General features: G+C 62.5%; 112 protein-coding genes (1 of these 112 only partly in view). 46 read left to right on the plus strand and 66 right to left on the minus strand.

All coding sequences use genetic code 11. The features are described from left to right. Nucleotides 1-350 precede the first annotated feature (350 nt). Nucleotides 351-1571: a CaiB/BaiF CoA transferase family protein gene (locus GIB19_RS05965; protein ID WP_274884269.1), complete on the minus strand. Its 1221-nt coding sequence runs from the start codon at nt 1569-1571 to the stop codon at nt 351-353. A 14-nt stretch (nt 1572-1585) separates the two neighbouring features. Then, nucleotides 1586-2767 carry an acyl-CoA dehydrogenase gene (locus GIB19_RS05970; RefSeq protein WP_027591941.1) on the minus strand — a complete coding sequence of 394 codons (1182 nt, stop codon included), beginning with the start codon at nt 2765-2767 and terminating at the stop codon, nt 1586-1588. Nucleotides 2768-2929: 162 nt separating this feature from the next. Here GIB19_RS05970 and GIB19_RS05975 point away from each other — a divergent pair, with 162 nt between their 5' ends. The 10 genes from GIB19_RS05975 to GIB19_RS06020 all read left to right on the plus strand — a co-directional run bounded on the left by GIB19_RS05975 (nt 2930) and on the right by GIB19_RS06020 (nt 12768). Further along, entirely contained in the window at nt 2930-3832 is a 903-nt protein-coding gene (locus GIB19_RS05975; protein ID WP_027591942.1) for a LysR family transcriptional regulator, read from the plus strand. Between the two features lie 428 nt (nt 3833-4260). Beyond that, entirely contained in the window at nt 4261-5382 is a 1122-nt protein-coding gene (locus GIB19_RS05980; RefSeq protein ID WP_027591943.1) for a Re/Si-specific NAD(P)(+) transhydrogenase subunit alpha, read from the plus strand. Between the two features lie 12 nt (nt 5383-5394). Then, the gene (locus GIB19_RS05985) at nt 5395-5709 is read left to right on the plus strand and encodes an NAD(P) transhydrogenase subunit alpha (RefSeq protein ID WP_027591944.1); all 315 of its coding nucleotides are present in this window, start codon (nt 5395-5397) and stop codon (nt 5707-5709) included. Between the two features lie 2 nt (nt 5710-5711). Then, entirely contained in the window at nt 5712-7148 is a 1437-nt protein-coding gene (locus GIB19_RS05990) for an NAD(P)(+) transhydrogenase (Re/Si-specific) subunit beta (protein WP_027591945.1), read from the plus strand. Between the two features lie 187 nt (nt 7149-7335). Next, nucleotides 7336-8829, plus strand: coding sequence for an acetyl-CoA hydrolase/transferase family protein (locus tag GIB19_RS05995; protein ID WP_274884280.1), 1494 nt, complete (start codon nt 7336-7338; stop codon nt 8827-8829). Nucleotides 8830-9238: 409 nt separating this feature from the next. Beyond that, nucleotides 9239-9454 carry a DUF1127 domain-containing protein gene (locus GIB19_RS06000; protein WP_274884283.1) on the plus strand — a complete coding sequence of 72 codons (216 nt, stop codon included), beginning with the start codon at nt 9239-9241 and terminating at the stop codon, nt 9452-9454. Nucleotides 9455-9749: 295 nt separating this feature from the next. After that, entirely contained in the window at nt 9750-10067 is a 318-nt protein-coding gene (locus GIB19_RS06005; RefSeq protein WP_027591947.1) for a DUF2388 domain-containing protein, read from the plus strand. Between the two features lie 86 nt (nt 10068-10153). Next, nucleotides 10154-10459, plus strand: a complete 306-nt coding sequence (locus tag GIB19_RS06010; protein ID WP_274884285.1) for a DUF2388 domain-containing protein — start codon at nt 10154-10156, stop codon at nt 10457-10459. Nucleotides 10460-10495: 36 nt separating this feature from the next. Further along, a complete protein-coding gene (locus tag GIB19_RS06015; protein WP_027591949.1) occupies nt 10496-10816 on the plus strand; it encodes a DUF2388 domain-containing protein in 321 nt (106 codons plus the stop codon). Beyond that, entirely contained in the window at nt 10813-12768 is a 1956-nt protein-coding gene (locus GIB19_RS06020) for a DUF7844 domain-containing protein (protein ID WP_274884288.1), read from the plus strand. Before GIB19_RS06015 ends, GIB19_RS06020 begins: the two co-directional genes overlap by 4 nt. Nucleotides 12769-12891: 123 nt before the next feature. Here GIB19_RS06020 and GIB19_RS06025 read toward each other — a convergent pair whose 3' ends face one another. Continuing rightward, nucleotides 12892-13293 carry a GFA family protein gene (locus GIB19_RS06025; protein ID WP_085272099.1) on the minus strand — a complete coding sequence of 134 codons (402 nt, stop codon included), beginning with the start codon at nt 13291-13293 and terminating at the stop codon, nt 12892-12894. Between the two features lie 267 nt (nt 13294-13560). On the opposite strand from GIB19_RS06025, the gene GIB19_RS06030 reads away from it, so the two are divergent. From GIB19_RS06030 to GIB19_RS06070, 9 genes are all read left to right on the plus strand, one after another. Then, nucleotides 13561-14868: a CitMHS family transporter gene (locus GIB19_RS06030; RefSeq protein WP_085272100.1), complete on the plus strand. Its 1308-nt coding sequence runs from the start codon at nt 13561-13563 to the stop codon at nt 14866-14868. 73 nt (nt 14869-14941) lie between these two features. Next, nucleotides 14942-15712 (plus strand): TerC family protein, encoded by a 771-nt coding sequence (locus tag GIB19_RS06035; protein WP_027591953.1) that lies wholly within the window; start codon nt 14942-14944, stop codon nt 15710-15712. Nucleotides 15713-16011: 299 nt separating this feature from the next. After that, nucleotides 16012-17670, plus strand: coding sequence for a Na/Pi cotransporter family protein (locus GIB19_RS06040; protein WP_099428020.1), 1659 nt, complete (start codon nt 16012-16014; stop codon nt 17668-17670). A gap of 30 nt (nt 17671-17700) precedes the next feature. After that, nucleotides 17701-19107, plus strand: coding sequence for a M16 family metallopeptidase (locus tag GIB19_RS06045; RefSeq protein WP_238209786.1), 1407 nt, complete (start codon nt 17701-17703; stop codon nt 19105-19107). A 133-nt stretch (nt 19108-19240) separates the two neighbouring features. After that, entirely contained in the window at nt 19241-20263 is a 1023-nt protein-coding gene (locus tag GIB19_RS06050; protein WP_238209788.1) for a DUF5924 family protein, read from the plus strand. 143 nt (nt 20264-20406) lie between these two features. Further along, nucleotides 20407-21540: an ABC transporter permease gene (locus GIB19_RS06055; RefSeq protein ID WP_027591957.1), complete on the plus strand. Its 1134-nt coding sequence runs from the start codon at nt 20407-20409 to the stop codon at nt 21538-21540. Further along, nucleotides 21537-22328, plus strand: coding sequence for an ABC transporter ATP-binding protein (locus GIB19_RS06060; protein ID WP_027591958.1), 792 nt, complete (start codon nt 21537-21539; stop codon nt 22326-22328). The genes GIB19_RS06055 and GIB19_RS06060 overlap by 4 nt, the downstream gene beginning before the upstream one ends. A gap of 3 nt (nt 22329-22331) precedes the next feature. Then, nucleotides 22332-23270, plus strand: coding sequence for an MlaD family protein (locus tag GIB19_RS06065; protein WP_027591959.1), 939 nt, complete (start codon nt 22332-22334; stop codon nt 23268-23270). Then, a complete protein-coding gene (locus GIB19_RS06070) occupies nt 23267-23890 on the plus strand; it encodes an ABC-type transport auxiliary lipoprotein family protein (RefSeq protein WP_027591960.1) in 624 nt (207 codons plus the stop codon). Before GIB19_RS06065 ends, GIB19_RS06070 begins: the two co-directional genes overlap by 4 nt. Here GIB19_RS06070 and GIB19_RS06075 read toward each other — a convergent pair. From GIB19_RS06075 to GIB19_RS06100, 6 genes are all read right to left on the minus strand, one after another. Continuing rightward, nucleotides 23872-25101: a nucleoside recognition domain-containing protein gene (locus GIB19_RS06075; RefSeq protein ID WP_027591961.1), complete on the minus strand. Its 1230-nt coding sequence runs from the start codon at nt 25099-25101 to the stop codon at nt 23872-23874. The genes GIB19_RS06070 and GIB19_RS06075 overlap by 19 nt on opposite strands. Nucleotides 25102-25344: 243 nt before the next feature. After that, the gene (gltP, locus tag GIB19_RS06080; RefSeq protein ID WP_027591962.1) at nt 25345-26673 is read right to left on the minus strand and encodes a glutamate/aspartate:proton symporter GltP; all 1329 of its coding nucleotides are present in this window, start codon (nt 26671-26673) and stop codon (nt 25345-25347) included. Nucleotides 26674-27436: 763 nt separating this feature from the next. Continuing rightward, on the minus strand, nt 27437-27907 hold the full coding sequence (locus GIB19_RS06085; RefSeq protein WP_027591963.1) for an inhibitor of vertebrate lysozyme family protein: 471 nt from the start codon (nt 27905-27907) through the stop codon (nt 27437-27439). 2 nt (nt 27908-27909) lie between these two features. Then, nucleotides 27910-28071, minus strand: a complete 162-nt coding sequence (locus GIB19_RS06090) for a DUF1328 domain-containing protein (protein WP_003252966.1) — start codon at nt 28069-28071, stop codon at nt 27910-27912. Nucleotides 28072-28126: 55 nt separating this feature from the next. Further along, complete coding sequence (locus tag GIB19_RS06095; protein ID WP_085272104.1) at nt 28127-28417, minus strand: hypothetical protein; 291 nt, start codon at nt 28415-28417, stop codon at nt 28127-28129. A gap of 174 nt (nt 28418-28591) precedes the next feature. Beyond that, nucleotides 28592-29413, minus strand: a complete 822-nt coding sequence (locus tag GIB19_RS06100) for a BON domain-containing protein (protein ID WP_027591965.1) — start codon at nt 29411-29413, stop codon at nt 28592-28594. Between the two features lie 209 nt (nt 29414-29622). On the opposite strand from GIB19_RS06100, the gene algB reads away from it, so the two are divergent. Together algB and GIB19_RS06110 are read left to right on the plus strand one after the other, a co-directional pair. Beyond that, complete coding sequence (gene algB, locus GIB19_RS06105) at nt 29623-30969, plus strand: sigma-54-dependent response regulator transcription factor AlgB (RefSeq protein ID WP_274884329.1); 1347 nt, start codon at nt 29623-29625, stop codon at nt 30967-30969. Next, on the plus strand, nt 30966-32744 hold the full coding sequence (locus tag GIB19_RS06110) for a KinB sensor domain-containing domain (protein WP_099428016.1): 1779 nt from the start codon (nt 30966-30968) through the stop codon (nt 32742-32744). Before algB ends, GIB19_RS06110 begins: the two co-directional genes overlap by 4 nt. Before the next feature lie 15 nt (nt 32745-32759). Here GIB19_RS06110 and GIB19_RS06115 read toward each other — a convergent pair whose 3' ends face one another. The 7 genes from GIB19_RS06115 to GIB19_RS06145 form a co-directional block, all read right to left on the minus strand. After that, a complete protein-coding gene (locus tag GIB19_RS06115) occupies nt 32760-34379 on the minus strand; it encodes an EAL domain-containing protein (protein ID WP_099428015.1) in 1620 nt (539 codons plus the stop codon). A gap of 107 nt (nt 34380-34486) precedes the next feature. Continuing rightward, nucleotides 34487-35275: an N-acetylmuramoyl-L-alanine amidase gene (locus GIB19_RS06120; RefSeq protein WP_027591969.1), complete on the minus strand. Its 789-nt coding sequence runs from the start codon at nt 35273-35275 to the stop codon at nt 34487-34489. 79 nt (nt 35276-35354) lie between these two features. Further along, nucleotides 35355-37298, minus strand: a complete 1944-nt coding sequence (locus GIB19_RS06125; protein WP_274884332.1) for a GGDEF domain-containing protein — start codon at nt 37296-37298, stop codon at nt 35355-35357. A 27-nt stretch (nt 37299-37325) separates the two neighbouring features. Further along, entirely contained in the window at nt 37326-38180 is an 855-nt protein-coding gene (locus GIB19_RS06130) for an endonuclease/exonuclease/phosphatase family protein (RefSeq protein ID WP_027591971.1), read from the minus strand. Between the two features lie 11 nt (nt 38181-38191). Further along, a complete protein-coding gene (gene dsbA, locus GIB19_RS06135; protein ID WP_274884335.1) occupies nt 38192-38824 on the minus strand; it encodes a thiol:disulfide interchange protein DsbA in 633 nt (210 codons plus the stop codon). 203 nt (nt 38825-39027) lie between these two features. Beyond that, nucleotides 39028-39645 (minus strand): c-type cytochrome, encoded by a 618-nt coding sequence (locus GIB19_RS06140; RefSeq protein ID WP_085272106.1) that lies wholly within the window; start codon nt 39643-39645, stop codon nt 39028-39030. 31 nt (nt 39646-39676) lie between these two features. Continuing rightward, nucleotides 39677-39979 carry a c-type cytochrome gene (locus GIB19_RS06145; RefSeq protein ID WP_274884336.1) on the minus strand — a complete coding sequence of 101 codons (303 nt, stop codon included), beginning with the start codon at nt 39977-39979 and terminating at the stop codon, nt 39677-39679. A 201-nt stretch (nt 39980-40180) separates the two neighbouring features. Here GIB19_RS06145 and yihA point away from each other — a divergent pair, with 201 nt between their 5' ends. Continuing rightward, entirely contained in the window at nt 40181-40813 is a 633-nt protein-coding gene (yihA, locus tag GIB19_RS06150; RefSeq protein ID WP_099428013.1) for a ribosome biogenesis GTP-binding protein YihA/YsxC, read from the plus strand. A gap of 438 nt (nt 40814-41251) precedes the next feature. Here yihA and polA read toward each other — a convergent pair whose 3' ends face one another. Further along, entirely contained in the window at nt 41252-44005 is a 2754-nt protein-coding gene (gene polA / locus GIB19_RS06155) for a DNA polymerase I (protein WP_099428012.1), read from the minus strand. A 74-nt stretch (nt 44006-44079) separates the two neighbouring features. Between polA and GIB19_RS06160 the strand changes: the two genes are divergently transcribed. After that, nucleotides 44080-44367, plus strand: coding sequence for a DUF2782 domain-containing protein (locus GIB19_RS06160; protein WP_010951520.1), 288 nt, complete (start codon nt 44080-44082; stop codon nt 44365-44367). A gap of 68 nt (nt 44368-44435) precedes the next feature. After that, nucleotides 44436-45386: a homoserine kinase gene (locus tag GIB19_RS06165; RefSeq protein ID WP_099452553.1), complete on the plus strand. Its 951-nt coding sequence runs from the start codon at nt 44436-44438 to the stop codon at nt 45384-45386. A 173-nt stretch (nt 45387-45559) separates the two neighbouring features. Here GIB19_RS06165 and GIB19_RS06170 read toward each other — a convergent pair whose 3' ends face one another. Next, nucleotides 45560-46516: a zinc ABC transporter substrate-binding protein gene (locus GIB19_RS06170; protein ID WP_274884339.1), complete on the minus strand. Its 957-nt coding sequence runs from the start codon at nt 46514-46516 to the stop codon at nt 45560-45562. A gap of 18 nt (nt 46517-46534) precedes the next feature. Here GIB19_RS06170 and zur point away from each other — a divergent pair, with 18 nt between their 5' ends. The 4 genes from zur to GIB19_RS06190 all read left to right on the plus strand — a co-directional run bounded on the left by zur (nt 46535) and on the right by GIB19_RS06190 (nt 49400). Continuing rightward, nucleotides 46535-47020 (plus strand): zinc uptake transcriptional repressor Zur, encoded by a 486-nt coding sequence (gene zur, locus GIB19_RS06175; protein ID WP_274884342.1) that lies wholly within the window; start codon nt 46535-46537, stop codon nt 47018-47020. Continuing rightward, nucleotides 47017-47790 (plus strand): zinc ABC transporter ATP-binding protein ZnuC, encoded by a 774-nt coding sequence (gene znuC, locus GIB19_RS06180; RefSeq protein ID WP_027591980.1) that lies wholly within the window; start codon nt 47017-47019, stop codon nt 47788-47790. Before zur ends, znuC begins: the two co-directional genes overlap by 4 nt. Next, nucleotides 47783-48565, plus strand: coding sequence for a zinc ABC transporter permease subunit ZnuB (gene znuB / locus GIB19_RS06185; RefSeq protein WP_085272110.1), 783 nt, complete (start codon nt 47783-47785; stop codon nt 48563-48565). Before znuC ends, znuB begins: the two co-directional genes overlap by 8 nt. Before the next feature lie 127 nt (nt 48566-48692). Further along, on the plus strand, nt 48693-49400 hold the full coding sequence (locus tag GIB19_RS06190; RefSeq protein ID WP_085272111.1) for a PA5502 family lipoprotein: 708 nt from the start codon (nt 48693-48695) through the stop codon (nt 49398-49400). A gap of 390 nt (nt 49401-49790) precedes the next feature. On the opposite strand, the gene katE is transcribed toward GIB19_RS06190, so the two are convergent. After that, the gene (gene katE, locus GIB19_RS06195) at nt 49791-51935 is read right to left on the minus strand and encodes a catalase HPII (RefSeq protein WP_274884347.1); all 2145 of its coding nucleotides are present in this window, start codon (nt 51933-51935) and stop codon (nt 49791-49793) included. A 226-nt stretch (nt 51936-52161) separates the two neighbouring features. On the opposite strand from katE, the gene GIB19_RS06200 reads away from it, so the two are divergent. The 3 genes from GIB19_RS06200 to GIB19_RS06210 all read left to right on the plus strand — a co-directional run bounded on the left by GIB19_RS06200 (nt 52162) and on the right by GIB19_RS06210 (nt 54675). Beyond that, entirely contained in the window at nt 52162-53169 is a 1008-nt protein-coding gene (locus tag GIB19_RS06200; RefSeq protein ID WP_027591984.1) for a methionine ABC transporter ATP-binding protein, read from the plus strand. After that, on the plus strand, nt 53169-53840 hold the full coding sequence (locus GIB19_RS06205) for a methionine ABC transporter permease (RefSeq protein WP_027591985.1): 672 nt from the start codon (nt 53169-53171) through the stop codon (nt 53838-53840). The genes GIB19_RS06200 and GIB19_RS06205 overlap by 1 nt, the downstream gene beginning before the upstream one ends. Before the next feature lie 64 nt (nt 53841-53904). Beyond that, nucleotides 53905-54675: a MetQ/NlpA family ABC transporter substrate-binding protein gene (locus GIB19_RS06210; protein ID WP_274884351.1), complete on the plus strand. Its 771-nt coding sequence runs from the start codon at nt 53905-53907 to the stop codon at nt 54673-54675. A 121-nt stretch (nt 54676-54796) separates the two neighbouring features. Here GIB19_RS06210 and GIB19_RS06215 read toward each other — a convergent pair whose 3' ends face one another. The 5 genes from GIB19_RS06215 to GIB19_RS06235 are packed head-to-tail and all read right to left on the minus strand — an operon-like array spanning nt 54797 to nt 58680. After that, entirely contained in the window at nt 54797-55429 is a 633-nt protein-coding gene (locus GIB19_RS06215) for an SCO family protein (protein WP_099428006.1), read from the minus strand. Next, on the minus strand, nt 55426-56319 hold the full coding sequence (gene cyoE / locus GIB19_RS06220; protein WP_027591988.1) for a heme o synthase: 894 nt from the start codon (nt 56317-56319) through the stop codon (nt 55426-55428). The genes GIB19_RS06215 and cyoE overlap by 4 nt, the downstream gene beginning before the upstream one ends. Beyond that, a complete protein-coding gene (locus GIB19_RS06225; RefSeq protein WP_274884356.1) occupies nt 56304-57377 on the minus strand; it encodes a COX15/CtaA family protein in 1074 nt (357 codons plus the stop codon). Before GIB19_RS06225 ends, cyoE begins: the two co-directional genes overlap by 16 nt. Before the next feature lie 9 nt (nt 57378-57386). After that, the gene (locus GIB19_RS06230; RefSeq protein ID WP_027591990.1) at nt 57387-57971 is read right to left on the minus strand and encodes a hypothetical protein; all 585 of its coding nucleotides are present in this window, start codon (nt 57969-57971) and stop codon (nt 57387-57389) included. Next, a complete protein-coding gene (locus GIB19_RS06235; RefSeq protein ID WP_274885111.1) occupies nt 57937-58680 on the minus strand; it encodes an SURF1 family protein in 744 nt (247 codons plus the stop codon). Before GIB19_RS06235 ends, GIB19_RS06230 begins: the two co-directional genes overlap by 35 nt. Before the next feature lie 51 nt (nt 58681-58731). On the opposite strand from GIB19_RS06235, the gene GIB19_RS06240 reads away from it, so the two are divergent. After that, entirely contained in the window at nt 58732-58935 is a 204-nt protein-coding gene (locus tag GIB19_RS06240; RefSeq protein WP_027591992.1) for a twin transmembrane helix small protein, read from the plus strand. Between the two features lie 32 nt (nt 58936-58967). Here the strand turns inward: GIB19_RS06240 and GIB19_RS06245 are convergent, their stop codons facing one another. From GIB19_RS06245 to coxB, 4 genes are read right to left on the minus strand one after another with little or no spacing between them, the layout of a single operon-like run. Then, entirely contained in the window at nt 58968-59855 is an 888-nt protein-coding gene (locus GIB19_RS06245) for a cytochrome c oxidase subunit 3 (RefSeq protein WP_027591993.1), read from the minus strand. Between the two features lie 16 nt (nt 59856-59871). Continuing rightward, nucleotides 59872-60438, minus strand: coding sequence for a cytochrome c oxidase assembly protein (locus GIB19_RS06250; protein WP_027591994.1), 567 nt, complete (start codon nt 60436-60438; stop codon nt 59872-59874). 2 nt (nt 60439-60440) lie between these two features. Further along, nucleotides 60441-62030 carry a cytochrome c oxidase subunit I gene (gene ctaD, locus GIB19_RS06255; protein WP_027591995.1) on the minus strand — a complete coding sequence of 530 codons (1590 nt, stop codon included), beginning with the start codon at nt 62028-62030 and terminating at the stop codon, nt 60441-60443. Nucleotides 62031-62073: 43 nt separating this feature from the next. After that, nucleotides 62074-63201: a cytochrome c oxidase subunit II gene (gene coxB, locus GIB19_RS06260; RefSeq protein ID WP_085272114.1), complete on the minus strand. Its 1128-nt coding sequence runs from the start codon at nt 63199-63201 to the stop codon at nt 62074-62076. Nucleotides 63202-63569: 368 nt separating this feature from the next. On the opposite strand from coxB, the gene GIB19_RS06265 reads away from it, so the two are divergent. After that, a complete protein-coding gene (locus GIB19_RS06265; protein WP_027591997.1) occupies nt 63570-64211 on the plus strand; it encodes a hypothetical protein in 642 nt (213 codons plus the stop codon). A gap of 118 nt (nt 64212-64329) precedes the next feature. Here GIB19_RS06265 and GIB19_RS06270 read toward each other — a convergent pair whose 3' ends face one another. From GIB19_RS06270 to prlC, 26 genes are all read right to left on the minus strand, one after another. Continuing rightward, nucleotides 64330-65856: a SulP family inorganic anion transporter gene (locus GIB19_RS06270; protein WP_274884364.1), complete on the minus strand. Its 1527-nt coding sequence runs from the start codon at nt 65854-65856 to the stop codon at nt 64330-64332. Nucleotides 65857-66054: 198 nt separating this feature from the next. After that, complete coding sequence (locus tag GIB19_RS06275; protein WP_099428002.1) at nt 66055-66774, minus strand: carbonic anhydrase; 720 nt, start codon at nt 66772-66774, stop codon at nt 66055-66057. Nucleotides 66775-67166: 392 nt separating this feature from the next. Then, the gene (gene traF / locus GIB19_RS06280) at nt 67167-67706 is read right to left on the minus strand and encodes a conjugative transfer signal peptidase TraF (RefSeq protein ID WP_274884366.1); all 540 of its coding nucleotides are present in this window, start codon (nt 67704-67706) and stop codon (nt 67167-67169) included. Beyond that, on the minus strand, nt 67703-69526 hold the full coding sequence (locus tag GIB19_RS06285) for a type IV secretory system conjugative DNA transfer family protein (protein WP_274884368.1): 1824 nt from the start codon (nt 69524-69526) through the stop codon (nt 67703-67705). Before GIB19_RS06285 ends, traF begins: the two co-directional genes overlap by 4 nt. Before the next feature lie 45 nt (nt 69527-69571). Next, entirely contained in the window at nt 69572-70111 is a 540-nt protein-coding gene (locus GIB19_RS06290) for an IncP plasmid survival protein KfrC family protein (protein ID WP_186679173.1), read from the minus strand. Between the two features lie 11 nt (nt 70112-70122). Beyond that, nucleotides 70123-70833 carry a TraX family protein gene (locus GIB19_RS06295; RefSeq protein ID WP_274884373.1) on the minus strand — a complete coding sequence of 237 codons (711 nt, stop codon included), beginning with the start codon at nt 70831-70833 and terminating at the stop codon, nt 70123-70125. A 5-nt stretch (nt 70834-70838) separates the two neighbouring features. Then, on the minus strand, nt 70839-72533 hold the full coding sequence (locus GIB19_RS06300; RefSeq protein ID WP_265967464.1) for a phospholipase effector Tle1 domain-containing protein: 1695 nt from the start codon (nt 72531-72533) through the stop codon (nt 70839-70841). Between the two features lie 60 nt (nt 72534-72593). Then, on the minus strand, nt 72594-73100 hold the full coding sequence (locus tag GIB19_RS06305) for a hypothetical protein (RefSeq protein WP_274884374.1): 507 nt from the start codon (nt 73098-73100) through the stop codon (nt 72594-72596). A gap of 201 nt (nt 73101-73301) precedes the next feature. Next, nucleotides 73302-73937, minus strand: coding sequence for a hypothetical protein (locus GIB19_RS06310; protein WP_274884376.1), 636 nt, complete (start codon nt 73935-73937; stop codon nt 73302-73304). 77 nt (nt 73938-74014) lie between these two features. Continuing rightward, nucleotides 74015-74620, minus strand: a complete 606-nt coding sequence (locus GIB19_RS06315) for a muramidase (RefSeq protein WP_265967467.1) — start codon at nt 74618-74620, stop codon at nt 74015-74017. Between the two features lie 11 nt (nt 74621-74631). Next, nucleotides 74632-74934 (minus strand): TrbM/KikA/MpfK family conjugal transfer protein, encoded by a 303-nt coding sequence (locus GIB19_RS06320; protein ID WP_274884378.1) that lies wholly within the window; start codon nt 74932-74934, stop codon nt 74632-74634. A 13-nt stretch (nt 74935-74947) separates the two neighbouring features. Further along, the gene (trbL, locus tag GIB19_RS06325) at nt 74948-76711 is read right to left on the minus strand and encodes a P-type conjugative transfer protein TrbL (RefSeq protein ID WP_274884379.1); all 1764 of its coding nucleotides are present in this window, start codon (nt 76709-76711) and stop codon (nt 74948-74950) included. Nucleotides 76712-76726: 15 nt separating this feature from the next. Beyond that, the gene (trbK, locus tag GIB19_RS06330) at nt 76727-76972 is read right to left on the minus strand and encodes an entry exclusion lipoprotein TrbK (RefSeq protein ID WP_186679188.1); all 246 of its coding nucleotides are present in this window, start codon (nt 76970-76972) and stop codon (nt 76727-76729) included. A gap of 10 nt (nt 76973-76982) precedes the next feature. Beyond that, nucleotides 76983-77783 carry a P-type conjugative transfer protein TrbJ gene (gene trbJ / locus GIB19_RS06335; RefSeq protein ID WP_238209836.1) on the minus strand — a complete coding sequence of 267 codons (801 nt, stop codon included), beginning with the start codon at nt 77781-77783 and terminating at the stop codon, nt 76983-76985. Nucleotides 77784-77805: 22 nt separating this feature from the next. Next, nucleotides 77806-79191: a TrbI/VirB10 family protein gene (locus tag GIB19_RS06340; protein ID WP_186679190.1), complete on the minus strand. Its 1386-nt coding sequence runs from the start codon at nt 79189-79191 to the stop codon at nt 77806-77808. A 6-nt stretch (nt 79192-79197) separates the two neighbouring features. Next, a complete protein-coding gene (locus GIB19_RS06345) occupies nt 79198-79641 on the minus strand; it encodes a conjugal transfer protein TrbH (RefSeq protein ID WP_274884383.1) in 444 nt (147 codons plus the stop codon). Nucleotides 79642-79643: 2 nt separating this feature from the next. Then, complete coding sequence (gene trbG, locus GIB19_RS06350) at nt 79644-80534, minus strand: P-type conjugative transfer protein TrbG (RefSeq protein WP_186679206.1); 891 nt, start codon at nt 80532-80534, stop codon at nt 79644-79646. Between the two features lie 10 nt (nt 80535-80544). After that, nucleotides 80545-81294 carry a conjugal transfer protein TrbF gene (locus GIB19_RS06355; RefSeq protein ID WP_186679210.1) on the minus strand — a complete coding sequence of 250 codons (750 nt, stop codon included), beginning with the start codon at nt 81292-81294 and terminating at the stop codon, nt 80545-80547. Next, entirely contained in the window at nt 81291-83849 is a 2559-nt protein-coding gene (locus GIB19_RS06360) for a VirB4 family type IV secretion/conjugal transfer ATPase (RefSeq protein WP_186679213.1), read from the minus strand. The genes GIB19_RS06355 and GIB19_RS06360 overlap by 4 nt, the downstream gene beginning before the upstream one ends. Beyond that, a complete protein-coding gene (locus GIB19_RS06365) occupies nt 83846-84157 on the minus strand; it encodes a conjugal transfer protein TrbD (protein WP_186679215.1) in 312 nt (103 codons plus the stop codon). Before GIB19_RS06365 ends, GIB19_RS06360 begins: the two co-directional genes overlap by 4 nt. A 3-nt stretch (nt 84158-84160) precedes the next feature. Continuing rightward, on the minus strand, nt 84161-84553 hold the full coding sequence (locus tag GIB19_RS06370; protein ID WP_274884385.1) for a TrbC/VirB2 family protein: 393 nt from the start codon (nt 84551-84553) through the stop codon (nt 84161-84163). A 14-nt stretch (nt 84554-84567) separates the two neighbouring features. Next, the gene (trbB, locus tag GIB19_RS06375) at nt 84568-85524 is read right to left on the minus strand and encodes a P-type conjugative transfer ATPase TrbB (RefSeq protein ID WP_099427993.1); all 957 of its coding nucleotides are present in this window, start codon (nt 85522-85524) and stop codon (nt 84568-84570) included. A gap of 564 nt (nt 85525-86088) precedes the next feature. After that, nucleotides 86089-87147 carry a PA0069 family radical SAM protein gene (locus GIB19_RS06380; RefSeq protein WP_099430845.1) on the minus strand — a complete coding sequence of 353 codons (1059 nt, stop codon included), beginning with the start codon at nt 87145-87147 and terminating at the stop codon, nt 86089-86091. A gap of 65 nt (nt 87148-87212) precedes the next feature. Next, on the minus strand, nt 87213-89207 hold the full coding sequence (locus tag GIB19_RS06385; RefSeq protein WP_274884386.1) for a M3 family metallopeptidase: 1995 nt from the start codon (nt 89205-89207) through the stop codon (nt 87213-87215). Nucleotides 89208-89304: 97 nt separating this feature from the next. After that, nucleotides 89305-89586 (minus strand): YheV family putative zinc ribbon protein, encoded by a 282-nt coding sequence (locus GIB19_RS06390; protein ID WP_027592019.1) that lies wholly within the window; start codon nt 89584-89586, stop codon nt 89305-89307. Further along, entirely contained in the window at nt 89583-91634 is a 2052-nt protein-coding gene (gene prlC, locus GIB19_RS06395) for an oligopeptidase A (protein ID WP_265967473.1), read from the minus strand. Before prlC ends, GIB19_RS06390 begins: the two co-directional genes overlap by 4 nt. Nucleotides 91635-91736: 102 nt before the next feature. Between prlC and GIB19_RS06400 the strand changes: the two genes are divergently transcribed. Beyond that, the gene (locus GIB19_RS06400) at nt 91737-92285 is read left to right on the plus strand and encodes a gamma carbonic anhydrase family protein (RefSeq protein WP_274884390.1); all 549 of its coding nucleotides are present in this window, start codon (nt 91737-91739) and stop codon (nt 92283-92285) included. A 19-nt stretch (nt 92286-92304) separates the two neighbouring features. Next, the gene (locus tag GIB19_RS06405; protein WP_027592022.1) at nt 92305-92955 is read left to right on the plus strand and encodes an HAD family hydrolase; all 651 of its coding nucleotides are present in this window, start codon (nt 92305-92307) and stop codon (nt 92953-92955) included. Between the two features lie 151 nt (nt 92956-93106). Here the strand turns inward: GIB19_RS06405 and GIB19_RS06410 are convergent, their stop codons facing one another. Beyond that, on the minus strand, nt 93107-94198 hold the full coding sequence (locus GIB19_RS06410; RefSeq protein WP_274884393.1) for an aminopeptidase: 1092 nt from the start codon (nt 94196-94198) through the stop codon (nt 93107-93109). 67 nt (nt 94199-94265) lie between these two features. Here GIB19_RS06410 and GIB19_RS06415 point away from each other — a divergent pair, with 67 nt between their 5' ends. Together GIB19_RS06415 and GIB19_RS06420 are read left to right on the plus strand one after the other, a co-directional pair. Further along, nucleotides 94266-94679, plus strand: a complete 414-nt coding sequence (locus GIB19_RS06415; RefSeq protein ID WP_027592024.1) for a PA0061/PA0062 family lipoprotein — start codon at nt 94266-94268, stop codon at nt 94677-94679. A gap of 55 nt (nt 94680-94734) precedes the next feature. Further along, nucleotides 94735-95148, plus strand: a complete 414-nt coding sequence (locus GIB19_RS06420; protein ID WP_085272118.1) for a PA0061/PA0062 family lipoprotein — start codon at nt 94735-94737, stop codon at nt 95146-95148. Between the two features lie 117 nt (nt 95149-95265). Here the strand turns inward: GIB19_RS06420 and GIB19_RS06425 are convergent, their stop codons facing one another. Both GIB19_RS06425 and GIB19_RS06430 read right to left on the minus strand, forming a co-directional pair. Then, on the minus strand, nt 95266-95499 hold the full coding sequence (locus GIB19_RS06425; protein ID WP_274884395.1) for a DUF1161 domain-containing protein: 234 nt from the start codon (nt 95497-95499) through the stop codon (nt 95266-95268). 73 nt (nt 95500-95572) lie between these two features. Next, nucleotides 95573-95998 carry an OsmC family protein gene (locus GIB19_RS06430; protein ID WP_027592027.1) on the minus strand — a complete coding sequence of 142 codons (426 nt, stop codon included), beginning with the start codon at nt 95996-95998 and terminating at the stop codon, nt 95573-95575. 170 nt (nt 95999-96168) lie between these two features. Here GIB19_RS06430 and GIB19_RS06435 point away from each other — a divergent pair, with 170 nt between their 5' ends. Beyond that, nucleotides 96169-97170: an LLM class flavin-dependent oxidoreductase gene (locus tag GIB19_RS06435; protein WP_099427987.1), complete on the plus strand. Its 1002-nt coding sequence runs from the start codon at nt 96169-96171 to the stop codon at nt 97168-97170. A gap of 39 nt (nt 97171-97209) precedes the next feature. On the opposite strand, the gene GIB19_RS06440 is transcribed toward GIB19_RS06435, so the two are convergent. Together GIB19_RS06440 and GIB19_RS06445 are read right to left on the minus strand one after the other, a co-directional pair. Further along, nucleotides 97210-97431, minus strand: a complete 222-nt coding sequence (locus GIB19_RS06440; protein ID WP_085272120.1) for a DUF1161 domain-containing protein — start codon at nt 97429-97431, stop codon at nt 97210-97212. Between the two features lie 101 nt (nt 97432-97532). After that, nucleotides 97533-97748 (minus strand): dodecin, encoded by a 216-nt coding sequence (locus GIB19_RS06445; RefSeq protein WP_027592030.1) that lies wholly within the window; start codon nt 97746-97748, stop codon nt 97533-97535. Nucleotides 97749-97897: 149 nt separating this feature from the next. Between GIB19_RS06445 and GIB19_RS06450 the strand changes: the two genes are divergently transcribed. Further along, on the plus strand, nt 97898-98221 hold the full coding sequence (locus GIB19_RS06450) for a DUF883 family protein (protein ID WP_027592031.1): 324 nt from the start codon (nt 97898-97900) through the stop codon (nt 98219-98221). Here the strand turns inward: GIB19_RS06450 and GIB19_RS06455 are convergent. Continuing rightward, a complete protein-coding gene (locus GIB19_RS06455) occupies nt 98218-99114 on the minus strand; it encodes a LysR family transcriptional regulator (protein WP_274884402.1) in 897 nt (298 codons plus the stop codon). The two genes, GIB19_RS06450 and GIB19_RS06455, sit on opposite strands and share 4 nt — an antisense overlap. Nucleotides 99115-99223: 109 nt before the next feature. Here GIB19_RS06455 and trpB point away from each other — a divergent pair, with 109 nt between their 5' ends. After that, the gene (trpB, locus tag GIB19_RS06460; RefSeq protein WP_027592033.1) at nt 99224-100441 is read left to right on the plus strand and encodes a tryptophan synthase subunit beta; all 1218 of its coding nucleotides are present in this window, start codon (nt 99224-99226) and stop codon (nt 100439-100441) included. After that, on the plus strand, nt 100438-101247 hold the full coding sequence (gene trpA / locus GIB19_RS06465) for a tryptophan synthase subunit alpha (RefSeq protein ID WP_186679243.1): 810 nt from the start codon (nt 100438-100440) through the stop codon (nt 101245-101247). Before trpB ends, trpA begins: the two co-directional genes overlap by 4 nt. Nucleotides 101248-101365: 118 nt before the next feature. Here the strand turns inward: trpA and GIB19_RS06470 are convergent, their stop codons facing one another. Continuing rightward, nucleotides 101366-101698: a DOPA 4,5-dioxygenase family protein gene (locus GIB19_RS06470; RefSeq protein WP_027592035.1), complete on the minus strand. Its 333-nt coding sequence runs from the start codon at nt 101696-101698 to the stop codon at nt 101366-101368. A 52-nt stretch (nt 101699-101750) separates the two neighbouring features. Here GIB19_RS06470 and GIB19_RS06475 point away from each other — a divergent pair, with 52 nt between their 5' ends. Continuing rightward, complete coding sequence (locus tag GIB19_RS06475) at nt 101751-102299, plus strand: NAD(P)H-binding protein (protein ID WP_274884408.1); 549 nt, start codon at nt 101751-101753, stop codon at nt 102297-102299. A 97-nt stretch (nt 102300-102396) separates the two neighbouring features. Here the strand turns inward: GIB19_RS06475 and GIB19_RS06480 are convergent, their stop codons facing one another. Next, nucleotides 102397-103296 (minus strand): choline sulfate utilization transcriptional regulator, encoded by a 900-nt coding sequence (locus GIB19_RS06480; protein WP_274884410.1) that lies wholly within the window; start codon nt 103294-103296, stop codon nt 102397-102399. 109 nt (nt 103297-103405) lie between these two features. On the opposite strand from GIB19_RS06480, the gene betC reads away from it, so the two are divergent. The 3 genes from betC to GIB19_RS06495 all read left to right on the plus strand — a co-directional run bounded on the left by betC (nt 103406) and on the right by GIB19_RS06495 (nt 107556). Beyond that, the gene (betC, locus tag GIB19_RS06485; RefSeq protein WP_274884411.1) at nt 103406-104923 is read left to right on the plus strand and encodes a choline-sulfatase; all 1518 of its coding nucleotides are present in this window, start codon (nt 103406-103408) and stop codon (nt 104921-104923) included. A gap of 14 nt (nt 104924-104937) precedes the next feature. Next, nucleotides 104938-105861 (plus strand): choline ABC transporter substrate-binding protein, encoded by a 924-nt coding sequence (gene choX / locus GIB19_RS06490; RefSeq protein WP_085272124.1) that lies wholly within the window; start codon nt 104938-104940, stop codon nt 105859-105861. A 129-nt stretch (nt 105862-105990) separates the two neighbouring features. Beyond that, nucleotides 105991-107556, plus strand: coding sequence for a SulP family inorganic anion transporter (locus GIB19_RS06495; protein ID WP_274884416.1), 1566 nt, complete (start codon nt 105991-105993; stop codon nt 107554-107556). Nucleotides 107557-107691: 135 nt separating this feature from the next. Here the strand turns inward: GIB19_RS06495 and aroE are convergent, their stop codons facing one another. Together aroE and hemF are read right to left on the minus strand one after the other, a co-directional pair. Continuing rightward, a complete protein-coding gene (gene aroE, locus GIB19_RS06500; RefSeq protein ID WP_027592041.1) occupies nt 107692-108516 on the minus strand; it encodes a shikimate dehydrogenase in 825 nt (274 codons plus the stop codon). Between the two features lie 25 nt (nt 108517-108541). Then, complete coding sequence (gene hemF, locus GIB19_RS06505) at nt 108542-109453, minus strand: oxygen-dependent coproporphyrinogen oxidase (protein ID WP_186679255.1); 912 nt, start codon at nt 109451-109453, stop codon at nt 108542-108544. A gap of 134 nt (nt 109454-109587) precedes the next feature. Here hemF and GIB19_RS06510 point away from each other — a divergent pair, with 134 nt between their 5' ends. After that, complete coding sequence (locus GIB19_RS06510) at nt 109588-110565, plus strand: NADPH:quinone reductase (RefSeq protein ID WP_027592043.1); 978 nt, start codon at nt 109588-109590, stop codon at nt 110563-110565. Between the two features lie 315 nt (nt 110566-110880). Here the strand turns inward: GIB19_RS06510 and GIB19_RS06515 are convergent, their stop codons facing one another. Continuing rightward, entirely contained in the window at nt 110881-111438 is a 558-nt protein-coding gene (locus GIB19_RS06515; protein WP_027592045.1) for an L-threonylcarbamoyladenylate synthase, read from the minus strand. Nucleotides 111439-111480: 42 nt separating this feature from the next. Continuing rightward, nucleotides 111481-112017: the final stretch of a DNA-processing protein DprA gene (gene dprA / locus GIB19_RS06520; protein WP_085272127.1), read on the minus strand. It continues 561 nt past the right edge of the window; 537 of the gene's 1098 nt are visible here — the last part of the coding sequence; the start codon falls outside the window, past its right edge; it ends in the stop codon at nt 111481-111483.

Genomic DNA, 112017 nt, shown 5'->3' on the forward strand with positions numbered 1-112017 from the left:
ACCTGTCAAGCGCTTATTTTGAAGTTTTTCGCGAGAAACTCGTTTAGCTTCAAACACTTGGCTCGCTGCGATCTCTCGTAGCGGGAGGCGAATCATACAGCGTTTAGAAGCGCTGTCAACCACCTTTTCAACCGCTGACGATCTTTCGATCGAAGCCCTTCAAACTTCGTCTTCACTATTTAACTCATTGAATCTCAAGGAGTTTTTCGTTCCGACTACGCTGGAAGTGGGGCGCATTATAAGGGGATTCGAAACCCCGTCAACCTTTAATTTCACGAAACCTTAATATCGCTAAAAAGCAAAGCGGGGAGGCCTTCGGCCTCCCCGCTATTCCACTTCTCTATATAGCCTCAAAGCACCCCAGCACTGCGCAAGCGGTGCACCGCTTCGGCATCCAGCCCCAACACCTCACTCAATACCGCCTCGGTGTGCTCACCCAACAGCGGCGGCGCCCGCCGGTACTCCACCGGCGTCTCCGACAAGCGAATAGGGCTGGCTACCTGCGGCACACTCCCCGCCAGTGGATGCGGGATAGCCACCGCCAACCCTCGAGCCACCACCTGCGGATCCTGGAACATCTGCGCCAGGTCATTGATTGGCCCACACGGCACCCCAGCCTTCTCCAACTGGCTCACCCACTCCGCCGTGGTCTTGAACACCGTAGCCTGGCGAATCAACGGAATCAGCTCACCACGGTTGGCCACACGCAGCTTATTAGTAGCGAAGCGCGGATCATCCGCCCACTGCGGCTGCCCAGCCACCTCGGCAAACTTGCGAAACTGACCATCATTACCCACGGTAAGAATGAAATCGCCGTCTGCTGTAGGGAAGTCCTGGTAAGGCACGATATTGGGATGCGCATTACCCAGGCGCCGGGGCGGGGTGCCCGTGGTCAGGTAGTTCATGGCCTGGTTCGCCAGGCAGGCCACCTGGACATCGAGCAGTGCCATGTCGACATGCTGGCCGATCCCGGTCTGGTCCCGATGGGCGAGGGCAGCCAAAATCGCCACAGTCGAGTACAACCCAGTAAGAATGTCAGTCAGCGCCACGCCAACCTTTACCGGCCCTGCACCTTCTTCCCCCTCAGGCCGACCGGTCAGGCTCATCAGGCCACCCAGCCCTTGGATCATGAAGTCATAGCCCGCGCGCTTGGCATAGGGCCCCGTCTGGCCAAAACCGGTAATGGAGCAATAGATAAGCTTTGGGTTGAGCGCTTTCAGGCTTTGGTAATCCAGCCCATAGGCTGCGAGGCCACCCACCTTGAAGTTCTCGATGACAATATCCGACTTCGCCGCCAACTCACGCACCAAACGTTGCCCCTCAGCCTGCGTGAAGTCGATCGTCACCGAACGCTTGTTGCGATTGGCCGAGAGGTAATAGGCGGCCTCACTGGTGTTCTCACCTCGGGCATCTCTGAGGAAAGGCGGCCCCCACGAGCGGGTATCATCGCCATTACCAGGGCGCTCGACCTTGATCACGTCAGCCCCAAGGTCAGCGAGAATCTGGCCAGACCATGGGCCGGCCAACACGCGCGAAAGGTCCAGCACCCGCAGATGTGATAGCGCGCCCATGGGCTGGCTCCTTATTAATAGAAGGCCTGGATGCCGGTCTGAGCACGCCCCAGGATCAACGCATGCACGTCATGGGTACCTTCATAGGTGTTGACCACCTCAAGGTTCACCAGATGGCGAGCCACGCCGAACTCATCGGAAATGCCGTTACCCCCCAGCATGTCACGTGCCATGCGGGCGATATCCAAGGCTTTACCGCAAGAGTTACGCTTCATGATCGAGGTGATCTCGACAGCCGCCGTGCCTTCATCCTTCATGCGCCCCAACCGCAGGCAGCCCTGCAGTGCCAGGGTGATCTCGGTCTGCATGTCGGCCAGCTTTTTCTGGATCAGCTGATTGGCTGCCAGCGGGCGGCCGAACTGCTGACGGTCCAGGGTGTATTGGCGCGCGGTATGCCAGCAGGCCTCGGCGGCGCCCAACGCCCCCCAGGAGATGCCATAGCGTGCCGAGTTCAGGCAGGTGAACGGGCCCTTGAGGCCGCGCACGTCTGGGAAGATGTTCTCCTCAGGCACGAACACGTTGTCCATCACGATCTCACCTGTGATCGAAGCACGCAGGCCCACCTTGCCGTGGATCGCCGGGGCGCTGAGGCCTTCCCAGCCCTTTTCCAGCACGAAGCCGCGGATATCGCCAGCGTCATCCTTGCCCCACACCACGAACACATCGGCGATCGGGCTGTTGGTGATCCACATCTTGCTGCCGGTCAGGCGGTAGCCGCCGTCCACCTTTCTGGCCCGGGTGATCATCGAGCCCGGGTCGGAGCCGTGGTTAGGCTCGGTCAGGCCAAAGCAGCCGATCCACTCACCCGTGGCGAGCTTGGGCAGGTACTTCTGCTTCTGCGCCTCGGTGCCGAATTCGTTGATCGGTACCATCACCAGGGAAGACTGCACACTCATCATCGAGCGATAGCCAGAGTCGATCCGCTCGACCTCACGAGCGATCAGCCCGTAACACACATAATTAAGGCCGCTGCCGCCATACTGCTCGGGGATGGTGGCACCCAGCAAACCGATTTCACCCATCTCGCGGAAGATCGCCGGGTCGGTCTGCTCATGGCGGAAGGCTTCGAGCACGCGCGGCGCCAGCTTGTCCTGGGCGAACTGATAAGCGCTGTCACGCACCATGCGCTCTTCTTCAGTGAGCTGCTGATCGAGCAGCAGCGGATCGATCCAGTTGAAGCTTGCTTTACCGGCCATGAGCGAAATCCTCGAAAAGAGAGAGCAAATTCTTGTGCCCTTGAGCCTAGGCCTGATCGGCCGTCGGGACAAACGAGGATTGCGCACGGATTAGTGATAATTTGTCACTTCGTAAATCAGCAAAACGCCACATTGACAGCCTTACAAGTGAGGTTGACGTACATGCGCCGCAAGATCCCCAGCACTGCCGCCCTGGTCTGTTTCGAGGCGGCGGCGCGTAACGAGAGCTTCACCAAGGCCGCGCAAGAACTCGCGCTGACCCAGGGCGCCGTTTGTCGGCAGATCGGCGGCCTGGAGGCCTTCCTTAATGTGGAACTGTTTCGCCGCTCAAGGCGCGGGGTGAAGCTGACCGAGGCTGGCCTTTCCTACAGCCGCCAGGTTGCCGCGCAGCTGGATGCGGTAGAGCGCGATACCTTGTCGGTCATGCGCCAGCAGGGCGCCAATGTGATCGAACTGGCCGTGGTACCCACCTTCGGCACCCAATGGCTGCTCCCCAGGCTCAAGGACTTCCAGCAGCGCCACCCCGACGTCACCGTCAACCTGACCAACCGCACCCGGCCATTTCTGTTTGCCGACACAGCCTTTGATGCAGCCATCTATTTCGGCGATGCCGACTGGTCCGGCACCCAATCGCATAGACTGATGGGCGAGAACCCTGTCCCCGTCTGCAGCCCGGCGTTGCTGGGCGGGCAGGGCATGCTCGACGCCCGCCGCATTGCGCAACTCCCCTTGCTGCAGCAGACCACGCGCCCCTATGCCTGGCGGCAATGGTTCGGCGGCCTGGGCATGAACGTGGAGCGCGACATGACAGGCCCGCGTTATGAACTATTCTCGATGCTCGCGCAGGCGGCGATGCACGAAATGGGTATCGCGCTGATCCCGCCCTTTCTAATCCAGCGGGAGTTGCAGGAGGGTAGGTTGGTGGTCGCTAACAGGCATGCCCTGAGCAGTGACAAGGCCTACTATCTGATGATTCCCGAACGCAAAGTGGAGTCTGCCTCGCTACGGGCTTTCCGCGACTGGCTGGTAGCACAAGCGCAGGCTTACACCACCGCCTCTGCCTAGTCGCAGCCAACCAACCTGACTTCGTAGTCAATTATTTTAAACACCTACAGATATATGTATTTGTCGCATATTCGAAAACTGTTACGCAAGCCTGAAAATCCCGTTTAACCCTGCTGACTGCGCGGCTTTCAGGCTTAAATTGCGACATTTAGCGAACCGTAAGCGAAATACCGCAATTTTTTTTAGTTTTATCTCCTAATCTCCCAATGGCCCATGGTTGACGGGCTGCAACCGAAGGCTTGCGACATACGGTCACAGGGTGACTTGTAGTTTTAACTTCGTTTCGCTCCAGAACCGGTTGAAGCCCCTTGGGTTCATCTGCAAAATGCCTGGCCCGCCTAGGATTCGGCGGGTTGGACCGCACCAGCGCACCAGCCGAAGTACGCTGGCTTCAACAAAGACAAAAGGTCACCGCAGGAGACATAGTCGTGCACATTGGTGTTCCTCTCGAGACGCAGACGGGTGAGACAAGGGTCGCCGCGACCCCTGAAACCATCAAAAAACTGGTTGCCCAGGGCCATCAGGTCACCGTCCAACGGGGGGCAGGGCTAAACGCCAGCATTCCGGACAGTGCCTATGAGGCTGTGGGTGCCTCCCTGGGTACCGCCGCCGATGCCTACGGCGCGCAACTGGTACTTAAAGTAGTCGCGCCCAACGACCAGGAGATGGCGCTGATCAACAGCGGCAGCCTGCTGGTGGGCATGCTCAACCCGTTCAACAGTGAACTGATCGGCAAGATGGCCGAGCGCGGTATCACCGCCTTCGCCCTCGAAGCAGCGCCGCGTACCTCGCGGGCACAAAGCCTCGATGTGCTGTCGTCCCAGGCCAACATCGCCGGTTACAAGGCGGTACTGCTGGCAGCGCACTACTACCCTCGCTTCATGCCCATGCTGATGACGGCCGCCGGTACCGTGAAGGCTGCTCGCGTGCTGATCCTCGGCGCAGGCGTTGCAGGCCTGCAGGCCATTGCTACCGCCAAGCGCATGGGTGCCGTGATTGAGGCGTCGGATGTACGCCCCGCCGTTAAAGAGCAGATCGAATCGCTGGGCGCCAAGTTCATCGACGTGCCTTACGAAACCGATGAGGAACGTGAGTGCGCCGAGGGCGTTGGTGGCTATGCCCGGCCAATGCCGGCCAGCTGGATGCAGCGCCAGGCCCAGGCCGTACACGAACGCGCCAAGCAGGCCGACATCGTCATCACCACCGCACTGATCCCTGGCCGCAAGGCGCCGACCCTGCTCAGCGCCGAAACCGTCGCGCAGATGAAGCCTGGGTCGGTGGTCATCGACCTGGCGGCCGCCCAAGGCGGTAACTGCCCACTGACCGTCGCCGACCAGGTGGTGCAGGAAAACGGCGTGACCATCGTCGGCCCGACCAACCTGCCTGCCCAGGTGGGGGCCGATGCATCGGCACTGTACGCACGCAACCTGCTGGACTTCATGAAGCTGTTGTTCGACAAGGACAACGCGCTGGTCATCAACCTCGAAGACGACATCGTCGCGGCCTGCCTCATGTGCCGCGATGGCCAAGTCGTCCGCAAGAACGGCTAAGGAGCACGACAAATGGAAGACATGCTGATTTCCCATGGCATCTACAACCTGATCATTTTCGTGCTGGCCATCTATGTGGGCTACCACGTGGTGTGGAACGTCACCCCAGCGCTGCACACGCCGCTGATGGCGGTCACCAACGCCATCTCGGCCATCGTCATCGTCGGTGCCATGCTGGCGGCGGCGCTGACCGTAACGCCCGCCGGCAAGCTGATGGGCACGCTGGCCGTGGCCTTGGCGGCGGTCAACGTGTTCGGTGGCTTCCTGGTCACCCGTCGCATGCTTGAGATGTTCAAGAAGAAAGCCAAGAACGAGGCGAAGAAGTAAGCATGAGCATGAATCTGGTAACGCTTCTCTACCTGGTCGCCTCGATCTGCTTCATCCAGGCGCTCAAGGGCCTTTCGCACCCGACCACGTCACGCCGCGGCAATCTGTTCGGCATGATCGGCATGGGCTTGGCAATCGTCACTACGGTTGGCCTCATTTATAAGCTGGGCGCAGAACTGGCAACGGCCGGTATCGGCTACGTGATCGTCGGCCTGCTGGTCGGTGGTACCGCGGGTTCGATCATGGCCAAGCGGGTCGAGATGACCAAGATGCCGGAACTGGTCGCCTTCATGCACAGCATGATCGGCCTGGCCGCGGTGTTCATCGCCATTGCCGCCGTGTTGGAGCCGCAGTCGATGGGTATCGTCGCCAGCATCAGCGACCCGATCCCGACGGGTAACCGCCTGGAGCTGTTCCTCGGCGCGGCAATTGGTGCCATCACCTTCTCCGGTTCCGTGATCGCCTTCGGCAAGCTGTCGGGCAAGTACAAGTTCCGCCTGTTCCAAGGCGCACCGGTACAGTTCGCCGGCCAGCACAAGCTGAACCTGATCCTGGGCCTGACCACCATCGCCCTGGGCCTGCTGTTCACCTTCACCGGCCACTACAGTGCCTTTACCCTGATGCTGGTTCTGGCCTTCATCATGGGCGTGCTGATCATTATTCCGATCGGTGGCGCGGACATGCCGGTGGTGGTGTCGATGCTCAACAGCTATTCGGGCTGGGCAGCAGCGGGTATCGGCTTCTCGCTGAACAACTCGATGCTGATCATCGCAGGCTCGCTGGTCGGCTCCAGCGGTGCCATCCTCTCGTACATCATGTGCAAGGCGATGAACCGTTCGTTCTTCAATGTCATCCTCGGCGGCTTCGGCGGCGCGACCGATGCCGGTGGCCCCGCAGGCACCCAGGAAGCTCGCCCGGTAAAATCCGGCTCGGCCGACGACGCTACCTTCCTGCTCAGCAATGCCGACACGGTAATCATCGTGCCGGGTTACGGCCTGGCAGTCGCCCGTGCCCAGCACGCGCTGAAGGAGCTGACCGAGAAGCTGACCCACAACGGCGTGACCGTGAAGTATGCGATCCACCCGGTGGCAGGCCGCATGCCGGGGCACATGAACGTGTTGCTGGCCGAAGCCGAAGTGCCGTACGACCAGGTGTTCGAGATGGACGACATCAACGCCGAATTCGGCCAGGCCGACGTGGTACTGGTATTGGGCGCCAACGATGTGGTCAACCCGGCAGCGAAAAACGATCCCAAGTCGCCGATTGCCGGCATGCCGATCCTGGAAGCGTTCAAGGCCAAGACCATCATCGTCAACAAGCGCTCCATGGCCAGCGGCTATGCAGGCCTGGACAACGAACTGTTCTACCTGGACAAGACCATGATGGTATTCGGTGACGCCAAGAAGGTAATCGAGGATATGGTCAAAGCCGTGGAGTAACCCACTGGCTGCAAACCGTGCGCTATATAAGAAGCCCCGCCGAGAAATCTGCGGGGCTTTTACATTTGCCTGATCCAGATCAACGGCTCTACTTCCGGGCTTCTCATACGACCATGGTCGTGGGACGGCAACCGGCGAAATCTCTAGACTGCGCTCCAGTAGCTTCAGTAGCCTGAGATAACAATCCATGTACCGTGATCGTATCCGCTTGTCCTCCCTGCACAGCAAGGTAATGAGTGCGGCTGATGCCGCTGGTCTGATCGAGGACGGCATGACCGTCGGCATGAGCGGCTTCACCCGCGCCGGCGAAGCCAAGGCCGTACCCCATGCCCTGGCCGAACGTGCCAAGCAGTCGCCGCTGAAAATCAGCCTGATGACCGGCGCCAGCCTGGGCAATGACCTGGACAAGCAGCTGACCGAGGCCGGCGTGCTGGCTCGCCGCATGCCCTTCCAGGTCGACAGCACCCTGCGCAAGGCCATCAACGACGGCCAGGTGATGTTCATCGACCAGCACCTGTCGGAAACCGTCGAGCAATTGCGCAACCAGCAGCTCAAGCTGCCGGACATCGCCGTCATCGAAGCCGTGGCCATCACCGAACAAGGCCATATCGTGCCGACCACTTCGGTAGGCAACTCGGCCAGCTTCGCGATCTTCGCCAAGCAAGTGATCGTCGAGATCAACCTGTCGCACAACGCCAACCTCGAAGGCCTGCACGACATCTATATCCCGACCTACCGCCCAACCCGCACACCGATCCCGCTGGTCAAGGTCGAAGATCGCATCGGCAGCACCGCCATCCCGATCGACCCGGCCAAGATCGTCGGTATCGTCATCAGCGACCAGCCGGACTCGCCATCCACTGTATTGCCGCCGGACGACGAAACCCAGGGCATCGCCGACCACCTGATCAACTTCCTCAAGAAGGAAGTCGACGCTGGCCGCATGACCAACAAGCTCGGCCCACTGCAGGCCGGTATCGGCAGCATCGCCAACGCGGTGATGTGCGGCTTGATCGATTCGCCGTTCGAAGACCTGACCATGTACTCCGAAGTACTGCAGGATTCGACCTTCGACCTGATCGACGCCGGCAAGCTGAGCTTCGCCTCCGGCAGCTCGATCACCCTGTCGACCCGTCGCAATGCCGATGTGTTCGGCAACCTGGAGCGCTACAAGGACAAGCTGGTGCTGCGCCCACAGGAGATCTCCAACCACCCAGAGGTGGTCCGTCGCCTGGGCATCATTGGTATCAACACCGCGCTGGAGTTCGATATCTACGGCAACGTCAACTCCACCCACGTGTGCGGCACGCGGATGATGAACGGCATCGGTGGTTCTGGCGATTTCGCCCGTAACGCGCACCTGGCCGTGTTCGTCACCAAGTCGATTGCCAAGGGTGGCGCGATTTCCAGCGTGGTGCCGATGGTCAGCCACGTCGACCACACCGAGCACGACGTCGACATCCTGGTCACTGAGCAGGGGCTTGCAGACTTGCGCGGCCTGGCGCCACGCGAGCGTGCCCGGGCGATCATCGACAACTGTGTGCACCCGGATTACCGCGCAGCGCTGAACGACTACTTCGATCGCGCCTGCCAGCGCGGTGGCCATACGCCGCACATTCTGCGCGAAGCGTTGAGCTGGCACGAAAACCTGGAAGAGACCGGGCGCATGCTCGCCAGCTGATTCCCACACGCCTTTAGTTACACCGCTCCAAACAAGCCGCCTTTAGCCGGTACAGCGCGCGATTCGTCGTCAGCGCCGTGCCGGATGAAGGCGGCTTGCCGGCTATAGGGCCGGTACAGTCAAACCCCTCGCTCGAAACGACCGCCAATCAAGCTACAGAAACTGTACTACTGTACTGGTATTCTTAGCTTACCTTCTGCTGACCACCTCTCATCCCCGACCATTTTGCACCATATAAGTGCAGACCAGTACAGTTGCGCCTATTTAGAGTGCAACAGTAGGGTTACACAGTTAACTGAACCATCGTAATGCCGCAGAACTGTATCTACTGTTATGGACAAGAGAGGAGGATCATTGGCATCAGTTAAATCACTACCTAATCCCGCCATAAGCGGAAGGATGAAACATCATGGAACGTACACTCAGTTCCGGTCTGGTTTTTGAAAGCAACGCCCAACAAACCAACGCTTCGATGCCTCTGCGCGCCCTGTCCACCCTGCTGTTGTGGCAGCGTCGCATGGCCAGCCGCCGTCAATTGGCTCGCCTGGACTCCCGCCTGCTGGCCGACGCCGGTATCAGCGAGTCGCAGCGTTACGAAGAGCTGAGCAAGCCTTTCTGGCGCTAAGCTCCGGCTTGCCGGCTACGCCCGGCACCGCGAATTCCTAAACCCGTTGCAGGTGACTGCAGCGGGTTTTTTGTTTGTAAGCCACGTACCAGAGCGGCTCACAGCTCTACAGGTACAGTTTCTTATAATTCAAAAACACACCAGTACAGTACTGGGAAGGGGTGTTCATTAACATCCAGAAACATCGACGCGTGATACGCTTGGCTTAACAGTCTGGTAGAAACCAGATGTTGAAAAGTACCGAGACGCGCAGTGCGAGCGTCCGATTAGCAGAATCCCCTAGGAGTCCACGATCATGTCCCTTAAACACCTGATTGGCGCCGCCCTGATGCTGAGCCTGGCCGGCACCGCCAGCGCCACCAGCTTCGTCGTCACCACTGACGCAGTCGTGGGCGCTGTCGCTGCATCCACCGACGCCACCTCCGACGTATCGTCGTCGTTCCGCGACGACAAGATCGTCCAAGCCGCCCGTGACGATGCCGCCAGCTTCGTTGGCAGCCAAGGCGACATTCGCGGCGCCAAGCTGGAAAGCGCCTTCCTGCACATTCGCGCGCAAATGCCGACCCTGCAGGCTAGCGACGCACAGCTGGCACAGGCCATCCTGGCCATCTGACCTGCACTGAGCCCTGCGACTGTACGGGTGCTCGCCCGCACAGCCGCAGGTGTCTTCACCCCCTCGTTCCCAGCCGTCAGAAGCCCATGCGTTATCTGTTGCCGTTGTTGTTAGTCGCCGTTGGCATTCCCCTAAGCATGGCACCTGCCCATGCGTTGGACACCACCACGCAAAGCCTGGTCATCACAGGCTATGTCACCAGCCAAGTCACCACAGCGCCGTTCGACCGCAAGCTGGTCAGCCAGGCCCGTGACGATGCTGCGGTATTCGTCGCCAGCGATGGCCTGATCCTCGGTGCGCGCCTGGAAGCGGCGTTCGCCTCGCTGCGCCAGCACGGTGCCGCACAGGCTGTCGGCGACCTGGAACTGGCGCAGGCAATTCTCGTCCAATGACTACACCTGACTCCCTGTATTTTTCGGAGATGCTCCATGCGTAAACCGCTGATTGCCGCTACCCTCGGCATGCTGCTGCTGGCCGACCTGGCCCAGGCACAGACGCTGGTGGCCACCAGCAACATCATCGTGCGTGCCTTTGGCCGTTCGATCGATTTCACGTCCGACACCACCACCTCGATCCGTGACTCCAAAGTCGTGCGTGAAGCGCACGACGATGCCGCCAGCTTCGTCGCCAGCAACGGTGATATACGTGGCGCCCAGCTTGAAGCTGCGTTCAATACCCTGCGCGAGCGCCTGCCTGAAGCGCGAGGCGCCAGCGACCAAGTGCTGGCTGAAGCCATTCTCGCGCTGTGAACCAGGTGCGTGCCTGGCTGCTCGGCTGCGCCCTGACGCTGCTCGGCACACCCGCCCTGGCCGACCTGCAGCTTGAGCTGCAGGCCTCCGGCCTCGACCCTCAACAACGCCAAGCCAGCCAGGCACTGCTCGACGAAGCACTGGGCAAGCTGCCGCCGCGCTTCAAGCAGCAACTGGACCGGCGTGTGCAGGTCAGCTGGACTGCGCGCATGCCCGCCGACGCCTATGGCCAGGCGTCGCTGGTTTCTACCCTGGAGCTCAACAGCCGCCTGCTGCCCGGGCTGGTCGATGGCAGCGCCGCCCGCGAACGCACCCACCGCCCACACGGCACCGTGCGCGAAGAGCTGCTGGCGACTGTCCTGCATGAGCTGACCCATATTTACGACCGGGCCCGGTTGTGGCCGTCCACCGAGCGCTCGCTGATCGCCCGTTGCAAGCGCCAGCAGGGCACCGTGGGCAAAATCGGCTTGCCAGAGGCGTGCCGCGGCCAGGCCGAGCGGCGCTTCACCTTGAGCGATGACCCACGCCTGCTCGACCTTGCGGGCTGGCAGCAATATGTCGGCCGCCGCGGTGAGCGTGAGCAGCACAACGGCCAGTTCGTGCGCAGCCCAGACACCTATGAGCTGAGCAGCCCCAAGGAATTCATCGCGGTCAACATGGAGTACTTCCTCCTCGACCCGAGCTATGCCTGCCGGCGCCCCGCCTTGAACCAGTACCTGCGCGACCACTTTGGCTGGGCACCCGCGCAAGAGAGCTGCGCCAAGGGCTTGCCATTCCTCAACGCGGGCAGCGACTTCGCTCGCCAGCCACTGGGGGAAATCGACCCCGAACGCGTTTATGAAGTCGACTACCTGCTGGCCGAGGCCAATCAGAACTGGGTCAGCCGCTGGGGCCACAGCATGCTGCGCCTGGTCATCTGCAAACCTGGGCGACCGCGCGGCCCGGATTGCCGCCTGGACCTCGACCAACACCTGGTGCTGTCGTACCGCGCCTTCGTCAACGATGTGCAGTTGTCCAGCTGGGACGGCCTGGTCGGCGCTTATCCATCGCGGCTGTTCGTGTTGCCGTTGGGCCAGGTCATCGACGAGTACACCAAGACCGAGCTGCGCAGCCTGGCGTCGATCCCCCTCAAGCTCGACCGCCAGGAAGTCGAGAACCTGGTGCGCCAAGCGGCGGAAATGCACTGGAGCTACGACGGCAATTACTACTTCCTGTCCAACAATTGCGCGGTCGAATCGCTGAAACTGCTGCGCAGTGGCACCGCCAACCCGCGCCTGAACGACCTCGACAGCATCATGCCCAACGGCCTGCTGGAAGTGCTCAAAGGGCGCGGCATTGCCGATACCAGTGTGCTCGATGACCCCCGCGAAGCCCTGCGCCTGGGTTACCGCTTCGACTCCTACCGTGACCGCTACCAGGCCATGTTCGACGTGCTGAAAAAGCAGCTGCCGATCAAGCAGGACAAGGTCGAGGACTGGCTGGCCCTGGATGCCGAACAGCGCCGCGGCTGGTTCGCCCAGGCCGACCTGCGCACCAGCGCTGCCTTGCTGCTGCTCGAGCAGGCCAGCCTGCGCCGCCAGCTGTTGCTGGCCCAGGACGAGGTCAAGCAGCGCTACCTGAACGCGGCTGCGCTGAAGGATGGCAGCATCGACAAGGCCAACCAGACGCTGCAGCAGATGCTCGCCAACAGCGGCTTCCTCAGCCGCCCGGCAGAACTGCTGGACGCCAAAGGCTATGGTCTACCGCAGCCCGATGAGCGCAAGCACCTGGAGAAAGTCAGCAGCGAGCGGCAGGCCCAGTTGCTGCGCCTAAGCACCGACCTGGACAAAGAGGTGAGGGCGCTGCTGGACCCCTCGCGGGCCAAGGAGATTGCCGCGATCGAGACCAACGTGAAGCAGGTGGGTGAGCATCTGCGAACGCTGCACAAGGCCGCAGGCGGGTTGCAGTTGTAGTCATCACAGCACCGGCCTCATCGCGGGCAAGCCCGCTCCCACAGGGTTATCACTGCCCTTGGCGCAGCGGGGTACCTGTGGGAGCGGGCTTGCCCGCGAAGGCCATGTGACCAAACAGATAACCTACAGGCTTTCCCCAACCTCCCCAGGCAGATCCTCATCCAGGTGCAACCAAGGCAACCGGCTACCCGTCCAGATATGCCGGTTGGCCCGCACCCGCTCCGGGTGGTCCAGCGTCGCCACCGTCACGTCGATGCTGTCCGGGCTGTGCGAAGTGACCAATGCCACATGCGCCCCACACTGCCCGCAAAAATACCGGCTGCAACTGGCCGGCGCCACATAGCAGCGCGGCTCGCCCGCCAACCACTGGAATGCGGAACGCGGCACCGTCAGCCAAGTCACCACCAACCCGCCACTGACGCGCCGACAGATCGAACAATGGCAGTGGGCGACATCCGTCAGCGCCCCCTCCAGCCGATACCGCAAGCCACCACAGTGGCAGCCACCTTCGGTCACATTCTGCATCACCTACCTCCCGTCGCCTTTGTCACAGCGAAAGCTGGCTGAAAGCTTGCCCTCTTAGGATAGCGCCCACTACCGGCACAAGACCGGTCAGCCAGGGCACCCGGAATCTTCCGCGCCCGGCCCAATCAACAACAACAATGGTGATTCTGATGTATTCCTGTGCCCGCCTTCATGTCGTCCCCCTCCGCATGCTCCCTGCACAGCGCCTGACGCGCTGATCCGCCCGAATCGACTGTCCTTTCGCCGCGCCACGCCTGGAGTATTGCCATGCTGACCTTCCTCGGCTTTGCCATGGTCATCACCTTCATGTACCTGATCATGACCAAGCGCCTGTCGGCCTTGATCGCGCTGATCCTGGTACCGATCCTGTTCGCCCTGTTCGGCGGTTTCTCCGCCAAGATCGGCCCCATGATGCTTGAGGGCATCAGCAAGCTCGCGCCAACCGGCGTGATGTTGATGTTCGCCATCCTCTACTTTGCCCTGATGATCGACTCCGGCCTGTTCGACCCGGCCGTGCGCAAGATCCTCAAGCTGGTCAAAGGCGACCCGCTGAAAGTCTCGGTCGGCACCGCCGTGCTGGCCCTGGTGGTCTCGCTCGACGGTGACGGCGCCACCACCTACATGATCTGCTGCGCCGCCATGCTGCCCATGTACAGCCGCTTGGGCATGAGCCCGCGGATCATGGCCGGCCTGATCATCCTGGCCGGCGGGGTGATGAACATGACCCCCTGGGGTGGCCCGACCGCACGCGCCGCCAGCGCACTGCACGTAGACCCGTCGGACATTTTCGTGCCCATGATCCCAGCCATGCTGTTCGGCGTACTGGCGATCCTGGCCATCGCCTATATGTACGGCAAGCGTGAACGTGCCCGCCTGGGCGAACTGCACCTGCCGACCGACGACATCGACCACAGCGAAATCACCGTGTCGCAGTTCCCGGAGGCGCGCCGGCCGAAACTGCTGTACTTCAACGGTGCCCTGACCGCGGCCCTGATGGTTGCCCTGATCGCAGGCGTGCTGCCACTGCCGGTGCTGTTCATGATCGCCTTCAGCATCGCCATGATCGTCAACTATCCCTGCCTGCAGCAGCAAAAAGACCGCATTGCCGCCCACGCCGGCAGCGTTCTGGCGGTAACCGGGCTGATCTTCGCCGCCGGTATCTTCACCGGCATCCTGTCCGGCACCGGCATGGTCGATGCCATGTCCAAGAGCCTGCTGGCGGTCATCCCCGAGGCCCTGGGCCCGTACCTGGCGGTGATCACCGCGATCGTGAGCATGCCGTTCACGTTCTTCATGTCCAACGACGCCTTCTACTACGGCGTGTTGCCGGTACTCGCCGAGGCCGCCAGCCACTACGGCATCAGCCCGGTCGAGATGGCCCGCGCGTCGATCGTCGGCCAGCCGGTACATCTGCTCAGCCCCTTGGTACCCTCCACCTACCTGCTGGTGGCCCTGGCCGGCATCGAGTTCGGTGACCACCAGCGCTTCACCCTGAAGTGGGCAGTTCTGGTGTGCCTGTGCATAATGCTCGCCGCGCTGCTGATGGGGATTTTCCCGCTGTTCAGTAGTCTTTAATAAACACGTATTACCCCTCCCGCGATGCGCCCCAAATTGGGGCGCGTCGCCTTTACCGTTCGAAGGAATACACATGGAATGGCTGACCAGCCCGGAAATCTGGGTTGCCTTTTTCACCCTCACCGCGCTTGAGATCGTTCTCGGGATCGACAACATCATCATGATCTCGATCCTGGTCAGCCGCATGCCCAAGCACATGCAGCCACGTACCCGGATCTTCGGCCTGGCCCTGGCCATGGTCACGCGTATCATGCTGTTGCTGTCGATCACCTGGGTCATGCGCCTGACCGCCGATCTGTTCGTGGTCTTCGGCCAAGGCATCTCCGGCCGCGACCTGATCCTGTTCTTCGGCGGCCTGTTCCTGTTGTGGAAGAGCTCCCAGGAGATCTACCACGGCCTGGAAGGCGAAGACGAAAGCTCGGACGAACCGAAAGGCGCGGGCGGCAAGTTCTTCTACACCATCATCCAGATCGCCATCATCGACATCGTGTTCTCGCTGGACTCGGTGATCACCGCTGTGGGCATGGTCTCCCATGTGCCGGTGATGATCGCCGCCATCGTCGTCGCCGTGCTGGTGATGATGCTGTGTGCCGGTGCCATCAGTAACTTCATCGACAAGCACCCTTCGCTGAAGATGCTCGCGCTGTCGTTCCTGATCGTGGTCGGTACCGTGCTGATCGCCGAATCGTTCGACGTGCATGTGCCAAAAGGCTACGTCTACTTCGCCATGGCGTTCTCGCTGGCGGTCGAAGCGATCAACATCCGTATGCGCACTGCCCTGTCGCGCAAAGATGGCAAAGAGCATGATCCGGTGAAACTGCGCAAGGACATTCCGGGTCAATAAACCCAGGAAGCGCGTTTCAAGCAAGGGCCCTTCGGGGCCCTTTTTCGTGCCTGCCGGCCTCTTCGCGGGTAAAACCCGCTCCCACAGGCCGCCAACGATCCCTGTGGGAGCGGGTTTACCCGCGAAGAGGCCAGCAGGGCAATCATTCATGACCGGTTGTTTCAAATCGCCGACAGCCATGCGAAGCTGGCAAGCGCTGCACAAAACAACTAAAGCTTTGAGTGGGCACTGAAATTTTCCAAAACGCCCACGCTCCACTTATTGGCCCACATGGGCCATTGGCAACAGGGGGCTTCGCCATGCTGACCCTGCTCAACCTGCTCTCGGCCGTGACGCTATTGGTCTGGGGCACACACATCGTGCGTACCGGCATCCTCCGGGTTTTCGGCTCTGACCTGCGCCGCATCATCAGCCAGAACATGAACAAACGCCCCCTGGCGTTCATCGCCGGGATTCTGGTAACCGCCATGGTGCAGAGCAGCAACGCCACCGCGATGCTGGTCACATCCTTCGTCGGCCAAGGCCTGATGGCCATGACACCGGCCTTGGCGATCATGCTTGGCGCCGATGTCGGTACCGCGCTCATGGCCCGGGTACTGACTTTCGACCTGTCGTGGCTGTCGCCCCTGCTGATCTTCCTGGGTGTGATCTTCTTCCTCTCGCGCAAACAAACCCGCGTCGGCCAGCTGGGGCGGGTAGGGATTGGCCTTGGCTTGATCATCCTGGCCCTGGAGCTGATCGTGCAGGCCGCTGCGCCCATCACCCATGCCCAGGGCGTGAAAGTCCTGTTCGCGTCGTTGACCGGCGACATCTTGCTCGACGCCTTGGTCGGCGCGCTGTTCGCCATGATCTCCTATTCCAGCCTGGCGGCGGTCTTGCTCACCGCGACCCTGGCCGGCGCTGAAGTGATCAGCCTGCCGGTGGCCATCGGCCTGGTGGTGGGTGCCAACATCGGCAGCGGCTTGCTGGCCTTCATCAGCACCAGCATGCAGAACGCCGCCGGGCGGCGCGTCGCGCTGGGCAGCTTGCTGTACAAGCTGTTCGGCCTGTTGCTGATCATTCCGGTGCTGCACCCACTGGTGGAGTGGATGGACACCTTGAGCTTCAGCCCTCAGGAGCTAGTGATCGGGTTCCACCTGCTCTACAACACCCTGCGCTGCTTGCTCATGCTGCCAACCGTCAAACCCATGGGCCGGCTGTGCAACTTCTTGCTGCCCGAGCGCGAAAACGGCAATGGCCAAGTACGCCCGCGCCACCTTGATGCCTCAGCGCTGGAAACGCCCAGCCTGGCACTGGCCAACGCGGCCCGCGAAACCCTGCGCCTGGGCGACATCGTCGACAGCCTGCTCGAAGCCATGCTCGGGGCCCTGCGCGGCACGCAAGCCGCACTGCCACAGCAGGTGCGCGCGTTGGCCGAGGATGCCGAGGCCCTGTACAGCGCCATCAAACTGTACCTGGCGCAGATGACGCGGGAGGACCTCAGCGAGCGCGATAACCGGCGCTGGGCCGAAATCATCGAGTTGGCGATCAACCTCAAGCTGGCCTGCGACCTGGTCGAACGCATGCTGCGCAAAGTCCAGCAGCAGAAAACCAGCCAGCGCCGCGAGTTTTCCCAGGTCGGCCTGGAGGAACTGACCGGCCTGCAGGAGCAGTTGCTGTCGAATCTGCGCCTAGGCCTGTCCGTATTCCTCAGCGCCGACCCCGAAAGCGCGCAGCTGTTGCTGCGTGAAAAACGCCGGTTTCGTGCACAGGAACGGCGCCTTGCTCACGCCCATGTCAGCCGCCTGCAACGCAAGGTGGTGCAAAGTATCGAGACCAGTTCGCTACACTTGGAGCTGATCGCAGACATGAAGCGGTTGAACTCTTTGTTCTGCAGCAGTGCCTATGTGGTACTCGGTGGCTCGGACACGGGCGGGCTAATGCTCGACAGCGTGCCGGACGAAGCCCGCTTGCCGTGATTTCGCCAACCAGGAGATCCAAGCTCGCCCATGCGTTGCCTGATGTTCGTTTGCCTACTGATCTGCAGCCTGCCCACGCTCGCCCTCGACCGCTCGCGGGTTGAAGGCTACCTGCTGCCCAACGGCCTGCAGGTCATCCTCAAGAACGGCTATGAACGCGACCACGTGGCCATCCGCCTGGTGGTGGGGGTCGGCCTGGATGACTTCAGTTGCGAGCAGAAAGAGCTGCCGCACTTGCTCGAGCACTTGCTGTTCAGCGGCATCGACGAAACGGGCGAGGGCGGCCTGGAAGAGCGCCTGCAAGCCCTGGGCGGCGAGTGGAATGCCTACACCAGCAGCGCCGATACCACCTTCGTGATCGAAGCGCCGGCGCGCAACCAGCGAAAAGTCCTCGACCTGCTGCTGGCGATAATCCGCGACACCCCGATCGACGCCAAGGCCCTGGCCACGGCGAAAAGAATCATCGAGCGCGAAGATGGCGGCCACTATGGCCACCTGCAGCGCTGGCTCGACCGCCAGGACATCGGCCACCCCGCCAGTGACCAGTTGGCCACCGAGCTGGGCCTCAAGTGCGCCGAGCGCTCGAACATCGACGACATGACCCTGGAACAGGTGCAGGCCCTGCGCGACCGCTGGTACGCGGCCAACAACATGACCCTGATCCTGGTCGGTGGCCTCGACCGCCTGCTGCCGGCCTACCTGGAGCGGACCTTTGGCGAGCTGCCTGCCACCGAACCGGAAGAGCGCCGCAACCTCGAGAGCATCAGCCAGCAGGCCGAACAACGCCGCGACCTGACCCGCGGCTGGCTGGGCGACAGCGTCAAGTTGCACTGGCTGTTCATCGAGCCGGTGCTGGACAACGACCACCAGCCGACCCTCGACCTGCTGTCACGCTACCTGGACTGGGCACTGTACGACCAGTTGCGCCTGCGCAATGGGCTGTCCTACGGCCCATCGGTGCAGCGCGAAAGCTTCGGCGACAGTGGCATGCTCAGCCTTAACGCCGACCTGGAACGCGACGACATCGACAAGGCGGTCAAGGTGATGCAGGGCTTGTTCGACCACCTGCGCAAGGAAGGCCTCGACCCGGATACCTTCGCCCGCATCAAGGACGCCAGCGTTGCCCGGGAAAGCTGGAGTACCCAAGGCAACAGTGCCTTGGCCGACTATTACTGGGGCGCGTTGAACGACTACACCGACGGCCGCTTTGCCAACCCTGCGCGCAAGTTGCGCCAGGTCAGCCTGGCACAGGCCAATGAGGCACTGAAGGAATTGCTCAAGGACCCGGGTTACCTGCGCATCGAGAAACCGCTGCTGGGTTACGACGAGCTGTACGGGCTGCTCGCCCTGCTGCTGGGGCTGATCCTGGCGGCAGGGTTGCTGCGCTGGCGCCGGCACACCCCGCAACCACCGAGCGGTGCTACACGGCAGAAGTGATTCGGCGGTATCCTTTAGCCAGTACCGGCCTGTTCGCGGCCCCGCTCCCACAACGGTAGACATTGCCCCTGTGGGCGCGGGCTTGTCCGCGAAGCGGCCGGCACAGCCACCCTATCTCTCCTGTTGTAGACCCATGCCCCCAATTCCCCGCTTCGTCCAGCGCGTCATCGAACTGCTTAAACGCTACCCCGGCATCATTGCGCTCGGGGGTTTCCTCTCTGGCATCGGCAGCTTCATCCTGGTCGACCGCCAAGCCGGCCTTGCCAGCTGGGTAGCCGTCCTGATGCTGGTCAGTTGGGTCTGGCTGATGCTGGAAAACACCCTTACCGGCCTGTTCGCCCGCACCTTCAACCGCGAAATCCCGCAGCCCTTGCTGCGCTACGCGACGCAGATGATCCACCAGGAAACCCTGTTCTTCGTCCTGCCGTTCTTCTTCATCACCACCACCTGGAACAGCGGCCAGCTGGTGTTTACCGGCTTGCTGGGCGCTGCCGGGCTGATTTCGATCGTCGACCCGCTGTACTACAAGTGGCTGGCCCCACGGCGCTGGCTGTTCCTCGCGCTGCACACCCTGACGTTGTTCGCAGCATTGCTGACCGCGCTGCCCATCATTTTGCACCTGACCACCGCCCAGAGCTTCAAGCTGGCGTTGATCATCGCCATGGCCCTGTCGTTCCCCAGCCTGGCCAGCAGCTTCCCGGTGAACACCTGGCGGCGCGGCGTGGCCCTGGTGCTGGTGACGCTGTCGGTCGGTGCCGGAGGCTGGTTGCTACGCTCCTGGGTACCACCGGCGACGCTGTGGATGACCGAAGTGGCCGTCAGTACCGAAGTGCTCAACCGCCAGCCCGGCGAGTCGCTGGACGAGATCGCTGCCAGCCGCATCAAGAGCAGCGGGTTGTATGCGTACACCTCGATCAACGCACCACGAGGCCTGAACGAGCGGATCTATCACGTGTGGCAAAAGGACGGCACGGAAGTCGACCGTATTGCCCTGGACATCCACGGTGGGCGCAAGGAAGGCTACCGCGCCTGGACCCACAAGCAGAACTTCCCGCCTAACCCGGTGGGCAAATGGCAGGTGAGGGTGCTGACCGAAGACGGGCAGGTGATTGGTGTGCTGCGCTTCAAGGTGGTCGACGACACTGCGACGAAGTGATGGTTGGGGCTTGCCGGGGCGCTGAACCGCTGCGATGGGCCGCAAAGCGGCCCCAAGCGCCCCCACTCAGCACATAATCAACAAACCAGCCCATGCCCTCTGCGCTATGATCAGCCCCTAAGCCTTAGCGCCGAGTCAGTTGCATGGAGCCTATGACCCCCCCCAGTGCCACCCTGGACACCAATCAACACCCCGCCTGCCTGCGCATAACCGGTGATTGGACCCTGGCCCACTACGCCAGCCTCAAGCGCGAAAGCGACCAGTTGCGCACGCAATGCAGCAGCGACACCGTTGCCGACCTCAGCCAACTGGGCCGCCTCGACACCGCCGGCGCCTCGCTGCTGGCCGAACTGCTCGGTTCCGAGCGCCTGTCCCATTGCACCGACAGCCTGCCCGACGCCAGCCGCGCCCTGCTCAAGAACGTCTACTGCTCCGTCCAGGACTACTGCATCCCGGTCAAGGAAGCAGAACGCCCGGTGCTGCTGTTGCTGCTGGAGCGTATCGGCCGTGCCGTCAATACCCTTTGGCAAGACACCCGGCAATTGCTCGGCTTCGTCGGCCTGATTTTGGAAACCCTGCTGCGAAGGGCCTTCCAGCCGCACCGCTGGCGGCTTACCCCGGTGGTCGCTCACATCGAGCAGACCGGCCTGGACGCCGCCCCCATCGTGGCCTTGCTGACCTTCCTGGTAGGCGCGGTGGTGGCGTTTCTTGGCGCCACGGTGCTGGCTGCCTTCGGCGCGACCATCTTTACCGTCGACCTGGTGGCGTTCTCGTTCCTGCGTGAATTCGCCGTGCTGCTGACTGCCATCCTCATGGCCGGCCGCACGGCCAGTGCCTTCACCGCGCAGATCGGCTCGATGAAGGCCAACGAAGAAATCGACGCCATCCGCACCCTGGGCCTGAACCCGATGGAGTTGCTGGTCGTGCCCCGGGTGTTGGCCCTGCTGATCTCGTTGCCACTGCTGACCTTCCTCGCGATGATCTGTGGCATCGTCGGCGGCGCGGTGGTCTGCGCGCTGTCGCTGGATATCTCGCCGGCCATGTTCCTGTCGCTGCTGCAAACCGACATCGGTGTGCAGCACTTCCTCGTCGGCCTCGCCAAGGCGCCGTTTTTTGCCTTCCTGATCGCGGCCATCGGCTGCCTTGAAGGCTTCAAGGTCAGTGGCAGCGCAGAATCCGTAGGGGCACACACCACCTCGGCAGTGGTGCAGTCGATTTTCGTGGTCATCGTGCTGGACGCGGTGGCGGCACTGTTCTTCATGGAGATGGGCTGGTGAGCGGGCGCGAAACAGTCATCGAGGCCCGGGGCATCTGTAACCGCTTCGGCAGCCAGAGCGTGCATGAAAACCTCGACCTGGACCTGTACCGGGGCGAGATCCTGGCCGTGGTCGGCGGCTCGGGTAGCGGCAAATCGGTGCTGCTGCGCAGCATCATTGGCCTGCGCCGGCCCAACGAAGGGCAGATCAAGGTATTCGGCCAAGACCTGGCCGAGCTGCGCGAAGAGCAGCGTTCATTGGTTGAGCGGCGCTTCGGCGTGCTGTTCCAGAAGGGTGCGCTGTTCTCGTCGCTGACCATCACCGAAAACGTCGCCTTGCCGCTGATCGAGCATGCTGGCTTGTCCCGCGCGGATGCCGAGCACCTGGCCGGGGTAAAGCTGGCCCTGGCCGGGCTGCCGATTTCGGCCGCCGACAAATACCCGGCCTCGCTGTCCGGCGGCATGATCAAGCGCGCGGCGCTGGCACGCGCCTTGGCCCTGGACCCGGACATCCTGTTCCTCGATGAACCCACCGCGGGCCTCGACCCGATCGGCGCTGCCGCGTTCGACCAGTTGATCCTGACCCTGCGCGACGCACTGGGCCTCTCGGTGTTCCTCATCACCCACGACCTGGACACCCTCTACACCATCACCGACCGCATCGCGGTGCTGTCGCAGAAGAAGGTGCTGGTGGCCGGCCCCCTGGCCGAGGTCGAGCAAGCCAACGACCCCTGGATTCAAGAATACTTTCACGGCCCCCGCGGGCGTGCAGCCGAACAGGCCGCCGCCCGCCCGAGGCAGGAGCGCTGAACGATGGAAACCCGAGCACATCATGTCCTCATTGGCCTGGTCACCGTCCTGGTGGTGGCCGGTGCCATGCTGTTCGGCCTGTGGCTGACCAAGTCCAGTGTCGACGATGCCTTCAAGGATTACGAAGTGGTGTTCAACGAAGCCGTCTCGGGCCTGTCCCGGGGTAGCCCGGTGCAGTACAACGGCATCAAGGTCGGCGACGTGTCGACCCTGCGCCTGGACCCCAAAGACCCGCGCCGCGTGCTCGCCCGCGTACGGCTGAGCGGCGACACACCGGTCAAGGAAGACACCCAGGCCAAGCTGACCCTGGCCGGGGTCACCGGCAACTCGTTCATCCAGCTCAGCGGCGGCACGCCCCACAGCCCGGAGCTCAAGGGCAAGGACGGCAAGTTGCCCGTGATCATCGCTTCGCCTTCGCCGATCTCACGCCTGCTCAACGACAGCAGCGACCTGGTGACCAACATCAACCTGCTGCTGCACAACGCCAACCAGATGTTCTCTGACGACAACATTGGCCACCTCAGCAGCACCCTGGCCAACCTCGACAAGACCACCAGTGCCTTCGCCGGCCAGAACGGCGGCATTGCCCAGGCCATCGAGCAACTGGTGCAGGTTGGCAAACAGGCCAGCGCCACCCTGGCCGAAACCCAGGCACTGATGCGCAACGCCAACGGCCTGCTCGGCAGCGAAGGCAAGCAAGCCATCGGCAATGCCGGGCAGGCCATGCAGTCGCTGGCCGACAGCACGGCAACCATCAACCAACTGCTCAAGAACAACAGTGAGGCCATTGGCGACGGTGCCCAGGGCCTGAACCAGCTAACCCCCGCAATCCGCGAGCTGCGCGAGACCCTCAACGCACTGAAGGGCATTTCCCGGCAACTGGAGGCCGACCCGAGCGGCTACCTGCTCGGCCGCGACAACAACAAGGAGTTCCAGCCATGAAACCTTCGCTGCGCCTGTTGGCCCTGGCGGCCGCGATGAGCCTGGCCAGTGCCTGCTCGATCCTGCCGCCAAGCGAACCTGTGGACCTCTATCGCCTGCCCGTGAACCAGCCAAGCCGCGTTGCCACGCCGCTGGACTGGTCGCTGCGGCTGAACAAACCGCTGGCCAGCGAAGTGCTGGCCGGCCCCCGGATCACGGTGATTCCACAAGGGGACGTGGTCAGCAGCTACAAGGGCGCACGCTGGAGCGACGCTGTGCCGGTACTGCTGCGCAACCGCTTGCTCGACGGGTTCCAGCGTGACGGCCAGGTGCAGCGCCTGAGCGCCGACGACAGCAACCTGCAGGCTGACTACGAGCTGGCCGGCGAACTGCAGGCGTTTCAGAGCGAGTACCGCCCGGACGGGGCAGTGGAGGTGGTGATTCGTTACGATGCCCGGCTGGTCCAGGGCCGTAGCCAGCGCATCCTGGCCAGCAAACGGTTCGAAATCCGCCGGCCGTTGGCCGACAAGCAGGTCGCGGCTGTCGTCGCAGGCTTCGGCGCGGCCAGCGACCAGCTGGCAGGGCAGGTGGTGGCCTGGACAGTCGCCCAGGCCGCGCAGGCTCAGCCGAAGAACCAGTAGCAGACGAAGATCGCCGCGACCACCCCGGAGAACTCCGCCAGCAGTGCGCAACCGACCGCGTGGCGCACCCGCTGGATGCCCACCGCACCGAAGTACACCGCCAGCACATAGAACGTGGTCTCGGTACTGCCCTGGATGGTCGCTGCGACCAGCGCCGGGAAGCTGTCCACGCCTTGCGTCTGCATGGTCTCGATCAACATCGCCCGCGCGGCACTGCCGGAGAACGGCTTGACCAGCGCGGTGGGCAGGCCTTCAACGAAGCGTGTATCCAGGCCCATCCAGTTCACCGCATGGCGAATGCCATCCAGCGCCAGCTCCAGGGCGCCCGAGGCGCGCAGCACACCCACCGCCACCAGCATGGCCACAAGGTAAGGCAGCAGGTTCTTGGCCACGTCGAAGCCTTCCTTGGCCCCTTCGACAAAGGCTTCGTACACCTTGACCCGCTTCAGCGCGCCGATCACTAGAAACAGCATGATCACGCCAAACAGCGTGAGGTTGCCCAGAAGCGACGACAGGCTCGACAGCGCGGCCGCCGACAAGGTGCCGAGAAAGGCCATGAAGCAGCCCAACAGCAGCGCACCGGGGATCAGATACGCCAGTACCACCGGGTCCCACAAACGCAGGCGCTGCATGACGGCCACCGACAGCAGGCCGACCAGGGTCGACACGCTGGTGGCCAGCAGGATCGGCAGAAACACCATCGTCGGGTCGGCCGCGCCTTGTTGCGCGCGGTACATGAAGATGGTCACCGGCAACAGGGTCAGCGACGACGCGTTGAGTACCAGAAACAGGATCTGCGCGTTGCTCGCGGTGGTGCTGCTGGGGTTCAGCTCCTGCAGCGCCCGCATGGCCTTCAGGCCGATCGGCGTGGCCGCGTTGTCCAGGCCCAGGCCATTGGCGGCGAAGTTCATGGTGATCAGGCCCAGGGCAGGGTGGCCCTTGGGTACCTCTGGCATCAGCCTGGCGAAAAGCGGGCCAAGCACCTTGGCCAGCCATTCGACGATGCCGGCCTTCTCGGCGATTTTCAGAAAGCCCAGCCACAGGGTCAGGGTGCCGAACAGCAGGACCATCACCTCCACCGACAGCTTGGCCATGGCAAAGATGCTCTCGACCATCGCCGCGAAGATGCCGGCGTTACCGCCGATCAGCCATTGGGCCAGGGCGGACACGGCCGCCACCAGGAAAAAGCCGAGCCAAAGGCCGTTGAGCATCCGTGTATTCCCCCTGAAAAATGCCCGAATGATAGCGTATCGAGCTGTTCATTAGCGCCAAACGTAGCCCACCCCCCTGTAGGAGCAGCCTTGTGCTGCGAAGAGGCCGGTGACAACTGTTCTGTTCTCAGCGCCTGCCCCGGCCTCTTCGCAGCACAAGGCTGCTCCTAATAGGCCGGTGTGCTTTACAACAGATAGCAAAAAGCCCCGACAAGTCGGGGCTTTTTGTTCAACGCGTTAGCTTCAGCGTTTGGCGGTCTGGCCAACCACTGCAGCTTCCTGCTTGTCGGCCATCAGCGAAGCGTAGTACTGCTCGCCCTTGGCAGCGTCGTACATGCCTTCCCAGCGTGCGATAACCAGCGCGGCCAGGGCATTGCCGACCACGTTCAGTGCGGTACGGGCCATGTCCATGATGCGGTCGACACCGGCGATGAAGGCCAGGCCTTCCAGCGGGATGCCTACGCTGCCCAGGGTCGCCAGCAGTACCACGAAGGATACGCCCGGTACACCGGCAATGCCTTTGGAGGTGACCATCAGGGTCAGGACCAGCAGCAGCTGCTGGCTCCACGACAGGTCAATGCCGTACAGCTGGGCAATGAAGATTGCCGCGATGCTCTGGTACAGGGTCGAACCATCGAGGTTGAACGAGTAGCCAGTCGGTACCACGAACGAGCAGATCGACTTCGGCGCACCGTACTTCTCCATCTTCTCGATCACCCGTGGCAGCACGGTTTCGGAGCTGGAGGTGGAATAGGCCAGGATCAGCTCATCTTTCATGATGCGCATGATCTTGATCACCGAGAAGCCGAACACGCGCGCCACCAGGCCCAGCACCATGAAGGCGAAGAAGGCGATGGCGAAGTACACCAGCAACACCAGCTTGGCCAGCGGCAGCAGCGAGCTGAAGCCGAAGTTGGCGACGGTGACGGCGATCAGGGCGAATACGCCGATCGGGGCGTAGTTCATGATCATGTGGGTGACCTTGAACATGGTCTCCGACACAGCCTGGAAGGTACGCACCAGCGGGTCGCGCAGTTCTGCCTGCAGGCTCGACAGGCCCAGGCCGAACATTACCGAGAAGAAGATGATCGGCAGCATTTCGCCACGCATCAGCGCTGCGAAGATGTTCGACGGGATCAGGTTCAGCAGGGTTTCGATGAACGCGTGCTCATGCTGCACTTCGGCCGCGGTGGCCTGGTACTTGGAGATGTCCACGGTACCCAGGGTGCTCATGTCGATGCCGGCGCCCGGGTGGAACAGGTTGGCCAACACCAGACCGACGACGATGGCGATGGTGGTCACCACTTCGAAGTAGATGATGGTCTTGAGGCCGATGCTGCCCAGTTTCTTCGCGTCGCCAACTCCGGCGATGCCCACGATCAGCGACGAAATCACGATCGGGACGACGATCATCTTGATCAGGCGAATGAAGATGTCACCAGCGGGCTGGAGGACGTTGCTGATCCACCATGCCTTTTCCGCACTGAAATGATTCAGTAGCGCGCCGATTGCAACGCCCAGGACCAGACCGATAACGATCTGCCAGGCGAGGCTCAGTTTTGCCTTCTTCATGTCTTTACCCTTTGTTCTAGTGGTCATGGGCGTCGAACGAAAACGCGCGTAACAGAGCCGTTGGCAACGTCACGGTGAGCGAAAAAGCTTCCGTCCGGCGACCTCATGTAAGGACACCGCGAGCGAGCGACAGGGCGCTCGGGCCAGCGAAAAGGCGGCAACTATTGCGATGGGGAAGGGGGAAATCTAATGCCGGAAACGCATACCCCATGCCGATACTGCATAACGGTTTACGCTGAAAATGGCATGTCGCAAGTGCTTGATTTATAACGTTCGGAAACCCGAACAAGACCAAAGCGCCATTTTTGGGCCGATATGGCAGTGCATAGGGAGGGGGATGAATGGCTTGTTCGACAATCCGAATGGCCGAAATGACACTTGCGGCAGCGGCATCGAACGGAAAAAAAATGTGATGTACGGTCGAGACAAAATGTGTCCCGAAGCGAAAAACACGCAAGAGGGGCCATTGGACGATGGCATTGATGAAATGGCTGATGGCTCCTCGGAAGTCAGGTCGGTGCGGTGTCCCCGATGACACCCCCGACCTGAGGCTTCCGATTCCGCCTTTCCTGACCCGGCCCAATACTGGAGGCACTCCCTGTACCCCTAGGCCACTCCGATCTTGCAACAATCAGAACAGCCCGGCCCCATGGTCATGTGCTGCCCCTCCTCGGGGCGGCGCATCATAGAAGCCTGAACTATAAAAAGGTTCAGCTTCTATTACGTGACAGTGCGTTACCGTTCATCAGCGCTGACTAAACGCTCAGTACCATTTCGGGTCACGCTTGAGTTGCTCGCGCAACATCGCCTTCATGCCGTCATCCGGCTTACCAAGCCAGCGGTACTGCGCATGACGGGTAGGCGACTTGTCGCTCGGCAAGCCTTCGGGTACCTCCACGAGCATCCCGTAGGCATCGTCCTTGTCCCAACTGAACGCCACGATCAGGCGTTTGTAGGTGCAGTTGTCCGCCGTTTCGCACAGGGGGCCGACCAGGTACTGGTCGCCGTCCTCGGTGACTGCCGACATCTGCTCCTGGGCACTGCCGGTGAGGTTGACTACCCAATCGGGCAGCCGTTCCTCGCCCTTGATCGTGTCCTCCCAGGCTTCCCGGTATTCAGGGTCCGAGCCGAGCAACTGGTCGACCCGGACCTGGCCGTCATTGGCCGCCATCGCCCCTGCACTGCCGCCCAGCAACAAGGCGGCAGCCAGGGCAGTGCAAAGCTTCCTGCTCATCGTCAACCTCGACCACGTCCAAAGAAGAAGGAGGCTACGAACAGGACCAGGAAGACGATGAACAGGATCTTCGCGATACCCGTGGCGGCGCCAGCGATACCACCGAAGCCCAGTACGGCGGCGACAATGGCGATGATGAGGAAAGTGATAGCCCAACTCAGCATGGTGGTTCTCCTTTCTTTTTTGAAATCAATCCGGCCCTAGGGGTCCAGGACAGGCTCAGAACACCCAGCGATCCTGGGGTACGACAGTTTCTACGGTGGCCGGCGAAGCATTGGCCTTAGGCGAAGGCAGCGGGTCAGCCGCCCTGACCAGGGTGCTGGCACGGGTTGCCTGAATCTGCGTCAACAGCGCGGTCTGCGCCGCCACTTGATCCGCCAGACGCGCGGTCTGCCAGCTGTAGTAGAAGAGGCCGGCGGCCAAAGTCATCAGCAGCGCCATGCCGAGAAACAGGAACTGGCGCAAAGGCAGTGCGGCGTTCTGCGAGCGGTTGACGGATTGGCGGTTCATGCCGGCTCCTCCTGCTGTAATTGTTGTTCAAACCTGAACAGGTAATTGCAGCCTGCATGCCAGCCTTTGAATTCAATAAAATTGCTTTAAAATCAGATACTTAAGATAATCACACATGGCACCGAAGGACGTATCCTGCACGATGCCGTCCTTGGCGTCGTGCGAATTGCACGATCAGCCCTCGACCTTGGTCGCGACCTTGAGCAGGTCGGCGTCCACACCACGCACGCCGATGATCTGCCGGGCGATCTCCACGGCGATGGTTTTCTGCTCGCTGCTGACCACCTCTCCCGACAGCCGCACCAGGCCCTCTTGGCTGGCCACCTTGAGGTTCAGGCCATCGAGGTTGCGGCTGAAACGGAAGCTGTTCTGGATCTTGTCGACGATCCAGCTATCGCTGGGTTGCGGCCCGGTCGGGGCACCCACCGGGTTCTCGCGAGCCTTGGCCATGGCGGCGGTGTCCAGGCTGACCAGGTTGTTGACCAGGTGCACGCCGTCGGTGGTCCGCGCCACCACCCCGGCCAGCTCCTTGGCCTCTGCGCTGTCGACCCTGCCGCGAAGCGTCACCACGCCATCGCTGCTTTGCACCTCGATAGGCGCTTTCTCGGTCGTGCGGCTCCACAGCAGCCGTGCCCTGATCACGGCAGCCAACGTTGCATCTTCCAGCCGCTGTGCATAAGCCCGCAATTCCAGCGGGCGCTCCACCAGCTGCGCATTGACCTTCAACTGGTTGTCCACCTTTTCGATACCGCGGGTAGCCAGGGCGACATGCTCGGCCAACTGGCGCTCGACATCGTTCTCGACCTCACCGGTCAGCCGCGCCTGCTGGCCGTCCACCTCGACATCGATGCGAAACGGGTTGAGCATCCTGTTGAGCGATAACGCGGTTTGCAGCGAGCCCTCCAGGCGGGCGTCCTGCACAGGGTCAGCGAATGCCGGGGTCAATACCGGCAGCAAGGTGGCCGCCAACACGGCCAGTCGTGGGGAAAAGGGCATGGCTGTGCCTCCTTTGTTGGCAAAAACAGAAAATAGTCGCAACCAATGTGCCAGCGCGTAGCTCTAAGCAAATCATCGAGATATCGCGGTTTTCGGGCTTACTTTGGCCATTGGCTAGCATGCAAAGGACAGAATCCTTCAGAATTGACCATGCAACTTGCCCGATTTTTCCCACACTAATTGAAGATCTATCCTAAGGAGCGCAGGAAATGGAATCAGCCCAGGACAACCAAGGCCGCATTCTGCTGGTGGATGACGAGTCCGCGATCCTGCGCACCTTCCGCTACTGCCTCGAAGACGAAGGCTATAGCGTGGCCACCGCCAACAGTGCCGCCCAAGCCGAAACCTTGCTGCAACGCCAGGTGTTCGACCTGTGCTTCCTCGACCTGCGCCTGGGCGAGGACAACGGCCTCGACGTGCTGGCGCAGATGCGCATCCAGGCCCCCTGGATGCGGGTGGTGATCGTGACCGCGCATTCGGCGATCGACACCGCGGTGGATGCCATCCAGGCAGGGGCGGCCGATTACTTGGTCAAGCCCTGCAGCCCAGACCAGCTGCGCCTGGCCACCGCCAAACAGCTGGAAGTGCGCCAACTGTCGGCACGCCTCGAAGCCCTTGAAGGCGAGGTGCGCAAACCCAAGGACGGCCTCGACTCGCACAGCCCGGCCATGATGGTGGTGCTGGAAACGGCGCGTCAGGTTGCAACCACCGATGCCAACATCCTCATCCTGGGCGAGTCCGGCACCGGTAAGGGCGAGCTGGCCCGCGCCATTCATGGCTGGAGCAAGCGTGCGCGCAAAGCCTGCGTCACCATCAACTGCCCCTCGCTGAATGCCGAGCTCATGGAAAGCGAGCTGTTCGGCCATACCCGCGGCGCCTTCACCGGTGCCAGCGAGAGCACCCTTGGCCGGGTCAGCCAGGCCGACGGAGGCACGTTGTTCCTGGATGAAATCGGTGATTTCCCACTGACCTTGCAGCCTAAGCTGCTGCGCTTTATCCAGGACAAGGAGTACGAGCGCGTGGGTGACCCGGTCACCCGACGCGCCGATGTGCGCATTCTGGCTGCCACCAACCTCAACCTCGAGGAGATGGTGCGCGAAAGCCGCTTCCGCGAAGACCTGCTGTACCGCCTGAACGTGATCACCTTGCACCTGCCGCCCCTGCGCGAGCGCAGCGAAGACATCCTGACCCTGGCCGACCGTTTTCTGGCCCGCTTCGTCAAGGAATATTCCCGGCCCGCCCGCGGCTTCAGCGACGAAGCCCGTGCAGCCCTGCTCAACTACCGCTGGCCTGGCAACATCCGTGAACTGCGCAACGTGGTCGAACGCGCCAGCATCATCTGCCCGCAGGAGCGCGTCGAGATCAGCCACCTGGGCATGGGCGAACAACCGGCCAGCAACGCACCACGGGTTGGCGCAGCCTTGAGCCTGGATGAACTGGAGCGCGCCCACATCGGCGCGGTGCTGGCTGCCAGCGATACCCTTGACCAGGCCGCCAAAACCCTGGGCATCGATGCCTCGACCCTGTATCGCAAACGTAAGCAGTACAACCTATGAAGTGGCAGATGAAGCTGCGCACGCGGCTTTTCCTCAGCATTTCGGCGCTGGTCACGGTGGCCTTGCTCGGCCTGATGCTGGGCCTGGTGAGCGTGCTGCAGATGGCCTCGGTGCAACAGCAGCTCGTGCGAGACACCACCCACGCCCTGGAAGTGGGGCTTAAATTGCGGCAGAACCTCGGCGAACAGCTGACCCTGATCCTTGACGAGGACACCGCGCCGCAAAGCCTGCAAGTGCTGCAAGACAACTTCCAGTCCCTGCTCAACCAAGGGCTTGAACAAGGCGGCGAACGCACCGGCTTCAGCAAGGCCAGCAGCAATTACCAGACCTTCCTCGAGGCCTACCGCGACAGCCCCGCACCGGCGCGCAGCATGGGTATGGACCAGCCCCTGGGGGCTGCCTTCAACCAAGTGCGCACCGACCTCATCGACGCCCACAAGCAAGCACTGGATCACATTACCCGCAGCGAGGAACATACCCGCGATCGCGCCTTGATGGTCAGCGGCGTCCTTGGCCTGATGGGCTTGGTGATCCTCGTGCTGGGTTTCATCACGGCGCACAACATCGCGCGACGCTTCGGCCAACCGATCGAAGCCTTGGCCAAGGCGGCCGATCAACTCGGCAAGGGCGACTTCGATGTGACGCTGCCAGTCACCCAGGCCATCGAGCTGAACCAGCTGACCCGCCGCTTCGGGCTCATGGCCGACGCCTTGCGCAAGCACCAGGCAACCAACGTCGATGAACTGCTGGCCGGCCAGCAACGCCTGCAGGCCGTGCTCGACAGCATCGACGATGGCCTGCTGATCATTGACCGCCAAGGCCGCCTGGAACACCTCAACCCTGTGGCGCAGCGCCAGCTGGGCTGGAGCGACAGCCGCCTGGGCAACACCCTGGCCGAAGCCTTGCAACGCCCGGAGCTGGAGCAACAGCTACGCCAGGTGCTGCGCGGTGGCAGCCTAGATCGCCCACCCGACGACCTGAACATCGACGTCGATGAAGAAACCCGCCTGCTGACCTACAGCCTGACACCGGTCAGCCACCCCCAGGGGCCGATCCTGGGTGCGGTGATGGTGCTGCACGATGTCACCGAGCAACGGGCCTTCGAGCGCGTACGCAGCGAGTTCGTGCTGCGTGCCTCGCACGAGCTGCGCACCCCGGTCACGGGCATGCACATGGCGTTCGGCCTGCTGCGTGAGCGGGTGAAGTTCCCGCCCGAGGCGCGCGAGTACGACCTGCTCGAGACCATCGGCGAGGAAATGCAGCGGCTGACCCAACTGATCAACGACCTGCTCAATTTCTCCCGCTACCAGAGCGGCCTGCAGAAGCTCGACCTCGCCCCCTGTGCCATCGATGAACTGCTGGAGCGCGCGCAGCTGCGTTTTAACGAGCAGGCCGCGCACAAACAGATCGAGTTGATCAAGGAGCTGGAACTGCCGCTGCCACGTATTCAGGCCGACATCGCCCAGCTCGACCGGGTGCTGGACAACCTGCTGCACAACGCCGTCCGCCATACCCCCAGCGGTGGCCGTATACGGCTTCACGCCAGGCGGCATGCGGAGCGGGTGATCATCAGTGTCGAAGACAATGGCGAGGGTATCGCCTATGGACAGCAAGGGCGCATCTTCGAGCCCTTTGTGCAGGTCGGGCGCAAAAAAGGTGGCGCGGGGCTTGGCCTGGCGTTGTGCAAAGAAATCGTGCAACTGCACGGCGGCAGAATGGGCGTGTTTTCCCGGCCGGGGCAGGGTACTCAGTTCTACATGGCGCTGCCGGTCTGACGACAGGGTTTGCCCTCAAGACTCATCGGTACCCCGCCGCGCCGGCACCGCCCGCCACCCACGGGTCACCAGTTCCGCAAACTGGCGGGCGTTCAACGGCCGGGCGAATAACCAGCCCTGGCCGTAATTGACCCCTTCACTGTTGAGCAACACCGCCTGGTCTTCGCATTCGATGCCTTCGGCAATCACCCGCAGGTGCAGGTCGTGGGCCATGCGGATGATGTGCGGGGCCACACCACTGCTGGCGGCATCGTGCCCCAAGGCATCAATGAAGGCCTTGTCGATCTTCAGGCAGTCCACGGGCAGCGTCTGCAGGTAGGCGAGGCTACAGTAACCCGTGCCAAAATCGTCGATCAATACTTGGTGGCCCACCGCACGCAGGGCCTGCAGGTTGTCGCGCGCTACCACCACGTCGATCAGGCCGCGTTCGGTCACCTCGAAGGCGATCTGGCTGGCCGCCACCCGATGCAAGGCCAGCAGCCGCGCCGCCACCCGGCCAATGCGCGGGACCATCACATCACACGCCGCAAGGTTTACCGAGATATACAGGTTGCGGTGCGAACGCAGCAACTGGCCCAACTGCTCAAGCACCCGCTGCAAGACAAAGTCAGTGATCTGGCGGATCTGCCCGGTATTTTCGGCCAACGGAATGAACAGGTCCGGGCTGGTCAAGGTGCCATCCGGGCGGCGCCAGCGCACCAGGGCCTCGGCACCGACACAACGCCGTGTGTCGAGCTCGATGATTGGCTGGTAAAGCACCTGCAGTTCGCCCCGGCGCAGTGCGTTCTGCAGCTCCGAGCTCATCGAGCGGCGCTGCAGAATCAGCTGCAACACCAGCCAGCCAATGCAGCAGGCGGCCAGCACGCTGCCAGGGAACAGCAGCCAGAGCATGCCGTTCATGCGCAGGGGCAGGCTGGCGCGTGGCGCAATCAGCACCAGTTGGTAATCCGGCGATTTGGTCGGCATGCGGTAGATGAGGCGGTCGCTCAATTCGAGCAGCGACTTGTGGCTGGCCGACCAGGCCGAGGGCGGTGGCCACACCTGCGGCGGGCCTAGTACCGGGATGGCCCGGGTACCGTTGTCCAGCACCACCACCAGGCTGCCACCGGGCGGCAGGTCGACAACATCGGTCAGGTGCCCGCGCGACGTGGACACCACGAAATTGCCACGCCCCAGCATCAGGGCCGCCAGGTTTTCGTCGGGCTCGATCGTGGTGTTCAACCAGTAGCTGTAGGTCGGCCCCTTGATGTCAGGCGCGCGCAGTGGCTCGAAGGCCCGTTCATCCCCCCGGTTGGAACAGGCGACATGGGCATCGACGTACGCGGCTTCATAAATGAAGCGTGAACTCAGGCCCACCTGCTGCAATGCCGCCAGCATCTCTGGGCTGCAGCCGCGCAAGGGCTGTGCCTGCAGGGTGTCGACCCCTTCACGAAGCTGGCCGAATACCTGCTCAAGGCGATCGAGAAAGCGCTCGCCCTGCGCATTCATCTGTTCGCTCTCGCTTTGTTTCATCTGCTGCAGGGCAATACCGATGCTGGCGGTGAGCAACAGTGCGGCGCTGGCCAGTGCTGCCAGTGAGGCCAGCATCCAGGGACGGTAAAAAATTTGGCGCAGCGTGGCGATGAGGGCTGACATCAAGGGCATCCAGTTGATTACCAAGGTATAGCAACTGAATCGAGAATCATCCTCGCCGTTGGGCGATTAACGGGTCAAGGGCTGCTGCGCAGCCCATTCCCCCTGCATCAACGCATGCGGTTGAGCACTTGCAGCATGGCGGCCGTCTGGGCATCGGGCATGCCATCGAAGCGTTGTGGGCGGAAGCGCATCTGGAACGCCGCGATCACATGCCGGGTGGCCACGTCGAGTTCGCCAGTTTGCGCGATGGCATAACCAAACCGCGCCAACTCCTGCTGGTACCAGCTCACGCTCGGCGGGTTGACGCTGAAGAAGGCTTGTTGCCGCGCCACTGCGTTAGGCTCCGGCCAGATACCGATACCCGCGTCGGCCAGGCGCTTCCACGGGAACAACGGGCCTGGGTCGAGCTTGCGCAACGGCGCGATATCGCTGTGGCCAACGATATGCCGGGGGTCGATGTTGTTGCGTTTGACGATGTCTTTGAGCAGCGCGATCAAGGCCTGAACCTGGGCTTCGCTGTAGGGGTGCCAGACTCGGCCATTCGGCGTGTCGGTGAACCCCGGGTTGACGATTTCGATCCCGATCGAGGTCGAATTCAACCAGGTGCGCCCTTGCCATTGGCTATCACCGGCGTGCCAGGCGCGGCGGCTTTCATCCACCAGTTGATAGACCGTGGCCGGGCCATCGCCGATCAGGTAGTGGCTGCTGACCTCGCCATGGGTCAGTAGCGCCAATGAGCGCTCGAGCGAGGCATTGGTGTAGTGCAGGACGACAAACTGGATACGCTCGTCCTGGTTGGCCGACGGGTGGCTGCGGTCGATGCGCAGGCCCGTCGAGCAACCCGCAACAGCAACCAGCAAGCAGGTGAGCAGTGTTTTTTTAACGGTGGAAAGCACGTCGGCGGCCTCAGCGTGAAAGCGCTACAGTATAACGTGCTCTGAATGGCCTGTGCTCGCCGTGAGTCAGTGCCGCCCCTTACCCCTGCTCGACACGGTTGCGCCCCAAGTCCTTGGCACGGTACAGCGCGGTGTCGGCGCGCTTGAGCACCTGGTCACCGCGCTCGCCGGAGCGGAATGCACCCAAGCCAATGGAGGCGGTGATCACCACGCGCTCGCCTTTGAAATGGAACGGGCAGGCTTCGATGGTCGCACGCAGTAGCTCAGCCATCTGTGCGGCCGCGGCGGGTGAAGTCTGCGGGAACAGCAGGACGAATTCCTCACCGCCAAAGCGGGCGATGAAGTCGCGCCCGCGCAGGCGCTTGCGCAGCTGGTCAGCGACGATCTTCAGCACCTTGTCACCCGCCAGGTGCCCATAGTTGTCGTTGATGCGCTTGAAGTGGTCCAGGTCGAGAATCGCCATGGCCAAGTGGCCGCCGTTTTCATGCCAGTCGAGCATCTCGCGTTCCAGGTGCTCGCTCCAGGCCGCGCGATTGGGCAGGCCGGTCAGCGGGTCGAGCAAGGCCTTTTGCCGCTGCTCTTCAAGGTGCTCGCGATAGCCAAGCGCCTCGTGCTCCATGTTCGCCACGCGCTCGGACAGGCCCTGCAGGCGACCGGCAAGTTCCTGCTCGCGGCGATCACGCTCATGCTTGTGCTCGTCCATGGTCACCAGCAAGCCCTCGAGCCGGTTTTCCAGGATGTGCTTGAGGCTGTCCACGTCGGCGGCGCCTTTCACACTGCTCTGCAGCCCATCGACCTGCTGACGCAACTGGGTATCCAGTGCCTCGGCGGCGGTGCTGTTGTCGGCATGCCCGGCACTGGCTTCGTGCAGGTGGCTCTGGAAGCCTTCCAGGCGCTCGTTGAGCTGTTGCAGGTAGGTCTCGAATTCGTGCTGGCCGCTGTCGGTGATCGCCAGCATCAGCACCGCCAAGTCGTCGAGCACCGGGATCAGTTCGTACCAATTCAGCCCCCGCGCCACCCGCTCGCGCATTTCCAGGGCCTGGGCCTTGTGCCGCTCGGGCAGGCTGAGGTCGTCGAGCAGGCCGATCAGGGTCTGCTCGATATGGGCGGCCACTTGGCTGTAGGGCGGCTCTACCGCGTAGGGCAGGGCATAGGGGCCATCTTCACCGAACGTTTCTTCCAGCGTCTGCGGCGGTACGGCCTCTGGCGTGGGTTGGCTGAGGGCTGGCTCTGGCGCTGGCGCCTCATCCGGCACAGGCTCGGGTTGTGGCGCGCTCGGCACGTCTGCGGTTTCGATCAGTGCCGGCCCTTCCAGCTCCGCTACCAAGGCTGGCTCAGCCAGTGCTGGGGGTGCCAAGGGCAGCAGTGCGTCTACATCCTCGGGCTGCGGGTCTTCGGCAACGTGCTGAACGGGGGCGGCAACGGGCGGCGCCACGGCCTCAGCCATTGCCACAACAGGCGCTGCCGCCAGTGCAACCTCTGCTTCGTCGGGCTGCTCGCTGTCACGACCACCAAACAAGCGCTGCAAAAAGCCTGGCCGCTCTTCTTCAGGCTTGCCCAACGCATCCAGCGCGCGACCTTGCAGGCCACTCAGCTCCCCCAGCAACGGGGGCAGCTCACGCGACTGGGCAACCCCGCCGTCGAGTTTTTTCGCCAGTTTTTTCAGCGGCCGCGAAATGTCGCTTGGCAGCGGCAAGCCTTGCAGCTGGGTGACCAGCGCCGTCAGCGCATCGCTGACCTGGTTCATGCGGGTTTCCCGGCGTTGCTCGGAATCCAGCACGGCTTTTTCCAGGCGCGGAATCAGCCCGGCAAGGCCTGCGTCCATGTTGTCGCTGCGGATGACCTCGCGCATTTCCTTCATGCACTGGTCCACCACCTTGTCACTGCCTTCGGCAGCCAGGGTGCTGCGCACCAGCCCACGACGCAACAGGTCGAGACGCGCGTCCCAACGGCGTTCAAGCTTCTCTTGCTGCTCGATGCTCTTAAGGTATTTCTCTTTCCAGCGCTCAGCGTCGTCAGTCATGCCCGGGCCCGCAAACGGTGATGGCAATTAGCTCAAAACCGGCAGCGTATCCACAGTCAATGCATCAGGCAATCGAATCTCGACGGCAACGGGAAGGTGATCGGAAATTGGCTGCGCCAACACCTCGACGCGCTCAAGGGTGAGGCTTGGGCTGAGCAGGATATGGTCCAGGCAACGCTGCGGTCGCCAACTGGGGAAGGTGGCCTCGACTTGCGGGGCGACCAGGCCCAGGTCGCGCAGGGGGGAATGCTCCAGCAGGTCGGTGGCATGGGTGTTCATGTCACCCATCAACACCTGATGGCGGTAGCCGCCAATCAGCTCGCGAATGTAGCCAAGCTGCAGGGCGCGGGTTTTGGCGCCGAGCGCCAGGTGCATCATCACCACGATCAGCGCATCTTCACCCTCGCCGAAGCGCACCAGAATGGCACCGCGGCCGGCCGGGCCGGGCAGGGGGTGGTCTTCAAGGTGTTGCGGCTTGAGGCGGCTGAGCACGCCGTTGCTGTGCTGGGCGAAGCGCCCGAGGTTACGGTTGAGCTGCTGGTACCAGTAAGGGAAGGCACCCAGTTGGGCCAGGTGTTCGACCTGGTTGATGTAGCCCGAACGCAGGCTGCCGCCATCGGCTTCCTGCAAGGCCACCAGGTCGAAGTCACTGAGCAGCTTGCCGATTTTTTGCAGGTTGCTGGCACGCCCGGTGTGCGGCAGCAGGTGCTGCCAGCTGCGGGTCAGGTAATGCCGGTAGCGCTCAGTGCTGATGCCGACCTGAATATTGAAACTGAGCAGCCGCAGGCGCCCATCCTCTGGCAGGCCGGGCGCCTGCAGGTGATGTTCGTTGACCTGCGGCTGGTGCAGGCCAATGCCACGCGTGCTTCGGAAGCGGGGCATGGGTACGCCGCTTACTTAGCGGCGCGCTCCTTGGCGATCAGCTGGTCGGCAACATTCAGCACGCCCTCTGGCCCGCCTGCGGTGCCCAGGTCGAAGCGGTACTTGCCGTTGACGACCATGCTCGGTACGCCGGTGATTTCGTACTTCTTCGCCAGTTCCTTGGCCTGGTTGACCTGGCCTTTGATGGCGAAGGAGTTGAAGGTGGCGAGGAATTTGTCCTTGTCCACGCCTTGGGTGGCGAGGAAGTCGGCCATGTCCTGAGGGTCGGTCAGGCGCTTTTTCTGGTTCTGGATGGCGTCGAAGACAGCGGCATGCACCTTGTGCTCGACGCCCATGGCTTCGAGGGTCAGGAACATCTGGCCGTGAGCGTCCCACGGGCCACCGAACATGGCCGGTACGCGCTTGAAGTTGACGTCTTTCGGCAGTTTTTCAGCCCACGGGTTGATTACCGGCTCGAAGTGGTAGCAGTGAGGGCAGCCGTACCAGAACAGCTCGACCACTTCGATCTTGCCAGGCACGGAAACCGGAACAGGGTTGCTCAGCTCGAGATATTCCTTGCCGGCAAGAGGCTCGGCGGCCTGTACGGCGGTCATACCGAATACGCTGGCGGCGACCAGCGCAGCGCTGAGAATCAGTTTACGCATGCTTTACTCCTGAGCATTCATGGGTCGCCTCGACGCGACCTGTGTTGAGACAGGCCGGGCCAGGCCCGAGTTCTGTAGTGTAACGGCTGCGGACGTAAAAAAGGGCGGTCCGGCCGCCCTTTCATCTTTGGCTTACAACATTAACCGAATGTTAATACGCCAGCTTCTTCGCGGGTTTGCCCGCGAAGAACTCGCCATTTACCTCAGTGCAGGCCCTGGATGTAGCTGGCCAACGCTTCGATATCGTGGTTGCTCAGCTTGCCCGCGATGGTACGCATGGTCATGGCATCGCCATCGTTGGTACGCACGCCTTCACGGAACTCGGTCAGTTGCTTGGTCACGTATTGCGAGTGCTGCCCGCTCAGGTGCGGGAAGCCGGCCAGGGCGATACCTGCGCCGTTCGGTGAGTGGCAGCCGGTACAGGCTGGCATGCCTTTTTCCAGGTCGCCGCCATTGAACAAGGCGCGGCCGCGTTCGACGAGCTTGGGGTCGGCCGCCCCGACGCTACCTTTTTGGCTGGCGAAGTACGCCGCGATATCGGCCAGGTCCTGGTCACTGAAGGCCGCCAGCATGCCGGTCATCTCCAGCACGGTGCGCTTGCCGGACTTGATATCGTGCAGTTGTTTTTCGAGGTAACGCTGGCCCTGGCCTGCCAGTTTCGGGAAGTTCGGTGCCAGGCTATTGCCGTCGGGGTTGTGGCAGGCACCACAGACGGCCGTCTTGGCCTGGCCGGCGGCGGCATCGCCTTTGATAGGTTCCGCAGCAATGGCCGCACCTGCGACACCCATGGTCAACAGCAGACTCACGACTAGTTTGTTCATCAGCTAATCCAACACGGCTAAGGGTGAAATGTTATGTATCGGGACTGCCGCTCATCCAAAGGATGACCAAACGGTAGTCCTCGGCACTGCAGTCCATGCACAATCCACGCGGCGGCATAGCCTTGAAACCCTGGGTCACATGCCTCACGAGTACATCCACACCTTGCGCCAGCCTTGGCTCCCAAGCTGCCCGTTCACCCCGCTGGGGGGCCTGTGGCAACTGACCGGCGTGACAGGCCGCACACGTGCGGTTGTACAACACCTCGGGATCCTGTGTAGCCTGTGCGCTGAAAAACGGCAGGAACATACCGACAGCAAGCAGCCATTTCGCCATGCGGAACGACCTTCAGGGTTGGGGGCCGCGCTGCGTTCTGATGCGCGAGCTATTGTTCGACACCCCATGCTCGCTCTCCTTCGCTGGGAGAATGAGCACACAAAAACTGGGGCATTATATACTTCCGCCATCCAAACGGAAACGACACCGCTTGCCAGGCTCGAGCCTTCAGAGTCAGGCAACACCCACATCGGATATCCCATGCAAGTCAAGAACCCCATCCTCGGCCTCTGCCAGAAAGCCACATTCGCCCTCAGCGCAGCCAAGGTCGAACAATGCCCGGACGACCAGGGTTACGAGGTGGCTTTCGCCGGCCGTTCCAACGCCGGCAAATCCAGCGCCCTCAATACCCTGACTCATGCCAGCCTGGCGCGTACCTCGAAAACCCCGGGGCGCACCCAGCTGTTGAATTTCTTCAGTCTGGACGATGAACGGCGTTTGGTCGACCTGCCGGGCTACGGTTATGCAAAAGTACCGATTCCACTCAAGCAGCACTGGCAGCGCCACCTGGAAGCCTACCTGGGCAGCCGTGAGTGCCTGCGCGGTGTAATTCTGATGATGGACGTGCGCCATCCGATGACCGACTTCGACAAGATGATGCTCGACTGGGCCAAGGCCAGCGGCATGCCGATGCACATCCTGCTGACCAAGGCCGACAAACTCACCCACGGCGCCGGTAAGAACACCTTGCTCAAGGTGCAGTCGGAGATCCGCAAGGGCTGGGGCGACGCAGTGACCATCCAGCTGTTCTCGGCACCGAAGCGCCTGGGGCTGGACGAAGCCTACCGCGTGCTAGCGGACTGGATGGAGCTGGAAGACAAGCCCGTCGCCTGAAGAAGCGCTTGTAGGAGCGGCCTTGTGTCGCGATGGGGTGCGCAGCAGCCCCGGCAATATTTGCTAAGAAGCTGGAATCCTGGGGCCGCTGCGCGGCCCTATCGCGACACAAGGCCGCTCCTACAGGGGGTGGGCAGTGCTTGAGGTCAAATTCCGGGCAAAAAAAACCCCGGACTTCGTATGGGGAGGGGGAAGTTCGGGGTCCAAGTCCGGACCGCTAGGGCGGGGTCCAGATATCTGCCAACACTTAACACAACATAGGAGCATCGAAGGGCTTCACCAGCCATTCAGTTACTCTGAGTTCCGCTTCACCGGTTTAGTTCCGAAGCCCTGAAAACTATTTGCGATAGTTTCATGAAACTCCAGCACTAATGGCATCTAGCCATGCCAGGATCCGCGTCACCACGTCGCAGATCCTACACAGCTTTGTCGGCTCAATCAGTGAGCTTCGTCCCAATTCGCGCCAATGCCTGCCTCCACCAGCAACGGTACATCCAGTTGCGCGGCACGGCTCATGTGCAGACGAATTTCATCTTTTACCTGCTCGACCAGCTCCTCACGCACCTCCAGCACCAATTCGTCGTGCACCTGCAGGATCACGCGGGCATCCAGGCCGCTCTCGGTCAGCCAGTTGTCCACATTGACCATCGCCCGCTTGATGATATCGGCAGCCGTACCCTGCATCGGTGCGTTGATCGCCGTCCGCTCAGCGCCTTTGCGCAGGGCCGGGTTCTTGGCGTTGATGTCTGGCAGGTACAGGCGACGGCCGAAGAGCGTTTCGACAAAGCCTTGCTCGGCGGCCTGGGCGCGGGTGCGCTCCATGTAGGCCAGTACGCCCGGGTAGCGGGCGAAGTAGCGGTCGATGTAGTCCTGGGACTGCTTGCGGTCGACGCCGATCTGCTTGGCCAGGCCAAAGGCGCTCATGCCGTAGATCAGGCCGAAGTTGATGGCCTTGGCGCTGCGGCGCTGGTCGGTGGTTACCGCCTCAAGCGGCACGCCGAACACTTCAGCTGCAGTGGCGCGGTGCACGTCGAGGTTGTTGCGGAAGGCGTGCAGCAAACCTTCGTCCTTGGCCAGGTGAGCCATGATGCGCAGCTCGATCTGCGAATAGTCCGCCGCCAGCAGCTTGTAGCCAGGGCTGGCCACGAAGGCCTGGCGGATACGCCGCCCTTCGGCGGTGCGAATCGGGATGTTCTGCAGGTTCGGGTCGCTCGATGACAGGCGCCCGGTGGCCGCCACCGCCTGTTGGTAAGAGGTGTGAATGCGCCCGGTGCGTGGGTTGATCTGCCCTGGCAGTTTGTCGGTGTAGGTGCTCTTGAGCTTGCTCAGGCTGCGGTACTGCATCAGTACCTCAGGCAGCGGGTAGCCTTGCTCGGCCAGTTCGTCGAGTACCGCCTCGGCGGTAGACGGCTGGCCCTTGGCGGTCTTGCTCAGCACCGGCATGCCCAGTTTGTCATAGAGGATCGCACCCAACTGCTTGGGCGAGCCCAGGTTGAATGTCTCGCCAGCCAGTTCGTAGGCGCGGCGCTCCAGTTCGGCCATCTTCACGCCCAGTTCGCCGCTCTGCACGTGCAGCAGCTCGGCATCCACCAGCGCACCCTGGCGCTCGATCTTGGCCAGCACCGGCACCAGCGGCATCTCGATGTCCATCAACACCGGCTGCACGCTTGGGGTTTTGGCCAGGCGCGCCTGCAGCGCCTGGTGCAGGCGCAGGGTGATGTCGGCGTCCTCGGCGGCGTACGGGCCGGCCTTGTCCAACGGGATCTGGTTGAAGGTCAGCTGTTTCGCGCCCTTGCCGGCAATCTGCTCGAAGGTGATGGTGGTGTGGTCGAGGTACTTCTGCGCCAGGCTGTCCATGTCGTGGCGGGTGGCCGTGGAGTCCAGCACATAGGACTCGAGCATGGTGTCGTAGGCCACGCCGCGCATGTGGATAGCCGGGGCGCCATTGGCCAGGATGTTGATATCGTACTTGGCGTTTTGCCCGACCTTGGCTTTGGCTGCGTCTTCGAGCAGGGGTTTGAGCGCCAGCAGCACAGCCTCGCGGTCCAGCTGAACCGGCGCGCCTTCGTAGTCATGGGTCAGCGGCACATAGGCGGCTTCGAACGGCTCGACCGCGAACGACAGGCCGACCAGTTGCGCCTGCTGCGCGTCCAGGCCGGTGGTTTCGGTGTCGAACGCAAACAGCGGGGCCTGGCGCAGTTTGTCCAGCCAGGCGTCGAAACGGGCCTGGTCGAGGACCGTCTCGTACTTCGGTTCGACCTTGGCCGCCGGTGCCGCTTCTTCAGGCACGGCCACGGTTGCCCCGGCCCTGGCAGCTTCACGCTGAACGTCGGCGACCCAGCTCTTGAACTCCATCTCGGTGTACAACGCCAGCAGCGCATCGCGGTCTGGCTCGCCGCAGACCAGCGCCTCGACTTCGATATCCAGCGGCACATCGATCTTGATGGTGGCCAGCTCATAGGACAGGAACGCCGCCTCACGGTGTTCCTCAAGCTTGGCCGGCAAGGTCTTGGCGCCACGGATGCTCAGGCTCGGGACCTTGTCGAGGTTGTCGTAGACATCACGCAGGCCGCCACCGATACCGGTCAGCAGGCCGGCAGCGGTCTTCTCGCCCACACCCGGCACGCCCGGAATGTTGTCGACCTTGTCGCCCATCAGGGCCAGGAAATCGATGATGTGCTCGGGGCCGACGCCGAACTTTTCGTGCACGCCGGCAACATCCATCACGCTACCGGTCATGGTGTTGACCAAGGTGACGTGGCCGTCCACCAACTGCGCCATGTCCTTGTCACCAGTCGAAATGATCACCGGCCGGCCTTGCGCCGCGCTGCTGCGCGCCAGGGTTCCGATCACATCGTCGGCCTCCACGCCTTCGACGCATAGCAAGGGGTAGCCCAAGGCCTTGACGCTGGCATGCAGGGGTTCGATCTGCACCCGCAGGTCATCGGGCATGCTCGGGCGGTTGGCCTTGTACTCGGCGAACATCGCATCGCGGAAGGTACCGCCCTTGGCGTCGAACACCACTGCGAACAGGCTGTCAGGGTATTGCTTGCGCAGGCTCTTGAGCATGTTCAGCACACCCTTGACCGCGCCGGTAGGCATGCCTTTGGAGGTGGTCAGCGGCGGCAATGCGTGGAAAGCGCGGTAGAGGTAGGAGGAACCGTCCACCAGGACGAGGGGCGCTTGGCTCATGAGCAGAATCAACCTTTTCGGCGGGTCCGGAGCTAGAATAGCCGGATCAATGACGACAAAGGGACAAGGTTATCATGCGTACACTCAATCGCCTGTTACTGCTCGGTCTGTTGGCAACCATGCCAGTCGTCACCCTGGCGGCGGACGACGCCCCCTCGGCCGATCCCGAGGTGACCATTCGCACGGAAGGCGATAAAACCATCCAGGAATACCGTCAGAACGGCTTCCTGTATGCGATCAAGATCACGCCAAAAAACGGCAAGCCTTATTTCCTGGTACGCGCCGACGGCACTGATGCCAATTTCATTCGTTCCGACCAGCCGGACATGCTGATTCCGTCCTGGAAGATCTTCGAGTGGTAAGCTGACGCGTATCGTTCACATTAACCTGGCACTTCCCGGCGGAAGTGCCCGTATGGGCATTTTTCATCATGTCAGTTTTCACCCCCGTGACCCGGCCTGAGCTGGAAACCTTTCTGGCGCCGTACCAGCTGGGCCGTCTGCTCGACTTCCAGGGCATCGCCGCCGGTACCGAAAACAGCAACTTCTTCGTCAGCCTGGAACAGGGTGAGTTCGTCCTGACGCTGATCGAGCGCGGCCCGAGCGAAGACATGCCGTTCTTCATCGAGCTGCTCGACGTGCTGCATGACGCCGACATGCCCGTGCCGTACGCCCTGCGTGACCGTGATGGCAATGGCCTGCGCGAACTGTGTGGCAAGCCTGCGTTGCTGCAGCCGCGGCTGTCGGGCAAGCACATCAAGGTACCCAACAACCAGCACTGCGCCCAGGTTGGCGAGTTGCTCGCGCACATCCACCTGGCCACCCGCAACCACGTCATCGAGCGCAAGACCGACCGCGGCCTGGACTGGATGCTGGCGTCTGGCGCCGAGCTGATGCCGCGCCTGAGTGCCGAACAGGTTGCGCTGCTGCAGCCAGCGCTGGACGAAATCAATGCACACAAGGCGCAGATCCTGGCCTTGCCACGGGCCAACCTGCACGCCGACCTGTTCCGCGACAACGTGATGTTCGAAGGCACCCACCTGACCGGTGTGATCGACTTCTACAACGCCTGCTCGGGGCCGATGCTGTATGACATCGCCATCACCGTGAACGACTGGTGTATCGATGAGCACGGGGCCCTCGATGTGCCACGCGCCCAGGCGCTGCTGGCGGCCTACGCGGCGCTGCGCCCGTTCACCGCCGCCGAGGCCGAACTGTGGCCCGAGATGTTGCGGGTCGGGTGTGTGCGTTTCTGGCTGTCGCGCCTGATTGCGGCGGAATCGTTTGCCGGGATGGACGTGATGATCCACGACCCGAGCGAGTTCGAGGTGCGCCTGGCGCAGCGCCAGCAGGTGGCATTACACCTGCCGTTCGCCCTCTGAACCCACCAAGGGCGATGATGAACCTGTAGGAGCAGCCTTGCGCTGCGAAGAGGCCGGTAATAACAGCAAAGATCCTCTGTGTTTTTACCGGCCTCTTCGCAGCACAAGGCTGCTCCTACCAGGGTCGCGCATGGCCGCAGGCCGGGCGCAACCCTGCCAAAAGGCCGCGCGCCTTAGAGCTGTTCCAGGCACCCCGCCAGGTCGCTACCCAGCTTCTCCAGCAGGCGCTCATAGCCCTTGGCATCTACCGGGTCCGTGCCACCCAAGGCATCCAGTTCGGCCAACCGCACCGGCAACCCCGCCGTCAGCGTCTCCGCCAGGCGCGGCCGCAGCGGCGGCTCGCTGAACACGCAGGTCTTGCCCACTTCCTGCAGGCGCTTGCGCATGGCGGCCACATGCTGCGCGCCCGGCTGCACCTCGGAAGCCACACTGAATACCCCGGTGTGCTTCAGACCATAATTGGCCTCGAAGTAATCGAACGCCTCGTGAAACACGAAGTACGGCTTGTCGGCGATACCCGCCACCCGCGCCTTGATACGCCCATCCAGGGCATCAAGACGCTCGACGAAGGCCTTCAGGTTGGCCTGGTAACGCGGTGCATTGGACGGGTCGACCTCGGCCAGGTCCGCCGCCATCTTCGCTGCGATCACCCGGGCATTGACCGACGACAGCCACAGGTGCGCGTCGAGGCTGCCTGGGCGGTGATCGTGGTCATGGTCGTCGTGGTCGTCTTCATCATGCGAGTGGCTGTCTTCGCCAAAATGGCGCAACTGCATGCCCGTCAGCGACTGGACCGCAACGGTGGCCTTGTCCCGCCCTTTCAGCACGCGCGGCAGAAAGTTCTCCATGTCCGGCCCGATCCAGTACAGCAGGTCGGCATCCGCGACGCGCCGTACGTCGGAGGGGCGCAGGGCGTAATGGTGCGGTGAAGCGCCAGGCGGCAACAGCACATCCGGGCTGCCAACCCCGTCCTGAACGGCGGCGGCAATCTGCTGCAGCGGTTTGATACTGGTCAGCACACGCACGTCGGCCTGGGCTGAAAATGCGATGAAAGCGACAAAAAGGGCTAGGAATCGGGACACGGTGAATACTCGGCTCGACAGAAACAGGTAACATAATAACGTCTCCATCCAGAACCGTCGCTGCCCATGTCCATCACGCCGCTGGCCAACCGCCCCCACGATCACTCCCATTGCGTACACAGCGCACTGGCCGAAGCCGATGCCTTGTGCACCCGCCAGGGGTTGCGCCTGACCGCACTGCGCCGCCGTGTGCTGGAGCTGGTCTGGCAAAGCCACAAGCCGCTGGGGGCCTACGACATCCTCGCCGTGCTCAGCGAGCAGGACGGCCGCCGCGCCGCACCGCCGACCGTGTACCGCGCCCTGGATTTTCTCCTCGACAACGGCCTGGTGCACCGCATCGCCTCGCTCAACGCGTTCATCGGCTGCAGCCACCCAGAGCATGTGCACCAGGGCCAGTTCCTGATCTGCCGCGCCTGCCATGTGGCCATCGAGCTGGAGCAGGAGAGCATCAGCGACGCCATCATCAGCAGCGCCAAGGGCGTCGGCTTCAGCGTCGAAACCCAGACCGTGGAAGTGGTCGGCCTGTGCAGCAACTGCCGGAGCGCGGCATGAGCGACGCACTGATCCGCCTGGAGCAGGTCGGTGTCACCTTCGCCGGCGAGGCGGTGCTCGACAGCATCGACCTGTCAGTGGCACCGGGCCAGATCGTGACCCTGATCGGCCCCAACGGGGCAGGCAAGACCACCTTGGTACGCGCCGTGCTGGGGCTGCTCAAGCCGCACCGGGGCAAAGTCTGGCGCAAGCCGAAGCTGCGCATTGGCTACATGCCGCAAAAAATTCAGGTGGATGCCACGCTCCCGCTGTCGGTGCTGCGCTTTTTGCGCCTGGTACCCGGCGTAGACCGCGCAGCTGCCTTGTCGGCGCTGCAGGAAGTGGGGGCCGAGCAGGTCATCGACAACCCGATCCAGACCATTTCAGGCGGCGAGATGCAGCGCGTGCTGCTCGCCCGGGCGCTGCTGCGCGAGCCGCAACTGCTGGTGCTCGATGAGCCGGTGCAAGGGGTCGACGTGGTCGGCCAGACCGAGCTGTACAACCTCATCACCCGCCTGCGCGACCGCCACGGTTGCGGCGTGCTGATGGTTTCACACGACCTGCACCTGGTGATGAGCGCCACCGACCAGGTGGTCTGCCTCAACCGGCATGTGTGCTGCTCCGGCCACCCCGAGCAGGTCAGCAACGACCCGGCCTTCGTCGAGCTGTTCGGCCAGAACGCGCCAAGCCTGGCGATCTATCACCACCATCACGACCACAGCCACGACCTGCACGGCTCGGTGGTCGCCCCTGGCACCCATGTTCACGGAGAGCACTGCAAGCATGGCTGATTTTCTTCTTTATGCCCTGCTTGCCGGTCTGTCCCTGGCGTTGGTGGCCGGCCCTCTGGGGTCGTTCGTGGTGTGGCGGCGCATGGCCTATTTCGGCGATACCCTGTCCCACGCCGCGCTGCTCGGGGTAGCCCTGGGTTTTGCCCTGGACGTCAGCCCAGCACTGGCAGTAACCGTGGGCTGCCTGCTCCTGGCGATCTTGCTGGTGACCTTGCAGCAACGCCAACCGCTGGCCTCCGACACCCTGCTTGGCATCCTCGCCCCCAGCACGCTGTCCCTGGGCCTGGTGGTCCTGAGCTTCATGCACGATGTACGCATCGACCTGATGGCCTACCTGTTCGGCGACCTGCTGGCCATCAGCACCACTGACCTTGCCTGGATCCTCGGCGGCAGCGTGTTGGTATTGCTGCTGCTCGCCGCGCTGTGGCGGCCGTTGCTGGCCGTGACCGTGCATGAAGAATTGGCCATGGTCGAGGGCCTGCCAGTGGCGGGCCTGCGCCTGGCCTTGATGCTGTTGATTGCCGTGGTGATCGCCGTGGCGATGAAGATCGTCGGTGTGCTGTTGATTACCTCGCTGCTGATCATCCCCGCCGCCGCCGCGCAACGCCACGCCCGCTCGCCCGAGCAGATGGCCTTGGGCGCCAGCCTGCTGGGGGTGACGGCGGTGTGTGGCGGCTTGGCCATGTCCTGGTTCAAGGACACCCCGGCCGGGCCCTCCATCGTGGTCTGCGCGGCAGTGCTATTCTTGCTGAGCCTGGCCCTGCCAAAACGCTGAAAACCGGGGTGCGCAACAGCGCACCCTGCAACCTTTTCGCGGGTAAAAGGTCTGTAAGACTTGTTTTCGAGCGTGCGCACCTGGGTGTAGACTTGCTCGCTTTTTGCGCAAATAGAGAGTCGCAGGAATGAAGCCGTTCGCCTCCCGTTATCTGCTTGTTGCCGCGTTTTCCCTGTTCCTGGCTGCCTGTTCCAGTGCCCCGGTCGAACAGGCCGATGCACCTGCCCAAGCCGATGCCTGGCAGCAGTTGCAACAGAACATCGCCAGCAATGAGCTGGCTACCGCCGAAGACCAGTTGGCTGCCTTGCAGGCCCAGTCACCCGTTGACCCGCGCCTGGAGCAGTACCAGCGGCAGCTGGCCGAAGCGTACTTGCAGCGTAGCCAGATCGTCCTGCAGAAGGGCGACGTCAACGCTGCAGCCACCGCCTTGGCACGTGCCCGCGCGCTGATGCCCCAGGCCCCGGCGGTCACCGGCGGCGATGCCGTCAGCCAGGCCCGCAAGGCCGAGCTGGAAAAGGCCGAGGCTGCGCTGAAGGCGGCCGAGGCCAAGCCCCAGGCGCGCGTGATCGACCCAACGGCACCGAGCACCGTGATTGCGCTGAAGACCACGGACATTGCCGCCATGCGCCGCCAGCTCGATGAGATTGCTGCCGATGTGGTGAGTTACCAGTGCGACGTGGTGTTCCAAGTGCCGCGCACCGAGGATGCGCCTTGGTTGAAGACACTGCTGGAAAAGCGGGTGCACAAGATTGACAGCGGGTTCAAGCTAAACCAGAAGCACGAAATTCAGCGCAAGCTGCCCGCCCAGGTGGTACTGGTCCCGCATCAGCGCTGAACAGCTTCGCGGGGCAAGCCCGCTCCCACAAGGCCACCACTGCCCTCGGGAACTGTGGTGCACTTGTAGGAGCTGGCTTGCCGGCGATGGGCTGCAAAGCAGCCCCCCTTAGGCCAGTACTGGTCCCGCATCAGCGCTGAACAGCTTCGCGGGTCAAGCCCGCTCCCACAAATGCCACCACTGCCCTCGGGAACTGTGGTGCACTTGTAGGAGCTGGCTTGCCGGCGATGGGCTGCAAAGCAGCCCCCCTTAGGCCAGTACTGGTCCCGCATCAGCGCTGAACAGCTTCGCGGGGCAAGCCCGCTCCCACAAATGCCACCACTGCCCTCAGGAACTGTGGTGCACTTGTAGGAGCTGGCTTGCCGGCGATGGGCTGCAAAGCAGCCCCCCTTAGGCCGGCACCGCCTCAGCAGCCGCCTCCCGCTCCCAAACCCGATGCCCCTCTACCGCTTTCACAAAGGCATCCACGGTTTTCTGGTCATCCCCCAGCAGCAAGCCCTTGTCCTCCTTGAGCCCCAAGCTGCCCAGCAATGCCTTGCCTTCCTTGGCCAACGCGATCGCCTTCAGGTGCTTGTAGCCTTCCAGCAGGAAGTGCTTGGCCAAGCCACTGGCGCCCAACGCATCCAGCGACGCCTTGCCAGCCGGCACCAGAATGCCGTCGAACATGATCGAAGGCATGCCCTCCATCGACGCATCCACCGGCAGCGGCTTGCCTTGGGCGGTTTTAACCGGCGCCGAACTTGGCCCCAGCACCAGAATGCGCGCACTGTGCGCCTCCAGCGCCTTGACCAACTGATCGACACTCGCCCCATCCACCCCATCGGCCACCAGCACGGCGATCTTGCGGCCTTTGATACCGACACTGCCCGGGTGATTCATCTGGCTCAAGGCCGGTGATTGCGCCAACTTGCTGCCTTTGACTTGCACCGTGCCAGCCTTGGGCGCAGGCAAGCCCAGGTTGGCCGCCACCGCTGCTGCCAGCTTCAGGTCGATGTTGGCCAGAATCTCGTTCACCTCACGCACGCGGATGTGCTCGCGCTCCACCTTGCCCAGCTCGAAGCTGTACGCCTTGATGATGTGCTGCTGCTCATTGGGGCTCATGCTGTGGAAGAACAGACGCGCCTGCGAGAAGTGATCGCCGAACGACTCGCTGCGCTGGCGAATCTTCACCGCGTCGATGCGCTCCTGATAGCTCTCAAAGCCGCCATCCTGGGCCGCGGCCGGGGTTTCTTTCGGCCAGCCGCCGTCAATCGAGTTGGGTTCGTAGGACGCGCGGCCCTTGTGGATAGTCTGCCGGTGTAGCGCGTCACGCTGGTTGTTATGGTTCGGCGCGACCGGGCGGTTGATCGGAATCTCATGGAAGTTCGGCCCACCCAGCCGGCTCAGTTGCGTGTCGGTATAGGAGAACAACCGGCCTTGCAGCAGTGGGTCATTGGAAAAGTCGATGCCCGGCACGATATGCCCAGGGCAAAACGCAACCTGCTCCACTTCAGCAAAGAAATTGTCGGGGTTACGGTTAAGCACCATCTTGCCCAACGGTGTAACCGGCACCAGTTCTTCGGGGATGATCTTGGTGGGGTCGAGCAGGTCGAACTCGAATGTGTGCTCATCGGCTTCCGGCACGATCTGTACGCCCAGCTCCCACTCAGGGTAGTCGCCGGTCTCGATGGCCTCGCTCAGGTCGCGGCGGTGGAAGTCGGTGTCCTTGCCCGCAAGCTTTTGCGCTTCGTCCCACAGCACGGAGTGCACGCCTTGGCGCGGCTTCCAGTGGAACTTGACGAAGCTGGCCACGCCTTCGGCATTGATCAGGCGGAAGGTGTGGATGCCAAAGCCCTCCATCATCCGCAGGCTGCGCGGAATGGCACGGTCAGACATGGCCCACATGACCATGTGCGCCGACTCGGGGACCAGCGAAACGAAGTCCCAGAACGTGTCGTGGGCCGAACCGCCGGTGGGCATCTCGTTGTGCGGCTCGGGCTTCACCGCATGCACAAAGTCGGGGAACTTGATCGCATCCTGGATGAAGAACACCGGCATGTTGTTGCCAACCAGGTCGAAATTGCCTTCATCGGTGTAGAACTTGACGGCAAAACCACGCACGTCGCGCACTGTGTCACCCGACCCACGTGGGCCCTGCACGGTGGAAAAGCGCACGAACACCGGGGTGATCTTCTCAGGGTCCTGCAGGAAACCGGCCTTGGTCAGCTCGGCGTGGTTGCCGTAGCTCTGGAAGTAACCATGGGCGCCGGTGCCTCGGGCATGGACGATGCGTTCAGGGATGCGCTCATGATCGAAGTGGGTGATCTTCTCGCGCATGATGAAGTCTTCGAGCAGCGACGGCCCGCGTGGCCCGGCCTTGAGGGTGTTCTGGTTATCGGCGATCTTCACGCCTTGATTGGTGCGCAGGGCCTGGCCTGTGGCATCGCTGCGCACATTTTCAAGGCTCTGCAGCTTGGTATTGGTATTGGCATGATCAGGGCTGTTGACCCCGGCGGCCTGGCTTTCTTTGGGTGCATCAACTTTCTTGCTGGGCATGGTCGGCTTTCCTCATCAGTCATCAGGCATTGCCCGTGAGGGCTTGTTCTATTAGTGACTGGAGCCCGATTGGCTACGTTCAATAAGCTTTACCGGTTGTCGCGTTATGCCCGCCGGGTTGGTGCATTACGAAATAAATGCTAAGAACAGCTATGGGAAAAGGCTAAAATGCGCCACCCCAGCTAACCGCTGCCCCAAATTCCATGCGCCCCACAAGGTTCGCTACGTGATCGAGTTCCAACATGTGCACAAGACCTACCGCGTCGCCGGTAGGGAAATCCCCGCCCTCAACCCGACCAGCCTGACCATCGAAGATGGCCAGGTGTTCGGCCTGATCGGCCACTCCGGCGCTGGCAAAAGCACCCTGCTGCGCCTGATCAACCGCCTCGAAGAGCCCTCGGGCGGCAAGATCATCGTCGATGGCGAGGACGTCACCGCGTTCAACGCCAACCAGCTGCGCGGCTTCCGCCAGCAGGTCGGGATGATTTTCCAACACTTCAACCTGCTGGCCTCCAAGACCGTGGCCGATAACGTGGCCCTGCCATTGACCCTGGCCGGCGAGCTGTCGCGCAGCGACATCGACAAGCGCGTCACCGAGCTGCTGGCCCGCGTCGGCTTGCAAGACCACGCCAAGAAGTACCCCGCGCAGTTGTCGGGCGGCCAGAAGCAGCGCGTCGGCATCGCCCGCGCCCTGTCTACCAACCCGAAGATCCTGCTGTGCGACGAAGCCACCAGCGCGCTTGACCCGCAGACCACTGCGTCGGTGCTGCAACTGCTGGCCGAGATCAACCGTGAGCTGAAGCTGACCATCGTCCTGATCACCCACGAAATGGACGTGATCCGCCGGGTCTGCGACCGCGTGGCCGTGATGGACGCCGGGCAGATCGTCGAACAAGGGCCGGTGGCCGATGTGTTCCTGCACCCGCAGCACGCGACTACCAAGCGTTTCGTCCAGGAGGACGAGCAGGTCGATGAAGGCGAGCAGCGTGATGACTTCGCCCACGTACCCGGCCGCATCGTGCGCCTGACCTTCCAGGGCGAGGCCACCTACGCACCGCTGCTGGGCACCGTCGCCCGCGAGACGGGCGTTGACTACAGCATCCTGGCCGGGCGTATCGACCGCATCAAGGATGTCCCCTATGGGCAGCTGACCCTGGCCGTCACCGGCGGCGACATGGAAGCGGCGTTCGACCGCTTCAAGGCAGCTGACGTACATATGGAGGTACTGCGTTGATGGACGCCCTGAATTTCTTTGCCAACGTCGACTGGGCCGAAATCTGGCTGGCCACCATCGACACCATGATCATGCTGTTCGGCTCGCTGTTCTTCACCGTGCTGCTGGGCCTGCCGTTGGGCGTGCTGCTGTTCCTTTGCGGCCCGCGCCAGATGTTCGAGCAAAAAGGCGTGTACGCGCTGCTGTCGCTGGTCGTCAACATCCTGCGTTCGCTGCCGTTCATCATTTTGCTGATCGTGATGATCCCGATCACCGTGCTGATCACCGGCACCTCGCTGGGCGTCGCCGGCGCCATTCCGCCTCTGGTGGTCGGGGCCACGCCGTTCTTCGCACGCCTGGTCGAAACCGCCCTGCGTGAAGTGGACCGCGGCATCATCGAAGCCACCCAGTCGATGGGCGCCACAACGCGCCAGATCATCACCAGCGCGCTGCTGCCCGAAGCCCGTCCCGGCATCTTCGCGGCCATTACCGTGACCGCCATTACCCTGGTGTCGTACACCGCCATGGCCGGTGTGGTCGGCGCGGGCGGCCTGGGCGACCTCGCCATCCGCTTCGGCTACCAGCGCTTCCAGACCGATGTCATGGTCGTGACCGTGGTGCTGTTGCTGGTGCTGGTTCAAGTCCTGCAGAGCGTGGGCGACAAACTGGTCGTGCATTTTTCCCGTAAGTAACCCCAATGGGGTCGGCCTGGCCGACCCGTTCGGGGGCCGTCGCGGCCCTCACAAGGAGTGATCAATGAAGAAGCTGCTTGCTGTTGCTGCCGCTGTCGCGGCCTTCTCGGCCCACGCCGATACCCTGACCGTCGCCGCCACCCCGGTGCCGCACGCCGAGATCCTCAACTTCGTCAAACCGCAACTGGCGAAAGAAGGCGTGGAGCTGAAGGTCAAGGAATTCACCGACTACATCCAGCCGAACGTGCAGGTGGCCGAGAAGCGCCTGGACGCCAACTTCTTCCAGCACCAGCCGTACCTGGATGAGTTCAACAAGGCCAAGGGCACCGACCTGGTCAGCGTGACCGGCGTGCACATCGAGCCGCTGGGCGTTTACTCGACCAAGATCAAGAAGCTCGACGAGCTGCCCTCCGACGCTACCGTGGTCATCCCCAACGACGCCACCAACGGCGGCCGCGCGCTGCTGCTGCTGGACAAGGCCGGCGTGATCAAGCTCAAGGACAACAAGAACATCCTGTCGACCGTTAAGGATGTTGCACAAAACCCGAAAAACGTGAAGTTCCGTGAGCTGGAAGCGGCCACCATCCCGCGCGTGCTGACCCAGGTCGATGCGGCCCTGATCAACACCAACTATGCGCTGGAAGCCAAGCTGAACCCTGAGAAAGACGCGCTGGCCATCGAAGGCAGCGACTCGCCTTACGTGAACATCCTGGTTGCCCGTCCGGACAACAAAGACTCCGAAGACATGAAGAAACTGGCGGCCGCGCTGCACTCGCCAGAGGTGAAGCAGTTCATCAACGAGAAGTACAAGGGCGCTGTCGTACCGGCGTTCTAAGCCTCTAGATCAGGCTGGATTCTTCGCGGGGCAAGCCCGCTCCCACAGGTACATCGCTAGCCTCAGGCTTTGGGATAATGCTGTGGGAGCGGGCTTGCCCCGCGAAGCTTTTAAAGCCTGTTTAGTCCCGCGTAACCAGCCCCGGCAGTTGCGCCACCAGCTTCTGGTTGTTGAACGGCGCACGAATGAACCCGCGCTGACGCCCATCCGGCCCAACGATCGCCAGGTTGCCGCTGTGATCCACGGTGTACCCAGGCTTACTGGTATCGGCCGGAATGAACGGAATGCTCAAGGCATTGGCCAGCTTCTGGGTGTCTTCGACCGACCCCGCCACCCCCACAAAATCTTTGTCGAAGTAGCCCAGGTACTGCTTGAGCTGGTTCGGCGTGTCGCGGTTCGGGTCCACGCTCACCAGCACCACCTGCAACCGGTCCACGGCTTCCTTGGGCAATTCGCTCTTCACCTGGCGCAACTGGGCCAGGGTGGTGGGGCAGATGTCTGGGCAATAGGTGTAGCCGAAGAACAGCAGCGACCATTTCCCCTTGAGGTCATCCAGCTGCACGGGCTGGCCATCCTGGTTGGTCATGGTCACATCCGCCACCGTACGGCTCTGCGGCAAGAGGATGATGCCGGCGTCGATCAGCTCGGTGGGGTTCGGCTGATCGCGGCCATTGAGCACCTTGTTGACGGTCAGGCCCAGGATCAACGCGACCAGGGCGACGAGGATGAAGACGGTTTTCTGGGTTCGGGTCATAGGTTCAACAACAGGTAGTGGTCAATGAGCAACGCGATGAACAGCGCGAACAAGTAGCCGATAGAGTACTTGAAGGTGCCAATCGCCGCGTGCGGCCGGCTGCCACGGTACAACACCCAGGCCCACTGCAGGAAGCGCAGGCCCAAGGCGAGGGCACAAGCGAGGTACAACGGGCCGCTCATGTGGATGGCATAGGGCAGCAGGCTCACCGCCAGCAAAATCAGGGTGTAGAGCAGGATATGCAGCGTGGTGTAGCGCTCGCCATGGGTCACCGGCAGCATCGGGATATCGGCCTTGGCGTACTCCGCTTTGCGGTGGATGGCCAAGGCCCAGAAGTGCGGCGGGGTCCAGGCGAAGATAATCAGCACCAGCAACAGCGGCTCGGCACTGACATGGCCGCTGACCGCCACCCAGCCAAGCAGTGGCGGCGCCGCGCCGGCCAGGCCACCAATCACGATGTTCTGCGGCGTGGCACGCTTCAAGAAGCCGGTGTAGAGCACCGCATAGCCCAGCAACGACGCCAGGGTCAGCCAGGCGGTCAGGCTGTTGGTGAACACCAGCAACAGCGCCATGCCCAGCACCGCCAGTGCCAACGCAAAGGCCAGCGCCGGTAGCGGCGCGACCCGGCCTGTGGCCAACGGCCGTTTGTGGGTACGCGCCATCAAGGCGTCGATGCGCCGGTCTACCACGTGGTTGACCACCGCCGCGGCGCCCGCACACAGGCCAATGCCCAGGTTGCCGAACAGCAGCACGCTCCAGGCAACGCCTGCGCGGCTGGCGAGGAACATGCCTGCCAGGGAGGTGATCAACATCAGCACCACCACCTTGGGCTTGGTCAGCTCCAGATAATCGCGCCAACCTGCCCGTCGTACGCTTAGAAGCGTCGCCACGAATCGTTCCTCATAGGGTGGGAGATATCCACGCCCACCACCGGCGTCAGGCGCCAGCCATGGCCGACGCGCACTTTGTCGACCACGCGGATGCGGTAATTGACCAGCACCATGCTCATCAACAGCATGGCCCCGCCTGCGTTGTGGGCCACTGCCACGCCAAGCGGCAGGTGGAACAGCACGTTGCTGATGCCCAGGCCGACCTGCACGGCCAAGGCCAGCAACACCAGCCGGGCCAGGCCAGAAAGGCCGCAGCGGTACAGCTTGAAGCTCAGCATCAGCAGCACGGCACTGACCAGCAAGGCACCCAGCCGGTGGCTGATGTGGATGGCCGTGCGCGCATCGCTGTCCAGTTGTCCGCCCAGGTAGTTGGGGCCGACGTGCTGGGTCAGGTGAAAGCCGTTGCTGAAATCCGCTGCCGGCCACCATTGGCCGTGGCAGGTCGGCAAGTCGATACAGGCGACCGCTGCATAGTTGGCGCTGACCCAGCCCCCCAGGGCGACCTGGCCGATCACCACCAACAGCGCCAGGGCCGCGATGCGGCGCAGGCTTAACGGCAGTTTTGGCAATGGCGCAAAGGCCCGGGATAGACGCAGAGACAGCAGAAACAGCAGGCTCAAGGTGGTGAACCCACCCAGCAGGTGCGCGGTGACCACTTGCGGCCACAGCTTGAGGGTTACTGTCCACATGCCAAACGCCGCCTGGGCCAACACTACTCCCAGCAACAGCACCGGCAAGCGGTAGGGCTGGCCATCACGTGCATGCCGGCGCACGGCCTGCAACGCCAGCCAGGCAATCACCAGCGCCAGGGTGCCGGCGAAGTAGCGATGGACCATCTCGGCCCAGCCCTTGGCGGCTTCCACCGGGTGTTCGGGGAAGTGCATTTCGGCATGGGCCAGCTGGGCGTCGGTCTTCGGCACACTGATAAAGCCATAGCAGCCGGGCCAATCGGGGCAGCCCAGGCCTGCATGGGTCAGGCGGGTATAGGCGCCCAGCAGCACGACCAGCAGTGCCAGCAGGGTGGCGAACACAGCGAGGCGGAATCCGGGTCTGGCCATGACAGGCTCCTAGCCGATGTTGGACAACTTGAGCAGGTGGCGCAGGTCGTCCAGCACGTGCTTGCCGTTGACCTTGGCGTCGTAACGCAACACCAGGTTGCCGTGCGGGTCGACGATCCACAGTTGCGGGCCAAGCTCACCGACCTTGTTCAGGTAGCGCTGGGCATCCAGCGGGTAGCGTTGCAACTGCGGGTACTCACGGCCGAGCAGCGCCTGGTAGTCAGCGCTCAACGGCTGCGCGGCAGCCAGCGCATGGCTGGCACGGCCGGCATCACGGCCCAGGCCAACTTGTATCTGCCGGGCCAGGTACACCAGGCGCTGGCAATCTTCGGCGCAGGCCTCGGGCGTGCTGACCAACACTTGCCAGCGCGCGTCCTGGCCATCGATGCCGATATCGCTGCGGCTCTCGCCGTTGCCGATCATCGCGCCGTGGTAGCTGCGGCCGTCTGGCACCCAGAACTTGAGCTTGTACATGCTGGTGGCCAGGATCATCGGGCCGAGCACTACCAGCAGAATCAGAATCAGCTGCAAACGCCCGCGGGTTCTGGGCTTGCTGCGTTCAGGCACGTCCAGTGGACGGGTGGCGGCGGCCATGGTGGTTCTCCTTTTTATCGTTGTGCCAGCCAAAGTAGAGGTAAAGCAGCACCAGCGCGGTGGCCAGGGCAAACCACTGCACCGCATAGCCCAGGTGCTTTTCCGGCCCCAGTGCGACGACCGGCCAACCCAGGCGATAGCTGGCCGGCCCGGGCTCCAGGCGCAGCTCATGGGTGTAGCCTTCACGGCCCAATTGCTGCCACAGCTGGGCGGCATCGATGGCCGTCAGCAAGTGCGGCCATTGGCCGCCGGCGGGGTCCGGGTGCAGCTGGAAGGTGCTGCCAGGCGCCACATACACCGACGCGTCCAGCGCCAGCGGCTGCGCCGGGGTTGTGAAGTGCACCGGCACGCGGCGGTCCGGCCACGGCAACCAGCCGCGGTTGACCAGCAACCACAGCCCACTGGCCTGGTCATGGAAGGGCTGCAACAGCTCGACGCCGGCCTCGCCGTCGCGCATTCGGTTATCCAGCAGCAGGCTGTGTTCACCATCGAAACGGCCGTACAGGTGCACACGGCGGTAGGCGGCATCGTCGCGTTGCTGCAACTGGGCAGTGGAGAGCGGCGTGTCGAGGCTGCGCTCGGCATAGGTCGCCAGCAGCGCGCGCTTTTCGTCGGCGCGGCCCAATTGCCAGCAGCCAAGCGCGATCAACCCCGGTAGCAGCGCAAGCACCACCAGGGTCGGGACCCAACCTGGGCGAAACGGCCTCACAGGCGCCTCGCTATACTTATCCACATCACCGCATCCCCCCGGAGAAGCGCCATGCTCAAGGCCGCGATTGTCCTGATGCTGTTGGCCACGGTTGCCAGCCTGTTCAGTGGCCTGGTGTTCCTGGTCAAGGACGACGAAAACTCGACCCGCTTGCTGAAGGCACTGACCGTGCGCGTGACCCTGGCGGCCCTGACCATCGGCCTGGTGGCCTACGGCTTCATCAGTGGCCAGCTGGTGTCACACGCCCCCTTCTGAACCTGTATCGCCTTGACTGGCCTGCACATGTGTCAAAGCACATACACAAAGATGAACAGCCCCACCCACACCACATCGACGAAGTGCCAGTACCAGCTGGCTGCCTCGAAGCCGAAGTGTTTATCGGGGTTGAAGTGCCCGCGCAGGATGCGCACGAACATCACGATCAAGATGATCGTGCCCAGCGTCACGTGGGCGCCGTGGAAGCCGGTGAGCATGAAGAAGGTCGCGCCGTAGATCCCCGAGCCCAGCGTCAGCCCCAGCTTGGTATAGGCCTCGTGGTACTCGTAGGCCTGCAGCGTGATGAAGCTGATGCCCAGCGCGATGGTCAGCGCCATCCACAGTTTCAGCGCACCCCGGTGGTCACGCCGCAAGGCATGGTGGGCAATGGTGATGGTCACACTCGAGCTGACCAGCAAAATGGTGTTGATCAACGGCAAGTGCCAAGGGTCGATGACTTCCTTGGGCGGCGGGAACAGTTTCGGGTCAGGCGTGTGCAGCAGCGGCCAGGCAAACTCGAAGCTGGGCCACAGCATGTGCGCAACGCCTTTGGCCCCTTCACCGCCCAGCCACGGCCCGGCCAGTACGCGGACGTAGAACAGCGCGCCAAAAAAGGCCAGGAAGAACATCACCTCGGAAAAGATGAACCAGCTCATGCCCCAGCGGAACGAACGGTCCAGCTGCGGGCTGTACAGCCCGCCACGGCTTTCTTTCACCACCGCCCCGAACCAGCCGAACAGCATGTAGGCCAGGCACAGCGCGCCGACGAAGAAAATCAACGGCCCATGGGAGTCGGGGTGCCCGGCTTTCATGTCGTTGAACCAGGTGCCAAGGCCGAACACCGTGATGAACATGCCGACCGTCGCGATGATCGGCCACTTGCTCTGCGCCGGAACGTAGTAGTGCTCATGACTTGCCATTGCTGTTCTCCTTCCCTTAACGGGCGCCCTGGACGTCCTGGGCCGCAACATGCGCGACCGGCGGGTGGCGAGCGGTGATGTCGAACAAGGTGTAAGCCAGTGTCAGGTGCTTCACGCTGGCCGGCAGATCGCGGTCGACGATGAAGCGCACCGGCATCTCGATGCGTTCGCCGGGCTGCAGCACCTGCTGGGTAAAGCAGAAGCACTCGGTCTTGTGGAAGTACGCCGCGGCCTCGGCCGGGGTGATGCTGGGTATCGCCTGGGCGCTCATCGGCCGGTCGGTCGGGTTGCGCGCGACGAAGATCATCTGGTTGACCGCACCTGGGTTCACGTCGATCTGGTCGGCCGTGGAGTAGAAATCCCAGACCATGTCGCTGGCGTTGGTCGACATGAACTGCACCCGTACCGAGCGCGACGGGTCGCTGACCTGGCTGCCTTCGTACTGGCCGCCGGTCTTGCCATTGATGCCAAAGGCCTTGCACATCACGTCGTAGATCGGCACCAGGGCGAAACCGAAGGCGAACATCACCACCGTCAGCATCAGCAGGCGCATGACCAGGCGTTTGAGCGACAGGCCGTTCATGGCTATTTCACGTCCGGTGGCGTCTGGAAGGTGTGGTAAGGCGCAGGCGAGGGGATCGACCACTCCAGGCCCTCGGCACCGTCCCAAGGTTTGGCCGGCGCCGGGGCGCCGCCGCGGATGCACTTGATGACGATGAACAGGAAGAAGATCTGCGTGGCACCGAACATGAACGCGCCGATCGAGGAGACCATGTTGAAGTCGGCGAACTGCAGGTTGTAGTCCGGAATACGCCGCGGCATGCCCGCCAAGCCCACGAAGTGCATGGGGAAGAAGGCCATGTTCATGCCGACGAACGACAGCCAGAAGTGCAGCTTGCCGAGGGTTTCGTCATACATGTGCCCGGTCCATTTCGGCAGCCAGTAGTAGGCCGAGGCGAAGATGCCAAAGATCGCCCCAGGCACCAGCACGTAGTGGAAGTGCGCGACCACGAAGTACGTGTCGTGGTACTGGAAGTCGGCAGGGGCGATGGCCAGCATCAACCCGGAGAACCCGCCGATGGTGAACAGGATGACGAAGGCGATGGCGAACAGCATCGGCGTCTCGAAGGTCAGCGACCCTTCCCACATGGTGCTGACCCAGTTGAACACCTTCACCCCGGTCGGCACGGCAATGAGCATGGTGGCGTACATGAAGAACAGCTCGCCCACCACCGGGATGCCAACCACGAACATGTGGTGCGCCCAGACGATGAACGACAGGAAGGCGATCGCCCCCGTGGCATAGACCATCGAGGTGTAGCCGAACAGCGGCTTGCGCGAGAACGCCGGGATGATCGAGCTGACCGCGCCGAACGCCGGCAGGATCATGATGTACACCTCGGGGTGGCCGAAGAACCAGAACACGTGCTGGAACAGCACCGGGTCACCGCCACCCGCGGCGCTGAAGAAGCTGGTGCCGAAGTGGATGTCCATCAGCATCATGGTCACCACACCGGCCAGCACCGGCATCACGGCAATCAGCAGGAACGCGGTGATCAGCCAGGTCCAGACGAACAGCGGCATTTTCATCAAGGTCATGCCGGGGGCGCGCAGGTTGAGGATGGTGGCAATGACGTTGATCGCGCCCATGATCGAGCTGATGCCCATCAGGTGGATGGCAAAGATGAAGAAGGTCACGCTGGCCGGGGCATAGGTGGTCGACAGTGGCGCGTAGAAGGTCCAGCCGAAGTTAGGCCCGCCGCCGGGGCTGAACAAGGTCGAGACCAGCAGCAGGAAGGCCGCAGGCAACAGCCAGAAGCTGAAGTTGTTCATCCGCGGCAGGGCCATGTCCGGCGCGCCAATCATCAGCGGGATCATCCAGTTGGCCAGGCCGACGAAGGCTGGCATCACCGCGCCGAACACCATGATCAGCCCGTGCATGGTGGTCATCTGGTTGAAGAACGCTGGCTCGACGATCTGCAGCCCCGGCTGGAACAGCTCGGCGCGGATCACCATGGCGAACGAGCCACCGAGCAGGAACATCATGAAGGCGAACCACAGGTACATCGTGCCGATGTCCTTGTGGTTGGTGGTCAGCACCCAGCGCATCAGGCCCTTGGCCGGGCCGTGGGCATGCTCATGGCCGTGGGCGTGGTCGTCGATCACTGCACTCATGTCCTGTCTCCTGCAATCCATTGATTGCCGCGAGTAACCCGGTTCATTGCGCTTCTGCCTGCTTGAGCGCCAGCACATCCTTCGGCGTGACCATGTCGCCCTTGTTGTTGCCCCAGGCGTTGCGCTCGTAAGTGACCACGGCGGCAATGTCGACTTCCGAGAGCTGCTTGCCGAACGCGGCCATGGCCGTGCCGGGCTTGCCGTGGAAGACGATGCTCAGGTGGCCTTCCTTCGGCCCGGTGGCAATCTTCGAGCCCTTGAGGGCCGGGAACATCGGCGGCAGGCCCTGGCCTTCGGCCTGGTGACAGGCCACGCAGGTGGTGTGGTAGACCTTGTCGCCGCGCTCGACCAGCTCTTCGAGGGTCCACTCTTTGCTGGTCAGCTCCTTGAGCTTGGCCGCCTCGGCCTTGCGTTCGCCCAGCCAGGTGTCGTAATCGGCCTTGGACTTGACCTCGACCACCACCGGCATGAAGCCGTGGTCCTTGCCGCACAGCTCGGTGCACTGGCCGCGGTAGATGCCGGGCTTCTCGATGCGCGTCCAGGCCTCATTGACGAAGCCTGGGATGGCATCACGCTTGACCGCGAACGCCGGCACCCACCAGGAATGGATCACGTCGGCCGCAGTTACCAGAAAGCGCACTTTCGCACCCACCGGCAGCACCAGCGGCTGGTCGACTTCGAGCAGGTAGTGCTCGTCCTTGGGGGCCTTGTTGTGAATCTGATCGGCGGGGGTGGCCAGGTTGCTGAAGAACTCCACGTCCTGGCCCAGGTACTTGTAGTGCCACTTCCACTGGTAGCCGGTGACCTGGATGTCGATGTCCGACTCACTGGCGTCGTAGATGTCGATCAGTGTCTTGGTCGCGGGGATGGCCATGGCCACCAGGATCAGAAACGGCACCACGGTCCACATGATTTCGACCCAGGTGTGCTCGTGAAAATGCGCTGCCTGTTGGCCTGTGGAACGGCGGTGGACGACCATCGACCAGAACATCGCGCCGAACACCACGATGCCGATGATCACGCAGATCCAGAAGATGGTCATGTGCAGGTCGAAGACGGCGTTGGAGACTTCCGTCGCCCCCGGGTGCATGTTGACGGTCCAGGCGGCGTTGGCCTGTCCGAAAACCGTCCACAACAGGAGGCCCATCCAGACATGTGGATGTCGCATCATTGCGGGTTCCCCTTCTAATTCTTGTAGTCCCGAAGGCGTGGCCTGCGGCAAGAGGGAACGGCGGTCAAGACTGCCTGGCTTCGACGACCGAGCCCCTGCAAAAGCAGACGGGCCTCATCAACGAATCACGTTCAACGGGAGTATAGACAGCGACCAATGGCACGCAATGCAGCCTGTGAAATGAACTTCACGAAATTGCCCAATGCCCTGAAAACCGCGCGCTTGATAGGATATGGCGCAATAGTGGCATACCGATATGCCAGAGCAAGCACACGTTTGCGCGGTTTATAACAAATACGTCTTAGGTATTCTGTATACCGAGCTAATTTAGTGTCTTCCGTTTGACACGTAATGTCCCTGGAGTTGTCATGAACATCGCTGCTGTACGCGAGCAGATTAGCCAAGCCCATCAACACGAACTTGAAACCGGCCAACTGAAAGAACGTCTAGAGCTACAACTGCCGCATTTGCACCCCTCGATCCAGCTACCTGAGCAGGACGCCCAGGGTAGTTTGGCGCGTTTCGTCAGCGCCTACATCGACCAGGTTCCAGAGCTGCTGGAGGCTGCCCACGAGGTAGCCCGTGAAGCGGGGATCGAGTCGCAGATCAAACCGGTACTGAAAATTGCCGAAGCTTATTTCCAGCAGCCGCCCACGGTAATGCAAGGGCATGTCGGGCTGGATTGCCTGCTGGACGAGGCCTACCTGGCGCATCGCCTGGTGGAGGAGGTCAACGACCTGTACATCCGCCACTTCAAGCAGCCGTTGATTCCGTTCGACACCACGATGGCCAACCTGATTGCCCATCAGCTGATCGGCGAGACCTTCGCCAACCAGCTCGATGAAGTGGTGCATCATTCGGTCGACGAGATGCTCAATGACGAGAGCTTTGCGGTGGAATCGGTGGAGGCTTATCGCGAGAAACTGAGCAGCCCGGAAACCGGCAACGCCTGGAAGCGTTGGCCGTGCCTGTCGCGTCAGCTGGGTGTTGAGCTGGGCCAGCCTGCCTGATACCCCTGTCCCGGCCTCTTCGCGGGGCAAGCCCGCTCCCACAAAGTGGATTGCATACCCACTGTAGGAGCGGGCTTGCCCGCGAAGAGGCCAGATCAGTCAACACAACAGCTAAACACTAAGCCCCAACCCCCGCCGTCGTCCGCAGCCGCCCCTCGATGCGCCGCTTCAAGCGCCGCTGCTCGATCAACAAGCGCGACCCATTGGCTGCATTGCTCCGGCCCCAGTCCTCAAGCAGTTCCAGGCATGAGTGGTCGATATAGCTGAGGTTGCCCAACGGCACATGCAAGGTGGTCCCCGCCGGCACCGTGTCCAGCACATGGGTCAACGCCGGCACCTTGAGGAAGGTCGCAGCGCCACTCAGGCGCAGTTCCATGTGCCCAGGCTTGCCCAAGCTCACCAGGTTGATTTTCAACCGCGCCGCCTTGAAGGCCAGCTTGAGCAAGGTCAACGCAAAGCCCAGCAGTACGCCGGTCAGCAGGTCGGTGAAGATGATCGCCAGGGCCGTCGCCGCATAGGTGAACATCGGCATGCGGCCATACCGGCCCAACCCACGAAACGCCTTGAAGTCCACCAGCTTGATGCCGGTAAACACCAGCACACCCGCCAAGCTCGCCACCGGGATTTGCTGCAGCACACTGCTCAACACCACGACAAACGCCAACAGCCACAAGCCATGGAAAATCGCCGAGGCTCGGGTCTGCGCGCCGGCCTGGACATTCGCCGAGCTGCGCACGATCACCCCGGTCATCGGCAGGGCGCCGAGCACACCGCACAGCATGTTGCCGATGCCCTGGGCGGACAGTTCGCGGTCGAAGTCCGAGCGCTGGCCGCTGTGCATACGGTCCACCGCGGCAGCCGACAACAGGGTCTCGGCACTGGCAATGAACGCCAGGGCGAATGCCGCCACCAGCAAGGTCGGGTCGGCCAGGTTCATCAGGTCATCCAGGCGGATCCAGTCGATGGCCTCGGAAAGGTCTGCCGGCACCTGCACCCGGTTCACCGGCAGCGCCAGCCACAGGCTGATGGCGGTCATCGCTGCTACGCCCAGCAAGGCACCGGGCACGAACCGCAGCTGTTGCGGCCGCAAGCGCTCCCAGCCCCACATGATGGCGATGGTACCCAGCCCAAGTGCACCGGCTTGCCAGCCGGCCCCTGCGCTTTCCAACGGCAGGGCTGCGGCCAGGGTTGCCGGAAACGCCAGCAGGTTCTGCATGCCCGAAGGCTGCGGCGCCGTGTCGAACATCACATGCACCTGCGACAGCACGATCAGCACACCAATACCCGCCAGCATGCCGTACACCACGGCCGGTGCCGTGACGCGGAACCAGCAGCCCAGGCGCAAGCGCCCCGCCAGCAATTGCAACAGCCCGGCCAGCAGCAGGATCGGCCCGAGCATGGCCACGCCGTGCTGGCGCACCAACTCGAACACCAGCACCGCCAAGCCGGCGGCAGGGCCACTGACCTGCAGCGGCGAACCCGCCAGGAAGCCCACCACGACGCCACCGATAATGCCGGTGAGCAGGCCCTTGGCAGGCGGCATCCCCGAGGCGATGGCGATGCCCATGCACAAGGGCAGGGCGACCAGAAATACCACCACCGACGCCAACAACTCTCGCGGCAAGGCCGCTTTCAACTGTGTCATGTTCACCGTGTTTCTCCATTTATCTGTTGCACGGCCATTCCTCTGGCCGTGAGCACGTTGGCCCCTGAAAAACGCGCAGGCGCGGGCCGCCAGCGAGCATGCCGGCAAGGCAATCAGGGAATTCAAGGCAGCCGAAGGCCGCGCCACACCCCTACAGGGTGCAGCCGGCTATCAAGGTTCTAGCGGTGGAAGGGTCGCTTAGTAGCGGCCTCTCGGGGTAGCGCAGGGGACCGGCTCGCCCGCAGCCAGGGGCAGGAAGCTGTCGCTGGCAGCGTCATAGGCTTCGATCTTGCTGGTCTCGATGTCGTAGACCCAACCATGGATATACAACTCGCCCGCCGCCAGGCGCGAGGCGACCGAGGGGTGAGTGCGCAGGTGATGCAGCTGGGCGATGACGTTTTCTTTGGTCAGCACCTGCATGGTCTCGTGCTCGCTGCCGCAGGAGCAGTTGTTCTCGACCACGGTGCGTGCCACTTCGGCGTGGCGCAGCCAGGCGGAAACCGTCGGCATCTTGGTCAGCGATTGCGGGTTGAGTACCGCACGCATCGCGCCGCAGTCCGAGTGGCCGCAGACGATGATGTGGTGTACACCCAGTGCCAGTACCGCGTATTCGATGGCGCTGGACACGCCGCCGTTCATCTGGCCATACGGGGGCACCACGTTGCCGACGTTACGGGTCACGAACAGGTCGCCTGGCGAGCTTTGGGTAATCAGCTCGGGGACGATGCGCGAGTCGGCACAGGTGATGAACATGGCGCGTGGCGTTTGCGCGGTGGCGAGCTTCTTGAACAGCTGTTGCTGCTCGGGGAAGACGTCATGGTGAAAGCGCAGAAAGCCGTCGACGATGTGCTTCAGGGCGGCATCGGCGCTCTCGGCGGGTACATCCGGAACGACCTTGGATGGGTCCTTGACGGGCATGATTCATCCTCTTGACGGTGTGAAGGTAAGTCCATTTTACCGGTGAAAGATTCAGGCTATGCAGGGATTTAGATGACGCGCACAGGCCACAGATCACAGTCTTCGTTGACTGATTGCCTACGCTAGCGGGGAAAACTTAACTGAAACTTAATTCGGAGGCTCTAGAACAGGCGTTCCAGATAGGTAAGGCGGGATTTGAATAATAGCAAAAAAACATCAATTGCCTAGTACCATTACTGTAATTATTCACTTGGATTAGTGGTACTAGGGTTACCTGTAGGAGCAGCCTTGTGCTGCGAAGAGGCCGCTAGCCGCACCAAACATCGATTGCAGGCTACCGGCCTCTTCGCAGCGCAAGGCTGCTCCTACAACGGCTCGATCGAGCGGCTGGGTTACAACGGCGTTTTTCGCCACACCAGCCAAGGCTCGACCACTTCGCCCAATTGCCCTTGCGGCACGGCACCGAAATAGCGGCCATCGAACGACAAGCGGCTGTAATCGGAGAGCATCAGCACCTCGTCGCTGCCCAAGCGAAAGTGCGCCAACGGTGGCTGCGGCATGGGGCGGCCACTGGGGTCTTGCTGCAACGGCTGGCTACGCACCTGCAACTGCCCGTTGACGCTGACCCCCTCGGCAGTGATCTGCACGTCGTCACCCGATACCGCGACCAGCCGCTTGAGCAGGTGCATGTATCCTCCAGGGCAGGTTCCCCCAGCCAGGTAGCCGCGCGCGTGCGCTAGCTGAAACACAGCCTCCTGCGGCGGGCAAAACATCACCAGGTCGCCTTTTTCCGGTGCCTTGTCGACCACCCAGTAAATGCCCGGCGGAAAACTGCTGGTGACGTTAAGCCGCGCACCACCCCACAGCACCAGCGGCACTGCGCAAAACGCCAGAATGGCCACGACAGCGGCCACGCTCAACGGCCGTTTCATGCCGGCAACTCGATGGTGCGGTCGCTTTCACGCGGTGCCGGCACCTTGGCGCGGGCCAGGAATACCGGGTCCTGGAAATACAGCGGTTGCTTGCCATAAAACGCCGGGTAGCCTGCGCAATACACCACCATGTCGCCGGCTTCCTGGATATTGCCCTGGCCATCCTTGCGTGGGCCTGGCATGCGCAGGGCCTCGTCGGTGGTCAGCAGCGGCCGCTGCACTTCCTGAATAGTGCGCGACACCTGGCCCAGCAATGCGCTGGAACGTCGCCCGCTGGTGGTCACCTGCTCTTTGACGATGGTGGTCTGCCCGGTGAGCTTGGACAGGTGTTCCGCCGTTTCCACCCGGTTTGGCGGGTAGGCGTTCTGGATGTGGCAGTTGGAGGTGATGCTCTCGTTCTGCCCGTAGAACTCCTGCAACTGCGACAAATCTTGGATGATCAGGTAGCACTTGATGCCATAACCGGCCACGAAGGCCAGCGACTCCTGCATGATGTCCAGCTTGCCCAGGCTCGGGAACTCGTCGAGCATCATCAGCAGCCGGTGCTTGTAGTGCGCCTTGGGCCGGCCGTCCTCGAAGTCCATCTTGTCGGCCAGCAAGCGCACGATCATGTTCACCAGGATGCGCACCAAGGGGCGCAAGCGCGCCTTGTCGTTGGGCTGGGTGATGATGAACAGGCTGACCGGGTCGTCGTGGTTCATCAGGTCGCGGATCTTGAACTCCGAGCGGCTCACGTTACGCGCCACGATCGGGTCGCGGAACAGCGACAGGTACGATTTGGCGGTCGACAGCACCGAGCCGGCCTCTTCGGCAGGCCGGTCGAGCATGTCACGTGCAGCCGACCCCACCAGCGGGTGGTTTTCGCCATCGAGGTGGCCGTAGTGGGTCATTTCCGCCCACAGCTCGCTGATTGGCCGCGACGGGTCGGCAAGCATGGCGTCCAGCGCCGGCAGGCTGGCGACACCGCCCTCGTCCTGCGAGCGGTAGCACAGGTGCAGGATGCAACCCACCAGCATCGCCTGGGAGGTCTTCTGCCAGTGGTCGTTGAGGCCCTTGCCGTCCGGGTCGACGATCAGCGTGGCCAGGTTCTGCACATCGCCCACTTCGAACTCGGTGCCCAGGCGGATCTCTTCCAGCGGGTTCCAGCCCACGCAGCCATTGGCGGTGGCCGGTTCGAAACGCAATACCCGGTTGCCGGCATGCTGCTGACGCCAGCCAGCGGTGAGCGCCCAGAGTTCGCCCTTGAGGTCGGTGATCACCGCGCTGTGCTTCCACGACAGCAACGTCGGGATCACCAGGCCAACGCCCTTACCGCTGCGCGTCGGGGCGAAGGTGAGGATGTGCTCCGGGCCGTTGTGCCGCAGGTAATGCAGCTTGTTGCGCTTGTCCAGCCAGGCGCCTACGTACACGCCATCATCAGCCAACAGGCCGGCGCTCTCGATATCCTTGCGCTCGCCCCAACGCGCAGAGCCATGAAGGAACTGATTGGCCTTGGAGCTGTTGCTGCTGATCATGCGGATCACGACCATCGCCATCATGCCGACGCCGCTGACCAGAACCCCCAGGGACCCGGCGCGCAGCAAGGTGTCTTGGTACTGATCGGACCAGTTGGCGGCCCACACCAGAATCATCCATGGGGCGTAGACGCCATTCAGGTTCGCCCCCAACGCCGCATGGTTATTGAACAGGTAGGCGAAGTACTGGGTGGCAGTAGCCAGGCCGGCCAGCAGGCAGAAAATGGCCAGGATGGCCTGCCCCGTGTTGCCGCCACTGCGCTGGCCCCCGCGGATCTGCGGGCCCACAGCGTTGTTATGTTTCATGGGTTCGCTCCGTGAACGAAAGGATGGGATAGGGAAGGTGCTGGTTCATGGCGAGGTTGTGCGCGAACGCCCGATGTCCTGGGCCTGGGTACGCCGCTGCGCCTCAGAAAGCGTGCGCTCGGCCTGACGTTGCAAGCTCCATTGCTCGACCAGCTCTGGCTGCTCGGCGCGCAGTTGGCGCACCGCCAACTCCTCGATGCGTGGGGTGTACAGGCCCATGCCGTGGTGCAGCTCCTGCACCCGCTCCAGGCGGCCTTGCAGTTGCTGCAGCCGCGCCTGGCAACGCTGATTGCCCTGCTCCCAGGCGGCGCGGGTGGAGGGCAGGGCCAGCCAGCCCGGGCGCGAGGCCTGGTTCTGCTGCAATTGCGCCTGTTGGCGGTCCAGCATGGCCTCCAGGCGCTGCTCCAGGGCCCCGGCCTGCTCGGCCTTCTGCTCGACGCACTCGCCAAGTGCCTGGTTGTAGCGTGCTTGCACTGGGCTGGCGTCCAGCAGCGCGGTCTGCTCGGCGGCCAGCGCCTGAGCCTGCGCCTCCAATGCCTGCCCGGCATCGTCGAGCGGCGGCTTGGGCGGTTTAGGCTCGTTCATGGGCATCTGCTTCATATCAGGAAGAGGTATCCAGCCTTGGCCATCGGGATGCGAATCAGCCACAGCGCCAGCAGGTGCAGCGGGTAATAGGCGTAGAACAGCCAGCGCCAGCGCGGCAGGTCAGGCCTGACCCAGCGGGCGGCCAGCAGCACCGGCAACGCGGCCAGCGCCCAGGCATTGCCGTTGATCGGCGTTAACGCCGCAAGCGCAAGCACGGCCCCCACGGCAGCCAGCAGGTTCGGCCGCCGCACGTACCAACCCACACACAGCCCCAACAGCACGGCCGGCCACCAGAACTCGACCCAGGCACCGCCCACGACCACCACCAGTAACGCCAGCCCCCAGAACAGCGGCCGCCCTTGCGCAGCACGGTCGCAGGCCTCGGTCGCCAGGGTAACCACCAGCAACGTGAAGAGGATGTTCAGCGGGTAGCCGCCGTACAGCAGCCCCCCAAGGGCAATGAACGGCGGCGTCGCCAACACCCCGAACAGAAACAGGCGCAGCGCAGTGCGCCGGTAAGCACCGTTTTCCACTGTTCCAGGCCGCGCCAGGTTGTACGCCAGCACGACCACGAACAGCGGCATCGCCAAGCGCCCTGCCTCGAACAGGTAAGGCAGGGTCTCGTTGAACAGGTACTTGTTCACGTGGTCGCCGGTCATCAGCAACAGCGCCAGCCACTTCAGCGCTTCTACCGTACCGTCGGCGAGTTGCAGGCGCGGCATCGAAATCACCGACGCATGGCCTGGGAAAGCCCTGTATCGAGCTCCAGCTTCGGCGCCACATCACGGGCCAGGTCGCCGATGCCTTTCTCGTGGACAATCGCCGTGCTCTTGCCTACCTGGAAGTTGCGGCTCGGGTCGACGTCACGGCGGTCATGAATGACGAACTGATCGGTCTGGCCGACCTTCTGCAGGATGTGGTGCTCGTCCATGTCGACGACCATCCCGCTGACCGCCTTGCGCCCGCTCTCTGAAGCTTCGCCGATACTGGCTGAGGGGTTCAGGCCGCGGGCTTTGTCTTCCATCGACTTGAATGAGTCACTGCGTTGCTGGGCTTGGGGGTCGACCTGCGGGCCCGCCGTTATCCCTTGTGGAACCGGTACGGCTTGCAGCTTCAGGCCCTCGATGTAGTCCGTGCTGGGCCGCGAAGCCTTGAGCTCGCCGGATAGTGTCGCAACCTGTTCCTGCGAAGCGGCATTCAATTGTGCACGTGCCTGCTTCAAGCTATCCAGGGTCTCGGACTTCGCGTGCGTGCGCTCTTCCAAGCCCAAGAACTGCGCCGACGCCGATAGCGCCTGACGCCCGATATCCGCAATCTTGCCGCCCACACCCTCAAATCCGCGCACCAGTGCACTGCGGCTAAGGCTGTCATCATTCTCGAAGATGACACCCCGACCATTGGTCTCGTGATCGAAGGGGCGTGCCTGGCGATCAAAGGGGTTGAACGTGCCGCGTTCCATCGCGAAGGGCGTGTTGTTTACAGCCTGGTACGAACCGTCCTCGCCACGACTGAACGCTTTGTTACCTTCCTTCAGACGCGAATCGATCAGGGCTTCCTGGACCTTTTCGGGGCTCTTGACCACGTCGTTGTACTGCTCGATGCGCTGCACGTCTTCCTGCTGCATCGGCTTCATCTCGATGCCAGCGGACTGCAGGCGGTCGTGCATCACTGCCAGCGGCCCTGCTGCCAGCACGTCGTCTTGATAGCCGCCGCCGACTTGCGAGTGCGCGCCAGCGAATTTCAGCTCTTCGATACGCGAGTTGTCGTCATTGCGCAACGCACTGGTCAGGCGGAACGTATCGCGGTATTCGTTCATCGCGACCAGGTGAGTGGTCGAGTCGACGTTCTTGCCGATTTCCAGGTTCTTGCCCAAATGGGTATCGGACTTCGCGTTGCCATACGAGGCGACGGTGTCAAAGATGCCCAGTTTATTCACATGGGCCTCGCCGGGGGGGATCAGGAAATCGCCAGTGGGTTGCCCCTGACCATCCAGCTTTGGCACACCGCGCTCGATGAACTCGTTGGCCAATGCACGGGACTGCGCCGCGCCACGGCTGAAACCGACGATGTTGACGTCGACTTTTTCGTCCGGGTACTTGTTATGAAAGGCCACGATAGCGTCGTAGGCCTGATCGATACGCTCCTGGCCACCCAGCCCGGTACCGCCCTCGAGCAAGGAACGCCCCGTGGTGTTGGCTTGGCTGCCAACGCCATCGAAGTAGATTTTTTCCGATTGCCCGGAGCGCTCATTGGCATCGTACTGCTGGGGAGGCTGCCCAGAGTTACGGGCCAGGTTGGTGCCCTGGGCCGTATCCAGTTCATATAGGCGAGCGACGTTGGTCTGCTTGCCTTCAGGTACATCCAGGTCTTTGTTGTTACCGGTGCCATCGAAGTACACCGTAAAGCGCTTAGCATCGCTCATGCCATATCCCTATGGATAATCCCCCCCTTGGGCGGGATCACCTCTCCAAACCAATTCGTATCAGGAACCCTGCTTGTTCAGCGACACGATCAAATCGTGCACACCATCACCGGCGCCATCAATGAAGCTGCCCAGAAACGCGTCACTCTTGTGCAGCAATGGAGAGCCCTTCAGCGAGTCACCTGCAGCCCGAATGGCCAGCGAGCCAAAGGTTTCGCCCATGGCAGATACACTTTGGGCGCGGGCAGCAGGGTCGTCGTAGGGTTTCTTGAACCAAGTTGCAATCTGGTATTCGACGTTTTGCGACTGGAACGCACGGTTCAGATGGTCGGCCAGGGCAAAGAGCGTTTCTTTGGCCAGCGTAGGATCGACATCATTGGCTTTCAGTACGCCCTCGACCCGCTTGCACGCCGCCTCGATCAAATCCTCGTGGGTATAGCCCGGCATGGGAGGAAACACACCTTCAGGCAGTTTCATGCCAGGGGTGTAAGGTTGGTACTGGCCTTGATTGTCTTGCATGGAAAGCTCCTTGGTTTGAACTGCAGAAGAGGTGGCAGGCAGGAGCACACAGGCTCCCAGCACGAGAGGGACGAGCGCGCTTAGGCGAAGTCGCATCAATAAGCCCTCATGACTGCGTGGTTTGGTCGTTTCAATCAATCTCTCCTTGCACCCGCCATACGACGGTTCCTTGTTTCAATTCAAAGCTACTGATGATGGGTTCACCAAGGCATCATCCTGCTCATGTCCCTAGTTGGCGAGACGTCGCTTTCAGGCGCTCGGCTTGTTCAATGTCACGATCAGATCGTGGACACCATCACCGGCGCTTCGGGTGTAGCGTTCGAAGAATGCTTCGCCCTTGTTCAAGAGTGGGGACCCTCGCAGCGACTGCCCGGCAGCACGGATCGCCAAAGCACCAAAGCTCTCGCCCATGGCGGCAACACTCTTGGTGCGGTCAGTGGGATTGTCGTAAGGCTTCTGGTACCAGGTCGAAATCTGATACTCGACGTTCTGCGCCTCCAGTGCCTCATTGAGGTGTTTGGCCAGCGCGAAGAGCGATTCCCTGATCAGGGTGGGGTCTATTCCCTCAGCCTTCAGCACCGCTTCTGCGGGTAGGGCAGCAGCGCCAATCAAGTCCTCATGGGTATAACCCTTCATCGGCGGGAACACGCCTTCGGGCAGTTTCATGCCTGGGGTGTAGGGCTGGTACTGGCCTTGATTGCCTTGCATGGAAAGCTCCTTGGCTTGAACTTCAGAAGAGGTCGCAGGCAGGAGCATGCAGGCTCCCAGCACGAGGGGTACGAGCGCGACAAGGCGCAGCCGCGGCCAGAGGCGGCTGGGGCGGATGGGGCGGCGCGATGCCTTGTCGGTAACGGCGGTGCCCATACCGAGAGTGGGTAGGGTCAATCTTTCTCTCCTTGCATCCGCCTCGCGGCGGGTCCCTGTATCGTTTCGAGATGCGGCTACTGTGACCAGCGAATCCATCATTTGCTCCCCATCACCAGCCCCCGGGGCACATAGGCTGACGTGCCCGCGGGTTGCGGCATGACCGGCTGCTGCACGACAGCCGCCTTCACCGCCTGCGCGGTGTCGACCACTGCCACGGACGCCTCGGCCGGTGCGCCGGAGAATACCGCGCTCTGCGCCACCTGCTGCGTGGCAAAGCGGGCATCCAGCCAATCGGCCCAGTAGACGGCGCGGCGCATGATCTGCTGGCGGTAGCGCGCATTGATGGCGGGGGTGCGCGAGTGGTAATTCGCCACCCGCGTCCACAAGTCGCCGCGGTCATTGCGCACGTGGCCACGGATGCGCCAGGCGGCCAGCTCGTAGGAGTAGCAGCCGCCTTGCTCGACATCCTCAGGGGTGATGCCGTAGCGCGAGAGCTCGCGCAGGTAGGCGGTGTTGAACTGCATGGGGCCCACGTCGTAGGTGCCATTGTGGTTGCGCACCCACTGGCCAGGCTTGCCACCTTCCTGGCCGGACACAGCCAGGACGATGTTCACCGGCAGCTCGTATTTGACCGCCGCCATGATCGAGCAGGCGATGGGTTCGCTCAGGGCCGGGGGCGGAACGTCAGCGACGAATGGCATCGTGGCGCGCCTCAGATGACCTTGCCGAACTTGTTATTGATCGACTTGGTCTTTCCCGAGTCGGCGGCCTCGCATTTGTCGAGGAAGGACTGGCGAGCGTCCGAGGTCTGGCTCAGCTTGATCTTGCCCTTCTTCTTTTTGACGATGCTGAAGTAGTCATTGACCGGGCCACTGCAGTTATCGACCACACCCGCCCCCTTGAGCTTGCCCCACATGCACAGCACAGTGGCGCAGGGGTCTTTGGCCTGGGCGGGCAGGGCGACGGCGAAACTGGCGGCCAGCACGGCGGCTGGGAGAACTTTTGCAATTTTCATGAGCACTCCTTGTTCAAGTCCTGTCCTGTTTGCTTTCGCTGAAGTTTTTCACTTCAGCATCGGGTTCGAAGTCACGGCTGGGCGATCGAGTGTCCAGGTTCGAACGGCTGCTGGAACCGGGGTCGGAGATTTCATTGGCAATGCGCCCGGCAAGCGACTTGTCGATGCGGGACTGCGCAACCCGCCCCACGCCAGAGGCCAGGTTGGCGCCCATTTGCAGGGCTACGCGGCCTGCTGATGCCATCTTGCTGGAGGCTGCGTTGCTGCCCCCCTCTGCAGCGCCACCCTTGCCACCGGTGACACCCGTGCCACCCTGTGAACCCGAACTGCCCTCGGCAGATCCGCCGCCGCCGGCTGATGCCGCCTCTGCAGCGCCAGAGCCGGAGCCCCCTGCTGAAGATGACTCTGATGCCCCACCCGCGCCAGATGCGCCGGATGCGCCGGATGCCCCCTCGGACGAACCGCCACCGGAAGATGCGCCGGATGATTCAGCACCTGACGATGATTCAGAGGATCCACCCCGAGAGGACGATTCGCCTCCCGCAGACGAGGCCGCCTGGGCAAGGCCTGATGAGGCCGAAGATGCCGAGGAGGCCAAGCCCATTACCGAGCCGAGCGGGCTGGCACCGCCGTTGGAGCTGCCGCCGCCAGTGCTCCCTCCACTTGAGCTACTGGGTGACCCCAGCATCCCCGTCATACGCGACGCGATATCCCCACCGGCGGAGGCCGTCGACTGCGCGCCCTTGAAAGCGGAATGCAAGGCCTGCGCGGCGCCCATCAGGTTCGCCCCACCCGTCATCATCGCCGAGGCGCTCTTGCCCATCATCGACGCAGCGGTGGTTGCAGCCCCCACCACGGCGCCAGCACTGAAGTTGCCGATGCCGGTAGAAGCACTTCCGGCGCCGCCCACCAGGGCTGCAATCATCGGCGGTATCTTGTTCACCAGTATCAACAGCAGCACCGAGGTCACCATCATGACCGCGAGTTCCTGCACGGCAACTTTGTCACTGATACGGGCGGCAAAGGTCTGGATAAAGCTCTTGCCAATCGCAACCAACAGCACCATGGCGAACAGTTGCGCGCCAAGCCCCAGTACTGCGCGGAAGTAGTTAAGCGCCATATCAGACGTCCAGCGTGAGCCGCCAAAGCCCAAGAAGAACACCCCCGCGTACAGCAGGAACCAGCTTGATGCCAACAGCACCAGCAGGTTGATAGACACGATGGCCAGCACCAGCAAAATACCAATGGCCATGAACTCCATCGTCAGCTGGCGGCCCATTTGGTGCCAGCTCAGTTTGCTGGTTGCCTTGACGGTCTTGTCATAAAGCTCGAACCCAAGGTCGACGATGGAGGACGGCTTCAGCTCGGTATTGCCGATGTGCCCCGCAGTGGCGCCGAGTTGGCTCATCGACTTGACGATGCTGTCGGCGATTTTCAGCCCGCCCATCGCGTTCTGCAGCAACCACCAATACAACCCAAACACCACCATGAAACGGATGAGTTCGGAAAAGAACTCGCCGATGTCGGCTTTTTTCATCAGCAACATGCCGAACGTCCAGACCATGGAGATGGACGCCAGGGCAAAGAACAGCCGCGTTGCAGCGCCTTGGATCGCTGGCAACCAGGTGCTGGTGGCGCTATGGAACCTCTCAAGCACCTCATCCATGACACCTGAGCTGCCTAACTGCCCTGTCGCCGCATGGGCAAGCGTCGGAGTTGCGAGGCAAACAGCAACCAGCAGTACACTCAGGAACAGTTCCCGACGCGTGCCAATCATGTGCGTAATCCCACCTTAGTATTTGCCTTCCGGGCTTTTCTCAAACTTCCACTCGGTCATTTCCTGCGCCGCGTTGAAGCTTCTGCACCCGTCGATGAATTCGTTTCGATTGGCCTCTTTAGAGAGGCTCGACAGGTTCTTTTCATAGGTGCCTTTGGCGCAGTTTTCGGCCGTTGGCTCAGGGACTTTTTCCTCGGAACAACCGGCCAGGTTGAACAGCACGCCCACGGCGATGGCGAGTTGCAGAATTTTGCTCTTCATGGTGCTTTCCTCAGTATTTGCCTTCAGGGCTTTTTTCGTATTCCCACGTCGTGACGCGTCTTGCCTGGGCCTCACCGCGGGCCTTTTCATCCAACTCAGCCGCCGCGCGGTTGGCAGTCGCAGACTGCTCAGCCAGCATCAGGCTGCGCAACTGCAGTAGTTGGTTGGTCTGTTGACTGGCCAACTGGTTGGCATACTGAATCGCCTTGACCTGGCCATCTGCCGTGCTGGCCGCTTGCTGAAGACGCTCCAGCTGCCTGGAATCGGCCTGCAAGTTCTCTTGTTGCTGCTTGATGCTTTTGAACAACGCGTCGTTAGCCGTTTTTTGCGATTCGGAGGCCATTGCTTCATGCTCGGCGAGCTCCGCCTGGTCCTCCTCGGTGCAGGTGCCGAGGCCGAAGCAGGGTGAGCTTTTGTAGTAACTGGTGTCGCGGTACTTGCTCAGGTACGAATCAAGGCTCCCCGCCTGAGTCGTGTAGTAATTGATCATGCTCTGGGCTTCCATCAACTTGTTGATGGTCGAATTGGCCTGGTCCCAGATATAGGCAGCCGGTGCCGCCGTGTTCTTCAACATATTCTCGTACTGGTCGAGCTGCTTCTTGTACTGCAACGCCTGGGTCGTGTACTGCTCGATCTGTGTTTTGTATTCTTGGATCTGCTTGGCCGTCTGGGCAATGTTCTCGGCTACCCCCAGCTGGCTGATGCCCGCGTGTATCCCGTCCACAACAGGGATACCGGCATGCGCCTGCAGGGTGAACCCCAGACCGGCCAGCAGCGCAATGGTGGGTTTCAACAAGGCCGTGTGCTTCATGTTGCTCTCCTTGGCAAATGGTTCAGTAATCGAAGGACTGGTAAGGCTTCGAGAACGTCAGGTCCTTGGTCACCATCACGTTGAAGCGATAGCCCGGACGGATTTCGAGGGTTGGCGCGATGTTCAGGTTCTTCGAAATCATCTGCGCGGTCACCTCGCCCAACTGCTGGCCGAGCGCCTCGCTCATGGCGCTGCTGGCGGTCTCACGGTCACTGCTGTCACTGCTGGCACGGTCCTGGCTGAGGCTGATGCCGGCGACGATGCCGGACATCAACAAGGCCGAGCCAAAGATCCGTACATAGTGGTTGTTGACCTGATCGTTGAAGCCGGAATAGCCGGCGCTGTCGCTACCCGGCATCGAACCGATGTCCATCGCCTTGCCATCCGGGAAGATGATGCGCTGCCAGGCGACCAGTACCCGCGACTGGCCATAGGCCACGCTGCTGGAGTAGGAACCGACCAGGCGCGAGCCCTGTGGCAACAGCAAGTGCTTGCCGGTAGCGGTGTCGTACACAGCCTGCGCGACCTGAGCGATGATCTGCCCAGGCAACTCGGAGTTGATACCGGCAATCATCGTGGCAGGGATCACGTAGCCCGCGCGCAGCTCGTAAGGGCTACGGGGTGATTCCATGGTCACGTCCATCTTCCAGCGGTCGCTGTTCTCCGTGGTGCCGAACTGGTTGTAGTCCTTGCCAGCGTTGCTGGCGGCTTGCACCAGGAACGGCGAATCGCCCTGCGCACCGCCGCCACCGCCCCCGCCTGAGCTGATCGCCTTCAACTCGGCCATGCGCGCCTTGTAGGCTGCGGTCGGGTCACTGCGCGAGGCCTCTTGCATACGCTGGCGTGCGGCAGCGATGCGGGCCAAGGCGTCCTGCTGGCTGGACGGGGCGCCGGCAGCGCCGAGGCTTGAGCCAGCGCTGCGCGGGGCCTCTACCCGGACGGTACTCTGCGCCCGGACGGCCTCCTGGAACTGCTGCATCTTCATTTGGCGGATGCGTTCCAGTTCTTCACCGTTGACGCTCGGCGGCATCTCGCGCGGCGGCATAGGGGGGGCATCGAGGTTGCTCGGGCGTACCACCTGCAAGCTGGCGGGCTGCGGTGCGGGCGTGTCGTCCAGAGTCGGCATGGCCGGCGGCTCAACTTTGCTGGGGATGATCCCATCTTGGTCCATGCCATTGATCTGCTGGGCAAACATGCTGCTGTTGCCGGCTTTTTCCGCTTTCTTTTCCTCAGGCTTGTCCTGCTCTTCGGCACGATCGGCCGCCACCAGCAGCATGATCAGCAGAAACACCATGGCGGCGGCGCCAATCAGATAAATCGGCCAGTTGTTGACCCGACGCACACCGCTGTTGCGATGCAGTTTGCCGGGCGATGCGTCCGGCGACATGACATCGTTCTTGCTACTCATCACACGTCACTCCTTGCGTACCCAGGCCCCGGCGGCCAGCACCTGGCCGTTCTGCACCGCGTAAACACGGCTCAAGGACTCACGCCCGACCAGCAGGGTGACCCGATAGAGGTCGCTGTCCTTGGGCGCATCGACGATGTAGTTGACCTGCAGCGGCGCAGCCGCACGCGCCGTTGCGGGTACCGGCTGAGCCTTAGGGTCAAATTCCTGTACCGAGAAACCGGAGGCGCGCAATGCGCTGACCAAGGATACGCCGTAGCCGTCAGTGGTTTGCTGGGCGATACGCAAGCGCGTGCTGGCCGGCGCGTGCACGACTGCCAGTTGGCGCGCGGTGGCGCTCGCCAGCTGCTGATTGATCGCCGGCGTGGTTCGGTCGGCGAAGTTGCCGTAGGGCCCGTGAGCACAACCCGCCAGCCACAGGCAAACGAAGGGTGCGATCCATGCGCGCATCGTTATTTACCCCTCTGGATGGTGACGCGGTCCTGCGACTTGCCGACGCCAGCAATCAGGATGGCCTTGTCGAATACGGTGTCGACGATGTAGCGGTCGCCCTGAACCCGGTAGTTGACCATCACGGTCTCATCATCCTTGAACCAGCCACCGTCCTTGCGCACGACCACCAGGGCCGGCGCTTCGGTCTGGCCCATGGTGCGTGGCATCTGGATGATGGTCTTGCTGCCGTCGTTGTACACACGCACCGGCTTCCAGGAGGTTTCACCGCTGACGCTGTAGTCGAAGTTCAGGTTGCCCAGGTACTCGCCGGTCTCCGGGATGGTCGCCTTGCGGCGCTCGGTGGTTTCGCGGTTCTTGATCAGGTTCCACTTCGCCAGCGCTTCTTCCGGGTAGGTGAAGGCGACTTGCGGCATGTACTCGGTACGGTGCGAACGCAGCTTGAAGTGGTAGGTGCGGCGGTTGGTGGTGACCACCAACGAGGTCTCCAGGCCCACATCCATCGGTTTGATGATCAGGTGCTGGACTTCGCTCTCGCCCACGCCGGTAATCGCCGGCTCGACTGTCCAGCGCGCGGTGTCGCCGAGGTTGATCGAGTTGACCTGCTCACCCGCCTGCAAAGCGATGTCGCAGACCTGCAGCACGGCGCAGACGATGCTCGGCTGCTGGGCGCCGAAAATGAAACGTGCGGTGCCGTCACCGCCATCCACTGGCTTGATGCCGGTGGCACTGGCCTGCTGCCAGCGCTGGGAAATCGCCAGTGCGGCCTTCTCCTGCGCGGTCAGGGTCGGGTTGGCATCGGAAAAGTACAGATCGGCGGCGCTGGTGCCCGGCGCAGCCTGCGCGAACGCGGGCAAAGCCGCCGCGAGCATGGCGCAAAGGTAACGGTTCATGGTCGATCCTTCAGAGTTGCTTGGACCAAGAGAAGTCACGGACGTAGGTCCCGATCGGGTTCATCCGTACTTGCTCCTCGCTGGTCTGGGTAGTGGGTTCGGCGGTGTAGGTGGTGACCAGGGCGCGCCAGGTGGCCTTGCCCTTGAGCATGCCCTGGCGGTCACGGGTGACTTCTTCCCAATCCACCTGCCAGGTCTCCGGGGTCTGCTGCATGACCGAACGGATATCGACACTGACGGTTTCTTCGGCGGCACGTACGAACGGGCTGGCCTCCTTGCTGCCGTTGAGCCACTCGTTCATCTTCTGGGTCGCCGGGTCATTCGGCCCAAGCAGGGCGTATAGCCGGAAAATGGACTTGCGCAGCAGTGCGACGTCGGGGGTGACCGTGCGCGCATCGGCGATAAAGGACGCTATCTGCGACTTGATGACCCGCAGGTCGACCGGCACCGCGACCTGCGCAGGCGCTACAGCCATTGGCTGGCCAAGCTTGTCGACCTCCACCACGTAGGGCACGAACTTCGACTGGCTGCCGATGTGAATGATGCCGCCGACACCGGCGAGGGCGACCATCATCGAGAGGATACCCACCACCTGCCAGGACTGGCGGGAGGTCACCAAGCTGCCGACATGGTCATTCCAGGTGCGGCGGGCCGTCAGGTACGGGTTGTCGAGGACGGCGCCCTGGGGCGTCTCTGCTTTGGCGGTAGCATTGGCGGGACGCTTGAAAATGAGTCCCTTGATGCTGTCTGCGAGGTTCATGCGGCGACTCCATAATCATTCAGTCTCAGGCCCCTGGCAGCCAGCCATTCCGCCACCCAGGCATTGCCATATTTGGCTTCCAGGCGCTTGATGGCAGCCACGGACTCTTTGTCGGAAGAGCCGACGAAAGCCAGGGCCAGTGGGCCCAGCGCCAGGTCGTAAAGGCGTCGGCCGTTTTCCGACACGTAGTAGTACTGGCGCTTGGGAATAGCGGTGGCCAAAATCTCGATCTGCCGGGCGTTGAGGCCCATGCGGCGATAAAGGGCAGCGGTGTCCTCGTCGCGGGCATAGACATTGGGCAGGAAGATCTTGGTAGCGGTGGACTCGACGATGACGTCGAGAATCCCCGAGTTCGCCGCGTCCGACAGGCTCTGGGTGGCCATCAGCACCAGGCAGTTGGCCTTACGCAGTACCTTGAGCCACTCACGGATCTTCTCGCGGAAGACCGGGTGGCCGAGCATCAGCCAGGCTTCGTCGAGGATGATCACCGCCGGCTGGCCTTTGAGCGCGCATTCGATGCGGCGGAACAGATACAGCAGTACCGGCAGGGCGTACTTGTCGCCCAGGTTCATCAGCTCTTCGATCTCGAACACGGTGAAGTCGGAGAGCGACAGGCCATCTTCCTCGGCATCGAGCAAGTGCCCCATGGTGCCGTCGACCGTGTACTGGCGCAGGGTCTCGCGCACGGCTTCGTCCTGCACGATGATGCAGAACTCAGACAGGGTGCGGGAGCCGTCGCGGAACATGGTCATTACCGCGTGGCCAATTTCGTTGCGCTGCGCGGCAGTGGTTTCAAGGCCATTGAGCGCCAGCACGGTATCCAGCCACTCCATCGCCCAGGCGCGATCACCTTTGGTTTCGAGGAACTGCAACGGGCAGAAGGCCAACTGTTCGTCGTCTGCCGCCACGGTGAAGTGGCGCCCGGAGCGGCCATTGCTTTCGGCGCGAATACCGGCCGCCAGCGGGTACATCGACATGCCCTTGTCGAAGGCGAAGATCGACATGCCCCGATAGCGGCGCAGTTGTGCGGCGATCAGCGCCAGGTGGGTCGACTTGCCCGCACCGGTCGGGCCGAACATGAAGGTATGCCCCAGATCGCGTACATGCAGATTCAGGCGGAATGGCGTGGCACCACTGGTCACGCAATGCATCAAGGCTGGCGACAGCGGCGGGTAGAGCGGGCAGGGCGCATCGGCGCTGCCGGTCCAGATGCTGCTGGTGGGCAGCAGGTCGGCCAGGTTCAAGGTGTTGATCAGCGGGCGACGCACGTTCTCTACGCCGTGGCCCGGCAGGCTGCCCAGGTAGGCGTCGAGGGTGTTGATGGTCTCGATGCGGGCGGCGAAGCCCAGGCGCTCGATGGCCTTCTCGACACTACGTGCAGACTCTTCGACACGCACACGGTCTTCGCCCATGAGTACCACCACGCTGGTGTAGTAACCCTGTGCAACCAGGCCGCTGTTGACCTCGGCGATGGCATCGGCCGCGTCCTGCACCATGGCCAGGGCATCCTGGTCGATGTTGCTGTTGTTGGTGTTGAATACCTGGTCGAAGAAGCCACGGACTTTCTGCTTCCACTTCTTGCGGTACTTTTCCAGGTGCTGCACCGCTTCATGGGTATCCATGAAAATAAAGCGGCTGGACCACCGGTACTCGCAGGGCAACTCGGCCAGCGCCGAGAGAATGCCGGGTGCCGACTCCAGCGGGAACCCTTCGATGGCCACCACCTGAATGAAGTTGCGGCCGATCTTCGGCACCACGCCGCCCCAGAGCTCCTTGCCACCGATGACAGCATCCAGGTACATCGGGTTGCTCGGCAGCAAGACGGGCTGGCTCACGCCGGTGACACAGAACTGCACCCAGCTGAGCAAGTCGTCATGGGTGATGTGCGCGCCTTCCTCGGTGATTTGACGGTTACCCTTCAGGCGGGTCAGCTTGAGCACTGCGGCCAGGCTGCCCTCGACGCTCAAGCAGTCGCGCTTGAATTGCTCGATCAAGTTGCGCGTGCGCAGCTTGGCGTCCGGTGGCGCGGTGTCGTCGTCGAACATCAGTTCGACGAACTTCTGCTGGGCCAGCATCGGCGGGAAATAGGTGAGGCTCAGCACGAAGTAGCCTTCGTACATGGTCCCCAACGACTCGAAGTAGGCGCGGCGCTCTTCGTCCATGGCTTCGGTCAGGCTGTCAGCGAAGTGTGAGACGCCTTGGGCGGAGTAGTTCGCCGCCGGGCGGCGAACCGCATCCACGTGGATCATCCAACCGTTGCCCAAGCCAGCCAAGGCCTGGTTGATCCGCAGCGAAACCAGTTCACGCTGGGCGTCGGTGCTGCTGGCGTTGTCGTCACCCCGGTAAAGCCAGGCGGCCATAAAGGCGCCGTTCTTGCCCACGATCACCCCGTCGTCGACCATCGCCGCGTGGTTCAGCAGGTCGGACAACCCGGCCTCTGTCGAACGGTGCTTCTTCAGCTTGAGCTCCGCATCCACCTGCAGCAGACGCTGGATCAGCAGCAGCACCAGCAGAGCACCGAGGGCTGCGATGGCGTACGCAATACCTTCGATCATTTGTATTGACTTCCCTGACTTGGAGGATTGTCCCTGAACGGTGTGCTACGCGCCGGGTAGTAAGGCTTGTAGCGGCGGTGACGAAGGTAGACGTGGCGCATTTTGGAGTCGGACTTGGCCATTACGCGGAAGACGAACAGCGAGCCGAACCAGAGCACCAGGCCCACCACGGTTGCCCGTACTTCCTGGGCGCTGAAAATCAGCGCGAAGGCGAGCAACCCGGAGAACATCACCAGCTCGCGATCCCCGCCCATGAACAGGTTGTCCCGGTTGCCGGCCCGCCGGATGGGAATCGTGCGCAGTGCCATACTTCAGACCTGACCCTGTACCAGGCTGTGCTGAGGCAGCAGCTGTGCCAGCTCGGCGCTGGAGGTGAAGAAGCTCTGCATGATGTTGTTGGCACCCACGATCAGCGCCATTACCAGCACGAGGAAGATCAGGCTACGGAAGAAACCGTTGAGGTCGCCGCCGAAGATCAGCACACCACCGGCTACCACGATGCCAATGATCGACAGGGCAAACGCTACCGGACCGGTCACCGATTTACGCAGGTTTTCCAGCCAGCTTTCATAGGGCAAACCGCCGCCGGTGCCAGCCGCAAAGGCATTCTCCGGCGCAACCATCACTGCCAGCAGCAGGAAGCTGAAGGCCAGGTAGCCAAACGTTTGGGTATTGAAACGGAACAGCGAAGTGTTGGCGTGCATGTGCAGTGTTTTCCTTAAAGATTGCGCATGGTGTAGCGGCCGTTGTCGTACCCGGAAACCTCGAGGATTTCCTGAATGCGGCGGCCTTCTGGGGTTCTGGCGATGGAGATGACGACGTGAACCGCTTCGCCAATTAGCGGTTCGATTTCGGCCGGGGCCGATTTATTGCGGGAAACCAGGGATTTGAGGCGGGTCAGCCCCTCGCTGGCGCTGTTGGCGTGCAACGTGGCCGCGCCGCCAGGGTGGCCGGTGTTCCAGGCATCGATCAGGTCGAGCGCTTCTTCACCGCGCACCTCGCCCACCAGGATGCGATCCGGGCGCATGCGCAGGGAGGTCTTGAGCAAGTGGGTCATGCTCACATCGACGGTGGTGTGGTACTGCACGAAGTTCTTGGCCGCGCACTGGATCTCGCCGGTGTCTTCGATGATGAAGACCCGCTCGCTGGGAAACTCCACGACCATTTCGTTGATGACGGCGTTGACCAGGGTGGTCTTGCCGGTACCGGTACCGCCGATGACCAGGATGTTGCGGTGATCGCGGATGGCGCGCTTGATGGCGTCGCACTGGATCGGGGTCATGATCCCCGATTCGACATATTGGTCCAGGGTGTAGATGGCCACCGCCTTCTTGCGGATGGCAAAGGTGGCCGCACGCACCACGGGCGGCAGTTGGCCGGCGAAGCGCGAACCGTCCAGCGGCCACTCGCCCTCGAGCAACGGCTTGCTGCGGGTCACTTCCTTGCCGTGGAAGCCGGCCACGGTCTTGATGATGGACTCGGCCTGGGCCGGGCGCAGGTCGCCGATGTGCCTCATCGGCTTGCCCAACTGCTCCAGCCAGAGTTTGCCGTCGCCATTGCACATCAGCTCAACGGTCTGCGGATCGTTGAGTGCATCGATGATGAGGGGGCCGGCGTCACGCTCCAGTTTCTTTTTGGCGCGCTCTTTCAGGCTGGCAGTTTCTGCGATTTCCACACTTGATCGTCCATGAAAATAGATACCACCCCAAGGTCTTGGGGAGGGCACTCCAAATGTTTTTCTCGTGCAGTTCTTTGAACTAATGGCGAAGCGGAATGTCACCGCCCGCGAACTAACCTGCAATTGCAGAATTTGTTCGTGTTATGCGAGCCACTTCACAAGGGCGCGCAGGTTACCCGGCAACAATTACTAACGAAAGAGTCGATCTCTTACAGCTTTGTAAGCTTTCTCTTACACGCTTGGGACTAACGTCCCATTGACTAGTCAGACAGGAATGGCTGCAGGCACCGTAAAATCTGGGCTTAACAGAACATCTATATTAATTTGATATTTAAGTGCCACTATCTTTGCCAGTATTAAATGGCTTGAAAAATTTGACAGAGTTCACACTTGCACGCGACGTATTCTTACGTAAAACGCGGCCAGGGAAAGTTGATCCAGTATGAATATAGGCTCCGCAGGCACTTCAACTTCACCGGCTCCGCTGAAGTGTCACTGAGTGGTGGCAATTAGATGCCATATTGATATCTATGGTGCCACTTCGCCGTTATTTAGGGGCATTCAAAATAATGCCAACTGGCCACCAGGCGGGCAGAATTTCGAGCAATCGAGCGCCTGCGCTTCACGCCCCTCGAATGCCAGTTTGCGCATGGCTTTGGCGAACCGCTGCGCCAACAGCTCGGCGAAAATACCCTCGCCACGCATGCGTGCACCAAAGCGACTGTCATACAGTTCACCGCCGCGGCTCTGGCGAATCAGGCTCAACACATGGGCCGCACGCTGGGGGTAGTGGTCCTGCAACCACTGCTCGAACAGCGGCGCCACTTCCAGCGGCAAGCGCAACATCATGTAGGCAGCGCTTTGCGCACCGGCCTCCTTGGCGGCCTCCAGCAAGCGCTCCAGTTCACTGTCGTTGATCATCGGTATCATCGGCGAACACAAGACACCCACCGGCACACCCGCCTCGCGCAACACCCGGATCGCCCGCAACCTCGCCTTGGGCGATGCCGCACGGGGCTCAAGCACCCGCTTGAGGTCGTCGTCCAGCGTCGTCAGGCTGATCATCACCCGCACCAGCCGCTGGCTGGCCATCTCGGACAACAGGTCGAGGTCACGCAGCACCAGCGACCCCTTGGTGACGATGGTCACCGGGTGGCGGAAGCGCAGTAGCACTTCAAGCAAGCGCCGGGTCAGCAGGTGGTCACGCTCGATGGGCTGGTAAGGGTCGGTGTTCGAACCCAGGTTAATCGGCGCGCAGACATAGCCCGGTTTGCTCAATTGCTGTTCGAGCACGTCGGCAGCATTGGTCTTGGCGATCAGCTTTGTCTCGAAATCCAGGCCTGGGGACAGGTCCCAATACGCGTGCGAGGGGCGGGCATAGCAGTAGATACAACCATGCTCGCAACCTCGATAGGGGTTGATGGACCGGTCGAAGGGCAGGTCGGGCGAGGTGTTGCGGCTGATGACTGTCTTGGCGGTTTCGACCCGCACCTCGGTGCCTTGGGTCAGCGGTACTTCCTGGTACCAGCCGTCATCCTCCGCAACCGAATGGTTCGGGGCAAAGCGGTTGTGTGGGTTATGCGCCGTGCCACGGCCTTTTTGCGGTGCTGGAGTAATCATCATCCACCCCTATACTGTATCTATATACAGTATAGGTGGCATGCGGTTTATTCCAGCGCCTCTGGTCAGGTCAGGCCGTACCAACGCGCATAGGCGGCATGGCTGGGCAGGCGCCCGAGGAAGGCTTCGATGCCATCACGCAGGGGCTGCGAGGCACCGGGTTCGAACAGGGTCTCTTGCAGCGCGCGCCCCGTTTCGCGGTCGAGCAAGCCATGTGCTTCGAAACGCGTGAACAGGTCGAAGGCATGCACATCTGCCCATAGGTAGGCGTAAAAGCCGGCATCGTAGCCAGTGACCAAGTGATCGAAGGCATGCGCGGGGTGCTCGAAATCCGCCAAAGGCCAGTAGCCGCAAAGGCTGCGGGCTTGCTGCAGGCGCTGCTCAAGCGTTCTGCCGTCATGGGGCGCGCCATGCAGGTCGAGGTCGAACAGCGCCAGGCTCAGGTCGCGGCCGATTTCCTCGATGCCTTCCTGCTTAAACTGGCTCAGGTATGCCTCAGCCTGGGCCTCGCTCAGCGCACTGCCATCTTCACGCGGCGCCGCGATACCCGCCAGGTAGCGCGCATCCCACACCCAGCGCTCCAGCAGCTTACTGCACAGCTCCGCGCCATCATTGCCCAGCTCGGTCACATTGGACATAACATGGTTGGTGGTACGCACCAACAGGTGGTGCAGGGCATGGCCGAATTCGTGGTACAGCTTGCGCAGCGACAGGTGATCGAGCAACGGCTCGGCGCCCGCCAGTGCAGCGGGGATATCGCTGTTCACCACCACCACCGCAGGCTGGTAGATGCCTTCGGCATCGATGCGTCGGTTACGCACATAGGTGGTGAACACGGCGTCGGGCTGTTTGCCGGCGTGTTGCACTGCGTCCAGGTACAGCAGGCCTATGCACGCGTGGTCTTGCCAGACCTCGAAGCTTTGCACGCTGTCGTCCCAGGTAGCCAAGGGTTGGGGTCGCAGTTCAAGTGCAAACAGTTGCCGGGCCAGGCCAGTCAAGGCGGTGACCACTGCGCTCAACGGGAAGTACTCACGGAATGCCTCATTAGTGCTGGCGTCGCCCGCTGTGGCCTGTAGGTAGCTGATGTCCCAAGGCTGAACAGGCCCCAGGTTTTGCGCAGTCGCCTGCTGTTGAAGCTTCGTGCGCCACTGCGCCATTGCCGGCTTCACTGCCGCTGCCAGGCTCTGGAGAAAATCACCAACCTCGCTGAGTGACCCGGCGCTCTTGCTGCGAAGGCTCAGTTCGACGTGGTTGGCAGCACCCAACAGGCGGGCTTTTTCATCCAGGCATTCGGCCAGTTGCTGCAGATGGGTGCCGTTATCCTGCGCCAGATCGGTGCTGACGCCACGGGTATGAAAGGCCCGGTAAAGCTGTTCGCGCAAGGGGCGATGCGATGCCTGACGCAGCATTGCCTCGGTGGTCGCGCTTTCGCAGGCGACCAGCCAGCCTTGCTCGCCGGCCTCCTCGGCGCGCACGGCCAGCTCTTCACGCAGCCTGGGTGGCAGGCCACGCAGTTGCTCCTCGTCTTCGATCAGCAACCCTGGCCGGTCGAGGTTGCTGCGAAACGCGTTTTGTAAGGTGCCGATCTGCACTTGCAACTCGGCCAGACGTGCCTTCTTGTCTTCGCCAAGCGCAACGCCACTGCTGGCAAACTTTTCCAGGTGCCAACGCAGGGTAGCGCGCTGCTGAACATCCAGGTTCACGCCGTGAGCACTGATCGCCAATCGCGCATACAAGGCTTGCAGCCTATTGTTGGTGAATTTTTGATAGAAGCGTGCACCTACTCTGGCCTGAAGGCCGTTGATTGCCTCACCCCAGCGCTCGTGCTTGCCGCCCAGCGGGATGACGGCATAGTGCACCGCCAGCAATTGCGCATCCAGCTCATCGACTGCCAACACCAGGTCATCCCAGGTGGGCAGCGCCTGTTGCCGTTCGATGATGCGAGCGATGCCTTGTTCGTGCGCGTTCAGCACATGATCGAATGCCGCCTGCATGTTCTGCAGGGTGATCGCGGAATAATCGACGGGGGTCTTGCTGCCTTGCAGGAGGGGATTGTCCATGACGCATCGCCTTGCTCAGTGGGGGAGCGGGCGAGCATGCCTACCTGGCAGGGCGGTAGAGGCTTGATTATCTACCACCCGGCCAGGCAGGCCGGCCTTATTCGGCCGGTTTCTTCAGCTTCGGATTGGGGAAGAACTGCACGGTCTGCACCTTGGCCGGCGCCGGCTTGGGCGCCAGGTGGTTGACCCGCGTGCCGAGCTCCGAAGGCACCGACAGCCCTTGTTCATTCAGGGTATCGGTGAAGCCGCAGGCCACGCACTCGCGGTGCGGCACGCCATCTTCGTTCCACATCATCAGCTTGTCGGGCTCGCTGCACGCCGGGCAGACCGCCCCGGCGATAAAGCGCTTCTTGGTCTTGTTCACAACTACCTCACTCATGCCGCCGCGTCCTCGCTCAGCCCGCAGTGGCGCAGCAATGCATCGATGGAAGGCTCACGGCCACGGAAGTCGACGAACAGCACCATCGGCTCACGCGAACCACCCCGCGCCAAGATCGCCTCGCGGAAGGCTCGGCCGGTCTCGGCATTTAGCACGCCTTCTTCCTCAAAGCGCGAGAACGCATCAGCCGACAGCACTTCGGCCCACTTGTAGCTGTAGTAGCCTGCGGCATAACCGCCCGCGAAGATGTGCGCGAAGCTGTTGGGGAAGCGGTTGTACGCCGGTGGGCGCATCACTGTCACCTCGTCGCGCACGCCTTCGAGCACCTCCAGCACGCTGCGGCCATCGCCGTGGGTGGCGTGCAGCTCGAAGTCGAACAACGAGAATTCCAGCTGGCGCACCATCATCATGCCCGACTGGAAGTTCTTCGCCGCCAGCATCTTGTCCAGCAGGTCCTGGGGCAGGGCAGCGCCCGTTTCGTAATGGCCGGAGATCAGCGCCAGGCCTTCCGGCTCCCAGCACCAGTTCTCCATGAACTGGCTCGGCAACTCGACCGCGTCCCAGGCCACGCCATTGATGCCAGACACACCGGCATGTTCGATGCGGGTCAGCAGGTGGTGCAGGCCGTGGCCGAACTCGTGGAACAGGGTGGTGACTTCATCGTGGGTCAACAGCGCCGGCTTGCCGGGCGCGGCAGGGGTGAAGTTGCACACCAGGTTGGCCACCGGGCTCTGCAGCGCGCCTTCAACGGTGCGGCGACGGTCACGGGCACCGTCCATCCAGGCGCCACCGCGCTTGTTGGCGCGGGCATAGAGGTCGAAGAAGAAGCGGCCGACGTGCTGGCCGTTTTCCTTGATTTCGAACAGGCGTACATCCGGGTGCCAGCTGTCGAAGCCTTTGAGCTCGGCGATTTCGATGCCATACAGGCGCTGAACGATGCTGAACAGGCCCGACAGCACCTTGTCGATCGGGAAGTAGGCACGCAGGGTTTCCTGCGACACGCTGTAGCGTTGCTCGCGCAGCTTCTCGCCAAAGTAACCGGCATCCCAGCTGGACAGCTGCGGGCAGCCCTGCTCGGCAGCGTAAGCCTTGAGCTGCTCCAGGTCCTGGGCAGCGAACGGCTTGGAGCGCTTGGCCAGGTCACGCAGGAAGCTCAGCACCTGGTCGCTGGACTCGGCCATCTTGGTGGCCAGGCTCAGCTCGGCGTAGTTCGGGTAGCCCAGCAGCTTGGCCAGTTCCTGACGCAAGTCGAGGATTTCCTGCATCACCGGGCCATTGTCGAACTGGCCGGCATTAGGGCCTTGGTCCGAGGCGCGGGTGCAGTAGGCGGCATACAGCTCTTCGCGCAGGGCGCGGTCGCTGGCGTAGGTCATCACCGCGTAATAGCTGGGGAATTCCAGGGTGATCAGCCAGCCGTCGAGGTCTTTGGCCTGGGCTGCGGCCGCCATCTGCGCCTTGGCCGAATCGGTCAGGCCGTCCAGCACGGCTTCGTCGGTGACGTGCTTGGTCCAGGCCTGGGTGGCATCGAGCAGCTGGTTGGAGAACCGGCTGCCCAGCTCGCTGAGCTTGCTCTGCACTTCGGCATAGCGCTGCTGCTTGTCGGCCGGCAGGTCGATGCCCGACAGGCGGAAGTCGCGCAGGGCATGTTCGAGGATGGTCTTCTGCGCCACGTCGAAACTCGCCGCTTCCGGGCTGTTGACCAGCGCCTCGTAGGCTTCGAACAGCGCACGGTTCTGGCCCAGTTCGGTAGAGTAGGCGCTCAGCGCTGGCAGGCAAGACTCGTAGGCCTCGCGCAATTCCTTGCTGTTGCACACAGCATTGAGGTGGCTGACCGGGCTCCAGGCAGCGCCCAGGCGGTCATTCAATTCGTCCATGGCCAGCACCAGGCCAGCCCAGGTAGGGTTCTTGCCCTGCTTTTCGAGGATATCGGCAATGGCTTTGCGGTTGTCGGCCAGGATCTCTTCGATCGCCGGCAGCACGTGTTCGGCGCGGATCGCCGAGAAGGGCGGCAGATCGTAGGGCTGCAGAAGCGGGTTGGTCGCACTCACGGTTTGGATACCTTGGCAGAAGAAACACTGGACCATCTTAATTACAATCGACGCCGACCGCAGCAGGCAGCCTGCCTATCGGCACAGATGAGAGACCCTATCATGGCCATTCGAAGCTTCCAGCAACACACTCCGATAGTTGCACCACGGGCCTTCGTCGACCGCTCGGCGGTGGTGATGGGCGACGTGGAGATTGGCGAAGACAGCTCGGTCTGGCCCTTGACTGTAGTACGCGGCGACATGCACCGCATCCGCATCGGCGCACGCACCAGCGTGCAGGACGGCAGCGTGCTGCACATCACCCATGCCGGCCCTTTCAACCCGGATGGCTTCCCGCTGATCATCGGCGATGAAGTGACCATCGGTCATAAGGTGATGCTGCATGGCTGTACCCTGGGCAACCGGATCCTGGTCGGCATGGGCAGCACCATCATGGACGGCGCCATCGTCGAGGACGAGGTGATCATCGGCGCCGGCAGCCTGGTACCGCCCGGCAAGCGCCTGGAGAGCGGCTTCCTGTATGTGGGCAGCCCGGTAAAACAGGCCCGGCCGCTGACCGACAAAGAACGCGCGTTTTTCCCGTACAGCGCCAGCAATTACGTCAAGCTCAAGGACCAGCACCTGGCCGAAGGCTACGACCAACCAGAATGACTTGAGTGGAATCGCTTACATGCACCAGCAGAACATCCTCTTCGACCTTGATGGCACCCTGACCGACCCACGGTTGGGCATCACCCGCTCCATCCAGTACGCCTTGGCCAAACTGGGCATCGATGAACCCGACCTGGCCCGCCTCGAACACTTCATCGGCCCGCCCTTGCTGCAGGCATTCATGCAGTTCTATGGCTTTGACGAAGCCAAGGCGTGGGAGGCGGTCAATTTTTATCGCGAGCGTTTCCGCGTCACTGGCCTGTACGAAAACCAGGTGTTCGAGGGCGTACCGGAGCTGCTCGAGGCCCTCAATGGCCAAGGGCGCACACTGTATGTGGCCACGTCCAAGCCTTGGGAATTCGCCCGCGAGATTGCTCGACACTTTGCGTTCGACCATCACTTCAAGGTGATTTATGGCAGTGAGCTGGACGGCACCCGTACCAACAAGGTCGAGTTGATTCGCCACTTGCTCGACGAGGAAGGGCTGGACCCGGCGCAAACGCTGATGATCGGCGATCGCAAGCACGACCTGATCGGCGCCCGCAGCAATGGGCTGCAGGCGGTGGCGGTGGGGTATGGGTTTGGTAGCGAAGAAGAGTTGACGGCCCAAGCGCCGGAGTTTCATTTCGCTACGTTGGCCGAGATGCATCGGGCCTTCATTAACGCCTGATAATGATTGGGGCTGCTTTGCAGCCCATTCGCGGGGCAAGTCGGACCGCCGCACCGCCGCTCCCACAGGTACCGCATCGCTATGAATGGCAGTGCAAAACTTGTGGGAGCGGGCTTGCCCCGCGAATGGGCCGCACAGCGGCCCCAAAATCTCATTGGGTAACCACAAACCGCGCCAACGCCGCCTTACGCGCTTCAACCGGCAACCGCCCAAGCGCCTCAACGCGCTCATAAAACCGCCCCCAATCCCCCCCAACCTCACCAAACACCGCCGCAAACGCCGGCACCCATTGGTCATACAGCCCAAACGGCAGCAGCTTGGCATTGCTCATCGGCCCATACATCCAGGCGTCATAACGCGTGTCGCCCGCCCACTGGCTATCACGCACGGCTCGGTACTCGCGCCGCAACCGCTCGAACTCCGCCTGCTTCGCCACACGCTTGTGCGCGTCATCCAGCGGCCCGGCATACATCTCCTGGAGCCGTTCACGGCTGGCCAGCACCAGCCGAATGAACTGGTCACGCTGCTGCGCCTGATCATCCTCGATCGCTGCAAGCCCACGCGCTGCGCGCCATTGCCGCGATCCCTCCTGCTCGACGAAGGTGGCAAACGATTCGTTGAACGCCGTGTCGTCCTGCACATAAAAGCGCTGATGGGCCAGCTCATGGAAAATCAACGACGCCAACCGCTCATCCCCCCAGCCAACCATCGACGACAACAACGGGTCGTCGAACCAGCCCAGGGTCGAATACGCCTCGACGCCGCCCACATACACATCCATACCCGCCTGGCGCATCAACGCCGCCGCGCCCCGCGCCGCCCCCTGGCGGTAATAGCCGCGATAGGCCACGCAGCCGGCAATCGGGAAGCAATGCGTCACCGGCTGCAACGACAGTTCAGGCGTGGCGAATACATTCCATACCACGTAGGGGCGCCCCAGGTCGGCGTAAACCCGGTAGCTGCGGTTGTCCGGCAGTTTCAGCTGCTGGCTGGCGAACACCCGGGCCTGTTCGGCATGCTGCAGCCGCGCACGCAACTGCGGGCTGCTGGCCGGGTCTGCCAGCACCTTTTCCACCGGCTGACGCGCGCGCAGTAGCTGCCATTGGCCCTCTGCTAACTGGCCGTAATAGCCGACGCTGCTGCAACCGTTCAGCAGAACGGCCGCCAACACGGGAACAAAACGGGTGAAAAGGCGGTCGAGTGGCCCAGGGCCTAAGCGCTGAAAAAGAAAAAGTCGAAGCATCTGGGACTGTCTGACTCGCTCATGGCCAATTCGCTCCAAGACTATCTCGCCAGGGGGGAGTTTCGCCATGCGTCCATTGTTTGCCGCCAGCACACTCATGCTGTTGTCTGCGTGCTCAACCCTGCCGGACCCCGATCCGAACCAGGCCTGGGTCGACCTCACCCCCGTGGACGAGACGTCGCTGCACGCCGTGCAGGTGGACGAACGCGACTGGGCTGACACACGCTATTTCGAAGTTGCCCCCGGCAGCCACGAACTGACCGTGCGCTACCAGTTCCCGGTCACCCCAAGCAATATCGGCCCGGTCAACGAGCCGTTGTGGCGCGATTGCCAGCTCAACCTCACCTTCAAAGACTTCAGCGCCGGCCAGCGCTACCAGTTGCAGGCGGGCAGCATCGGCTTCCGACCCTGGATCAAACTTTACGACCACCAGCAAAAACTGGTGGGCCAAGGCCTGCCAGCGGGCTGTCAACGCACCTGAACCCCGCAAACGGCGCTATGCTTGTAACTTGTGAATCGCAAGTGGGAGTTTTGCCATGCGCCAGCCCATGATGCTGATCGCCCTCAGTGCACTGGGGGCTTGCGCCAGCCCCTTGCCGCCCGTCGACCCCAAGCAGGCCTGGGTCGAGCTTTCCACCATCACCCCCGGCAGGGTCCTCATGGCCGACCGCCTCGACGGTCAGCGGCTGGAAGATGGCCGTTACTTCCAGGTAACGCCTGGCAAGCACGAGCTGGTGGTGCGTTTCGATTATGAGATTTACGGCGGGGGCATCATGTCCCAGCCGAGGGACCGTACCTGTTATCTGACGGTGCGCTATGACAGTTTCAAAGCCGGCGAACGCTACCGCCTAGAGGCCCGGGCGCCGGTGATGGAGCCGCAGGTGCTGCTGTACGACGCCAGCCGCAAGGTGCTGGTGAACGAGCCCAGCAACGTGTTTTGCATTCCGTGAAGTTGGGGGCGCTTTGCGCCCCTTTCGCGACGCAAGGCGGCTCCCACAGTCAGTCATGTACCTGTACGAACGGCCTTGTGTCGCGAAGGGCCGCAAGGCGGCCCCAGCATTCAGACGCTACCGGTCGTTCTTCTGGTAGATGATCTTCTTGGTGCCACCTTCGCAGCTGCCCACGACCATATTGGAGTCCTGGACCTCGCTGTTGGGCACGATTTCCAGGGTGTAGGACGGTACGCCCTGGGCCTGGATCTTGGCCTCGATCTCGGCTTTCAACTCTTCGCACGGCTTCATTGCCGCCAGCGTAGAGGTGGCGAGCAGGGAGGCCAACACGGCGATTGCTACGCGGATCATGGAACGGCTCCTGAAAGGGCAGTCGTGCTGCCATTGCTGGTTAGACTACAGCAAACCGCCCTCGTTGCGCCGCCTAGCCCACCAGCGAGGCATCCAGGCTGATGGTGGCATTGAGCACCTTCGACACCGGGCAACCGGCCTTGGCCTTGTTGGCGATTTCAAGGAACTGCGCCTCGCTCGCGCCCGGCACCTTGGCCTTAAGAATCAGGTGCACGGCAGTGATGGCAAAGCCGTCGGCCTGCTTGTCCAGCGTCACCTCGGCAATGGTATCGATGCGGTCTGCGGTCAGCCCCGCTTCACCCAGCATCATCGACAGCGCCATCGAGAAGCAACCGGCATGGGCAGCGCCGATCAGCTCTTCCGGGTTGGTGCCGGGTGAGCCTTCGAAACGGGTATTGAAGCCGTACGGGTTCTGCTTGAGCGCGCCGCTTTCAGTGGAAAGCAAGCCTTTGCCGTCCTTCAGGCCGCCTTGCCAGATCGCCGATGCTGTCTTTTTCATGATGCCTCCTGGTCGCTACGTTTACACATCTTGGGGTGACATGCTTAAGGGTTCAGAGGTCGGCTACCTACGGCAAGTTCAGATCAATCTGACCGCAAGCATTGAATCCACCGAATGTGCCCATACAGAGTTCAAAAGGCCTCTGGCCAACCACCTTCAAGGAGGCTCCGATGACGCAGCTGCGTGACCTGAAAATTTCCACCCTCGACCTCGTGCCCGTGCGCGCCGATGGCGGGCCGGCGCAGTCGCTGCGTAACTCGCTGGACCTTGCACAGCACGCGGAACGCTTCGGCTACAACCGCTTCTGGGTCGCCGAGCACCACAACATGGATGGCATTGCCAGTTCCGCGACCTCGGTGTTGCTCGGCTACCTGGCGGGCGGTACCTCGACCATTCGTGTCGGTTCCGGTGGCGTGATGCTGCCCAACCACGCGCCGCTGGTAATCGCCGAACAGTTCGGCACCTTGGCCAGCCTGTACCCAGGCCGCATCGACCTGGGCCTGGGCCGCGCCCCTGGCTCCGACCAGATGACCGCCCGGGCCCTGCGCCGCGAGCGCTCCGGCAGTGCGGACGACTTCCCCGATGATGTCGAAGAGCTGTCGCGCTACCTCGGCCCGCGCACCGATGATCAAAAAGTGATCGCCGTGCCAGGGCATGACACCGAGGTGCCAATGTGGCTGCTCGGCTCAAGCCTGTTCAGTGCGCAGTTGGCCGGCATGCGCGGTATGCCCTATGCGTTCGCCTCGCATTTTGCGCCGCGCTACATGCACGAAGCGATTCGCGTCTATCGCAACCATTTCAAACCCTCCACCACGCTGGACAAGCCTTATGTGATGCTCGGTATTCCGATGGTGGTGGCCGACACCGACGAGCAGGCCGAGTACCTGGCCACGTCGGTGTACCAGCGCATTCTTGCCCTGATTCGCGGGCAGAGCCTGATGCAGCGTCCGCCCGTGCCAAGCATGGATGGGCTGTGGCTACCCCACGAGCGCGATGCGGTGATGAGCTTCCTCGGCCTGGCCATGATTGGCAGCCCGCAGAAGGTGCGGGCCAACGTCGAGGTGCTGCTGGAACAGACCGGCGCGGATGAGCTGATCTTTACCTGCGACTTATATGAGCATGCGGACCGGGTCAGGTCCTATGAACTGATGGCAGAGGCCTTGAAGGCCTAGTAGCCCGCCTCGCGGGTAACCCCGCGAAGCGGCCGTCACTCAACCACGCCGGTAGACAATTTCCTTGGTACCGGCTTCACAGCTGCCGATCACCTTGCCCGCTGCATCGCCTTTCTTGACGATCTCCAGCGTGTAGCCATGCACGCCTTTGGCATCCAGCTTGGCGGCAAGCTCTGCCTTCAGTTCTTCACACGGCTTGCCCGCCGCCAGCGCACCACCCGCCAGTGCCATCAGGCCCGCCGCCAGAATCAGTTTCTTCATCGATCGCTTTCCTTGTACAGATGAAAATCAAAGAGGGCGCCGGCAACGGCGCCCCCTCTCTATTACCCCATCTTGCCGGCGCCAGCTAGCCCGGTACTGCTTCAGCTATTGGCAATCCGAAACCCGACCTTGAGCGTGACCTGGAAGTGCGCCGCCTTGTTGTCATGGATATGACCCCGGGTGTCGATCACTTCGAACCATTCCAGGTGCTTGATGCTCTTGCCCGCTTCGGCCAGGGCATTGTTGATCGCGTCCTCGATGCTGGTGGGCGACGACCCAACCAGTTCGATCTTCTTGTACGTGTGATGATCGGACATGTGCACTCTCCTTGGATGACGGTGAAATTGAGCCTAGCAGCGCAGGCCTGGTTTACCTGCGAGCCGTCGCCAGGGATGAAAGTTCGATCGCACTTTCGCCGCGCGGTGCAGTCGCAATCCTTACAGCCCATCCCCGAAGGAGAGTCAACATGCACCGCAACTCGCTGCGTAAAACATCCCTGGAAAGCATGGAAGCCGAGATCGAAAGCCTTCTGAAATCGCTGGAAAACCTCAAACACGATGCCTCGGAGGAGTCCCAGAAGTCGGTGAAGGCAATCCGCAGCAACGCCGAGAGCGCACTCAAACATTCGCGCAGCCTGCTGAGCGACGCCTACGAGGAAGTGAAGACCCGCACTCGCCAAACCGGCATCGCCACCCGTGACTACGCCCAGGAACACCCCATCACCACCGCCGGGGTAGCCGTGGGTGCCTTGGGCCTGCTGGCGGCATGGCTGCTGTACAAGCGCAACTAAGCGATCTGCAGCCGCAATTCCTGGCGCAGCCATTGCGCCAGTTGCTCGGCGCGCCCATCCGCGGCGCGCCGTGGCACCCACAGCGCCAGCGCGGCGTGCGTGGGTGAAAAGCCCCAAGGGGCCGCCAACCTCCCAGCCCGCAGATCATCCGCCACCAACTGCTGCGGCGCGATCGCGATCCCCAGCCCGGCCACTGCGGCCTCCAGCAAGTAGTACAGGTGTTCGAAGGCCTGGCCGAACGGCAATGCGCCCGGCTCGAGCCCATGCTGCGCCGCCCACGCAGGCCACGCCTGCGGGCGTGAGGTGGTGTGCAGCAGCGACTCGCCCAGCAAAGCCCGGGGCGCCGCGCCGCGCAAACGCTCGAAGCCGGCGAAGTGGGGGCTGAGCACAGGCCCGATGCGTTCTTCGGCCAACACGTGCACCTGCATGTCTGCCGGCCATGGTGGCTCGGCAAACACCAGCAAGGCATCCAGGCCTGGGCGCCGCGGGTCCAGGTCGCCTTCCCCGGCAGACAAGTGCAGGCGCAGCTCCGGCAGGTCGGCCTTGAGCCGCCCAAGCCTGGGGATGAACCACCGCGCCAGCAGGCTGCCGGAACAGCCAAGGACGAACGGCGCCTCGCTGTTATCCCGGCTCAACTCGGCACACACACCCCGCAACCTGTCGAATGCCTCGCCACTGGCATCGCGCAGGCGCATGCCAGCATCTGTGAGTTTGATGCCACGCCCATCCTTGACGAACAGGGCAATGCCCAAGTGCTCTTCAAGCACTTTGATCTGCCGGCTGACCGCGCCGTGCGTCACATGCAGCGCTTCGGCCGCCTGGCTGACGCTGTTAAGCCGGGCAGTCGCCTCGAAGGCCCGAAGGGCATTGAGCGGGGGAAGGTCCTGGGCCATTGTCTTGTGAGTTTTCCTGACAGGTTTGCGCAATCTTATCGGTTTTCAGACGGGCGTTGCGTGGTTAGAGTAAAGCCCATCACTCATTCATTACGCCTTGGAGCGCCCCATGACCCAGACTCAATACCGCCCTGGCCCAGACGCCAACGGCCTGTTCGGCTCGTTCGGCGGCCGCTACGTGGCAGAAACCCTGATGCCACTGGTACTGGACCTGGCCCGCGAATACGAAGCCGCCAAGGCCGACCCGAAGTTTCTCGAAGAGCTGGCGTACTTCCAGCGCGACTACATCGGCCGCCCGAACCCGCTGTACTTCGCCGAGCGCCTGACCGAGCACTGTGGCGGGGCAAAAATCTTCTTCAAGCGTGAAGAGCTCAACCACACCGGCGCGCATAAGGTGAACAACTGCATCGGCCAGGTGCTGCTGGCCAAGCGCATGGGCAAAAAACGCCTGATCGCCGAAACCGGTGCCGGCATGCACGGCGTGGCCACCGCCACCGTCGCCGCCCGCTTCGGCCTGCCTTGTGTCATCTACATGGGCGCCACCGACATCGAGCGCCAGCAAGCCAACGTGTTCCGCATGAAGCTGCTGGGCGCCGAAATCGTCCCGGTCACCGCCGGTACCGGCACCCTGAAAGACGCCATGAACGAGGCCCTGCGCGACTGGGTCACCAACGTCGAAGACACCTTCTACCTGATCGGCACCGTCGCCGGCCCGCACCCGTACCCGGCCATGGTCCGCGACTTCCAGTCGATCATCGGCAAGGAAACCCGTGCCCAGTTGCAAGAGAAGGAAGGGCGCCTGCCAGACAGCCTGGTGGCCTGCGTCGGTGGCGGCTCCAACGCCATGGGCCTGTTCCACGAATTCCTTGAAGAGCCAAGCGTACAGATCATCGGCGTCGAAGCCGGCGGCCACGGCGTGCACACCGACAAACACGCGGCCAGCCTGAACGGCGGCGTACCCGGCGTGCTGCACGGCAACCGCACCTACCTGCTGCAGGACGCTGACGGCCAGATCACCGACGCCCACTCGATTTCCGCCGGCCTCGACTACCCGGGCATCGGCCCGGAGCACGCTTACCTGCATGAAGTGAAGCGCGTCGAGTACGTCAGCATCACCGACGACGAAGCGCTCGATGCGTTCCACGCCACCTGCCGCCTGGAAGGCATCATCCCGGCCCTGGAAAGCTCCCACGCCCTGGCCGAGGCGATCAAGCGCGCACCGAACCTGCCCAAGGACCACCTGATGGTCGTGTGCCTGTCCGGGCGCGGCGACAAAGACATGCAAACCGTGATGAACCACATGGCCGCCCAGGAGAAACAGGCATGAGCCGTCTTGAACAACGCTTCGCCGCACTCAAGGCCGAAGGCCGTTCGGCACTGGTCACCTTCGTTACCGCGGGCGACCCGGGCTATGACGCTTCGCTGCGCATCCTCAAAGGCCTGCCGGAAGCCGGCGCCGACGTGATCGAGCTGGGCATGCCGTTCACCGACCCGATGGCCGATGGCGTGGCCATTCAGCTAGCGACCCTGCGTGCACTGGAAGCCGGCCAGACCTTGGCCAAGACCCTGCAGATGGTTCGTGAATTCCGCGTGGGCAACCAGGCCACGCCGATCGTGCTGATGGGTTACTACAACCCGATCCACCGCTTTGGCGTGGAAAAGTTCGTGGCAGAAGCCAAGGAAGCCGGCGTCGATGGCCTGATCATCGTCGACCTGCCGCCCGAGCATGATGCCGAGCTGGCCACCCCGGCCCAGGCTTCGGGCATCGACTTCATCCGCCTGACCACCCCGACCACCGACGACGCACGCCTGCCGCGCGTGCTTGAGCGCAGCTCCGGGTTCGTCTATTACGTGTCCGTCGCCGGTGTGACCGGCGCGGGCTCGGCAACCACCGAGCACGTGACCGAAGCCATTGCCCGCCTGCGTCGGCATACCGACCTGCCGATCAGCGTTGGTTTCGGCATTCGTACCCCGGAGCAGGCTGCGAACATCGCCCGCCTAGCCGATGGTGTGGTGGTGGGGTCGGCGCTGGTCGACAAGATCGCTCATGCCAAGGATGCCGATCAGGCCGTCAATGATGTGCTGAGCCTGTGCTCGGCGTTGGCTGAAGGCGTGCGCGGCGCCCGCCGCTGATTGGCGTTGCATTCTTCGCGGGGCAAGCCCGCTCCCACAGGTTCACTGCAATCTGTCAGAAAGCACTCGACCTGTGGGAGCGGGCTTGCCCCGCGAATGGCCGCATAGCGGCCCCCATCTAACCGCCAAAAATCGACAGCTTCAGCGGCCGCACAGCCCCCATCCAGATCGCATGATCCCGGTGATCCGCCAGCTCATCCCCGGTCAGCGGGTGCAGAAACACCACCAACCCCTTGCGGTACAGCGCCAGCCACGGCAACACCACCCCCACCACTTCAGGCCCGAACGCCAGCTGGCAACTCCAGTCAGGATGCGGCCCCACGGGTTGCTGGTGCATGCGTCCCATGGTCACGGGGAACAGCCGCGCCGCCTCCTCGCACAGTTCTCGCGCCTGCTCGAGGGTCGATGCGTCGTAGTACACGTGGGCGTGATAGCCCTTGATCCTTTGCACGATAACTCCTGATTGCGGTCAAACCATCACCCCCTGCAAAGGAAGTGATGCAGTGAAAAACGCCGAAACCCCAGTATTCAAGCTGGTCCTGTTCGGGGCCGAGTCCAGCCTTGGCAGTGCGCTGATTACCGAGCTGCTGTCACGCCAGCACGAAGTGACCGCCGTGGTCGATGACCTCAACCGCCATGCGCCACGCCCTGGCCTGCATTTCAAGATAGGCGGGCTGGCGAGTGCCGACCAGGCGGAGCAGGGTGCCGCAGGTGGCTCGGCGGTAGTTGCCTTGTTGTCAGCCTTGGCACCCGGTGACCTGCCTGCGCAATGGCAGATGAGCGAAGCGCTGGTGGCCGGGCTTGCGCGTACGACTATACGCCGGCTGTTGCTGGTGGGCGATTTCGATGTGTTGGACAGGCCAGGCGATTACACCGATGAAGCGCGCGAAGGCGTGGACCAGGTTGTCGATGGGCTGCAGCGCAGCGCATTGCACTGGACCCTGATCAATGCACCCCAGACGTTGGTCGACCTGGAGAGGGTAGCGGCGGGGATGGCCGATATGCTGGATTTGGGGTTGCATCGGGGCGAGCATCTCAACTTCGTATCCTGAGGCCTCTTCGCGGGGCAAGCCCGCTCCCACAAGTACTGCACAGCTGTCCAATCCTGTGGTGTACCGGTGGGAGCGGGCTTGCCCCGCGAAGAGGCCCTCAAGCCTCACGCTCATCCTCCAGCCAATCGACAAACCGCTCAATCAGCGCCCCACGCCGCTTGCGCGGTGGCAAAACCGCGTAATACCCGCGTTCCGAGCGCAAACTGCCCTCCAAAGGCCGACACAGCAGCCCCTGTTCAACCAGCCCATCGACCAGGTGCCCCCAGCCAATCGCCACCCCTTGCCCGGCAATCGCCGCCTGGATCAACAAGGTGTAGTTATCAAAACGCAACTGCCCCGGCGGCGGTGGGCTGTCTACGCCAAACCCACGAAACACACCCGCCCAATCAAACCAACGGCTGGCCTGCTCACCGCGTAGGTGAAGCAACGGCAAACGCTGCAAAGCCACGGCTGACAAGGGTTTGCCATGAGTCAGGCGGGGGCTGCAGACCGGGAATACCTCCTCATCGAACAACCACCGGCTCTCGCCTTGATGAAAACGCCCGTCACCAAACAGCACCGCCACATCGATATCCGGCCGCAGCATCGCCTGGCTGCGCTCACCCGTCACCAGGCTCACATCCACCTGTGGATAAGCTTCATGAAAGCGTTGCAACCGGGGCATCAGCCAGAACGCCGCAAAGGCGAAGTCGGTCGCCACCTGAAGCACCTCGCGCTGGCCTCGCCCGCTGGCCAGGGCAAGCCCATCGTCCATGGCCTGCAGCCCTTGGTGCACTTGTTCGAACAGTAACTGGCCGGCCTCGGTCAGCGCAATGCCCCGGTAGATCCGGTCGAACAGCCGGGTACCCAGCTGGGCTTCCAGGCGCTTCACCTGCTGGCTCACGGCGGGCTGCGTGGTCCCCAACTCAAGCGCCGCGGCCGTAAAGCCACGCAACCGCGCTGCGGCCTCGAACACACGCAGGGTATCCAACGACAGCTCGCCAAGGCGCTCAAACATAAGCTCAGCTAATCCCAGTCATTGCCCGCCATGGGCTTTACCCATGTTATCCACAGTCGCATCTTGGTAGGCAAGCGGTTCGCATAACCTTCAACGATGGAAGCCAACCATGACGCGCCCGAATATCCTGTTCATCATGGCCGACCAGATGGCCGCCCCCCTGCTGCCGATCTACGCCCCTTCGCCCATCCAGATGCCAAACCTCGCCCGCCTCGCCGACCAGGCGGTGGTGTTCGACTCGGCGTACTGCAACAGCCCGCTGTGCGCACCTTCGCGCTTCACCCTGGTCAGCGGCCAGTTGCCAAGCCGTATTGGCGCTTACGACAACGCCGCTGACTTCCCCGCCGATGTGCCCACCTACGCCCATTACCTGCGCCGTCTCGGCTACCGCACTGCGCTGTCGGGCAAGATGCACTTCTGCGGCCCAGACCAGTTGCACGGCTACGAAGAACGCCTGACCAGCGATATCTACCCCGCCGATTACGGCTGGGCCGTGAACTGGGACGCCCCGGACGAGCGCCCGAGCTGGTACCACAACATGTCGTCGGTGCTGCAGGCCGGCCCGTGCGTGCGCACCAACCAGCTGGATTTCGACGAGGAGGTGGTGTTCAAAGCCCGCCAGTACCTCTACGACCATGTGCGCGAAAACGATGGCCGGCCGTTTTGCCTGACCGTGTCGATGACTCACCCCCACGACCCGTACACCATTCCCAAGCGCTACTGGGATCGCTACGAAGGTGTGGATATCCCAATGCCCAGCGCCGAGCTTGACCAGCGCGAGCAAGACCCGCACTCGCAGCGTTTGCTCAAGGTCTACGACCTGTGGAACAAGCCCCTGCCTGTGGACAAGATCCGCGATGCCCGCCGCGCCTACTTTGGCGCCTGCAGCTACATCGACGACAACATTGGCCAGTTGCTGCAAACCCTTGAGGAATGCGGCTTGGCGGAGGACACGTTGATCGTGTTCTCCGGCGACCACGGCGACATGCTTGGCGAGCGCGGCCTTTGGTACAAGATGCACTGGTTCGAAATGTCGGCGCGCGTGCCATTGCTGATCCACGCCCCCAAACGCTTTGCCGCCGCGCGCGTGAGCGCGTCGGTCTCCACCTGCGACCTGCTGCCGACCCTGGTCGAACTGGCCGGCGGTGCCGTGGACACGTCCCTGCACCTGGACGGCCGCTCGCTGCTGGGCCACCTGCAAGGGCAGGGTGGCCACGACGAGGTCATTGGCGAATACATGGCCGAAGGCACGGTCGGCCCGCTGATGATGATCCGCCGTGGCCCGTACAAGTTCGTGTACAGCGAAGACGACCCATGGCTACTCTATGACCTGAGCCGCGACCCGCACGAGCGGGAGAACCTCGCCAGCAGCCCCGACCATCAGGCGCTGCTGCAGGCATTTACCGATGAAGCCCGGCAGCGTTGGGACATCCCCACCCTGCGCCAACAGGTCCTGGCCAGCCAGCGCCGCCGCCGCCTGGTGGCCGAAGCCCTGGCCATCGGCAAGCTGAAAAGCTGGGACCACCAACCGTTGGTGGACGCCAGCCAACAGTACATGCGCAACCACATCGATCTCGACGACCTCGAGCGCAAGGCCCGTTATCCACAGCCCGCCCCTCTGGATTGAGAAGAGAGTTCGCCATGCAAAAAATCTCCGCCGCCGTGCTTGCCCTGGCCCTCGGCCTGGGCGCTGCCACGGCTCACGCCGAAGACGCGCAATGCAGCACCGTGAAGATGGCCGACCCCGGCTGGAGCGATATCGCCACCACCAACGCCATCGCCCGCCTGCTGCTGGAAAGCCTCGGCTACCAGGTAAAGATCGACAGCCTGGCCGTGCCGATCATCTATGGCGGCCTCAAGGATGGGCGCGTCGATGCCTTCCTCGGCAACTGGATGCCGGCGCACCAGGGGTTTCATGACAAGTTCATCGCCAATGGTGATGTACAGCAGTTGTCGCGCAACCTTGAAGGCACCGAGTTCACCCTCGCGGTGCCCGACTATGTGTGGAACGCCGGGGTCAAAGACTTCGCCGACCTGCAAAAGCACGCTGATCAGTTCGACAAGAAACTGTATGGGATCGGCTCTGGCGCGCCTGCCAACCTGTCGCTGAAAGAAATCATCGACCAGAACCAGTTCGACCTCGGCCAGTGGAAGCTGGTGGAGTCGAGTGAGCAGGCGATGCTCGCGCAAGTGGACCGCGCCGTGAAGAAGCAGCAATTCATCACCTTCCTCGGCTGGACACCGCACCCGATGAACGTGAAGCTGAAGATGCACTACCTCACCGGTGGGGAAAAGTGGTTTGGCAGCAAGGGCCAGGTCTATACCCTGACCCGCAAAGGTTATGCACAGGCGTGCCCGAATACAGCGAAGCTGCTGGGCAACCTGACATTTACCCTGGACATGGAAAACAGCATCATGGCCGAGGTTGTGGATAAAAAAGTGAGCTTCGATGAAGCAGCCAAGGCTTGGGTGAAGGCGCATCCCGAAGTACTGGAAGGGTGGTTGGCTGGGGTCAGCACCAAGTCCGGTGGCGATGCGAAAGAGGCCGTCACAAGCAAACTGTAATCTCGATAATCACACTCATCCTGTGGGAGCGGGTTCACCCGCGAATGCTCTAGTGAAGCCACCGACGCATTCGCGGGTAAACCCGCTCCCACAGGGGGCCGGTACAACACTCGGGAAACTGAAATACTTATGCACCGCCTCATCCAGCTGCTGCCTTTCCTTGCCTGGCTCCCCCGCCAATCGGGCCGCAGCCTGCGCCAGGACCTGCTGGTCGGCCTGAGCGGTGCCATCCTTGCCCTGCCGCAATCCATCGCCTACGCCCTGATCGCCGGCTTGCCCGCCGAATACGGCCTGTTCGCCGCCATCGTCCCGGTGCTCATCGCCTGCTTGTGGGGGTCTTCGTGGCACCTGATCTGCGGCCCGACCGCAGCCATCTCGATCGTCCTCTACGCCAGCGTCAGCCCCCTAGCGGTTCCGGGCAGCGCCGACTACATCACGCTGGTCCTGCTGCTGACATTGCTCGCCGGCATCTTCCAGCTCTTGCTCGGCCTGCTGCGCTTCGGCGCACTGGTCAATTTCGTCTCCCACTCGGTGGTGCTCGGCTTCACCCTGGGCGCCGCCATCGTCATCGCCCTCGGCCAGTTGCCCAACCTGTTGGGCATGGACTTGCCAAGCCAGGCCACGGCGTTGAAAACCGTGCAAGACCTGGCCAGCCACGCCGGGGAGGTCGACCTGCCGTCGCTGATACTGGGGCTGACCACGGTGCTGATCGGCATGGCCTTCAAGCTCTGGCGGCCACGCTGGCCGAGCCTGTTGATAAGCCTGATCGTGGTCAGTTTGCTGGCCTGGTCACTGCCTGGCTTTTTTGGCCATGTGCCGCGCGTACCTGCCTTCACTGGCCAACTGCCCCCGTTGAGCCCACTGCCGCTACTGGACGTGGAGCTGATGCTGCGGCTGCTGCCGACCGCGGTGGCGGTGGGCATGCTCGGCCTGGTCACCAGCCTGTCGATCGCCCGGTCGCTGTCTGCGCGCTCTGAACAGCTGATCGACGCCGACCAGGAGATCCGAGCCCAGGGCCTGTCGAACATCGTCGGCGCGTTCTTCTCCGGTTACCTGTCATCAGGCTCTTTCACCCGTTCGGGCTTAAGTTATGACGCCGGCGCCCGCTCACCGCTGGCCGGGGTGTTCTCGGCCCTGTGGGTCGCGCTGTTTGCCGTCGCAGGGGCAGGGCTGATCGCCCACCTGCCCATCCCGGCGATGGCGGGCAGCATCCTGCTGATCTGTTGGGGGTTGGTGGATCACCGTGGCATTCGGGCGCTGTTCCGGGTCAGCCGCTCGGAGTTCCTGGTCATGGCCCTGACCGCCGCCGCGACCTTGCTGCTGGAGCTACAGACCGCGATCTATGCCGGGGTGCTGGCTTCGCTGTTCTTTTACCTCAAACGCACGTCCCGGCCACGGGTGCAGCAGAGCCGCGAAGGGCAGGCCGACGTGCTGCGGGTGGGCGGGTCGATCTTCTTTGGCGCGGCGCATTACCTGCAGGTGCGCTTGCAGCGCTGCCAGGGGCCGCATGTGGTGATCGATGCGCGGCAGGTGAATTTTATCGATTATTCGGGTGTAGATATGTTGCACCGGGAGGCACGGCGGTTGCGGCGGGCGGGGGGTAGTTTAACCTTGCAGCGGGCGCGGCCGCAGGTGGTCGAGGAATTGCAGAAGTTGGAAGGGGTGGCGGGTTGCCCCATTGAATTTGCAGAGTGACCATTGGGGCTGCTGTGCAGCCCATCGCAGGCAAGCCAGCTCCTACAAGTACAGCGCCAACCTCGGGCCTTGCGATATCCCTGTAGGAGCTGGCTTGCCTGCGATGGGCCGCAAAGCGGCCCCAAAATCTCAAATTCAGCCCCGAGCCAACTGCCGACGAAGCTCAGCCAACACCGGCGCCGTATCCGGCCGAACCCCACGCCAGATAAAGAACGCCTCAGCCGCCTGCTCAGCCAGCATCCCCAGCCCATCCAGCACCTTGGCCGCACCTAGGTTGGTAGCCCATTGGCAAAACGGCGTCGGCTCCTTGCCGTACATCATGTCGTAGCAAACCGTGCGCCCGGCCTCGACCAGGCTGTCGGCAATCGGCGGCATCTCGCCCGCCAGGCTCGCCGAGGTGGCGTTGATGATTACGTCCACCGGCTCCTGCAGCCAGCTGAACCCGCTGGCCACCACCGGCCCCAGCTCAGCGAACTCACGCGCCAGTTGCTCGGCCTTTTCTACCGTGCGGTTGGCGATCACCAGCGACTGCGGATCGTGCGCCAGAATCGGCTCCAGCACCCCGCGCACCGCACCCCCCGCGCCCAAAATGAGGATACGCTTGCCCGCTAGCTCGACCCCCGCATTCACCGTCAGGTCGCGCACCAGGCCAGCACCGTCAGTGTTGTCCCCCCGCAGCGAGCCATCCGCCAGCTTGCTCAGTGTATTCACCGCACCCGCCCGCTGGGCACGTGGGGTCAGGCTGTCGCACAGGCGGTAGGCTTCTTCCTTGAACGGCACCGTGACATTGCCGCCACTGCCTTGCTTGAAGAAGCCGCGGGCACAATCGCTGAACTCGTCCAGCGGCGCCAGCAGGGTGGCATATTCCAGGTCCTGGCCGGTCTGCTCGGCGAACAGGCGGTGGATCAGCGGCGACTTGCTGTGGCCGATGGGGTTACCGAAAACGACGTACTGGTCCATAGGGGCTCCTCGGTTATCCACAGGTTTACTGGGCGAGCCAGTCGCGGTCTTGCAGGAAGTACTCGGTCAGGCGCGCTTCTTCGCTGCCAGGCGCGGCCTTCCAGTCGTAGCCCCAGCGGACCTGCGGCGGCAGCGACATGAGGATCGACTCGGTACGCCCACCCGATTGCAGGCCGAACAAGGTGCCACGGTCGTAGACCAGGTTGAACTCCACGTAGCGACCGCGACGGTACTCTTGGAACTCGCGCTGCTCGGCGGTATAGGGCGTGTCCTTACGGCGTTGAACGATCGGCAGGTAGGCCTCGACAAAGGCATCGCCAATGGCACGGATGAAAGCAAAGCAGGTGTCGAAGTCCCACTCGTTCAGGTCGTCGAAGAACAGCCCGCCAATGCCACGTGGTTCACCACGGTGCTTGAGGTGGAAGTAGCGGTCGCACCAGGCTTTGTAGCGCGGGTACACGTCAGCACCGAATGGCGCGCAGGCCTGCTCGGCCACACGGTGCCAGTGGATGCAGTCTTCTTCGTTGCCGTAGTACGGGGTCAGGTCGAAACCGCCGCCGAACCACCACACCGCCTCTTCGCCTTCTTTTTCGGCGATGAAGAAGCGCACATTGGCGTGGGACGTCGGCACGTGCGGGTTGTGCGGGTGGATCACCAGCGACACCCCCAGGGCCTCGAAACCACGGCCCGCCAGCTCGGGGCGGTGGGCGCTGGCCGACGGTGGCAGGCCGGCGCCGAACACGTGGGAGAAGTTGACCCCGCCTTTCTCGATCACATTACCCTCACCGATCACCCGCGTGCGGCCCCCGCCACCGGCTTCACGCGTCCAGGCGTCCTCGACAAAGCGGGCGCCGCCGTCCTCACGTTCAAGGGCGGAGCAGATGCGGTCTTGCAGGTCGAGCAGGTAGGCTTTCACGGCCTCGGTGCGGCTGGTCATCGGGTCACCTGGAGCGGGCAGAGAAGAATTCGCCGCGTAGCATACCACCGGCGGCTGACGCGCCGCAGTTGACGGCGATCAAGCAAAGGCGTCCGATAGAGGGCTGTTACCAATCCCGACAACAGGAGTGCGAGATGGCCAAGCGTATCCAGTTCAGCCAGCATGGCGGCCCGGAAGTTCTGCAGCTTGTAGAGTTCGACCCCGCCCCACCTGGGCCACAGCAGGTCCGCGTGCGTAACCAGGCGATTGGCCTGAACTTCATCGACACCTATTTCCGCAGCGGCTTGTACGCACCGCCATCCTTGCCTTCCGGGCTCGGCACCGAGGCCGCTGGTGTGGTCGAAGCCGTGGGTGAGGGCGTCACCCGCCTGAAAGTCGGTGATCGGGTAGCCCATGCCGGCGGCCCGCTGGGTGCCTACAGCGAAGTGCATACGCTGCCCGAGGCCAACCTGGTCAAGCTGCCGGACAACATCAGCTTTGAGCAGGCAGCGGCGGTGATGCTCAAGGGCCTGACCGTGCAGTACCTGCTCAAGCAGACTTATGCGGTGCAACCGGGCGACGTGATCCTGTTCCATGCCGCTGCCGGTGGCGTGGGTTCGCTGGCCTGCCAATGGGCCAAGGCGCTGGGGGCCAAGTTGATCGGTACCGTCAGCTCCGCTGAGAAGGCCGAGCGGGCGAAGGCGCTGGGGGCGTGGGAAACCATCGACTACAGCCATGAAGACGTGGCCAAGCGCGTCCTGGAGCTGACCGACGGCAAGAAATGCCCAGTGGTGTATGACGGCGTGGGCGCCGATACCTGGCTGACCTCACTGGACTGCCTGCAGCCGCGTGGGTTGATGGTGAGCTTTGGCAATGCTTCGGGCGCGGTGAGCGGGGTGAACCTGGGGATTCTGGCGCAGAAGGGCTCGCTGTATGTCACCCGGCCGACCCTGGCGAGCTATGCCAACAATGCCGAGAACACCCAGGCCATGGCCGATGACCTGTTTGCGATGATTGCGAGTGGGAAGCTGGTTGTGGATATCCAGCAGCGGTATCCGCTGAGTGAGGCAGCCAAGGCGCAGGCGGAGCTGTCGGCGCGACGGACTGTGGGGTCGACTGTTTTGTTGCCTTGATTAAGGTACGGGATCGCATCAGGGCGGGCAGGTGCTTGGCTGGGTTGTTGTGGTGTTGCGTAGATCGAGCGCCGCCCGCGCGGCGCTTCGCAGCACAAGGCTGCTCCTACATCGGTTTCGGGCCAGTAACGCCTGTCCCAGCGCGCGCGACCGCCTTGTTTGTTCCACACGATATCGAGGTGGATGCCACAGGGGCCGCGCGCCTGTGTCTCAGGATTGATTGGCCCGAAACAAATGTAGGAGCAGCCTTGTGCTGCGAAGCGCCGCGCGGGCGGCGCTCGATCTCTCAGGCGTTGAAAAGCCTTAAGGCGGGTATCACCCCGGCCGAACGACTTCGCCCGTCGCCAGGTTGCGAATCACACTTGGGTTCTTCCGTCCGCCCAACGCCCCGCCCAGTACCAGGTCCAGCTGGCCATGGAAGTACTGCTCCACCCGCAAGCGGCTCTTCGCCGCCGGGCGACCGCCGGGGTTGCACGAGGTGGAAATCAGCGGCCCGACCAGCGCGCACAGCTCACGCACCTGCGGGTGGTCACTGACCCGCAGCGCCACCGTGTCGTGCTGCCCGGTCACCCACTCCGGCAACAGGTCCTGGTGCGGCACCAGCCAGGTGTTCGGGCCTGGCCAGGTGCTGCCCATGCGGTCAATCCAGTCCTCGGGGAAATCTTCGAACAAAAAGTCGAACTGGCGGATATTGTCGGCGATCAGGATCAAGCCTTTATCCACAGGCCGCGACTTGAGCGCCAGCAGGCGATACACCGCGTCCTCGTTCCACGGGTCGCAGCCCAGGCCCCAGACCGCTTCCGTCGGGTAGGCGATAACCGCGCCCGCCCGGATCTCACGTGCGGCTTGTTGCACACGAAAACTGCTCACCATTGCTGTCTCTCCGCCTATATACCTTGCTTGTGAGCAGTGTACTTAGCCAACGCGGGCAAACCAACGCCCGGCTTCATTGCTGACCCGCCCTTCAAGCTCCAGTTCGGTGAGCTGCGCCATCACCTGAGCCAACGTCAGTTCGCTGCAGTGGGCCAGGCTCTCGGTAGTCTGGGGCGCGGCATGCAGCAAGGCGAGCAGGGGGTGATCACGCTGTTCAACAATGGCCGGGGGCAGGTTCTGCCAGCCCTGCAGGCTTTCCAGAATCTGTTCCACGCTTTCCACCAGCAGCGCACCGTCGCGAATCAGCTGGTGGCAGCCTTTGGCACCTGGGTGGTGGATGGAGCCTGGGATGGCATACACCTCGCGGCCCTGCTCAGCCGCCAGGCGCGCCGTGATCAGTGAGCCACTGGCCAGGCTCGCCTCCACAACCAATACGCCCAGCGACAAGCCACTGATGATGCGATTACGCCGCGGAAAATTGCCCGGCAGCGGGCCGGCATCCAGCGGGTACTCGGAAACCAGCGCGCTGCCGCTGTCGATCATCGCTTGGGCAAGCTCGCGATGGCGCTGTGGATAAAG

This window comes from Pseudomonas sp. ITEM 17296 (genome assembly GCF_028895205.1).
In the GTDB taxonomy this organism is placed as follows: domain Bacteria; phylum Pseudomonadota; class Gammaproteobacteria; order Pseudomonadales; family Pseudomonadaceae; genus Aquipseudomonas; species Aquipseudomonas kermanshahensis.

Excerpts from the sequence above, each read along its gene's own strand:
- GIB19_RS05965 (WP_274884269.1), bottom strand. The coding sequence starts at position 1,571 with ATGGGCGCGCTATCACATCTGCGGGTGCTGGACCTTTCGCGCGTGTTG.
- GIB19_RS05970 (WP_027591941.1), bottom strand. The coding sequence starts at position 2,767 with ATGGCCGGTAAAGCAAGCTTCAACTGGATCGATCCGCTGCTGCTCGAT.
- GIB19_RS05975 (WP_027591942.1), top strand. The coding sequence starts at position 2,930 with ATGCGCCGCAAGATCCCCAGCACTGCCGCCCTGGTCTGTTTCGAGGCG.
- GIB19_RS05985 (WP_027591944.1), top strand. The coding sequence starts at position 5,395 with ATGGAAGACATGCTGATTTCCCATGGCATCTACAACCTGATCATTTTC.
- GIB19_RS05990 (WP_027591945.1), top strand. The coding sequence starts at position 5,712 with ATGAGCATGAATCTGGTAACGCTTCTCTACCTGGTCGCCTCGATCTGC.
- GIB19_RS05995 (WP_274884280.1), top strand. The coding sequence starts at position 7,336 with ATGTACCGTGATCGTATCCGCTTGTCCTCCCTGCACAGCAAGGTAATG.
- GIB19_RS06000 (WP_274884283.1), top strand. The coding sequence starts at position 9,239 with ATGGAACGTACACTCAGTTCCGGTCTGGTTTTTGAAAGCAACGCCCAA.
- GIB19_RS06005 (WP_027591947.1), top strand. The coding sequence starts at position 9,750 with ATGTCCCTTAAACACCTGATTGGCGCCGCCCTGATGCTGAGCCTGGCC.
- GIB19_RS06010 (WP_274884285.1), top strand. The coding sequence starts at position 10,154 with ATGCGTTATCTGTTGCCGTTGTTGTTAGTCGCCGTTGGCATTCCCCTA.
- GIB19_RS06015 (WP_027591949.1), top strand. The coding sequence starts at position 10,496 with ATGCGTAAACCGCTGATTGCCGCTACCCTCGGCATGCTGCTGCTGGCC.
- GIB19_RS06025 (WP_085272099.1), bottom strand. The coding sequence starts at position 13,293 with ATGCAGAATGTGACCGAAGGTGGCTGCCACTGTGGTGGCTTGCGGTAT.
- GIB19_RS06030 (WP_085272100.1), top strand. The coding sequence starts at position 13,561 with ATGCTGACCTTCCTCGGCTTTGCCATGGTCATCACCTTCATGTACCTG.
- GIB19_RS06035 (WP_027591953.1), top strand. The coding sequence starts at position 14,942 with ATGGAATGGCTGACCAGCCCGGAAATCTGGGTTGCCTTTTTCACCCTC.
- GIB19_RS06040 (WP_099428020.1), top strand. The coding sequence starts at position 16,012 with ATGCTGACCCTGCTCAACCTGCTCTCGGCCGTGACGCTATTGGTCTGG.
- GIB19_RS06045 (WP_238209786.1), top strand. The coding sequence starts at position 17,701 with ATGCGTTGCCTGATGTTCGTTTGCCTACTGATCTGCAGCCTGCCCACG.
- GIB19_RS06050 (WP_238209788.1), top strand. The coding sequence starts at position 19,241 with ATGCCCCCAATTCCCCGCTTCGTCCAGCGCGTCATCGAACTGCTTAAA.
- GIB19_RS06055 (WP_027591957.1), top strand. The coding sequence starts at position 20,407 with ATGGAGCCTATGACCCCCCCCAGTGCCACCCTGGACACCAATCAACAC.
- GIB19_RS06065 (WP_027591959.1), top strand. The coding sequence starts at position 22,332 with ATGGAAACCCGAGCACATCATGTCCTCATTGGCCTGGTCACCGTCCTG.
- GIB19_RS06070 (WP_027591960.1), top strand. The coding sequence starts at position 23,267 with ATGAAACCTTCGCTGCGCCTGTTGGCCCTGGCGGCCGCGATGAGCCTG.
- GIB19_RS06075 (WP_027591961.1), bottom strand. The coding sequence starts at position 25,101 with ATGCTCAACGGCCTTTGGCTCGGCTTTTTCCTGGTGGCGGCCGTGTCC.
- gltP (WP_027591962.1), bottom strand. The coding sequence starts at position 26,673 with ATGAAGAAGGCAAAACTGAGCCTCGCCTGGCAGATCGTTATCGGTCTG.
- GIB19_RS06085 (WP_027591963.1), bottom strand. The coding sequence starts at position 27,907 with ATGAGCAGGAAGCTTTGCACTGCCCTGGCTGCCGCCTTGTTGCTGGGC.
- GIB19_RS06090 (WP_003252966.1), bottom strand. The coding sequence starts at position 28,071 with ATGCTGAGTTGGGCTATCACTTTCCTCATCATCGCCATTGTCGCCGCC.
- GIB19_RS06095 (WP_085272104.1), bottom strand. The coding sequence starts at position 28,417 with ATGAACCGCCAATCCGTCAACCGCTCGCAGAACGCCGCACTGCCTTTG.
- GIB19_RS06100 (WP_027591965.1), bottom strand. The coding sequence starts at position 29,413 with ATGCCCTTTTCCCCACGACTGGCCGTGTTGGCGGCCACCTTGCTGCCG.
- algB (WP_274884329.1), top strand. The coding sequence starts at position 29,623 with ATGGAATCAGCCCAGGACAACCAAGGCCGCATTCTGCTGGTGGATGAC.
- GIB19_RS06110 (WP_099428016.1), top strand. The coding sequence starts at position 30,966 with ATGAAGTGGCAGATGAAGCTGCGCACGCGGCTTTTCCTCAGCATTTCG.
- GIB19_RS06115 (WP_099428015.1), bottom strand. The coding sequence starts at position 34,379 with ATGTCAGCCCTCATCGCCACGCTGCGCCAAATTTTTTACCGTCCCTGG.
- GIB19_RS06125 (WP_274884332.1), bottom strand. The coding sequence starts at position 37,298 with ATGACTGACGACGCTGAGCGCTGGAAAGAGAAATACCTTAAGAGCATC.
- GIB19_RS06130 (WP_027591971.1), bottom strand. The coding sequence starts at position 38,180 with ATGCCCCGCTTCCGAAGCACGCGTGGCATTGGCCTGCACCAGCCGCAG.
- dsbA (WP_274884335.1), bottom strand. The coding sequence starts at position 38,824 with ATGCGTAAACTGATTCTCAGCGCTGCGCTGGTCGCCGCCAGCGTATTC.
- GIB19_RS06140 (WP_085272106.1), bottom strand. The coding sequence starts at position 39,645 with ATGAACAAACTAGTCGTGAGTCTGCTGTTGACCATGGGTGTCGCAGGT.
- GIB19_RS06145 (WP_274884336.1), bottom strand. The coding sequence starts at position 39,979 with ATGGCGAAATGGCTGCTTGCTGTCGGTATGTTCCTGCCGTTTTTCAGC.
- yihA (WP_099428013.1), top strand. The coding sequence starts at position 40,181 with ATGCAAGTCAAGAACCCCATCCTCGGCCTCTGCCAGAAAGCCACATTC.
- polA (WP_099428012.1), bottom strand. The coding sequence starts at position 44,005 with ATGAGCCAAGCGCCCCTCGTCCTGGTGGACGGTTCCTCCTACCTCTAC.
- GIB19_RS06160 (WP_010951520.1), top strand. The coding sequence starts at position 44,080 with ATGCGTACACTCAATCGCCTGTTACTGCTCGGTCTGTTGGCAACCATG.
- GIB19_RS06165 (WP_099452553.1), top strand. The coding sequence starts at position 44,436 with ATGTCAGTTTTCACCCCCGTGACCCGGCCTGAGCTGGAAACCTTTCTG.
- GIB19_RS06170 (WP_274884339.1), bottom strand. The coding sequence starts at position 46,516 with ATGGAGACGTTATTATGTTACCTGTTTCTGTCGAGCCGAGTATTCACC.
- zur (WP_274884342.1), top strand. The coding sequence starts at position 46,535 with ATGTCCATCACGCCGCTGGCCAACCGCCCCCACGATCACTCCCATTGC.
- znuC (WP_027591980.1), top strand. The coding sequence starts at position 47,017 with ATGAGCGACGCACTGATCCGCCTGGAGCAGGTCGGTGTCACCTTCGCC.
- znuB (WP_085272110.1), top strand. The coding sequence starts at position 47,783 with ATGGCTGATTTTCTTCTTTATGCCCTGCTTGCCGGTCTGTCCCTGGCG.
- GIB19_RS06190 (WP_085272111.1), top strand. The coding sequence starts at position 48,693 with ATGAAGCCGTTCGCCTCCCGTTATCTGCTTGTTGCCGCGTTTTCCCTG.
- katE (WP_274884347.1), bottom strand. The coding sequence starts at position 51,935 with ATGCCCAGCAAGAAAGTTGATGCACCCAAAGAAAGCCAGGCCGCCGGG.
- GIB19_RS06205 (WP_027591985.1), top strand. The coding sequence starts at position 53,169 with ATGGACGCCCTGAATTTCTTTGCCAACGTCGACTGGGCCGAAATCTGG.
- GIB19_RS06210 (WP_274884351.1), top strand. The coding sequence starts at position 53,905 with ATGAAGAAGCTGCTTGCTGTTGCTGCCGCTGTCGCGGCCTTCTCGGCC.
- GIB19_RS06215 (WP_099428006.1), bottom strand. The coding sequence starts at position 55,429 with ATGACCCGAACCCAGAAAACCGTCTTCATCCTCGTCGCCCTGGTCGCG.
- GIB19_RS06225 (WP_274884356.1), bottom strand. The coding sequence starts at position 57,377 with ATGGCCAGACCCGGATTCCGCCTCGCTGTGTTCGCCACCCTGCTGGCA.
- GIB19_RS06230 (WP_027591990.1), bottom strand. The coding sequence starts at position 57,971 with ATGGCCGCCGCCACCCGTCCACTGGACGTGCCTGAACGCAGCAAGCCC.
- GIB19_RS06240 (WP_027591992.1), top strand. The coding sequence starts at position 58,732 with ATGCTCAAGGCCGCGATTGTCCTGATGCTGTTGGCCACGGTTGCCAGC.
- GIB19_RS06245 (WP_027591993.1), bottom strand. The coding sequence starts at position 59,855 with ATGGCAAGTCATGAGCACTACTACGTTCCGGCGCAGAGCAAGTGGCCG.
- GIB19_RS06250 (WP_027591994.1), bottom strand. The coding sequence starts at position 60,438 with ATGAACGGCCTGTCGCTCAAACGCCTGGTCATGCGCCTGCTGATGCTG.
- ctaD (WP_027591995.1), bottom strand. The coding sequence starts at position 62,030 with ATGAGTGCAGTGATCGACGACCACGCCCACGGCCATGAGCATGCCCAC.
- coxB (WP_085272114.1), bottom strand. The coding sequence starts at position 63,201 with ATGATGCGACATCCACATGTCTGGATGGGCCTCCTGTTGTGGACGGTT.
- GIB19_RS06265 (WP_027591997.1), top strand. The coding sequence starts at position 63,570 with ATGAACATCGCTGCTGTACGCGAGCAGATTAGCCAAGCCCATCAACAC.
- GIB19_RS06270 (WP_274884364.1), bottom strand. The coding sequence starts at position 65,856 with ATGACACAGTTGAAAGCGGCCTTGCCGCGAGAGTTGTTGGCGTCGGTG.
- GIB19_RS06275 (WP_099428002.1), bottom strand. The coding sequence starts at position 66,774 with ATGCCCGTCAAGGACCCATCCAAGGTCGTTCCGGATGTACCCGCCGAG.
- traF (WP_274884366.1), bottom strand. The coding sequence starts at position 67,706 with ATGAAACGGCCGTTGAGCGTGGCCGCTGTCGTGGCCATTCTGGCGTTT.
- GIB19_RS06285 (WP_274884368.1), bottom strand. The coding sequence starts at position 69,526 with ATGAAACATAACAACGCTGTGGGCCCGCAGATCCGCGGGGGCCAGCGC.
- GIB19_RS06290 (WP_186679173.1), bottom strand. The coding sequence starts at position 70,111 with ATGAACGAGCCTAAACCGCCCAAGCCGCCGCTCGACGATGCCGGGCAG.
- GIB19_RS06295 (WP_274884373.1), bottom strand. The coding sequence starts at position 70,833 with ATGCCGCGCCTGCAACTCGCCGACGGTACGGTAGAAGCGCTGAAGTGG.
- GIB19_RS06300 (WP_265967464.1), bottom strand. The coding sequence starts at position 72,533 with ATGAGCGATGCTAAGCGCTTTACGGTGTACTTCGATGGCACCGGTAAC.
- GIB19_RS06315 (WP_265967467.1), bottom strand. The coding sequence starts at position 74,620 with ATGCCATTCGTCGCTGACGTTCCGCCCCCGGCCCTGAGCGAACCCATC.
- GIB19_RS06320 (WP_274884378.1), bottom strand. The coding sequence starts at position 74,934 with ATGAAAATTGCAAAAGTTCTCCCAGCCGCCGTGCTGGCCGCCAGTTTC.
- trbL (WP_274884379.1), bottom strand. The coding sequence starts at position 76,711 with ATGATTGGCACGCGTCGGGAACTGTTCCTGAGTGTACTGCTGGTTGCT.
- trbK (WP_186679188.1), bottom strand. The coding sequence starts at position 76,972 with ATGAAGAGCAAAATTCTGCAACTCGCCATCGCCGTGGGCGTGCTGTTC.
- trbJ (WP_238209836.1), bottom strand. The coding sequence starts at position 77,783 with ATGAAGCACACGGCCTTGTTGAAACCCACCATTGCGCTGCTGGCCGGT.
- GIB19_RS06340 (WP_186679190.1), bottom strand. The coding sequence starts at position 79,191 with ATGAGTAGCAAGAACGATGTCATGTCGCCGGACGCATCGCCCGGCAAA.
- GIB19_RS06345 (WP_274884383.1), bottom strand. The coding sequence starts at position 79,641 with ATGCGCGCATGGATCGCACCCTTCGTTTGCCTGTGGCTGGCGGGTTGT.
- trbG (WP_186679206.1), bottom strand. The coding sequence starts at position 80,534 with ATGAACCGTTACCTTTGCGCCATGCTCGCGGCGGCTTTGCCCGCGTTC.
- GIB19_RS06355 (WP_186679210.1), bottom strand. The coding sequence starts at position 81,294 with ATGAACCTCGCAGACAGCATCAAGGGACTCATTTTCAAGCGTCCCGCC.
- GIB19_RS06360 (WP_186679213.1), bottom strand. The coding sequence starts at position 83,849 with ATGATCGAAGGTATTGCGTACGCCATCGCAGCCCTCGGTGCTCTGCTG.
- GIB19_RS06365 (WP_186679215.1), bottom strand. The coding sequence starts at position 84,157 with ATGGCACTGCGCACGATTCCCATCCGGCGGGCCGGCAACCGGGACAAC.
- GIB19_RS06370 (WP_274884385.1), bottom strand. The coding sequence starts at position 84,553 with ATGCACGCCAACACTTCGCTGTTCCGTTTCAATACCCAAACGTTTGGC.
- GIB19_RS06380 (WP_099430845.1), bottom strand. The coding sequence starts at position 87,147 with ATGATTACTCCAGCACCGCAAAAAGGCCGTGGCACGGCGCATAACCCA.
- GIB19_RS06385 (WP_274884386.1), bottom strand. The coding sequence starts at position 89,207 with ATGGACAATCCCCTCCTGCAAGGCAGCAAGACCCCCGTCGATTATTCC.
- GIB19_RS06390 (WP_027592019.1), bottom strand. The coding sequence starts at position 89,586 with ATGAGTGAGGTAGTTGTGAACAAGACCAAGAAGCGCTTTATCGCCGGG.
- GIB19_RS06400 (WP_274884390.1), top strand. The coding sequence starts at position 91,737 with ATGGCCATTCGAAGCTTCCAGCAACACACTCCGATAGTTGCACCACGG.
- GIB19_RS06405 (WP_027592022.1), top strand. The coding sequence starts at position 92,305 with ATGCACCAGCAGAACATCCTCTTCGACCTTGATGGCACCCTGACCGAC.
- GIB19_RS06410 (WP_274884393.1), bottom strand. The coding sequence starts at position 94,198 with ATGCTTCGACTTTTTCTTTTTCAGCGCTTAGGCCCTGGGCCACTCGAC.
- GIB19_RS06415 (WP_027592024.1), top strand. The coding sequence starts at position 94,266 with ATGCGTCCATTGTTTGCCGCCAGCACACTCATGCTGTTGTCTGCGTGC.
- GIB19_RS06420 (WP_085272118.1), top strand. The coding sequence starts at position 94,735 with ATGCGCCAGCCCATGATGCTGATCGCCCTCAGTGCACTGGGGGCTTGC.
- GIB19_RS06425 (WP_274884395.1), bottom strand. The coding sequence starts at position 95,499 with ATGATCCGCGTAGCAATCGCCGTGTTGGCCTCCCTGCTCGCCACCTCT.
- GIB19_RS06430 (WP_027592027.1), bottom strand. The coding sequence starts at position 95,998 with ATGAAAAAGACAGCATCGGCGATCTGGCAAGGCGGCCTGAAGGACGGC.
- GIB19_RS06435 (WP_099427987.1), top strand. The coding sequence starts at position 96,169 with ATGACGCAGCTGCGTGACCTGAAAATTTCCACCCTCGACCTCGTGCCC.
- GIB19_RS06440 (WP_085272120.1), bottom strand. The coding sequence starts at position 97,431 with ATGAAGAAACTGATTCTGGCGGCGGGCCTGATGGCACTGGCGGGTGGT.
- GIB19_RS06445 (WP_027592030.1), bottom strand. The coding sequence starts at position 97,748 with ATGTCCGATCATCACACGTACAAGAAGATCGAACTGGTTGGGTCGTCG.
- GIB19_RS06450 (WP_027592031.1), top strand. The coding sequence starts at position 97,898 with ATGCACCGCAACTCGCTGCGTAAAACATCCCTGGAAAGCATGGAAGCC.
- GIB19_RS06455 (WP_274884402.1), bottom strand. The coding sequence starts at position 99,114 with ATGGCCCAGGACCTTCCCCCGCTCAATGCCCTTCGGGCCTTCGAGGCG.
- trpB (WP_027592033.1), top strand. The coding sequence starts at position 99,224 with ATGACCCAGACTCAATACCGCCCTGGCCCAGACGCCAACGGCCTGTTC.
- trpA (WP_186679243.1), top strand. The coding sequence starts at position 100,438 with ATGAGCCGTCTTGAACAACGCTTCGCCGCACTCAAGGCCGAAGGCCGT.
- GIB19_RS06480 (WP_274884410.1), bottom strand. The coding sequence starts at position 103,296 with ATGTTTGAGCGCCTTGGCGAGCTGTCGTTGGATACCCTGCGTGTGTTC.
- betC (WP_274884411.1), top strand. The coding sequence starts at position 103,406 with ATGACGCGCCCGAATATCCTGTTCATCATGGCCGACCAGATGGCCGCC.
- choX (WP_085272124.1), top strand. The coding sequence starts at position 104,938 with ATGCAAAAAATCTCCGCCGCCGTGCTTGCCCTGGCCCTCGGCCTGGGC.
- GIB19_RS06495 (WP_274884416.1), top strand. The coding sequence starts at position 105,991 with ATGCACCGCCTCATCCAGCTGCTGCCTTTCCTTGCCTGGCTCCCCCGC.
- aroE (WP_027592041.1), bottom strand. The coding sequence starts at position 108,516 with ATGGACCAGTACGTCGTTTTCGGTAACCCCATCGGCCACAGCAAGTCG.
- hemF (WP_186679255.1), bottom strand. The coding sequence starts at position 109,453 with ATGACCAGCCGCACCGAGGCCGTGAAAGCCTACCTGCTCGACCTGCAA.
- GIB19_RS06510 (WP_027592043.1), top strand. The coding sequence starts at position 109,588 with ATGGCCAAGCGTATCCAGTTCAGCCAGCATGGCGGCCCGGAAGTTCTG.
- GIB19_RS06515 (WP_027592045.1), bottom strand. The coding sequence starts at position 111,438 with ATGGTGAGCAGTTTTCGTGTGCAACAAGCCGCACGTGAGATCCGGGCG.